Origin of the sequence: Mesorhizobium sp. CA5, from assembly GCF_020165105.1 — a bacterium.
Lineage (GTDB): Bacteria > Pseudomonadota > Alphaproteobacteria > Rhizobiales > Rhizobiaceae > Mesorhizobium.
On sequence record NZ_JAIUHJ010000009.1, the window covers coordinates 168,682 to 249,895 of the forward strand.

Sequence of the window (81,214 nt, forward strand, 5' to 3'; positions counted from 1 at the left end):
GGTTCTCGATTTCGGTGATGTCGAAGCGCGGTTCGAGGTCGAGATATTCGGCGCAGGCGCCTTGCTGGAAATTGAGGTCGACGACGCAGGTCGAGGCGCCCCGCATCACCGAATGGTGCAGTTGGAAGGCCGTCTGCAAGGCGAGCGTGGTGGTGCCGACGCCGCCGGCTGCCGGCATGAACGTATAGATGTGTGATTCGGTGTTCTCTTCCCGCCCCGGTCCTTGCAGCGCACGGATCACGGAACGCACGAGGTCGGCTGTGGTGATCGGCTTGACCAGGAAATCGGCGACCTTGAGTTGCACCAGGATGCGCACCGCCGCCGCGTTGAATTCCTGGGTGACGACGACCACCGGAACGCTGCCTTCCAGCCGCCGCATGACGCGCTGCAGCGACTCGATTTCCTCGAGCTTGGCTGCATCCATGTCGACGATGACCGTGCCGAAGTCCGCCTCGAGGATCTCGCCGCGCAGTTCGTTGACGCTCTTTTCCAGAGTCAGAAGCTCGATGACCTCGGAGGCCGCAAAAGCCGTCCGCGTGTCCTGCAAGAACGTCCTGTCCGTCGAAACGAGCAGGATCTTCTTGGTCTTGCTACCTGATGCCATCCTCGCCAGCCCATCAATTCGATGTTGTTGATGATGTCGTCGGCGACGACACGGAGCCGGCCTTCGCACCGACGGCAGCGCTCTCGGAACCCGGACGCTGGGCCGGCACCAGAAGCCTTGTGTTCTGCACGCCGTACTTCCAGGGATCGACCATCTGCATGGCGGTGTTGGACGCCTGCGCGTTGCCGGCCGCCAAGGTCACCCCTTCGGCGCGTACATAGTCGTCGCTGGTGCAACCGCCGGCGAAACCGGCGAGCAGCAGAGCGATGCAAACGGGTATGCGCATGGCCTTAATCCTTTGGCAGATCGAGGAAGTGGCCGGACGTGGCGGCAGCCACCGGGCGGGCGGCGCTGCCGTCAGCCAGCGCCACCGGACGCTTTGACGCCGAGGCGTTCACTTCTTCGGTGTTGTTCAGGAAATAGTCGGCGGGACTTGCCGGCTGGGTGCCGTCGGTCGGCTCGACCATCTTCTTCGAGGGATCGACCGGCTTGACCAAGTAGGGCGTGACGATGATCACCAGATCGGTTTCGCGCCGCTGATAGGACTTCGAGGAAAACAACGGGCCGAGCACCGGCAGCTTGCCGATCCCCGGTACCCGCGATGTCGTGATGTCGTTCTGCGACTGCAGGAGGCCGGCGATCATGAAGCTCTGGCCGTTCTTGAGGTCGACCGATGTCCTGGCGCGGCGCACGATGAAGGCCGGAATGGAAATGCCGCTGCTGACCTGGATGGAAGCGGACGGGTCGATCGAGGACACTTCCGGCGCGATGTCGAGGCTGACCAGCCCGTCCTTCAGCACCGTCGGCGTGAAATCGAGGCCGACGCCGTACTTCTTGTAGGTGACGCTGATCTTGCCATTGTCTTCGGAAACCGGGATCGGGAACTCGCCGCCGGCAAGGAAGCTCGCCGTCTGGCCCGAACGCGCGATCAGGTTCGGCTCCGCCAGCCGCCGCGCCAGGCCGCGTTCCTCCAGCGCCTTGATGGCGATGTCGATGGAAACGCCGTTCGACAGCAGGCTGCCGATGATCTCGCCTGTTCCGGCCCCCGTCAGGTTTCCCCCATCCGGGTTCAGAACGACTTTGCGGTTGCCGATGCCATAGGCGAAATTGGCTGCGTATTTAGCGCCGAGATCCTGCCCCGCCTGGCGGTTGATCTCGACGAAGCGGACATTGAGCTGCACCTGCTGCGAGGACGAGATGTTGACCGAGTTGATGACTTCCTCATTGCCGGAAAAGCGTGACGCGATCTTGCTGGCTTTGTCGGCGGCGACCGCATCGTCGGCTTCGCCCGACAGCACGACGCGCCCGTTTGCCGAGCCAACCTTGATCTTGGCGTCGGGCACGCTGGCGCGGATGGTGCTGGCCAGCTGGTCGGTATCCAGCGTCACCTCGATGTCGATGGTGCCGACAAGCTGCTTGTTCTGGTCGAACAGGGCAATGCCGGTGGTACCCAGGTTGTTGCCCAGCACATAGAAGGATTTGTCGGTCAGCGGGTTGACGTTGGCGATCTCCGGGTCGCCGATGACGATCTGGTAGAAGGCGGCGCTCGTCATGATCGTCTTCGGCTTGCCCTTGGCGACCTTGATCGAGGCGTTCTTGTTCGCCGAGACATAGATGACGTCATTGCCCGCCCTTGCCGGCGCGGCGACGGCAAGCACTGTCGCCGCCAGCGCAATCACGCCGAGAAGACGCCATCCCCCGGTCGTCCGAAATGCATCAAACCCGAACATCTTGCCCCGTCCCCGCCGGTCCCCACCGGCTATTGCTGCAGTTCCTGCGGCGGTTGCCGCGAAGGAACCTTGTATTCCTCGACCTTGTCGCCGCGCGTCACGATCACCGTCTTGAATTTCGGCTCATCCTGGTCCTTCGTCACCGCATTGACGAGCGAGGCCGCGCTCGCCTGCGCATTTGCGGCAACCGAACCGCCGAAGGACGAGATGGTCGTCAGCCCGCTTTCGCTGGCGCTGGCGTCGGCGGCCGACCGCAGCGACAACGACAGCGTGCCGACGGTGCGGGCAAGCGCCACCTTCTGCGCCCCGTCGTTGGTCACCTCGATGGTCACCGAATTGGCGACTTGCGGCTCGGTCTTGCGTTCATCGGCGCCCTGTCCGACCGAGAGCACCTTGGCATCGGAGACGACGATCTCGGACGTGACGGTCGAGCCGGCAGCCCCTTGAGCATTCTTGGACACTTCCTGGATGTCCCCAGCATCGCGCGTCAGCACGACGTCGACGCGGTCTCCCGGCGTGATGAAGCCGCCGACGCCGGCGATCTCGTCGGTGCGGATGGTGACGGCCCGCATTCCCGCCGACAGCATGTTGGAAAGCGTGGCGCGGCCGTTCGGTCCCGACAGCTTGGTGAGCAGCACCGGTTCGTTGACCTCGATCGGCGACAGCACGACCCGGCTGCCGTCCGCAAGCAGCTTGTCGATCGTCGGGAAAGCGCCCTGCGGCAGCGAATCCTGCGGCCACGGAATCTCGGCGAGTTGCGGCCGTCCAAGCTCCATGCCGTAGCGCAGCGGCGCTTGCGCCACCACGATGGTCTTGAACTCGACCTTGGGCTGCTGCGGCGCCACGACGACCTTGACCTCGGCCTGAGCCTTCGCCTGGCTCTTGACCCAGAAATCCGCCGCAAAGATCGAGATCGCGCCGAAAACGGCGGCGATGCCGATCATGGTTATGGCCTTGCCCCTCACAATGGAATCCCTGACGCCCGTGGTCTTTTGTTAATTGGGTCTCACGCTAGGCGTTAATGTTAAAGAATCAGGAATCCCGCGACCCGCCGACCGCCCTATTTCGGCCGGCTTGGTTATCGAATGGTTTTGGAATAAGAGACAGTTTGAATCCCTGAACGGAACAGGAACTCGCTCGCCCGCCAAAAGCGTGGCAGTATCGAGGAATGATTCGCATTACCGGACGCTAGGCCCAGCATGGACGACAGCAACGACCTCTTCGGCAAGATGGAAAAGCCGGCACAGCCGGTGCGCGCGCCCTCGCGGCCCGCCGATCCGCTGGTGCAGGCCGCGAAGCGTACGACCGCCGCCCGCGACGGCAGCGAGGGCTACAGCGCCGCCGATATCGAGGTGCTGGAAGGGCTCGAGCCGGTGCGGCGCCGTCCGGGCATGTATATCGGCGGCACCGACGACAAGGCGATGCATCACCTGTTCGCCGAGGTCATCGACAATTCGATGGACGAAGCGGTGGCCGGCCACGCCACCTTCATCGACGTCGAGCTTTCCGCCGACGGCTTCCTGACCGTCACCGACAACGGCCGCGGCATCCCGGTCGATCCGCATCCGAAATTCAAGAAGCCGGCGCTCGAAGTCATCATGACCACGCTGCATTCGGGCGGCAAGTTCGACTCCAAGGTTTACGAGACCTCCGGCGGCTTGCACGGCGTCGGCGTCTCGGTCGTCAATGCGCTGTCCGACCACCTCGAGGTCGAGGTCGCGCGGGGTCGTCAGCTCTACCGGCAGCGTTTTTCGCGCGGCGTTCCGGTCAGTGGATTGGAGCATCTCGGCGAGGTCCACAACCGCCGCGGCACGAAGACCCGTTTCCATCCTGACGAGCAGATTTTCGGCAAGGGCGCCGCCTTCGAACCGGCGCGCCTTTACCGCATGACGCGCTCGAAGGCCTATCTGTTCGGCGGCGTCGAGATCCGCTGGACCTGCGATCCGTCGCTGATCAAGGACAAGGATCAGACGCCGGCAAAGGCCGAGTTCCATTTCCCCGGCGGCCTGAAGGACTATCTCAAGGCGACGCTGGGCGACGAATTCCAGGTCACGCGCGAGGTTTTCGCCGGGAAGAGCGACAAGCAGGGCGGCCACGGTTCGCTCGAATGGGCTGTGACCTGGTTCGGCGGCGACGGTTTCCTCAACTCCTATTGCAACACCATTCCGACCCCCGAAGGCGGCACGCATGAGGCCGGCTTCCGCAACGTGCTGACGCGCGGACTGCGCGCTTACGCCGACCTCATCGGCAACAAGCGCGCTTCGATCATCACCACCGATGACGTGATGATCTCGGCCGCCGGCATGCTGTCGGTGTTCATCCGCGAGCCGGAATTCGTCGGCCAGACCAAGGACAGGCTGGCGACGATCGAGGCAATGCGCATCGTTGAAAACGCCCTTCGCGACCCGTTCGACCACTGGCTGGCAGACAATCCGCAGGAAGCCTCTAAGCTTCTGGACTGGGTCATCGCGCGCGCCGACGAACGCGTGCGGCGCCGCCAGGAAAAGGAAGTCTCGCGCAAGAGCGCGGTGCGCAAGCTGCGCCTTCCGGGCAAGCTCGCCGATTGCACACAGAACGCCGCCGCGGGCGCCGAGATCTTCATCGTCGAGGGCGACTCGGCCGGCGGCTCGGCCAAGCAGGCGCGCGACCGCGCCAGCCAGGCAGTGCTGCCGCTGCGCGGCAAGATTCTCAATGTCGCCTCCGCCGGCAACGACAAGCTAGCCGCCAACCAGCAGATTTCCGATCTCATCCAGGCGCTCGGCTGCGGCACGCGTTCCAAATATCGCGACGAGGATCTGCGCTACGACCGCGTGATCATCATGACCGACGCCGACGTCGACGGCGCGCACATCGCTTCGTTGCTGATCACCTTCTTCTATCAGGAGATGCCGAACCTGATCCGCGGCGGCCATCTCTACATGGCCGTGCCGCCGCTCTATTCGATCCGGCAAGGCGGCAAGGTCGGCTATGCCCGCGACGACGCGCACAAGGACGAGTTGCTGCGCACCGAGTTCACCGGGCGCGGCAAGGTCGAGATCGGCCGCTTCAAGGGCCTGGGCGAGATGATGGCCTCACAGCTCAAGGAGACCACGATGGATCCGAGGAAGCGCACGCTTTTGAGGGTCGACGTGATCGACGCCGAGCAGGCCACCAAGGATGCCGTCGACGCGCTGATGGGCACCAAGCCCGAGGCGCGTTTCCGCTTCATCCAGGAGCGCGCCGAATTCGCCGAGACGGACGTGCTGGATATCTGAACGCCGTCCGGTCCATAACAGGCTCCGGCACGGAGAACCGGTGTGACCTGGACGCGGTTTAAAGAGCTTGTCGAGAGGCCCTTAAGCGGTCTGACGCAGCCGACCCGTTCGGACTGGATTTTTGCCCTACGCACGGTTTCGGCCGGACTGGTCGCGCTGCTTGCCGCCTATGCGCTGAAGCTCGATCATCCGCAATGGGCGATGATGACGGTGTTCATCGTCGCGCAGCCGGTCGCCGGCATGGTGCTGGCAAAGGGCTTCTACCGGCTGCTCGGCACGCTGGCCGGCGGTCTCGCCGCAGTCGGCATCACTTCACTGTTCGGCGCCGACCCGTGGCTGCTTGTCACCGTGCTGGCGCTCTGGATCGGCGTCTGCACGCTGGTCTCGTCGCTGTTGCGCAATCCGGAAGCCTATGGCGCCGCGCTTGCCGGCTACACGGCGATGATCATCAGCCTGCCGGCCCTCGGACAACCGCATATTGTCGTCGACCTCGCCGTCGCGCGTTGCGCGGAGATCGTGCTCGGCATCGTCTGCGCCGGCGTCACCAGCCGGTTGATCCTGCCAAAGCTCGCGGCCGACGCTATCATTTCCAGGTTGAAGCGCAGCATCCTCGACCTTGCCGAATATGCCGGCGGCGCCTTTTCCGGCGGCGACCCGGCGAGCCTCGCCGCGCTCCAGCGCAAGCTGATCGCCGATGCCCAGACGCTCGCCGAGATGCGCACCTATGCGCGGCTGGAAGCGCCGAGCTTCGCCACCCGCGCCCATCCGGTGCGGCGCACGATCGGCCAGCTTCTGTGGGCGCTTTCGGCGGCGCGCGCGTTGCACAGCCACCGCAGGCCGAAGAACGCGGCGCTCATTCCCGTGCGCAGCGAGCTGAAAGCCTTCGTCGGCGAACTGGCGGCGACGCCCGGCGCGCTCGATGACACCGGGCCCTGGGTGGCGCGGCTCGACGCGATCGCGAGCAAGGCCCGGGAGATGCCCGAACTGCCCAACGATACCGGCTCCAAGGATAACGGCGAAGACAAGGTCGGCACCATCACCCGACTGACCATCGCCGGCGATTTCGCCGAGGCGCTGAAGCAGGTGATGCGCGGGCTGGAGGCGCTTCGCTCGCCTGTCTCCAGCAAATCGAGCGAGCGGGGCCAGCCGGCGCTGGTTGTCCACCGCGACTACCAGGCCGCATGGCGCAATGCCGTGCGCGCCGCGCTGGCGACGTTGCTCGTGGCGATTTTTTGGCTGACGACCAGATGGTCGGAAGCCGCCGGCACCGTCATCCTCGTCGCCGTCGTCTCCAGCCTGTTCGCATCGCGCCCAGATCCCGTGCAGTCCGCCTGGGGTTTTTTCACCGGCACGCTGATCGCGCTGCCTTTTGCCTTCCTTGTTGGCCAGGTCGCGCTGCCGGCGCTGCCGGGCTTCGGCTGGTTCACGCTCTTCGTCGTGCCGATCCTGGTGCCCGCAGCGCTCGGCATGGCCAATCCGCGCCATGTCGGCGTCGCCACCGCCTTCGCCATCAACTTCCTCGCCTTCCTCAGCCCGCATCAGCAGATGATCTACGACCCCGGGCCGTTCTTCGCCGGCTCGGCCTCGATCCTGGTCGGCATCCTGATTGCCATCGGCGTCTTCATTGTCGTGCTGCCCGCCGATCCCTGGGTCACCGTGGAGCGCATCTCGCAGGCGATGCGCGAGGACCTGGCCCGGCTTTGCCTGCATGAGCGCATTCCCCGCCGTTCGGCCTTCGAAAGCCTCGCCTATGACCGGATCAATCAGTTGATGCCGCAGGTCCAGCGGACGGGCCGCAAGGGCGATCCCATTCTCGGCGGAAGCATCGCGGCCGTCACCGTCGGACTGGAAGTGCTGCGGCTGCGCCACGCGCAACTGAACTCCGCCGTTCCGCATGAAACAGTCGAGTCCATCGGCAATTTCCTGCGCGCCCTGGCGCGCGAATTGCTGTTTCGGCAACCGGGCGAGCCGCAGACCGCGACCATCGCGGTGGCGAGGCAATACGCGGCCAGCATCGCCCACCGCAGCGATCGGCTCGAAATACTGCAGATCGCCGCCTCGCTGCGCATCATTGCCGCGGCGATGGAAGATTACCCGGATTTCTTTGCGAAGGGTCGCGCTTAACCGCCTCGGGACGTGTCTGGTTTGGGCCTTCCCGAGAATGGGTCCTTGCTGGACTGGTCGACACCTTTTAGGGTGGACACATGGCGCTCAAGCGGATGGACAACATCGGAATCGTCGTTGAAGACCTCGACGCGACGGTTGATTTCTTTCGTGAGCTTGGCCTTGAACTCGAAGGGCGTGCCACGATCGAAGGAGAATGGGCCGGGCGTGTCACCGGGCTCGGCGATCAGCACGTCGAGATCGCCATGATGCGCACGCCCGACGGCCACAGCCGACTCGAGCTGTCCCGCTTCATCAAGCCGCCCGTCATCGCGGATCACCGCAATGCCCCGGTGAACGCATTGGGTTACCTCCGCGTCATGTTCGCCGTGGACGACATCGACGACACGATTGAGAGGCTCCGCAAGCGCGGCGCCGAGCTCGTCGGCGAAGTCGTCCGGTATAAGGACGCGTATCGGCTTTGCTATATCCGTGGGCCTGAAGGGCTTCTCATAGGACTCGCCCAGGAACTCAGCTGAGGCCTGATATGTGTCCCTAGGCCGCGGCGATGGCCAGCGCATGTCCGCGCGCGTTTTCGCGCAGCGCGTCGAGATGGATCGACTTCACCAGCCCTGCGAGATCGCCCTCGGCCGCTTGGCCGCCGAGTTCCTTCAGCATCAGCCAGCTCACTTCCTGCACGCCGGCGACACGCCGGCCATTGGCGACCTCGCGCCAGACTTTCAGCGCCCTCAGGATGATGCCATGCGTGGCCGGCGCAAGCCCGGCGCTGCGGAACAGCGCCTGCAGCGCAACGTCGTGCCCGCCAGCGAGAAGTGCCGTCACCCGTTGCTCGGATTGTCGGGCTAGAGCCACCAGGGTCGAGCCGAAGAAGTCCACCTTGCCATGCGCGATGGTGCGGATGATGAAACCGGCGGTGAGGTCGCCGCGCAGCCGCAGATGCTCGATCAGTGCGGCATGCTCCTCCATGCGCGTTCCCTCGATCAGCGTGACCGAGGCTTTCACGCAGGCATCGCGCATGACGCGATCGGCGCGCGCCGCCCCCATCATCGCCAGCACCAGCGGCGAACCTTTCAAGGTCTCGCCGAGCTTGACCAGCAACATGTGCCGGCAGTCGGCCGGCAGGCGCCGATCGGCAATCAGCGCCTCGCGCACCAGCGGCAGGTGGCCGTGCCGCTCGGCCATGCGGCGGAAGCTCAGCGAAGCGATCTCGGCGCCGCTGTTGCCGATCAGCGCGGCGCAGGCTTCCGGTTCGCCGATCTCGGCGATCGCCGCCGCCAGCGACATCGAGACGACCGGACGGTTGGCGATCAGCTTCTGCGTCGCCTTCTGGCCGCAGGCGACGCGCTCGACCAGATCGGCGTCGGTAAGCAGCGGCGAACGCGCGAGCACCAGCGCCGCCACTTCCGGCTGGTCGGCGGCCAAGGCGCTGATCACCTGCGGCGGCGCGTGATGGCTCATCGACAGCGCCTCGGCAAGCGCCAGGCGCACCTTGAACGAGGCGTCGTCCAGAAGCAGCGTCAGCGCCGCCTCGGCGGCACAGCGATCCTCGAACGGCAGATCGGAGTTGATATAGGCGCGCGCCAGCGCGCTCGCGGCGGCGGCACGCTCGGAAACCCTTGCCGTATCAATCCATTTTAGAAAATGCGAAACAACCATACCGACCAGCTGCGCCCTTGCCGGAAAGGTCCCGGCTCCGTTGTGAACGGTAGGCTGCAAATGGTTTACGAACGGTTCACCATGTTTCTTAACCGGCTTGATGGGGGCGCAGCCAACGCCTATCAAGCAAGGACATCGGAGGAAATCGAACCATGGCCGGGCTTTATCTGGAAGAGTTTGTCGTCGGCCATGTCTTCCGCCACACGCTGCGCAAGACTGTGACCGAGAGCGACAACATGCTGTTTTCGGTAATGACGTTGAACCCGCAGCCCTTGCACATCGATTTCGACTTTGCCGCGAAAACCGAATGGGGCAAGCCGCTGGTGAATTCGCTGTTCACGCTCGGTCTGATGATCGGCATCTCGGTGAACGACATCACCGTCGGCACCACGGTCGCCAATCTCGGCATGAAGGAAACGGTGTTCCCGCACCCCGTCTTCCACGGCGACACCATCCGCGTCGAGACGACGGTTGTCTCGGTGCGCGACTCCAAGTCGAAACCCGATCGCGGCATCGTCGAGTTCGAGCACCGCGCCTACAATCAGAATGACATTCTTGTCGCCAAATGCACCAGGCAGGCGATGATGCTGAGGAAGGCGGCCTGATGCGCTCGCTGCTGTTTGTGCCCGGCGATTCCGAGCGCAAGCTGGAAAAGGGATTCGAGGCCGGCGCCGACGTGGTCATCGTCGATCTCGAAGATTCCGTTGCCGCCGCCAGCAAGGCGGCGGCGCGCGCGACCGCGGCCGGGTTCATCTCGAGTCAAAGAGACCGGACGGGTTCGGCAATCTATGTGCGGGTCAACGATCTTTCCACCGGCCTGACAGACGCCGATCTCGCGGCGCTCGTCGTGGCGAAGCCCGACGGCATCATGCTGCCGAAGTCGAACAGCGGGCAAGACGTCCAGCAACTGGCGGCAAAGCTGCGCGTGCATGAGGCCGAAAACGGGCTGCCGGACGGCGCCATAAGTATCCTGCCGATCATCACCGAGACAGCGGCGGGCGTGCTGGCGGCGGCGAGCTATGCCGGCGCAAGCGCGCGGCTTGCCGGCCTGACCTGGGGCGCGGAGGATTTGTCCGCGGCAATCGGCGCGCGCGCGACCCGCGACGAGAGCGGCCGCTACACTGACGTGTTTCGCCTGGCGCGCACCATGACCATTCTGGCGGCAGGCGCGGCCGAAGTCGCCGCGATCGACACCATCTTTCCTGATTTCCGCGACATGGCCGCCTTCGAGACAGAATGCCGAGAGGCCGAGCGCGACGGCTTCACCGGCAAGATGGCGATCCATCCGGCGCAGGTGCCGGTCATCAATGCCGCCTTCACGCCGTCCGCCGAAGCAGTCGCGCGATCGCGGGCGATCGTCGATGCCTTCGCGGCGGCGGGAAATCCGGGCGTCGTCGGCATCGACGGCAAGATGTACGACCGGCCGCATTTGCGTCTGGCCGAGCGTTTATTGGCTCGCGCCAGGGCGGCGGGCAGCCTTGCCTGAGCTTACCAGACCATCGGGATCAGTTTGTAGCGCACGCGCGCGGCGTAATCGTCATAGCCTTGCAGGCCGGTTCGCAACGTCTTTTCCTCGATGAAGGTGCGGATGGCGAGCAGGACGATGAAGGCGAGGACCGATGCCAGCCCCCACCAGGAGCCGAGCAGCAGCGCCGTGCCGGCGAAATAGAGTATGGCGCCTGCATACATAGGGTGGCGGACATAACCGTATGGACCGGTGGTGATCACCTTCTGTCCACGCTCGTCCTGGATCCTCACGACAGGCGCAGCGAAGCTGTTTTCCAGCATCGTCAGATAGCAGACCCATATCCCGACGAGCAGGACCAGCACGCCGACGACCTGCCCCCAGACGGGAACTGGCGACCAGCCGAAACGGATGTCGAGCCCCATCAGAGCCAGCCAGGCGAAGATGCCGAACAGCAATATGCTCAGCAATATCTTGTCGGCCGCGGTCTGGGTCTTCTGGATCGGCGGGCGGAGACGCTCATTCATCAGGCCTGGATCGCGCCGGGCGAGCGCGACGCCCATGGTCAGGCTCAGCCCGACCATCACGACTATGTACACCCAAGCTCCGGTCCAGTGCAGCGTGCCGGCCGACAGAAACAGCAGCACGCCCATGATGCCGAACCATACGAATGTCTGGAAAACCAATCTCGAGATCATGACCAACCTTCCATGACGTCCCCCGCCGCTATTGGCCGCCCGCCGCGCCGTTCCTCCGGAAATCCACAAATAGCCCTAACCGGCCCAGGGACCGGCGTAATCCGCGTAGAGCTTTGCCGGATCGGGCCGCGGCCGCTCCGGCGCCGGTCCCTGATAGGAGCCGATATGGACGAAGCCGATGACACGCTCCTGCGGCGACAGCCCGAGGATCGCCCTGCCCTCCGGAACGTCGGAATACCAGTTGCTGATCATGTTGGTGCCATAGCCCAACGCGTTCGCCGCGATCATCAGGTTCATCGCCGCCATGCCGCCCGACAGGAACATCTCCCATTGCGGGATCTTCGGGTTCTCCTTCGGCACCGACACGACGCCGATCACCAGCGGAGCGCGCGAGAAGCGCGCCAGTTCCTGGTTGCGCCGGCCTTCCGGCAGCGGTCCCTCGCGCTGTTCGGCAAGTGCTGCCAGCTTCTTGCCGATCTCGATGCGCGCCTCGCCGCGATAAAGGATGAACCGCCATGGCTCGAGCCGGCCGTGGTCGGGAACGCGCGAGGCGGCTGCGATCATCGTCGCGATCTCGGCATCGCTCGGCGCCGGTTCCTTGAGGTCGGGTATCGGCGCGGAATTGCGGGTGAGCAGGAAGTCGATGATCGGCGACGCCATGGGCGCAAGTCTCCTTAGCATTCAATAGCATTCAATTTTGAGCTGAAGCACGCCATCGGGAGGTCGGGCGGCTCGGGCGGTGGCGTTTTGCGCCGGATAAGAAGCCGCCGCGCAAGGCAGCGCGCTTCTAGAGCATGATGCCGAAAAGTGTGAAGCGGTTTTCGGACGACATCATGCCCTACTTCTTTGACTTAGAGCCGGATTCAGATTTCAGGTCAATTCGACCTGAAATCATTCGGCCCCAGGCCTTGAAATTGCCACCGCCTTGGGCTTCAACGCAAGGCATGTTTGAGGGGATCTTGCGCCTTTTCGTGATCGCACTCGTCGCTGCGTTGTTCGCGGTGCCGGTTTCCTTCGCGCTGGCCCAGAACGCCAACGACATCGGCGACATCAAGCTTCCAGGCATTTCGAGCTACGCAACGCCGAAGGCTGGGACGCCGCTGGCGCTCGGCAACGGCGGCGCCATCACGCTGTCGGCGCAGTTGACCGCCAAGGGCGCCGACATCACCCGCGGCATCGTCTGGCGGGTCTTCAGGCCGCAGCCCGCCAGTGATGGCAAACTGCCGATGGTAGCATCCGCCCATGGCGGCACGGCCGTGTTCCAGCTCGACCCCGGCAGCTATCTTGTCCATGCCTCCTACGGACGCGCCGGCGCCACCAAACGCATCACGGTCGGCAAGGAGGCAAGGCGCGAAAGCCTTGTGCTCGACGCCGGCGGCCTGAAGCTTGACGCGGTAACATCCGGCGGCGCGCCCATCCCGCCGAAGAAATTGCGCTTCTCGATCTATGAAGGCCAAGCCGCGGCCAATGGCGACCGGGCGCTGATCGCCCCCGACGTCGCGCCGAACACCGTGGTGCGGCTGAACGCCGGCACCTACCATGTCGTCTCCACCTATGGGGCGGTCAACGCCGTGATCCGCTCCGACATCCGCGTCGAGGCCGGCAAGCTGACGGAGGCGACCGTCGAGCACCGCGCTGCCGAGATGACGATGAAGCTGGTGCGCGAGCCCGGCGGCGAGGCCATCGCCGACACGTCCTGGTCGCTGCTCAACGAGAGCGGCGATCCGATCAAGGAAGCGGTCGGCGCCTTCGCCTCGATGGTGCTGGCCGAAGGCCAATACACCATCATCGCCAAGAACCGCGACCGTATCTACCAGAAGGATTTCACGGTCGTTGCCGGCCAGAACCAGGAAATCGAGGTCGTGGCCAACGAATCCTCAGCCATCGACCCCGAGGAAGGCGCGGACTGATCGGGCTGATCAGGCCGCCTTGTGCATCCGCTTCGGCAGGAACGGCACGCGGCCACGCTGCGCGGAAGGCGTCGCCAGGTCGAAGACCGCGCGATAGAGGCGATCGAGCAGCGCCTTGCGGTCGCGCAGCGGCTCGAGGTCGCTCCATCTCAGCACGTCGCCGATGCGCACCTCGATCGCCTTGCCCGACAGTCGGGCGAATTCGCGGATAAGCAAGGAGGTGCGCAGCGTCAGCGACGCCTTGCCGATGAACTTCGCCACGCGATTGTCGCGCTCGGCCATGTTCATCGGGCCGCTGACGAGATGGAACAGGCGGCCGTTCTGGCCGGAGAAATGCATCGGGATGACCGAGGCCTTGGCGTCCTGGACGAGCTTGGCCGGGAACATCTTCCACGGCAGGTCGATGGCGCGGCCGAAACCCTTCGGCGCCGTGGCTACGCCGCCGGCCGGGAACACGACGATGGTGACGCCTTCCTTCAACAGCCGCACCGCTTCATGGCGCACCGCCATGTTGTTCTTCAACGCTTCCTTGGTCTCGGAAAAATCGATCGGCAGCGAATAGGGCTCCATCTCGCGGATCCTGAGCAGATCCTTGTGGATCATGACCCGGAACGGCCGGCCGAGCTGCTCGGCCAGCGACAGCACCGCAATGCCGTCGCCGATGCCGAAGGGATGGTTTGCGACGATGACCAGCGGCGTGTCCGGCAGCGCTGGCGGCGGCCATTGCACGGCGTTGCGGACCTTGACGTCGATCAATTCCAGCATGCGGCTGAATACGCGGTCGCCTGTCGGCACAACCTGGCGGCGCCAGAAATCGTAGAGCACGGCGAAGCGGTCGCGCCCCGACAGGCCCTCGACCGAATGGATGAACCAGCGCGTCAGCACCGGTTGATGCGGGTTGGCGTAGGAAAGCTCGGGAAACCGTCTTTCCCGCAGTTTCAACTTGAGCATGGCGGCTCGTTACAAGGCTGGCGTGACAGGCATATGAAATGGCGGTGGACACGCCACCGCCATTCAAGGAAGCGCTGGTAAGTCAGGCTGCGCGACGCTTGCGGTCGGGCGAGACCGCCTCGTCTGTGAGAGACTTCACGGCATCCTCGAGCTTCAGCGATTCCTGGTCGCGGGAGCCAAGCCGGCGGACATTGACGGTTTCCTCTTCCGCCTCGCGCCTGCCGCAGACGAGGATGACCGGCACCTTGGCGAGCGAATGCTCGCGCACCTTATAGTTGATCTTCTCGTTGCGCAGGTCGGCTTCGGCGAGCAGCCCCGCGGCCTTCAGCCGCTCGACCACATTCAAGGCGTACTCGTCCGCATCCGAGGTGATCGTCGCCACCACCACCTGCAGCGGTGCGAACCACAGCGGGAAATGGCCGGAATAGTTCTCGATCAGGATGCCGAGGAAGCGCTCCATCGAGCCGCAGACGGCGCGATGCACCATCACCGGCTGCTTCTTCTCCGAATCCGAGCCGATATAGAAGGCACCGAAGCGCTCCGGCAGGTTGAAGTCGACCTGCGTGGTGCCGCATTGCCATTCGCGGCCGATGGCGTCCTTCAGCACATATTCGAACTTCGGCCCGTAGAACGCACCCTCGCCCGGATTGATCGAGGTCTTGATGCGGTTGCCGGAGCGCGTGCGGATCGTCTCCAGCACATTGCTCATGATCGCCTCGGCATGGTTCCAGGCCTCGTCGGTGCCGACGCGCTTGTCCGGCCGGGTCGACAGCTTCACGCTGACCTCCTCGAAGCCGAAATCAGCATAGGTGGACAGGATCAGGTCGTTGATGCGCAGGCATTCGGCCGCGAGCTGCTCCTCGGTGCAGAAGATATGCGCATCGTCCTGCGTGAAGCCGCGCACGCGCATCAGCCCGTGCAGCGCGCCCGACGGCTCGTAGCGATGCACATTGCCGAACTCCGCAAGCTTTACGGGCAGTTCGCGGTATGACTTCAACCCATGCTTGAAGATCTGCACATGGCCCGGACAGTTCATCGGCTTCAGCGCGAAGACGCGGTCGTCGTCGGTGTCGTCGCCGGCGACCGTGACCTTGAACATCGCATCACGGTACCAGCCCCAGTGTCCGGACGTCTCCCACAGGCTCTTGTCCAGCACCTGCGGCGCATTGACTTCCTGATAGCCGTGCTCGTCGAGGCGGCGGCGCATGTAGTTGATCAGGTTCTGCACCATCTTCCAGCCCTTGGCGTGCCAGAAGACGACGCCCGGTCCCTCTTCCTGGAAATGGAACAGGTCCATCTCGCGACCGAGCTTGCGGTGGTCGCGCTTCTCGGCCTCTTCCAGCAGGGTCTGGTAGGCATCGAGCTGCGCCTGGTCGGCAAACGCTGTGCCGTAGATGCGCGTCAGCATCGGATTGTTCGAGTCGCCGCGCCAATAGGCGCCCGCCACCTTCATGAGCTTGAAGGCATTGCCGATCTGCCCGGTCGAGGCCATGTGCGGACCGCGGCACAGGTCGAACCAGTCGCCCTGTGCGTAGATTTTGAGGTCCTGGTCCTCCGGAATCGCGTCGATCAGCTCAAGCTTGTAGCGCTCGCCCTTCTCGGCGAAGACCTTCTTCGCCTTCTCGCGCGACCACACTTCCTTGGTGAACGGCTTGTTGCGCTGGATGATCTCGCGCATCTTCTTTTCGATCACCGGAAAATCGTCCGGCGTGAACGGCTCGTTCCTGGCAAAGTCGTAATAGAACCCGTTCTCGATAACCGGCCCGATCGTCACCTGCGTTCCCGGCCACAGCTCCTGCACGGCCTCGGCCAGCACATGCGCCGCATCGTGGCGGATGAGCTCCAGCGCGCGCGGATCCTCGCGGGTGATGATCTCGACCTTGCCGGACGTGCCGAGCGGATCGGAAAGATCGCGAACGATGCCGTCGAGGCTATAGGCCACAGCCTTCTTGGCCAGCGACTTGGAGATCGACTCGGCAAGGCCGGCGCCGGTCAGCGCCGCGTCGTAGTCGCGGACCGAACCATCGGGAAATGTCAGGGAAACGGAATTCGGCATCAGGATTCTCCTATCCAGTCCCGCAAACGAGCGCGGGTGGTGAAATGCATGTCGCAGGATGCGTGCGGCTTGCAGAGGGTTAGCCGGAGGCTCCGGCGCGGCAGTCTTTTATGAGGAGTTTCCGCCGACGTAAAGCCGCAACCCGTTCTATTTGATGAGGTCGGGCAAATCCTTCAGGAACGCCGCCCGCGTCGCGAGACCCTTCGGCTCTCCGGTACGCTTGGCATCGACGACCAATTTTGCAAAGACGATGCGACGGCCGTCCTTCTCGGCCCAGCCGACGAACCAGCCGAGCGAGCGCTTGCCGTCCTGGCCGAGCCTGGTGCTGCCCGTCTTGCCTTGTACCGTCCAGTCCCCTACCGCGAAGGTCGGCAGGATCGCCCTGGTCATCTCATGCGCTTTCGCCGACACCGGCATCTTGCCGGCGAGCAGCTGGCGCAGAAACGCCGTCTGCTCGACCGGCGATATCTCGAGCGAGGAATTGATCCAGGATTGCGTCAGCCCGTTGTCCTTGCCGGCATCGCCCGAGACATCCTTGTTGCCATAGCCGAATTTCGACATGTAGCCGGCGAACTTCTCGGCACCGAGCCGCCGCGTGATCTCGCGCGAATACCAGACGATGGAATCGCGCTCCCAGATCGTCGGATCGACGGTCTTTTGGTCGCGCTTCGCCGCCTTGAACTCCGGCTTGTACTCCCAGTTCGGCGTATGCTCGTCGCTCAGGATGCCGGCATCGTAGCCGATCAGCGCCAGGGGCACCTTGAAGGTAGAAGCCGGGCTGACGCGCTGCTCGCAGACGCCGTCCTGGTAAAGTGTTGCGCCGCTTTGCTGGTCCTGGATCAGCGTGCAGTGGATGTCGCCGAGCGGCGCCGATTGCGCCCGCACCGGCAAGCCCAGCATCCAGGCCAGCAGGAAAAGGACGATGGCGAAAATGAAAGGATAGCGGTCCATCTGGCGCATGGCGAAGTCACTCCGGAATGAGATTACAGGAGCGGCTTAGCGAGGCGACTTGTCTCGATTTTGTCTCAAATTCGCAGTGTTCGTGCAGCTTCGCGTTAACCCTACCGGACCGTTAAAATCCGCATCGCGCGGGACGGCGAAGCGATCAGATTTCGGGCTCGCTGTGCCTTTTGCCGATCAGCCAATAGCGCCAGGGCATGAACCAGACATAGCGATGGGCAAGCACCTCCGGCACGCGGTCGATGCCATGCGTCCCAAACGGCCCGCATCGCAGCACCCGGAACAGTCCCATCCAGCTGCCCGCCCACAGGCCATGGCGGGCAATCGCCTCATGCGCATATTCGGAGCAGGTCGGCAGATGCCGGCAGCTGTTGCCGACAAAGCCGGACAGCGTCAGCTGGTAGAGGCGCACGAGCGAGGTCCCCAGGATGCGCCCGGGCGTCTTGCGCCAAGGCCCCGGCCAGTTGCGCCCGCGCTCGATTGGCCGGCCACCATGCGTATGTCCGGGATGGTCGCCCACCCACATCTCCACGGTTGTTTTGCTACGCGATAGATGTGTCCTTCCGATCTCGAACGCAACGCCCTTTCCCCTCATGGCCTGGGGCGACGGATGGGATACCGGTCGGCCACTGGCGCATGGCGCGTGCAACTGCCGGGCCTTTCTTCGCACCAGCCGGCGTGCCGGCTCTTGTCGCGCCACTGAAACGTCGCGATCAGCATGACGTCGCTCAGAATGGCCAGGAACTGGTTCATGGCAGTGCTCCTTTGAGCACCGATTAGACTGCCGCTGGCCTTCCTTCTCAAACGAGTATAATTTCGGCTTCGGATAACCTGAGGTTATGCGATATGAAGCGTGGCCGGCTGCCGCTGACGGCGCTCAGGAGCTTCGAATCTGCCGGCCGGCACCTTAGTTTCAGCCTGGCGGCCGAGGAGCTTTATGTCTCGCAGGCCGCGATCAGCCGGCAGATACGCGAGCTCGAGACCTTTTTGGGCAGACCGCTGTTTCTGCGCCTCCATCGCCGCGTCGAGCTGACGGATGCGGGACATCTGCTACTCGACCGATTGGTCAGAAGCTTCGACGACATCGATCGCGTGCTTTCGGAGCTTACGGCCTCGCCCGCGCAGGCGATTGTCCGCGTCAGCGTCGAACCGTCGCTTGCCGCCATATGGCTGCTGCCGCGGCTCAATCGCTTTCGCCAGTTGCGGCCCGATATCGATGTGTCCCTCGAAGTCGATCCACGGCCGATCGAGTTCCGCAGCGATCAGCCCGAACTCGCCTTGCGTTTTAGCGCCCACGCCACGTCATGGCCGCGTAGCGAGGCCGAGCGCCTGGCCTCGACTGTCGATTCACCGGTCCTGTCGCCGGCGCTGCTCGCCTCCGGCCCTCCGCTGGAAAAGCCGATCGACCTTCGCCATTACACGCTGCTGCATGAGGAAAACCGCCAGGGTTGGGCGCGCTGGTTCCAGACCGCCGGCGTGCCCGCCGACGCAGTGCCCGCGCGTGGCCCGATGCTGGCCGATGTCTCGCTTTCGAAACAGGCTGCCCTGCTTGGCCATGGAGTGGCGCTCGGCGATCTTTTGCAGATCGGCGAGGACCTTGCGTCAGGCGCTTTGATCAAGCCGTTCGATATCGATGTCGCTTCCGGTGCCTATTGGCTGGTGGCCAGGAGCCTACGGAATCTGCCGGAACCCGCCAAGGCATTTGCGGACTGGATACGAGGCGAGTTCGCCGTGAACAGGGGAGCGGCCTGACCGCTGCGCTCAAGCCGCCTGTTCGGCGCGCTTCTTCTCGATCTGGCCGATCGCGTCGACCACCGCGTCGAAGGTCAGCATGGTCGAGGCATGGCGCGCCTTGTAGTCGCGCACCGGCTCCAGATATTTGAGATCGGCGAAACGGCCTTCCGGCGGCGCGCCGTTCTCCTTGAGCATCTTCAGCATGGTTTCGCGCACGGCGCGCAATTCGTCGGCGCTGGCGCCGACCACATGCTGGGCCATGATCGAGGACGAGGCCTGGCCGAGCGCGCAGGCCTTCACGTCATGGGCGAAATCGGTCACCACGTCGCCGTCCATCTTGAGGTCGACCGTGACGGTCGAGCCGCACAATTTGGAATGCGCCCTGGCCGTCGCGTCGGCATCGTCGAGCCGGCCGATCCGCCCTATATTCCCGGCGAAACCGAGAATTTTCGCATTGTAGACGTCGTCGATCATATTTTTCCAATCCGTCGCCGCCAAGCGAACAGGCTTTGCCGCTCTCGCGTCTTCCTTTCGCGCCGCTCGAACCATATATAATGGTCGCAGTCGGGCATCGACAAGGCGACGAAAAAGCCGTTGTCCCTGCTCATCTGTTCACGCCGCTTGCGGGATGGAAATGGGCGATTTTCACCCAAAAGGTCGTGGTCCGTTCAACTCGTCCCACCTTTGAGTGGGACTACGGGAGACGCCTTTATGGATGCCGTCATCAAGAAAATCATGCCCCCGTCCGAATATTTGGAAAAGCCCGTCACCGACCGGCCGAGCGAAGCCGAGGTCGAAGCCGCCGTCCGCACGCTTTTGCGCTGGACCGGCGACAATCCGGACCGCGAAGGCCTGATCGACACGCCCAAGCGCGTCACCAAAGCCTTCCGCGAAATGTTCAACGGCTATGACATGTGCCCGGCCGACGAGCTTGGCCGCACCTTCGAGGAAGTCGCCGGCTATGACGATCTCGTCATCGTCAGGAACATAAAATTCCATTCGCATTGCGAGCATCACATGGTGCCGATTATCGGCAAGGCGCATGTCGGCTATCTGCCTGACGGCAAGGTCGTCGGCCTGTCGAAGATCGCGCGCGTCGTCGACATCTTCGCGCACCGGCTGCAGACGCAGGAGGCGATGACCGCGCAGATCGCAGGCGTCATCCAGGACGTGCTCAACCCGCGCGGCGTCGCCGTCATGCTCGAGGCCGAGCATATGTGCATGGCCATGCGCGGCATCCGCAAGCAGGATTCGACCACGCTGACCTCGACCTTCACCGGCGTCTTCAAGGACACGCCGGAGGAGCAGGTCCGCTTCGTCACCATGGTGCGCGCCGGCGGCTGATCGCCGGCCATCGCCGGCCACTAGAAAGAAAGATCTACCGGCGATGTCGGCACTGCAATTCCCCAAAGCCCCATCCGATAAGAAATCGCTGGAGGAAGGCTCCGTCCTTTCTCCGCGCTTCGATGCGGCCGGCCTCGTCACCGTCGTTGTCACCGATGCCGGCGACGGCATGCTCTTGATGGTCGCGCATATGAATGCCGAGGCGCTGGCGCTGACGCTGGAGACCGGCATTGCCCATTACTGGTCGCGCTCGCGCAACGCGCTGTGGAAGAAGGGCGAAACCTCGGGCAATTTCCAGCAGGTCGTCGAGATGCGCACGGATTGTGACCAAGACGCGATATGGTTGCGCGTCAAAGTGTTGGGCCACGACGCAACCTGCCACACCGGACGGCGTTCTTGTTTTTATCGGACGGTGGGGCTCAGCGACGGCAAGGCGGTGCTTGTCGGCGATGGCAGCAAGCCGCTGTTCGATGCGGACCAGACGTATCGGAAGCCGGTGTGAACCATTCGATATTCACAAACCATTCAGATTCACTATTCTCAAATATCCTTTTGGTAGAAGGGATATGGGACAAGGGAGATCATGATGCTCGAATGGGCGTCATTGCGCAGCAGACCTGACGTTCGGGAGGCCAATGGCCCGGCATCGTCCGGCGGCGCGTCTGACCCGACCTCTCAGAAGAAAATCGGCATTTCGCTGGCGCTCGGCGGCGGTTGCGCCAGGGGCTGGGCCCATATCGGTGTGCTGCGCGCGCTCGACGAGGCCGGCATCGAAGTATCGATGATTGCCGGCACCTCGATCGGCGCGCTGGTCGGCGGCTGCTATCTTGCCGGCAAGCTGGACGAGCTGGAGGAGTTTGCCCGAAGCCTGACCAAGCGGCGCATCTTCGGCCTTCTTGATCTCAATCTGCGCGGCAGCGGTCTGTTCGGCGGCATGAAGCTCGACGCGCGGCTGCGCGAGCATTTGGCCGGCGTCCGCTTCGAGAACTTGTCGAAGCCCTTTGTCGCCGTCACTTCGGAAATTCGCACCGGCCATGAGATCTGGCTGTCGAATGGCTCGCTGATCACCGCCATGCGCGCCTCCTATGCGCTGCCCGGCGTTTTCGAGCCGGTGAACTGCAACGGCCGCATTCTGGTCGACGGCGCGCTGGTCAATCCGGTGCCTGTGTCGGTCTGCCGCGCCTATGAGCAGCCGCTCGTGGTCGCCGTCAACCTGCACTACGACCTGTTCGGCCGCGCCGCCGTGATAAAGCACAGCGCCGGCGAACTGGTCGTGGAGAATGACGCGCCGAGACTCGGCCAGCCCGAGCATCAGGCCCATCATACCCGCCTTGGCATCACCGGCGTGATGGTCGAGGCTTTCAACATCATTCAGGACCGGATTTCGCGCGCCAGACTGGCCGGCGACCCACCGGATATGTCGCTGCAGCCGAAACTCAGCCATATCGGCCTGACCGAATTCCACCGCGCCGACGAGGCGATCAGCATCGGCTACCAGGCGACGAAGGCGCAGATCAGCGAACTGACCCGGCTGCAGTCCGTTCTGGTGTGATTGCAGTCCACCGCCATTCTCAAGGTGGCCGGCATCACCTGAATATCAGCCCACCTTACGCCAGCGCCGCATCGCTGATGCGGAACTGCACCATGCGGTTGCCGTTCCAGTAATTGCCCGATAACGAACCGGCGATATGCACGGTCCTGCCCCTGTTCTTAAACAGGAATTCGCCGAGCGCGGTGTCGACCGCACGGAACGCTATGGCTTGGATGTTGCCGCCGCTTTGCGACTGCAGATCCACGCGGATGTGGTTGGTGCCGATCGCGCGCGCGTCGGTCAGCCGATGGCGCGGCAGCACGAACACCGGCGCGATGTGCCCGGCCCCGAACGGCCCGGCTTTCTCCAGCGCGTCGAGCAGCGCGATCGTGGCGCCCTCGGCGGCCAAGGCGCCGTCGATCGCCAGGCTCTCCTCGTTCTGCAGCCGGAACACGTCGGCCGCGGCGCGCTCCTCAAAAAAGGCGCGCAGTTCGCCGAGCTTGGAGCGCTCGACGGTGATGCCCGCAGCCATCGCGTGGCCGCCGCCCTTAACGATCAGCCCGGCCTCGGCAGCCTCGCGCACCAGCCGGCCGAGATCGAAGCCGGTTACCGAGCGGCCGGAGCCCGTGCCGATGCCGGTCGAGTTGAAGGCGATGGCGAAGGCCGGCCGGCGCGCATGATCCTTGAGCCGCGAGGCGATCAGCCCGACGATGCCCGGATGCCAGCTGTTGCTGGCGGTGACGATGACTGCCGGACCGTTGCCGCCCGCAAGTTCCGCATCGGCCTCGGCGCGCGCCTGCGCCAGCATCTCCTGCTCCATCTGCTGCCGTTCCTGGTTCAGCCGGTCCAGCGTCTCGGCAATGCCTGCCGCCTCGACGGGATCGTCGGTGGCCAGAAGCCGGCTGCCGAGCGCGGCATCGCCGATGCGGCCGCCGGCGTTGATGCGCGGGCCGATCAGGAATGACAGATGGAAGGTGTTGATCGGCTCGCCGATGCGCGAGACCCGCGCCAGCGCCGCCAGCCCCTCATTCTTCTGTTGGCGCAACACCTGCAGCCCCTTGACGACGAAGGCCCGGTTGACGCCGGTGAGCGGGACCACGTCGCAGACCGTCGCCAGCGCCACCAGATCGAGCATCGAAAGCAGATCGACCGGCGCGGCGTCCGGCAGCCTCGCGCGCAGCACTTTGGCCGTCTGCACCAGGCACAGGAAGACGACGCCGGCCGCGCACAGATGTCCCTGCCCCGACAGGTCGTCCTCGCGATTGGGATTGACCACGGCGTCCGCCGCCGGCAACGGACCGCCGACCTGATGATGATCGAGCACCACGACATCGGCGCCGGCTTGCCTGGCCGCGTCGATCGACGTCGCGCTGTTGGTGCCGCAGTCGACGGTGACGATCAGCTTCGCGCCGCGCGAGATCAAGTCCCGCATCGCTTCCGGATTGGGCCCGTAGCCTTCGAAGATGCGGTCCGGGATGTAGATTTCCGACGGCACCGAAAAATGGGTGAGAAAGCGTTTGATGAGTGCCGACGAGGCCGCGCCGTCGACATCGTAATCGCCGAAGATCGCCACTTTTTCGTGGGCGACGACCGCATCGGCCAGCCTCGCCGCCGCTTTCTCCATATCGGTCAGCGATGCTGGATTCGGCAGAAGCTCGCGAATGGTCGGATCGAGGAAGCGCGCGGTCTGCTCCACGCTGACGCCGCGCCCGGCAAGCACTCGCGCCACGATGTCGGGCACGCCATGGCCCTGCGCCATGGCCAAGGCGGCCATGTCCTGGCGCTCGGTCAGCCGGTGTTCCCACGAAACACCGGTCGCCGACTGCCTGACATCGAGGAAGAACCGTTTCTCGCCCGTCATGCGACGCGCCGTCTGCACATCATCATTGCGCAGATATCAATATGCGACGGCCGGAGCAATTGCGGGGAAGCGGGCAAACCGGGAAAGGTGTGGAACGTTTTCCTCGAATTGCGGCAAAGCGCCCGGACGAAGGCAAATCAGAACTTATCCAGATCCTGGTGACGCGCCTTGATCTCGCGCACCGTGCGCGAGGACGACCGCAGCACGATGGTGTGCGTGGTGATGAAGGTGCGGCCGAACTTCACCCCGTCGAGCAAATTGCCGTCGGTGACGCCGGTCGCCGCGAACAGCACGTCGCCCCGCGCCATGTCCTGGGCGCGATAGATCCGCTTCGGGTCGGAAATGCCCATTTGGTGCGCGCGCGCCACCTTCTCCGGCGTGTCGAGGATCAGCCGGCCCTGCATTTGTCCGCCGGTGCAGCGAAGTGCGGCCGCCGCCAGCACGCCCTCCGGCGCGCCGCCGGTGCCGAGATAGATGTCGATGCCGGTCTCGTCCGGATCGGTGGTGTGGATAACGCCGGCGACATCGCCGTCGCCGATCAGCCGGATCGCCGCACCCGTGGCGCGCACGGCGTCGATCAGCTTGGCGTGACGCGGCCGGTCGAGGATGCAGGCGGTGATATCGGAAACGGCCACGCCCTTGGCTTTGGCCAGATTGGCGAGGTTTTCGGCCGGCGAGGCGTCGATGTCGATCAGACCTTCGGGATAGCCGGGGCCGATAGCGATCTTGTCCATATAGACATCGGGCGCGAACAGCAGGCTGCCCTTTTCCGCGATGGCGATGACGGCCAGCGCGTTGGGCAGGTTCTTGGCGCAGATCGTCGTGCCCTCGAGCGGATCGAGCGCGATGTCGACGGCCGGACCTTTGCCGGTGCCGACCTCCTCGCCGATATAGAGCATCGGCGCCTCGTCGCGCTCCCCCTCGCCGATCACCACCGTGCCCTTGATGGCCAGCCGGTTGAGTTCCTGGCGCATGGCGTCGACCGCCACCTGATCGGCAGCCTTCTCATCGCCGCGCCCGCGCAGCCTTGCCGCCGCGACGGCGGCCCGTTCAGTGACGCGCACGACTTCCATCGTAAGGATCCGGTCGAGACCGGCAGCGATGTCCTGGGCTATGTTCATGGAGAGAAATTCCTCGTGAAACTCAACCTCCCGCCAGAGGTGGGCTTCTTCTGACAAAGCTCCATGACAACGGCAAGACTTGCCCCTTCAATTTTTGAAATGACAGCAAAATCAATCGATTGAAGACGAAACCGGACTTGATTTATTCCGCCCGCTCGATGCGGATCACCTGCGGCTTGTCGGTCAGATGACCGTCCTTGGTGATGCCTTCGACGGCCTTGCGCACCGCCGCTTCCATCGTCTCGTGGGTAACGAGGATGACCGTTTTCTGCGCCTGCGTTTCCGCGCCGGCCGCCTGCTGGACGATCGATTCCAGCGAGATGTCGTTGTCGGCCATGCGTTTGGCGATGGCCGCGAAGACGCCGGTGCGGTCATGCACGGTCAACCGGATGAAATAGCCGCCGGCATGGCTGCGCATCTGCGCTTTCTTGTAAGGCTTCAATTCCTTCGCCGGCCAGCCGAAGACCGGGCCATGCTGGAAGCCCGGTCGGCTCTTGGCGATGTCGGCGATGTCGCCGACGACCGCCGAGGCGGTGGCATTGCCGCCCGCGCCAGGACCCGAGAGCAAGAGCTCGCCCAGAATATCGGTCTCGATCGCCACCGCGTTGGTGACGCCATGCACCTGCGCGATGACCGACGCCGTCGGCACCATGGTCGGATGAACACGCTGTTCTATGCCGCTGTCGGTGCGCTGCGCGACGCCGAGCAGCTTGATGCGGTAGCCGAGATCGGCCGCCGCGCGGATGTCGGCCTGGGTGATGTTGGAGATGCCTTCCATATAGATGTCGCCGGCGGCGATCTTCGTCCCAAACGCAAGGCTGGTCAGGATCGACAATTTGTGCGCCGTGTCGTGGCCTTCGATGTCGAAGGTCGGATCGGCTTCGGCGTAGCCCAGCCGCTGCGCGTCCTTCAGGCAGACGTCGAAGGAGATGCCTTCGGCTTCCATGCGCGTCAGGATGTAGTTGCACGTGCCGTTGAGAATGCCGAAGACGCGGGTCACCGCGTTGCCCGCCATTGCCTCTCGCATCGTCTTGATGACCGGGATGCCGCCGGCCACCGCCGCCTCGTAGTTGAGCAGCACACCCTTCTTCTCGGCGATCTCGGCAAGCGCCACGCCATGCTTGGCAAGCAGCGCCTTGTTGGCGGTCACGACATGGCGCCCGGCCTCGAGCGCCGCTTTCACCGAGAGCCGCGCCGGCCCCTCGTCACCGCCGATCAGCTCGACGAAGACGTCGATATCGGCCTTTTCGGCCAGCTTGACCGGATCGTCGAACCATTTGGCGACGCTGAGATCAATGCCTCGGTCGCGTTTCGGATCGCGGGCCGAAACGGCGGTCACAACGATGTCGCGACCGCACTGCCGGGTAAGCTCGGCCGCCTTGTCGCGCAGCACGCGCGCCACCGAGGCGCCCACCGTGCCAAGGCCGGCAATTCCAACACGCAATGCTTCAGCCATGACCGGCGACGCCCCTCAACTTGCAAAAAATGTCAGGTGCAAAAAATGTCAGGCAACTCAACGATGAGCGGCTAAAGGCACCACATTGTTGGGCTGCTTGGCGGTGGTCGCGAGGAACTTCTTGATGTTGCGCGCGGCCTGGCGGATCCGGTGCTCGTTCTCGACCAGCGCCAAGCGCACATAGTCGTCGCCATGCTCGCCGAAGCCGACGCCCGGCGCCACCGCGACATCCGCATGCTCGATGAGCAGCTTGGAGAATTCCAGCGAGCCGAGATGGCGGAACGGCTCCGGGATCGGCGCCCAGGCGAACATCGACGCGGCCGGCGCGGGAATGGTCCAGCCGGCGCGGCCGAAGGAATCGACCATCACGTCGCGCCGCTTGTGGTAGACCTCGCGCACCTCCTCGATGTCGGCGCCGTCGCCGTTCAGCGCATGCGCCGCCGCAACCTGGATCGGTGTGAACGCGCCATAGTCGAGGTAGGATTTCACCCGCGTCAGTGCCGAAATCAGCCGCTCGTTGCCGACCGCGAAGCCCATGCGCCACCCGGGCATGGAAAAGGTCTTCGACATCGAGGTGAACTCGACGCAGACATCCATCGCGCCCGGCACCTGCAGCACCGACGGCGGCGGATTGCCGTCGAAATAGATTTCCGAATAGGCGAGATCCGACAGGATGATGATGTCGTTCTTCTTCGCGAAGGCCACCACGTCCTTGTAGAAATCGAGCGAGGCGACAAGCGCCGTCGGGTTCGACGGATAATTGAGGATCAGCGCCAGCGGCTTGGGGATCGAATGGCGGATGCCGCGCTCGACCGCCGGGATGAAGCCGTCATCGGGCTCGACCTGCAGTGAACGGATCACCCCGCCCGACATAATGAAGCCGAAGGCATGGATCGGATAGGTCGGATTGGGGCACAGGATGACGTCGCCGGGCGCGGTGATCGCCTGCGCCATGTTGGCGAAGCCCTCTTTCGAGCCCAGCGTCGCCACCACCTGCGTGTCGGGATTGAGCTTCACGCCGAAGCGGCGCTGATAATAATTGGCCTGGGCGCGGCGCAGGCCCGGAATGCCGCGCGAGGCGGAGTAGCGATGCGTGCGCGGATCGCGCACCACTTCGCACAATTTGTCGACGATGGCTTTCGGCGTCGGCAGGTCCGGATTGCCCATGCCAAGGTCGATGATGTCGGCGCCGCGCGAACGGGCGCTGGCCTTCAGCCGGTTGACCTGCTCGAACACGTAAGGCGGAAGCCGGCGGACCTTGTGAAATTCTTCCATTTCAGTTCCAGACCATCAGAGTTTCGGCGCGCGATATAGACCTAATTGCAGCTAGGGTCGAGGGCGGGGTCGCATTTGCCCTCGATCTGCTTCAGCGTGTCGGCGCCATGCGTCTTGGCCAAAGTGTTGAGCGCGGCCGAATTCGCCGGCGCCTTGACACCGCTGCCCTTGGCAATCTGCATCTGCTCCTCGGCCTTGAGCTGGGCGAGGTTCGCCGCGGTCTCTTCCTTGGTGAGCTGCTTGGCGGCCACCTGCGGCGGGATGTTGAGGTTCGGATAGGAACCAGTGTCCCTCGGACCTTCGGTCAACGCCGTCGGCGCATTGTTCGTGCTGGTGCTGGTGCAGCCGGCAGCGGGCAGCAGGATGCCGACCAGCCCCGCCATCAGCGCCATGCGGCAAATCGAACCCGGCTTGAGAAAAAAAGTCCCGCCAACATTAATCGTCATATTGTTTTCCTGGCAGCCGGGTTAGAGCGAATTGGACCCGGTCAGATGTCCCATGGTAATATGTCAAGAAAACGCTCCGGGAGGAACCCCGCGAACCATGTCCAAACCTGACGATTCGGACAAAGCGGAAAATGGCGGACCTTCGGCCATCGAGCAATATCTGGTGAAGGATCCCGAGCGCTTTGCCCTGAACATGGCGCGCATGGTCGAGCAGGCTGGCAAGGCGGCTTCCGCCTGGGCCGAACCGCGCGAGAAAGGCGAAGTGCGCGACCATGTCGCCGAACCCGTCGTCGACATGGTCAAGACCTTCTCAAAGCTTTCGGAATACTGGCTGGGCGACCCGCAACGCGCGCTCGAAGCGCAGACGCGGCTGTTTGCCGGCTACATGACCGTTTGGGCGAACGCCATCCAGAAGGTCAATCCCAACGCCGAAGCGCCACAGGACGCGGTTCAGCCCGAGCGCGGCGACAAGCGCTTCCAGGACCCCGAATGGGGCCGCAACGCCTTCTTCGACTTCCTCAAGCAGGCCTATCTCGTCACCTCGCGCTGGGCGAACGAGCTTGTCGAGCATGCCGAGGGCCTGGATGAGCACACCCGCCACAAGGCGAGCTTCTACGTCAAGCAGGTGTCGAACGCGGTCGCCCCGTCGAACTTCATCCTGACCAATCCCGAGCTGTTCCGCGAGACCATGGCCTCGAACGGCGAGAACCTGGTGCGCGGCATGAAGATGCTGGCCGAGGACATCGCCGCGGGCCGGGGCGACCTGAAGCTGCGCCAGGCCGACTACACGCCCTTCGAGATCGGCAAGAACATCGCCACCACGCCCGGCAAGGTCATTGGCCGCAGCGATGTCGCCGAGATCATCCAGTACGATCCGGTGACGGAGACGGTGCTGAAACGGCCGCTGCTGATCTGCCCGCCATGGATCAACAAATTCTATATCCTCGACCTCAACCCGCAAAAGTCCTTCATCCGCTGGGCGATCGAGCAGGGCCACACCGTCTTCGTCATCTCCTGGATCAATCCCGACGAGCGTCACGGCGCCAAGGGCTGGGAGGCCTATATCCGCGAAGGCCTGCAATTCGGCCTCGACATGGTGGAAAAGGCGACCGGCGAAAAGGAAGTCAACGCCATCGGTTACTGCGTCGGTGGCACGCTGCTGGCTGCCGCGCTGGCGCTGTTGGCGCAGGAAGGCGACCACCGCATCAGATCGGCCACCTTTTTCGCCACCCAGGTGGACTTCACCTATGCCGGCGACCTCAAGGTGTTCGTCGACGAGGACCAGGTCGCCGCGGTCGAGCGCTCGATGAACGAAAAGGGCTATCTCGACGGCACCAAGATGGCCACCGCCTTCAACATGCTGCGCTCGGGCGACCTGATCTGGCCCTATGTCGTCAACAACTACATGCGCGGCAAGGAGCCCCTGCCCTTCGACCTGCTCTACTGGAATTCCGATTCCACGCGCATGGCGGCGGCCAATCACTCATTCTACCTGCGCAATTGCTATCTCGAGAACAATCTCTCGCGCGGCACGATGGAGCTTGCCGGGCGCACCGTCTCGCTGGCCGACATCACCATCCCCGTCTACAACCTGGCCACGAAGGAAGACCACATCGCGCCGGCGCTTTCGGTGTTCCTCGGATCGCAGTTTTTCGGCGGCGACGTCGAGTATGTCATGGCCGGTTCCGGTCACATCGCGGGCGTCGTCAACCCGCCTGCCGCCAGGAAATATCAGTACTGGACCGGCGGCAAGCCGGTGGGCGACTTCAGCGCGTGGCTTGCCGCGGCGCACGAGCATCCTGGTTCATGGTGGACGCACTGGCAGCACTGGATCGAGGCCCAGGACGACATTCGCGTACCCGCCCGCAAACCCGGCAAGCGTATGAAAACCTTGGGAGATGCGCCGGGCACCTATGTCAAGGTGCGTGTGTAACGGGCTGTAATGTGTGGTGAGTTGACGGGCCGCCAAAACAGGGCGAAATGGTGGCGTCAATCGTTCGGCGGCCTCAAATCACCTTCCGACGCAGAATAATTCCGAGGCTTGCAGATTCGACACACGTCCCGTTTCCGGTTGGGAACAGGAGGGTTATCGCGGCGCGATACTGGAGTGGCGCGGCGATGACGAACCGACCGGATCTCGAGGGGGAATTTGTTTTGAAATCAGCAGGTTGGCGTCTTGCACGAGGGGGAAGCTGCAGCATTGCGGCAGCGCTTTTCTCCGTGCTCCTGGCCTCCTGCACATCGACCGGCGACCCAACGATGTCGGTCGTTTCGCCCGCCTACAATTCAACTGCCGGCGAAATGAGCGCGACATCCAGCGCCAAGACTGCGACTTCGGCCGATTCGTCCTTGCAGGCATCGGCGCCGGCCGAAGCGACGTCGACCGTGATGAGCGAGGGCGATGCGCCTTTGCCCGAGAAGGTCGCCTATGTGCCGGAGACGCGGCCGGACGGCACGTTCCCCATCGCCATTCCTGCCGGCGCCCAGGCCATTGCCGGGAGCACGCCGCAACCGCTGGTTCAGCAGGCGCAAACGGCGGAACAGACGCTAGCCGTCGCCAAGCAGGTCGCCGCCGGCGATGCCGCCACCGTCGCGTCGAAGGCGCAGGCGACCACGCAGGCCATGAGCAACGGCGTCTATGTGACCGCGGCCGAGCCGGCGCAGCCGCAGATCGCCGCGCCGAAGAAGAGCCTGTTCGCCTCGCTGTTCAGCACCACGCCGGCTTCGGCCGCCCCCGCCCCCCTGATCAACAATGCGCGCTCCGGCGACCAGCCCGCCGCGCAGGCCAAGACCACGCCGCCGCCGGCCAAGCCGATCGTGACGCTGGCCTCGGCGACCCCGGCCGAAAAGCCGGTGCAACTGGCCTCGCTCGACAACCCGAGCAATCACATCACGGGCGCCGACGCTCTTCCCGGCGTGCGCCAGACGGCGCTGTTCGAGATCAAGCGCAAATCCGGCATCGACGACGAGAGCGACGTCGACCTCAACGAGGACGAAGGCGGCGGCGGTTCCTACCAGGTGGCGTCGGCCGCCGGCTTGGCCAGGCTCGCGCCCAATGGCCTTTTGAAACAGAACGAAAGCGTCGACGTCGCCTGCCTCAAGCCGTCGCTGGTACGGGTGCTGAAGACGATCGAGGGCCATTTCGGCCGCAAGATGATCGTCACCTCCGGCTATCGCGATCCCTCGCGCAACCGCCGCGCCAACGGCGCCAAGAACTCGCTGCACATGTATTGCGCCGCCGCCGACATCCAGTTGCCCGGCGTGTCGAAATGGGAACTGGCGAGCTACGTCCGCTCGATGCCCGGTCGCGGCGGCGTCGGCACCTACTGCCACACCGAATCCGTCCATATCGACGTCGGCCCCGAGCGCGACTGGAACTGGCGCTGCCGCAGGCGCAGCGGCGGCGGCGAGGACGGCTGATACGTTTGGCCTGGTCTGGAGCGGCATGGCCGGTTTTACCCGGTTGCGAGCCGATCGCCGCCAACGCCGACATTCGTCTCAACACGTCACCACAGACGTCAGTTTCAACACGCCACCACAGACGTCGGCGATTAGCCAAAGCCCTTCGAACTTCGTCATCCACGGGCGGAGCGGGAGCGAAGCGGACGCGCAGACCGAGGATCCATCCTTGACCTTGACCGCGGAGTGCAGCGGCGCAAGTTCTGCACCGGTGCGGCACGTCAGCCTCGCGGAGTCTATGGTCTGCGCGCGTCGCTTCGCTCCTTGCTCCGCCATAGAATGACGATCGCGAGGATGTTCCGGCTAATCTCCAGGGATGCGCGGCCAAGCGAAACCGCCACCCGAGGGGCTTTGTGCCGCCTTTGAAAAAAGTTGTCGCATATGGCGGCAGATGGGTTGCCGGTTGGCAACAACGCAATTATAAGCCGCTTCGTCTGAGCGCGCCCATCGTCTAGCGGTTAGGACACCGCCCTTTCACGGCGGTAACAGGGGTTCGATTCCCCTTGGGCGTACCAGACTTTTCAAGAACTTAGCGACGCTTATGCCGACTCTGTCCAATCTTTGGCCAATGTCGGGCTCGAATCCGGCTTGGTCCGGTGTCGCGTTGACGGTTGGTTAACGTTACGTTACCCTCTCATTAGCTGTTGCTAAAGAAGGGGTAACGCTATGAAAACGGCAATCGTTTGTGCGGCTCTCGTTCTCGCGGCGTCAAGTGCCGCTGTGGCCCACGATAAGAAGCCAACGCTCACTGCCCAAAAGACATGTGCAGGGCTGTCGATCAAGGCGACTGCAGCGGCCAAACTTGACTGTACTGCGACCGGAACCGCCAATTCACCACAGACCGAGGTTGGCAGTTCCAAGCCCCGCCTTGGCTACGAGACGAGCCGTCCCGAAGTGTTCTCTTTCGGACTTTAGTTACTGGCGTGCCCGCCCCAATGAGGCAGCGGGCCGCTCAAAGATCGGTGGTGCAGATCGTGTTTTAGTTGATTGCCGAATGCGTCTCGCCGGTCAGGCGCCCTGACGGCCGAAGGTCTCTGCCGCCAGGGCTTTCATCTCCGCAGTCACAATGAATTTCGCCACGCAAACGCGTTCCTGGCTCCCATCACAGGCGCGCTGGTTAACGAAGTAAGACACCCGGAACAGATTGGCTGCCATCGAGAACCCTCGCTGCCACCACCACCGCCGCCCGTCAGTAACGCTCTCCGCACTTATGAGCTTAGTTCAAGCCAGCCCCGTCATGTGGACGAGCCGAAAAAGCCCATGGCCGATCGCGAGCATGAATTCACCATGGTTGGCGGCCAAATCCCAGCCGAAGAACGCAGCCCAACAAAAGAGCACCAAAGTAAAGCGCATTAGCGAATTCTAATGTGCGATAGTTGACCAAACCTTTACGCAATGACCGCATTCCGGCGCCTGGAAATCGGTGGAAAAGGTATAGAAACCTATATCAATGCATAGATGCTAATTTAGCCTCGCTTTAGCCGACTCTACCCACCCCTACCGAGTCGGCTAAGGCCCGGCGGTTCACCCAACGCAAACCCCAACGCGGAACTGTCGGGCCGCTCCATGGCTAAGGCGTCCACCCCTTACGCTGCTCTGGCCGCGACCACGTAAGTGGACGCAGAGGCAAGCGAGCCCGCAATGAACGAAAAAAAACGTCAGGAGCCCATAGCTCAGTTCCTTGAGAAAATGGCCGAGAAATGCCGTGTCGGCGGCTGTATCGACAGCAAGCGCTCGTACATCTGGACTGTTGCCAGCCATAAGCGTGACCTCTACATCGCCCAAGCGGCAACTGGCCGTTCACTCAAGATCAGTTTGCACGCGAGTGGCCGCTTTAGGGACGCTTTCGAAGACGGATTTCACCGGAGTCTAGTCGAGCTAGGAATCGTGGATCCCGCTGCAAATCGGGCTATTACCGTCTGGGATCGGCCTGATGGGAATGGCAGGCTGCACAGTTAGCCGTGTCGATCCTGCAATCTATTTCAATATCGACTTCAAACAATCGGACTTCACTAAAGCGACCACCCTCTTTCAAGTCGAACCCGGCAATGCCCTTGAGATCGGCATGTTCATGTCTGAATGCTTCACAGATAAACTTGAGGGAATTCTGGCGAAGGTTGGCACGCCAGTCTGGTACGCGGACCTTGGGGATGCTGGAACGTTCTCTATCGTCGTCCGTCAGCGGACATTCGACCCTATCACCTCGCTGCCAATGCCCGTGACTTTGCCAAATCGGGCAATCTTCGACCCTGATCAAGTGCCGACCGAAGAAACCCCGGTGAAAACGGGATTCCGCGCGTTGCTGTATAATGACCCGGTCGCGGAAGGCGCGCTGCGTGTGTTGGATGTGGGCGGAGTCACCCTCAGCAAGCCAGCACGCCTGGCCACCTAAGCAGCCGGGTCAATTGCGACACATGTCGGGTTCTCACTAGACTAGGCATCACAGCTCAAGCCTTCGCTGTTTTGCATCTCGACAAGAACTTTGCGATCCGCGGCTCGATGGGCACTCGATAAAAGGCCCTCATATTTGATATCGGCCGCCGGAATCTATTAGAGTTCGGCTCGACATAAAAAGCGAAATCCGACATGTGATCGTGATTAAATATCGTGCAGTAAATTACCTGCCCGACTACAGCAAAACCTCTTTTTCAGCAAATCCGCCGCTCACGAACTCACGCAATAGCTGATCATTCTTTGCGTTCAGCGTGACTGTAAGTTCGTCGCCAGCACCAATGGCCGTCGAGAGCTTCCAGGGTTGTGGCAGCGTTGACAATCAGGTTGCGCAGCGCGCGGCGGCGCAGGCCGAGCGCGCCGGAGCGCCGTTATCTCGGTCTCGATGTCGCGGATCAGCCGGTCCAGTTCCACCGCGTCCTGGTTCACCTCCTCGCGCACCAGGCGGATGGCGCTGTCGGCGATGCGGTCGAGCTCGTGAAGATCGCTCAGCCATTTTTCGCACTCCCTCAAGAAACTCGTCTCTGAGCCGCCAAGGACGCGCAGTTAGCTATCGCGCAGTTAGTTATCTAGCCGCGCCCAGAGGCGGGCCTGTGAAGGTCAAACCGAAACGCGCCCCGATTGCCGCGATCTGATCCATGTCATCCGGGATTCGGCACTTGTGTTTGGCCATCTCCACGAAGAAGCCTTCGAAGCCGCCGGGCGTCATGATGGTGAGCATTCTGGCGGGTCGATCGCCGATCACCCGAAATGCATGCTCGATTCCGCGCGCAACGTGCACGACACAGCCCGGGCCGACTATGCGCGTTTGACCGTTCATCCAGAACTCTACTTCGCCGGACTGGATCTGGAAGGTCTCGTCCTCGTTATTGTGGATGTGGCGCGGAGGACCGTAGCCGGGCTGATCGAGGCTTTCGAACATTCCCAGCCGCGAGGCCGTTTGCTCCGCCGTGAGGCAAATCCGGTAGGACGTTCCAAGCCACTGGACGCTGTAGGGTACTGAAGCAACGGCCACCGAAACCTCCCGCGATCCGACGTCATTTTCGACGCAGGGAAGTTGCCAGAACCGATTTCATAATTGAAATCGATAGCTGATATAAAATATATTCGGCGAATGAATTTATCGAGCTTCGACCTCAATCTCCTGCGGGTACTCGACGCGCTGCTGCGCGAGCAATCGACCGTAAAGGCCGGAGAACGCATCGGTCTGTCGCAACCGGCGATATCGGCCAGCCTGGGACGACTTCGGAATTTTCTCGGCGATCCGCTGTTCGTGCGCCAGGGACAGCATATCGTGCCGACACAATACGCCCGGAACCTCGAGCTTCCGCTTCGCCGCATCCTTGATGAACTGTCGGCGCTGCTTGCCGGGCCTGGCAGCTTCAATCCGGCCGAAGCCGAGCAAAGCTTCAAGATCGCAGGTTCGGATTTCTTTGCCGAGATGCTGATGCCTGCCCTGGCCAATGCAATCTCCGGGCTTGCTCCCAAAATACTGATCCAACTGGTGGATCTTGTGCCCGACGACTATGTCGGCACGCTCGAAAAGCACGGTATCGACCTTGCCCTCGTTCCCAAGGTCGATTTCCCCAGTTGGATCGACTATCTTCCTGCCTTCCGGTCGACATTCGTGACGATCGCCCGCGCTGGGCACCCAAGACTCGAGCGGGCGAAGGTGAGCCCCGGAGACGTCATTCCGATCGACCTTTTCTGCGACCTCGGCCACGTCGTCTTCTCGCCCGAGGGCAAGCTCAAGGCCATGGGCGACGCGGCGCTGGCCCGGATGGGGCGCGAACGGCGGGTGGCCATGACAATGCCGGTGTTCGGCGGCGTCTGTAGCGCAGTGGCGGGAAGCGATCTGGTCGCTCTCGTTCCGGAACAGCTCGCGCGCAAGGTAGCATCTCGCTTGGGGCTGGCGATCTACAGTCCGCCCATGCCGATCGATCCTGCCCTCATCTGCATCGTCTGGCACAAACGCAACACAACCGATCCTACGCACCGATGGCTGCGGGAAATCGTGTTGAAGCTGCTCTCGCAACTGAGCGCCGCCGAAGCCGGCAGCAGCGCCCATAAACCACGCCCGGTCTGAATGGCGGGCCAGCGTCGTGCCTTGTCGGTAACAAGACAGGACGCAAGCGGAAACGCGCTGTTAACGCCGTTCGCGGACGACAGGAGCCGTCCTCGACTCGAAAGTGTAAAATTCCCTCCGCTCTCGGCCGTGGAGGCGGGAATGAAGATGCTTCGGACAGCGCTCTTATGCGCGGCAATGACCGGCCTGGCAGGCGTGCCGCTCGTTCACGCAGACGATCAGCCTGCCCAGCCGAATAGCCAAGCAATGCCGCGGCCGCCGGCAGTCCATTGCCAAGGGCAAAATTGTCTTCCTCCGGCTGACGATCCGGTGCTGGATTGCAAGGGCCCGGATTGCACGCCGGCCCCGGCAACTGATCAGACGCCGAGCCCGGAGATTCAACCGGAGATTCAAAAGGTCAAGTAAGCCGCATCGGCAGTGTCTGAGGCTCCCGTGAAAAGCCGGGAGAGCTCACAGGCCTTCGGTCAATCCGGAACCATTGGAGCCGGCTCCTCGCACCGGTAAACCATGCACCGGCCGGCGCTGGTCGGAAAACATAGTCGGCCATCGGCGCGTAAGGAGCGTCGCACTCATTGCCGAATTGGCGGACATAGCGGTCATAGGTATTCGGTCCCGTGCTCAGCACCGCAGCGTGCTGGCTCTGGATCAGTGCCTGCGTCTGTTCACACGTCATCTTGCGCGTATCGGATCGGGCGTCGGCGAAATTTGAAGCAGCAACGAGCATGGCTGCCGCGCAAAGCATAATCTTGCGTCCGGGCATGGTGGCGTCCTGGCAAAACATCGTATCGCCAAATTCGCATCTTGTGTCGCAGTTCCGCAATGATCGCGCTGTCACGATGCAGCGAGCGAGACCGACATCGTTTCGATTTTGGCATGGCAGCCTGCGATGTCCATCTCCGTGTTGACGGCCCGAGCAAATCTCCGTGAGCGATGGCCGCAAGCAATATCGCACTATATAACAGCATCGTTGAGGTAATGAGATGTCAGGCGCCTACGATCTCGGAACCAATCTGGTCCGCCGCATCTATGAAAAGCGCATAGATGCACCGGCCATTCTTGACGCCGGCACACATTTTCCCAATGCCGCGAAGTTCACCGCAGCCTGGCGCGATATCCGCGACGAGGCCCTGGCGGCGAAGCTGAACAAGGCGCCGCGCTTCCACGACATCATGCCGGAGCAGATCGATATCTCGGCCAATGACGGTCTCGACTGGCGCATGTTCGTGCTCAAGGCCTATGACATGACGATCCCGGCGAACCTCACGCGCATGCCGGTCCTGAGCCGGCTGCTTTCGGAGTGCCCCGAGGTCAAATCGGCCGCCGTCTCGTTCCTCGCCCCGCGCAAGCACATCCCGCCGCATCGCGGACCCTTTCGCGGCATCATGCGGTTCCATCTCGGCCTGGTCATCCCCCAACAGCCTGACGGCCGTCCGGCAACGATCATGATGATCAATCATGAGGAAAGGCGCATCGCCGACGGCGAGTGCTTGCTGTGGGACGATACTTTCGAGCACGAAGTGATGAACAATTCGGATCAGCCCCGCGTCGCTCTCCTGCTCGACGTGTGGCGTCCGCAAATGCCGCTGGATATGGAAATCCTGTCGCGCGTGATCGTGCGCGGCGTGCAGGTGGGAATGCGCTATCGGGGCGTGTCGTTCGGCGGCTGAACCGATCGAAATCTACGCTCTTGCCTCGCGATACGTCCCTGCCCCGCTGCGACGCTTGCCGGGAAACATCGCGTCCCTCGCCAGCAATCCGCTGACGCGGCAGAAGGCTGCGAACGCGCGGCAGGCCTCCTCGGCGCTGGTCACGTCGACCGTCGCCCCGAAGCAGGCATTGAACGCGGCTTCGTAGACCTTGCCTTGGCGGCGCTTCGGCCAATCCTGCAGGAAATCGAGCGCCTGCTCGACGCTGTAGATTTCCTCGATCGGCAGGCCGGGCGCGGGCGTGATGCGCACCGGCACCTCGAATTGCAATCTGTCCATCCCCTGTCTCCCGAACTGGCGTAGCCGGAGCAACGCCGTTCGTTCTGAAAAGTTGCTTTTGCGGCCTTCTGACTCGCAAATGTGACCTCAGTGCGGTGAAGAACCGGTTCGCCGGTGCGGCGGATCCGGGTCAGTCCGCATCGATGCCGGCTGCATTGCCAATGCCGGATTTCCACCGTACTGCCGGCCATCGCAGCCCCTTGTCCCTCTTCCACGCCCTTGCCGCTATTGGTTAGCCGGGTCGGTCTCCGCATCATAGGCCATGCGGGTAACTACCATCAGCACATAAGCGGACGGCAGCGCGAAGATGGCGCCGAGCACGATCGCCGCCGTTCCTTCCATGCGAAGGGTGGCGGCAATGGCCCAGTAGACGGTGCCGATGCAGATTGCCGCCTGGACCGCCAGAAAGCAGGCCGCCGCGACCGCGCAGGTGAGTGTCTTGAATGTCTTGATGCGTTGCATTGAACGGAATCCGAACTGACGCGCACGCGACCGGCGGACGACCGGCGGCCGTCACCGGATCGCGGCGCTAAGGAATTTTTGGTTTGAATGCCGCGCCTAGCGGCTAAGGCTTCACGCGGCCGGCGGCGCGCGCGGTTGGTTGGTGCGCGAAGCGGTAGCGCTTGCCGATACGGGCGTGGCGCTAATCTCGGACGGCAACGCCCGGCCGATAACCAGGAAATCGGATGCATGGGCGAGCGCGCCGGAATTGCCGCCGACGAGCTTTGTCGCGAGCGGCCGGCTGGCCCGGACTTCAACCGCCTGCGCCTTGCCGGTCGTTCTGAGCAGCGCGATCGTGTCGCCCTGACGGGCAGCGCTGATGCTGGAACCACACGAGAACGAGGCGGCGGACGCGGAGATTTCGGCCTGCGCGAAGCCCAGCAGCGCGAGCATCAGCAGCGCCATCAGGCCCGCAAAAGCGGTCCTGGCCGGCAGCAGCATCGATCTTTCGCGTTCAGGCGCCGTCAAGTCAGTCTCCGGATACCAAGGCCCGACCTAGCCCATGGGATGGCCGAAGGAAAGCCGCAATGGAGGCCGCAATCGCACTTCGTCCTTGAACCTTGCGGCTTCCGGTGCCAAATCTGGAGCAGATTTTCGCATTTCGGCTCCCTTGGAGCCAACGCCCGCAAAACGGACAAGAATGGTCACCTATCTCGACGCCTCCACTGCCCCCCTTCGAAATACCGGTCAGATCCGCCTCTATGGCGAGGACGGCTTCGCCGGCATGCGCAAGGCCTGCGACCTCACCGCGCGCTGCCTCGACGAGCTTGTGCCGCTTGTGAAGCCCGGCGTGACCACGGAAACGATCGACCGCTTCGTCTTCGAATTCGGCATGGACCACGGTGCGCTGCCGGCAACGCTCAATTATCGCGGCTACACCAAATCGTCCTGCACCTCGATCAACCATGTCGTCTGCCACGGCATCCCCGACAACAAGCCGCTCAAGGAAGGCGACATCGTCAACATCGACGTCACCTATATCCTCGACGGCTGGCATGGCGATTCCTCGCGCATGTATCCGGTGGGCACGATCAAGCGCGCCGCCGAGCGCTTGCTCGAAGTGACCTATGAGTGCCTGATGCGCGGCATAGCCGCGATCAAGCCCGGCGCCCGCACAGGCGCCATCGGCGCCGCGATCCAGAGCTATGCCGAGGCCGAGCGCTGCTCGGTGGTCCGCGACTTCTGCGGCCACGGCGTCGGCCAGCTTTTCCACGACGCGCCGAACATCCTGCATTACGGCACCGTCAATGAAGGCGTCGAGATGCGGCCGGGCATGATCTTTACCGTCGAGCCGATGATCAATCTCGGCCGGCCGCATGTGAAGGTGCTGTCGGACGGCTGGACGGCAGTCACGCGCGACCGCTCGCTGTCGGCGCAGTATGAGCATACGATCGGCGTCACCGACACAGGCTGCGAGATCTTCACGCTGTCGCCGAAAAAGCTCGACCGCCCCGGCCTGCCGGCGTAGCACTTCGACCTAAGCCTGAGGGGAGCGGGCGGACCATGGGCAAAGTCGAGGACGAGCGGGCATTCTTTTCCGAAGGCTGGATTGAACCGCCTGAGGCAGTGCAAAAGAAGGCGGCACCTACCGAGAAACCGCACTATCACGGCCATCGCGACCGCCTGCGCGAGCGCTTTGTCGCCGGCGGACCGGACGCCCTGCCCGACTATGAACTGCTCGAGCTGCTGCTCTTCCGGCTGATCCCGCGCGTCGACACCAAGCCCATCGCCAAGGCGCTCATCGCCCGCTTCGGCTCGCTGGCCGAAGTGCTCGGCGCGCCGGCATCCCTGCTTGAAGAAGTCAAAGGCATCGGACCGGCCGTCGCGACCGATCTCAAGGTCATCGCCGCCACAGCCCAGCGCATGGCGCGCGGCGAGGTGCGCGGCCGCGAAGTCCTGTCCAACTGGACGCAATTGCTCGACTATTGCCGCTCCGCCATGGCCTTCGAGAACCGCGAGCAGTTCCGTATCCTGTTCCTCGACAAGAAGAACGGGCTGATCGCCGACGAGGTGCAGCAGACCGGCACCGTCGACCACACACCGGTCTATCCGCGCGAGGTGGTCAAGCGCGCGCTCGAGCTCTCAGCCAGCGCCGTCATCCTGGTGCACAACCATCCTTCTGGGGACCCCACACCTTCCCGCGCGGACATCGAGATGACCAAGCAGATCATCGACACGGCCAAGCCGCTCGGCATCGCCGTGCACGACCACATCATCATCGGCCGCAAGGGCAATACCTCGATGAAGGGGCTGCTGCTGATCTGAGGCGTTTGCCCGGCATTTCGGGATTGCCGGGACATCGTCTCCTCATCGGATAGTCGGCTCTGGAATTTCAGCAGGAAATCAAGCATGATGGCACTTGGTATCTTCCTGGGATGCTTCGCGCTCCCGTGAAATACCGGGAGGACGGGACATGGCCATTGTGCTTGTACTCGTTTTGATCGTTGTGGGCTCGGTGCTGTTCCACCTCCTGAGCCCATGGTGGTGGACGCCCATCGCCTCGAACTGGGACTACATCGACAACACCATCACCATCAGCTTTTGGATCACCGGCATCGTCTTTGCCGCTGTCGTGCTCTTTATGGCTTATTGCGTCTTCCGCTTCCGGCATCGGGAAGGCAATCGCGCGGCATATCAACCGGAGAACAGGCGGCTCGAATCGTGGCTGATGATCGCAACGGCGGCCGGTGTCACCGCCTTGCTGGTTCCCGGCCTCTTCGTCTGGAGCCGCTTCGTCAACGTTCCCGGCGAGGCCGCCGATATCGAGGTTGTCGCCCAGCAATGGCAATGGAGCTTCCGTCTGCCCGGCAAGGACGGCAAGCTCGGCACCTCCGACACCCGCATCGTCTCGGCTGAAAACCCGCTCGGCATCGTACCCGGCGACCCGAACGGCCAGGACGACGTCGTGGTCGAGGCGGCGGACCTGCACCTGCCGGTCGGCAAGCCGGTCAAGGTGCTGTTGCGCTCGATCGACGTGCTGCACGATTTCTACATCCCGGAATTCCGCGCCAAGATGGATATGATCCCGGGATCGGTCACGTATTTCTGGTTCACGCCGACGCGGACCGGAACCTTCCAGGTCTTGTGCGCCGAGCTGTGCGGCCAGGGACATCCGCTGATGCATGGCGTTGTCATGGTCGATACCGAGCAGGACTATCTGGCCTGGCTCGGCCAGCAACAGACCTTTGCGCAATTGTCCGCGCCCCAGCAAACGGGCTCGGCGAACCAACCGTCGGAAAAGACGATGGCGTCCAGTTTGGATGTCGCGGCAAAACTCGAAACGCTCGAGGCCCGCTGAACAGGGCGCGGAGGTGCTCCCATGGTCGACGTCACACCCGCAGATGCCGTTCCACCCGCCGAAGTCGCGGAGATGGAACTCTACCATCCGCACAGCTGGTGGACGAAATACGTCTTTTCACAGGACGCCAAGGTCATAGCAGTCCAGTATTCGGCGACGGCCATGGCTATAGGCCTCGTCGCGCTGATGCTGTCCTGGCTGATGCGCCTGCAGCTCGGCTTCCCCGGCACGTTCGATTTCATCACTCCGGAGGCCTACTATCAGTTCATCACCATGCACGGCATGATCATGGTGATCTATTTGCTCACCGCGCTCTTCCTTGGCGGCTTCGGCAATTACCTCATTCCGCTGATGGTCGGCGCCCGCGACATGGTCTTTCCCTATGTCAACATGCTGAGCTATTGGGTCTATCTGCTTGCCGTGCTGGTCCTGGTGTCGAGCTTCTTCGCGCCCGGCGGGCCGACAGGCGCCGGCTGGACGCTCTACCCGCCGCAGGCGATCATGACCGGCACGCCGGGCGGCCAGGACTGGGGCATCATCCTGATGCTCTCTTCGCTCATCCTGTTCATCATCGGCTTTACCATGGGTGGCCTGAACTATGTGGTGACGGTGCTGCAAGGCCGCACCCGCGGCATGACCTTGATGCGCCTGCCGCTCACCGTCTGGGGCATCTTCACTGCCACGGTCATGGCGCTTCTGGCCTTCCCGGCACTGTTCGTTGCTTGTGTGATGATGCTGCTCGACCGTCTGCTCGGCACTTCCTTCTTCATGCCGGCAATCGTCGAGATGGGCGAGCAACTGCAGCACAATGGCGGCAGCCCGATCCTGTTCCAGCATCTGTTCTGGTTCTTCGGCCACCCGGAGGTCTACATCGTGGCGCTGCCGGCCTTCGGGATCGTGTCGGACCTGATCAGCACGCATGCGCGCAAGAACATCTTCGGCTATCGCATGATGGTGTGGGCCATCATCGCCATCGGCGCGCTGAGCTTCGTGGTCTGGGCGCACCACATGTATGTCAGCGGCATGAATCCTTATTTCGGCTTCTTCTTTGCCACCACGACGTTGATCATTGCGGTGCCGACCGCGATCAAGGTCTATAACTGGGTGCTGACGTTGTGGCGCGGCGACATCCACCTCACCATACCGATGCTGTTCGCGCTCGCCTTCATCGTCACCTTCGTCAATGGCGGCCTGACGGGCTTGTTCCTCGGCAACGTCGTCGTCGACGTGCCGCTGTCGGACACGATGTTCGTCGTCGCACATTTCCACATGGTCATGGGCGTCGCGCCGATCCTGGTGATCTTCGGCGCGATCTATCACTGGTATCCGAAGGTCACCGGACGGATGCTGGACGAGACACTCGGCCGCTTCCATTTCTGGATCACCTTCCTCGGCGCCTACCTGATCTTCTTCCCCATGCACTATCTCGGCCTGATGGGCGTTCCGCGGCGCTACGCCGAACTGACCGACATGAATATCATGACGGAATCGGCCCACCATCTGAACTCGTTCATCAGTATCATGGCCTTCATCGTCGGCTTCGCCCAGATGGTGTTCCTGTTCAACCTGATCTGGAGCATTCGCCATGGCCGTGAGGCCGGCGGCAATCCGTGGCGGGCAACGACGCTCGAATGGCAAACGCCTGAGACGCCGCCGGCGCACGGCAATTTCGGCAAGGAACTGCCGATCGTCTATCGTTGGGCCTACGACTACAGCGTGCCGGGCGCCAAGGAGGACTTCATCCCGCAGAACGTGCCGGGCTCCTTCGGCCCCTCCAGGGAGCCGGCATGAGCGTCATCCTAGTCTTCATGTTGGTGATCGCCGGCTTTGCCGGTTGGTGGCTTTCGCACCAGCGGTTGACAGCCAAGCCGTGGCTGGAGCAAGGCGTGGCCGGGGACGTCGTCGGCTTCGACCGGTCTTCCCTGCCCACCGCCAAGATCGGCCTCGGCGTCTTCCTCGCCGTCGTCGGCTGCCTGTTCTCGCTGTTCACCAGCGCCTATTTCATGCGCATGGGCCTGTCGGACTGGCGGCCGCTGCCGCTGCCGCGCCTGCTTTGGCTCAACACCGGCGTGCTGGCGCTGAGCAGCGTCGCGCTGCAATGTGCCGTGGTCGCCGCGCGCAGAGGCCAGGTGGATATGGTAAGGCTCGGTCTTGCAACGGCGGGGTTGACCGCCCTCGCCTTCCTCGCCGGCCAGTTGATTGCATGGCGGCAGCTGACCGAGGACGGCTACCTGTTGGCCTCCAACCCGGCCAACAGCTTCTTCTATCTGATCACGGCGATGCATGGCCTGCACATACTGGGCGGGCTGGTCGGCCTTGGCAGGACGAGCGCCGGCGCCTGGAACGGAACGCGGCGGGAGCGGCTGCGCCTCAGCGTCGAGCTGTGCGCCATGTATTGGCATTTCCTGCTTTTCGTCTGGCTATGCATCTTCGCCGTCCTGGCCGGTTGGGCGGCGACGTTTGTGAGCATTTGCCAACGGCTGCTGACCTAGGAGACTGGCGATGGCCGAGACGACACTGACGCATACCAGCCAGATGGATCGCCCCCAGGGCTTGCGCGGGATCGCCGCCGACTGGGCCTCGGATCAGCGCGCGTTCAAGAACGTGTCCTGGGGCAAGGCCATGATGTGGATCTTCCTGCTCAGCGACACCTTCATTTTCGGTTGCTTCCTGCTTTCCTATATGACGGCGCGGATCTCCACGCGCGTGCCGTGGCCGAATCCAAGCGAGGTCTTCGCCTTGCGCATCGGCGGCTCGGAGATCCCGCTGATCCTGATCGCCATCATGACGTTCGTTCTCATCTCGAGCAGCGGAACCATGGCCATGGCGGTCAATTTCGGCTATCGCCGCGATCGTCGCAAAACCGCGATCCTGATGCTTTTGACCGCCGCGCTCGGCGCAACCTTCGTCGGCATGCAGGCCTTCGAATGGACCAAGCTGATCACCGAAGGGGTTCGGCCGTGGGGCAATCCCTGGGGAGCCGCGCAATTCGGCTCGTGCTTTTTCATGATCACCGGCTTCCACGGCACGCACGTCACGATCGGGGTGATCTTCCTGATCATCGTGGCGAGAAAAGTCTGGCGTGGTGACTTCGACACCGGCCGGCCCGGCTTTTTCACCAGCCGCAGGGGCCGCTACGAGAACGTCGAGATCATGGGGCTCTATTGGCACTTCGTCGACCTGGTCTGGGTGTTCATTTTCGCCTTCTTCTATCTGTGGTGAGAGGCAGGTTCTGTTGAGAGGAAGACATGGCTGAAGCAACCGCAAACGGTCTCGGACAACACGCACTGCATCCCGCCCATGATGCGGCGATCGTCGCCAAGGCGGAGACGCATCAGGAGCACCCGATCAAGCTCTATCTGGTCGTCTGGGCGTGGTTGTTCATTCTCAGCACCTGCTCCTATCTGGTCGACTATTTCGGCCTCCACGGCTATCTCAGGTGGTCGCTGATCCTGATCTTCATGATGCTCAAGGCAGGACTGATCGTCGCCGTCTTCATGCACATGGCCTGGGAGCGGCTGGCGATGATGTATGCAATCATCCTGCCCCCGATACTGGTGCTGGTTTTCGTGGCGATGATGGTCTTCGAGGCCGACTATACGCTGCTGACTCGTATCGCGTTTTTCGGGCCTGGCCCCTGACACCCGATGCGGGGTCCAGCCGCAGCATGACGGGCCGGGGACGGCCGGTTCCGATGCCTTGAAACAACAGGCCGCCGGCCCATTTTGGTTTGGCGTATGCGCCGTGAACTCAAGCAAAGGACGCGGACAATGACGATAGCAAACAGACTGAGAAACTTTATCGACCGCAAGGGCATCTCCTACGATACCGTGGGGCATCATCGAACTGCCACCAGCAGGCAGGCCGCCATTGCCGCGCACGTGCCCGGCAGCATCATGGCGAAGTCCGTGGTCGTTCACCACGAACTCGGTTATGCGCTGGCCGTGGTGCCAAGCACCCACAGAATCGAACTCGGCAAGCTGCAGGACGTCATGGACAAACGCCTCGGCCTCGCTTCCGAAGACGAAGTGGTATCGCTCTTTGACGATTGCGACGTCGGCGCCATACCGCCGATCGGTGCGGCTTATGATGTGCCGGTCATTCTGGACGAGAGCCTGCGTGATGCCGCCGATATCTATTTCGAGGGCGGCGACCACAAGACGCTTGTGCATGTCAGCGGCAAGGATTTCCGCAACCTGACGACGGACGCGCGCCAGGCGCGGTTCAGCTATCCGGCCTTCTGACGCATAGAGGCTCCCGCCGCTGCGTCACGGCAGGGCCTGATTGCTTCGACGGTCTGGGGCAGCCGGCGGCTCTACGACCTTGCGGTAAAAACATGCCGGGGCCGAGGATCGGCAGCACGACCGCCAGTCGTCCAGGGCTGCTTTTTCGGTATTCTCAAGATGCGAAGGTGAACGTCATGGACACGCGGACGCTTCTCATACTCGGCCTTGGCATAGTCATTCTGTTGCTCTTGGGTTTTTTTGCGCTCCCGGCGTGACGGTGCTGGGGGCGATATTCATCTGCGCAACTGCCGGCGTCTTCCTTCCGGATAAGCAGGCGACCATCAAAAGAGTCTGGACGGCGGTGTTTATTTGGAAAACTGCTTCAGGTAGGCGATGACGTTGGCTATGTCCTGATCGTTCTTGAGGCCGGGAAACGCCATCTTCGTCCCTTTGACCATCGCCTTGGGGTCGTGAAGATATTTTGTCAGCGTAGGCTCGTCCCATTTGATGCCGGATTTTCCGGCCTCGATCATGGCCGTGGAATAGGTGAAACCGGGATGCGTGCCCGCGGTGCGCCCGATGACGCCGTGCAGAGACGGGCCGACTTTATTCTGGTCCTGGTCGGCAATGTGGCAGACCTTGCACTTGGTGAACACCTTCTCGCCTGCGGCGGCGTCCTGCGCCTGCGATGGGCTTGCAAGGAAGCTCGTAGCGGACAAGACGATGAAAAGCGCGGTTGCGCGCATGGCACTTCCTCCCTGATCGTCATTTACGTCGGACGGCCCGCGCCACGCTGGCGTATCCTGCATGGCGGGCGGCCGCGTCTCTTCAGTGGAATTGCGGCACCTACATACCACAGAATCGAACCAATGGGCAAAAATTGCCGGCCTGCGAAGGCTTAGGCCATGCGCCGAGGACTAACTGCCCAAAAAGCGGTCCAAGCCTTCTGAACGGCGACGGTCAGGGCGGGTCGGTATTGCAGCTTGCCGCGATCTGCCCGATCACGTCCGAAAGGCCCGCAAGCTCGAAATCGGCCTCGCCGCGTCCCGACAAAAGGCCGAAGCGCCACGACAGCGTCAGCCGGTTCGCTGACGCCAGACGCTTGATGCCGTCGTCTCCATCCCTGACCAGTGTTCTGCCGCGCGGGCCGACCGACCAGCTTTCATCGGTTTTGCCGCCGCCGTCGACCGCGACGGAGATGGTGATCTTGCGGCTGGCCGAGACAGCATCGTTGAGCTGGAGCCACTCGCTCCAGCGTGGTTCGCCGTCGGGCCGGCAAGCCAATGTCAGCACAGGGCTGTAGCCCAACGCTCCGCCGCCGGTGATCAGCTTGTTGCTGGCGTGGAGCGACGCCGTGATCTGACCATCATTGCCGGCGCCAACGCTCCAGTTGCCGAGAGCCGGCTCGGCCCGAGCGACACCGGCGGCTGCGGCAAACATGAGCGCCGCGGCGACGACCACGTCTCTCATCGTGAATCCCAGCCTCACCAATGCCTCCATACACCCGCGAATGCGATGAAGCGCAGATAATGTTCAACCGTTGGTATCGCCAGCGGCAGGCCTTCAAGACAAGTTGTCTGTGTTGCCGCGCCGCCACAATAAAGTAGCTCCTAATGAAAAAGGCCGCCCGGAGGCGGCCTTTCGAAGTCTCGGCATTGAAACCTGTTACTCGGCTTCCTTGGCGGCTTTTTTCTTCGGCGCGGCCCTCTTCTTCGGCTCTTCCGCCTCGTCGGTGGCTTCGCCTGCCTTTGCTTCGCCAGCCTTTGCGTCGCTTGCCTTGGCTTCGGCCTTCTTCGAGGAAGCCTTCTTGGCCGGCTTCGCCTTAGTCGCGGTTTCGGCCTCCTCGTCGTCGGCCATCAGCTCGTCCTTGCCGACCTTGACGTCGTTGACCGAGATCTGGCCAAGCAGATAGTCGACCACCTTCTCCTCGAACATCGGCGCGCGCAGCGCGTTGATGGCTTCCGGGTTGCTGCGATAATACTCGAAGGCTTCCTGCTGCTGGTTGGCCGGGAAGCGGCGCACCTGCTCGAACAGGCCGCGCTGCAGTTCCTCGTCCGACACGGTGACGCCGGCCTTCTCGCCGATCTCGGCCAGGACCAGACCGAGGCGCACGCGGCGCTCGGCAAGGCGCATATATTCGGCGCGCGCTTCTTCTTCCGTCGTCTCTTCGTCGGCGAAAGTGCGGCCGGCGGCTTCCAGGTCGCGGTTGACCTGGCCCCAGATGTTGTTGAACTCGGCCTCGACGAGCTTCGACGGCGCCTCGAAGGAGTAGGATGCGTCGAGCTGGTCCAGCAACTGGCGCTTCACCTTCTGGCGGGTCATGGAGCCGAACTGGTTCTCGATCTGGCCGCGCACGATCTCGCGCAGGCGCTCGAGCGATTCCAGGCCGAGATTCTTGGCCGTCTCGTCATTGATCTCGAGCGCGCCGGGCGCCGACACTTCCTTGACGGTGACGTCGAAGGTGGCTTCCTTGCCGGCCAGATGCGCCGCCTGGTAGTTTTCGGGGAAAGTGACGGTGACCTGCTTCTCGTCGCCGGCCTTCGTTCCGATCAGCTGCTCCTCGAAGCCCGGGATGAACTCTTTCGAGCCGAGCACCAGCGGCTGGTCGGTGCCGGCGCCGCCGGCGAAGGCCTCGCCGCCGATCTTGCCGACATAGTCGATGGTCACACGGTCGCCCTCGGCGGCCTCGCCGGTCTTCGGCTCGTAGCTGCGCGCCGATTCAGCGACGCGCTTGACCTGATCCTCGACTTCCGCGTCCGGCACGTCATAGACCTGGCGCGTCACCTTGATGTCGGAGAAATCCTTGATCTCGATCGGCGGGATGACTTCGTAGTTGAGGCTGAATTCGAAATCGGCGCCGCCGGCCAGGATCTTCTCGGCCTCCTTCTCGTCCTCGGTCATGATCACTTCGGGCTGCATGGCGGCTTTTTCGCCGCGCCCCGAGATGATCGAACGGGTCGAGTCATTGAGGATCTCGTTGACGACCTCGGCCATGAACGACTTGCCGTACACCTTGCGCAGGTGCTGCACCGGCACTTTGCCGGGGCGGAAGCCGTTGATGCGCACCTTGCCGCGGGCATCGGTCAGCCGCGCCATCAGCTTGGCTTCCATGTCACCGGCCGGCACGGTGATCTTGATCTCGCGCTTGAGACCGGAGTTGAGCGTTTCGGTGACCTGCATCCTAGAACCTTTGTTTTCAACAATGAGACTGCCGAACGGTTTTAGCCGTTTACAGCCTGCCGGTATGATCTTGCCGGAAATGGCTTTTGGGACGGAACCTGGCGATTTGACCGCGAATGCGGCTCAAATTCTCCTGAACTGCGCCTTGCCGGATGCGAATAAGTCTTTGTCTTTCCTACGACTTTTCACATCTTGCAGAAGCGGAAACTCACTTTCCGTCACATTCGACACGCCTTTTGTCACAGGCTAGGCTAATTTTCAACTATCTTCGCTCCAATGCATGCCGCCCAAAAGTGCGCAGCGGTTTTGGGAGAACGGCATGCATCAAGACTAAGGCCTGAAGCGCGTCACCCGAGCCGTTTCGACATGACGCGCTTTAGCCGGATAAGCATGACTTGAGCCTCGACATTGACAGAATGATGGCTACATGGGATTGCCGGGGAAAGCGGATGTGGCGGAATTGGTAGACGCCCTGGATTTAGGTTCCAGTGCCGAAAGGCGTGGGGGTTCGAGTCCCTTCATCCGCACCATCCTTCGCTCTTTGAGCTTCGGACGGCAGGACCACCACCTGAGGCTCGAAGAGCCGAAGGTGTTTCCGAAGTCTTGGCGAAGGAGGACCGCAGCTATCTCCTGGCGGCGCAAGCAAGGCCCTCACGCTCTCGGAGACCATCCCGCTTTGCGCATCCGATGTACTTGAAATAGCCCTTTAACAGGTTCTTACTTGCAATAGGCGGGTCGGGGCTCTGTCAGATTGTGCGTGTAACTTCTCTGGTTCTGGGGCTTGGATCAGCTCTCGCGGCGGCGTCTCAGGTTGAGGCTTTGGAGTACACTCCGGCTTCTCTTCCGGGTCAGCGGCCAATGCTCATTGTCTCCGGTGAGTTTAGCGCCAATGAGTCCTTGAACGGCTTCAGCCGCGCGGTTGCGAGCAGCGGGGCCAAGGTGATTGTATTCAACTCCCCTGGTGGCAATGTCGGCGGTGCTATTCGTTTGGGGCGTATGATCCGCGCAGCAGGGTTGGATACGCTTCAGGTTGGCCAATTGCAGTGCGCTTCAGCCTGCTCACTGGCCTTCCTGGGTGGCATCCACCGTGTTGCCGAACCAAGTTCCATCGGCATTCACCGGGCGTTTCTCAAACCGGCTGACGGGATGTCCACCGAAGAAGCGAAGGCCCGCGTCCAGCTCGGAACGGCAGCAATCACGTCTTATGTGGTCGAGATGGGAGTGGACCCCAAGCTGATAGAATTGGCTTCGAGCTATGGCAAGCATGACATAAGATATCTATCGGCCAGCGAAATGGCTGACTTGCATGTGACCAATACCGCAGCGAACCAATCGCCGGCAGATATTTCACAGATGTTAACGAGGCCAAATCCTGCGCCCGTGTCCGCTCCTGCACCCGACGCCAGGCAACTGCCGGAAAGCATTGCGGTCGCCTTCGTCAGGGATCTCATGGAGCATCATGGCGACAACGACGATTTCGCTCTTGCCCAAGTTCAGGCATCCTACGCTCCCAAGGTCGATTATTATGGCAAGCTGACGAACTTGAGGTCGATCGTTCAGGACAAGAGGAACTATTACCGGCGGTGGCCTGAACGCGGATATAGCGTCCGCAAGGACAGCATCGTGGTCAACTGCACCAACGATCGCTGCATGGTCTCGGGCGTCTACGACTGGGTTGTGCGCAGTCCCTCGATACACAAGCAGGAAAAAGGCGTGGCAAACTTTAGCTACACGATTTCGATCGGCCCCTATCCCAAAATTATCGCAGAGACAGGGAGTGTCCAGCGATAAGCGGGACCAGCGTAGCGCGGACACAGACGTCAAGCCTCTATACGCTCAATAAAGCGGCTCCTCGAACAGCGTCTTGTCGCCGTCCATCAGCGCCTTGATCTGTGCCGTGCCGTCGGAGGCGAGCGCGAGCTTGATGCCGAACGGCCGCACGCGCATGTCGTCCTGGATCGCCATTCCTTCGCCTTCCGGCAGATAGAAGCGGTCGATCCCGTAGTCGGGTGCGATTGTTGCTTCCGGATCGCTGAGGCCCCAGCCTTCCCCGACATGGCCGGCAATGTCTGCTTCGTCCACGCCTGCTGGGGCCGGCGCTTTGCCGAACCACGCCGCGGTCGGCTGCCAATAGCCGTCGGAGCCCTTCTTCAACCGGACCACGATCGCTGTGTCGTCGCTGGAGAACTTGCCTTGCGGAAGGTTGACGATCAGCTTCACCGGGATGCGCGAAATGTTGTTGTTGAGGGAGATATAGTCGCCGCGCAGGAGGTCGCGCGGATCGACGGGTTGGATTTTCAAGAGGACTTCCTTGCCGTTGCGCAGGATCGCGGCCCGGCCGGCTATGATCCAGCTGAGAAAGCCGATCTGGAAGAGCGCCAGCACCAACGCCGAGATGATGAGCTTCTTGCCGGTCATGCTGCTGCTCCTGTCTCGGCGGGCGCTCTCATGCGCTTCTCGATACGGATGATAATCAGCGCCAGTACGCCGAGCAGCACGGCAGCCGCCAGGAAGAAGCCGGCCGTATCCAGCATCGAAAGCAAGGTGACGCTATAGATAATTGCGAGTTCGAAGGCGAAGCCGGCATAGGCCAGCCGGCGCAGGCCCCTGCTCTCGCGGCCGACCAACATGATCGCCGCCACGATGCCGGCAAGCGCTACGATCGAGGCGAGGGCGAAACCACTATTGTAGGTGCTTTCATCCGCCAGCTCGAACTGGATCATCGCCATGCCGGTGAGGAAGCCGAGCAAAGCGTGCAAGGACAGCCGGCCGCCGAGTTGCAGGATCCTGTCGATTGGATCGCCGGCAAAGACCGCGGCCGCAAAGAGCAGCATTGACGCAATGGCCAGCGACACGGCCACCGGCAGCGTGTCGTGATCCGTCGCCAGCAGAACCAGATAGAGAATGACAGACAGAATGATGAGGTGGCGCGCTGCCCGGCTGCGCGTCCAGAACGAAACGGCGAACAGGATGATCGCCATGACGATGAAGAGATGAGGAATTTCCGCGCGCCAGTAGAAGCCGAACCCCTTGAGGACCAGCCAGGCATCGGCAATGCCGACCGCAGCCACCGTCAGCGGGTTCGAACGCAGCGCTACTGCCGCCAGCGCGGTGCCGACGCACCATGTCACCAGCGCCGAGGCCTCGTCGCCAGAAAGATGGTACATCTGGCCGATCAGCGCGATCGATCCGCCGAAGGCGGCGGCTGCAATGATCCACAGCGCCTCGCCGATCGCGGCATGGTCGCGCGTCTTCAGCACCGCGCCGCCGACATAGCCGGCCAGGATGACGGCGAAAAGCGCCGCCACACGAACGACACGCGGAATGGCCTCCCAGTTGGCGGCGACGAAAATCAGGATCGCTGCACCGAACAGAAGCGCCGCCATCATTGCCAGGATCGAGCCGAAACTCAGCGACGCGCGCTCGTTGGCAGCGACGTCGCGCGTCAATGTCTCCGCCGTGGCGGGATCGATCAGCCCTCTCTCCCGCCAGCGGGCGATATCCGCCCTTAGCCGTGTCGTATAGCTCGCCATGCTTTCCCCCAAAGCCTGGTCATTTCCTCAACCGGGGCAGCCAAACCGTTGACGCGGCGGCACTTTCCGATTCGGCCTTCTTTGCGACGCAGGCGTGAACGGCCGTTAATGTTGCATTGCACAATTTGCATTGCTGCCATGCGCCAACGGCACTTTTAAACCGATATGATCCCACCTATTTTCTGTTCGTACACAAACGGAATGATCCGAAGTTAAAGACGAAACGAGAACTACCATGAACCTGATCCGCAACTACCGCAACTGGCGCCGCTACCGGGACACCGTCTCCGAGCTGAACCGCCTGTCGAACCGTGAACTGACCGACCTCGGCATCAGCCGCAGCGACATTCACTACGTCGCCCGCAAGGCGGTCTAATCCGCTCGGACCGCAAATGGTCCGAACCAGTTTTGAAGAGAGTTAAGACAATGAACCTGATCCGCAGCTATCGTAACTGGCGCGTCTATCGCGACACCGTTGCTGAGCTGGGTCGGCTTTCGAACCGCCAGCTCCACGATCTCGGCATCGTTCGCGACGAGATCAAGATGGTCGCCCGCAAGGCGATCTAAGCAGGGCATTTCGCCAGGGTCGACCTCCTCCCCGACCCTGACGGATACGGCCAACCCTCACCTCCTCCCGAGGGTTGACCACCAAAACGGCGCCCGCCGGACCTCCTCCCCCGGCGGGCGTTGTTCCCGAAGCGAACGCAGTTCGTCTTCGAAGGCTTCGCCCCTTCTCAAAGGCGAAAAGAATTTTCGTCCTCAAGGGCGATAAGGAATTTCGTCAAAGCCGACCTCCTCCCCGGCAATGACGAATGAAGGTCGATCTTCACCTCCTCCCGAGGATCGACCCCCAAAACGACACCCGCCGGACCTCCTCCCCCGGCGGGTGTTGTTGTTTCTGGCGCAGGCACCGGCCTCGTGCGTTGTCAGCTGGCAATTGCAATCGCCTCCCCAAGCTATTATTCCGGCGCTCATGAGCAAAAATCCCGTACACGTCATCGGCGGCGGCCTCGCCGGCTCCGAAGCCGCATGGCAAATTGCGCAAGCCGGCGTTCCGGTCGTGCTGCATGAAATGCGCCCGGTACGCGGCACCGACGCGCACAAGACCGACGGCCTGGCCGAGTTGGTCTGCTCCAACTCCTTCCGCTCCGACGATGCCGAAAACAACGCCGTCGGCCTGCTGCACGCCGAAATGCGGCTGGCCGGCTCGCTGGTCATGAGTGCCGGCGATGCCAACCAGGTGCCGGCCGGCGGCGCGCTGGCGGTCGACCGTGACGGCTTTTCCGACGCAGTCACCGCGAGGATCGAGGCGCATCCGCTGATCACCATCCAGCGCGAGGAAGTGCCGGGGCTGCCGCCAACTGATTGGGACCAGGCAATCATCGCCACCGGCCCGCTGACGGCGCCTTCGCTGGCGCAGTCGATCGCCGAAGCTACCGGCGCCGATGCGCTCGCCTTCTTCGACGCCATCGCGCCGATCGTGCATTTCGACACGATCGACATGAACACAGCCTGGTTCCAGTCGCGCTACGACAAGATCGGTCCCGGCGGCACCGGCAAGGACTATATCAACTGCCCGATGGACAAGGAGCAGTATCTGTCCTTTGTCCAGGCGCTGCTCGACGGCCAAAAGACCGAGTTCAAGCAATGGGAAGGCACGCCCTATTTTGACGGCTGCCTGCCGATCGAGGTGATGGCCGAGCGCGGTGTCGAGACCCTGCGCTACGGGCCGATGAAGCCGATGGGGCTGACCAACGTCCACAATCCGACGGTCAAGGCCTATGCGGTGGTGCAGCTCCGGCAGGACAATGCGCTGGGCACGCTCTACAACATGGTCGGCTTCCAGACCAAGCTGAAGCATGCCGAGCAGGTGCGCATCTTCCGCACCATCCCCGGGCTTGAAAACGCGGATTTTGCGCGTCTCGGCGGCCTGCACCGCAACACCTACATCAACTCGCCGACGCTGCTCGATCCTACGCTGCAGCTGAAATCGCGCCCCGGCCTGCGCTTTGCCGGCCAGATCACCGGCTGCGAAGGCTATGTCGAAAGCGCCGCCATCGGCCTGCTCGCCGGCCGCTTCGCCGCCGCCGAACGCCTCGGCCAGGCGCTATCGCTGCCGCCCTCGACCACCGCCTTCGGTGCACTGCTCAACCACATCACCGGCGGTCATATCGTCTCGGATGACGAGCCCGGCAAGCGCTCCTTCCAGCCGATGAACGTCAATTTCGGCCTGTTTCCGCCGGTGGAAGCGCCGAAGGCCGAAGGCAAGCGCCTTCGCGGCAAGGACAAGACCGTCGCCAAGCGCCACGCCATCACCTCGCGCGCTTTGGCCGATTGCAGGGTGTGGCTGGGGCTGCCGGCGCGGGCGGAAGCGGCGGAGTAGGGTTTTCGGTGCGGGTTGGACGGCCCATATAAAGTAGGATACTATCCCACTTTATGCGTGGAGCAATGCCATGGAATCCGCTGAGAAAATGTCCATCACCGTCACGCCAGCCATGGCACGTATGATCCGCGAAAAAGTCGAGGACGGCTCCTTCGGCTCCGCTAGCGAAGTCATCCGCGCCGCGCTCCGCGCCTTCCAGCGCGAGGAGCAAGAGCATGCCGAGCGCATGGCATCGATCCGTGCGCGCGTAAAGACTTCGATCGAGGACAAGAGACCCGCCGTCCCGCTCGATGAAGCAATCGACCGGGTGAAGAACCGAATTTCACAGCTGGCGCAAGGCCGTGATGATCCAGCGCCTCGTCGTCGTTCTTAGCGAAAACGCGATCTCCGATCTCGAAGCGATTGGCAGCTACATCCTTGAGAAGGGCGGCAGCGAAAACGTCGCCAATGGCTTCATGGATCGGGTTAGAGAGCGCTGCCGAAGCATCGGCAACGCACCTCGCGGCGGCCGCTCGCGCGATGACATCGCACCCGGGCTACGAACCGTCCCTTTCGAACATTCCGCGGTCATCACCTATGTTGTCGAAAGCGATGTCGTTCTCATACTCAACATCTTCTACGGCGGCCGCGACTACGAGACATTGATGCGCGACGGTGGTTCTGGCGATCAATCCTAAGGCGTTGATTACTCCGCCGGCTCCGCGCCTGCCCTCGGCAAGCCCGGCTTGCCCGCCTCTCCCGGATTCCTCCGCACATAAGCCGCCTTCAGCGTCTGCGACGTATCGCGCGAACCGTCATGGCTCCAGCCTGGCGGCTGGATGAGATAGTTGACACGCTGACCAGGCGTCAGGCCCGGCGCCAGCGCATCCTTGAACATGCCGGTCCATTCGTGGAAGGCCACCTTCAGCGGATTGAAGGTGCCGATGTTCTTGACGATGCCGTAGCGCGGCCGGTCCTCCTCCAATTCCTCGACGAAGGTGCCGAACATGCGATCCCAGACGATCAGCGTGCCGGCATAATTGGCGTCGAGATAGCGCGGATTGGTGGCGTGGTGGACGCGGTGGTGCGAAGGCGTGTTGAAGATGAATTCGAACCAGCCCCACATCTTGCCGATCGTCTCGGTGTGGATCCAGAACTGCCAGACCAGGTTGAAGCCGAAGACGAAGGCTATCACCGCAGGATGGAAGCCGAGCAGCACCAGAGGCGCCTGCAGGATGAAGGTGAAGGTGAACAGCCCTGTCCAGCTTTGTCTCAGCGCCGTCGAGAGATTGTAGTGCTGGCTGGAATGATGGTTAACGTGCTCGGCCCACACCCATCGCACCCGGTGCGCGATGCGGTGGTACAGGTAGTAGCGCAAATCATCGAGCAGGAAGGCGGCGACAAACACCCAGATCGACAGGCCGAGATTGAAGAAGCGGAATTGCCAGAGCCACAGCAGCGCCCAATAGGACACGACGCCGAGCAGCAAGCCTGCGACGACATTGCCGGTCCCCATCATCAGGCTGGTCAGCGTGTCGCGCGTTTCGAACGATCCCCTGGCGCGGCCGGTGCGCACCAGCCAGAGCTCGATCAGGATCGCGGCGACGAAGAACGGGATCGCAAGCTGGGTGACCTGCGGGAAATTATACTCGTCCATCACGCCGCCTCCCGGATCCGATCATGGCTTTGCAATGCCGCCGCCACGGCCAGCGCGCCGGCTTCGTCGGCAAAAGCAAACCGCCCGCCTTTCCAGGTGAAATCATTGAGCCGCAGCGAGACCACATTGCCTTCCCTGGTCAGCGCCAGAATGTCGTGGGGCGTGACGATGCGCGTCAGAAAACAATCGCCTATGCTTCGGACGATGCCGCAGCGCTGCGGGCCAAGATCAAGAAACGCGGCATGGCTGTCGGCTGTCAGCCGTATTGAACCCGGTCTTTCGTCGGGAAAATCCTCGGCAAAGCGTGCGAGCGCATGATCGGCGCCGGCAAGCGTCGCGGTCGTCGTGCCGCCGGTGAAATGCACGGCCGCGACCGACAGCGCGATGCCGAACACGACAAGGACGACCAGGACTAGCAGGCTCATGGAAAGACGGCTCCTCCGGCGGCCCGCATTTCTTCGACGCGAGTCCACATGGACGGAATCCCTAGCACGGTTGACGTTTACGTCAAAGGGGGCGTCCAGCCCCGCATCGCATGATGCAAGAGCAGCCAGTGCCGGCGCAAGGTTGAGAGCGTTGCCGTCGCACTGAGCGGCGACCTGCCCGTCTTCTCCATCCTGTCGAGATAGGCATGGGTCAGCGCTAGCGGCAGGAAGGTGGGCCGCAGCGCAACGGGAAGCGCTGGCGCACCTTTCTCAAAGGCGTTGAGATGCTCGCGCGCCAGCGCAATCATCGCCGCAACCGCGCGCTCGGCGGCTGCCCCGCCTTCGCCTTTGACGAACTCTTCCGGCGTCGTGCCGGCCGCCGAAAGGATGTCGGCGGGCACAAAACACTGTCCGCGCCGACGATGGAGCGGCAGAAGCAACAACAGGCCGGTGATCGCCTGCGCGCAGCCGGCCCTGCCCGCCAGTTCGGCAAAGCCGGGCGCCGCGGCGGGATCGAGCACCATGGCCGCAAGCTGGATCAGCGCCGCGGCCGTCTCGCCGCAATAGCCTTCGAGATCGGTCCGCGACGGCATCGGGTCGTCATAGAGATCGAAGATGCGCGCCTCGAGCATGTTCTCGAAAGCAGCCTTCGGCAACCGGCAGGCGGCGATCGTCGCACGCAGCGCATCGGCGGTCGGGTGGCCTGTCTCGGCATCCCCTTCGGCCGAAATGACGTCTCGCCACCATTGCAGCCTGACCTCGCCCGGCAGCGGCTCATGGATGCGATCGCGCACGCCGGCGATCTCGGCATTGAAGGCGTAGATTGCGAGAAGCGCGTCACGCTTGTCGGCCGGCGCGTAAAGCGCCGACAGATACCGGTCATGGTCGACGGCGCGCACCGCACCCATGACGATGTCGCCATTCTTGATGATCTTGGACGTGCCGGGCATTCAATCGACGGCGATCAGCGCCGCGGCCACGGCGCGGTCTTCGGCGAGCAGCACATTGTAGGTCCGCACCGCCGCTCCCGTCGACATCGGGTCCGCCGAGATCCCGGCGTCCTTGAGCGCGGCGCGCAGCGCCGCCGGCAGCGGCCGCAGTTCCTTGCCCATCCCGACCAGCAGGATCTCGACTTTGCCGGCCTCGGCGAACAGCTTGTAGAAATCCGCGGCTTTCAGCGCCAGCGGATCGGCGGGCTCCCAGCCATGGATGCCCGACGGCAGGACGAGCAGCGATCCGCGATGCGACATGTCGGCAAAGCGAAAGCCTCCATTGCCATAGGCCTCGATCGGCGCCTTGCCCGGGAAATGCGCCTCGCGGATGATGATGCCTTTGGCCATGGCTCTAGAACATGATGCCGAAACGGCGTCAGGTCGCCACCGCCTTGCCGTTCACCGGCTCCTCAGCCGAGGCCTGCGGCCTCAGCTTGAAGAGGATCAGCAGCGGCGCGGCGATGAAGATCGACGAATAGGTGCCGAACACCACGCCGAACAGCATCGCCAGCGTGAAGGAGCGGATCACCTCGCCGCCGAACAGCACCAGTGCCAACAGCGCCAGCGACGTGGTGACGGAGGTCAGCGTGGTTCTGGACAGCGTCTCGTTGATGGCATTGTTCAAGAGCTGCGGCAGCGGCATCTTCTTGTATTTTCGCAGATCCTCACGAACGCGGTCATAGACCACGATGGTGTCGTTCAGCGAATAGCCGATGATGGTCAGGATGGCCGCCAGCGACGACTGGTTGAACTCCAGCCCTGTCAAGACGAAGAAGCCGATCGTCATCACCACATCGTGCACCGTGGCCACGATGGCGCCGACGGCGAACTGCCATTCGAAGCGGAACCAGACATAGAGCAGGATGCCCGCCAGCGCGATCAGCATGGCGATCGTGCCCTGCTTGGCCAACTCGCCTGAGACCGTCGGCCCGACCACCTCGACGCGGCGGAAGTCATACTGGTCCTGCAGTTCGCCCCGCACCTTGTCGATCACGGTCTGCTCGGCATTCTCGCCGGCGTCCTGCGTGCCGACACGGATCAGCACGTCATTTGGCGCACCGAACTGTTGCACCTGGATCTCGCCGATATTGAGCTCGGAGAGCCTGTTGCGGATGTCGCCGAGATCGGCATCGCCCTTCTTGGACTGCACCTCGATTATTGAGCCGCCTTTGAAGTCGATGCCGTAGTTGATGCCAAGAGTCAGGAACCCGACGACAGACAGGATCGACAACGTGCTGGAGAGAGCGAAGGTCCAGCGGCGGATGCCCATGAACGGGATCTTCGTGCCTGGCGGAATGAAGGTGACCGGCGCGCGCGGCAGTTCCTTCGGCCGGGCGCGGCGCAGCCAGATCGACACCAGCATGCGGGTGAAGGTGAAGGCGGTGAAGACCGTGGTCAGAATGCCGATCGCGTAGGTGATCGCAAAGCCCTTGACCGGCCCTGTGCCCAGCCAGAACAGCACCACGGTGGCGATCAGCGAGGTGACGTTGGAATCGATGATCGTCGCCAGCGCCTTCGAGAAGCCGGTGTCGATCGCCTGGATCACCGAACGGCCGTTGCGTCGCTCTTCGCGGATGCGCTCATAGATCAGAACGTTGGAGTCCACCGCCATGCCGATGGTGAGCACGATACCGGCGATGCCGGGCAAGGTCAGCGTGGCGCCGAGCAGCGACAGCGCGCCGACGATCATTGCCACGTGCACAGCCAGAGCGATGTTGGCCAGGAAACCGAGGAACCCATAGGCGACGAACATGAAGGCGACGACGAGGATTGAGCCGATCACGCCAGCCACCTTGCCGGCGTGGATGGAGTCCTGACCAAGGCCCGGGCCGACCGTACGCTCTTCGATGATCGTCAATTTGGCTGGCAGGGCGCCGGCGCGCAGCAAGACGGCGAGGTCGTTGGCGCTCTCGGTCGTGAAATTGCCGGAGATCTGGCCGCTGCCGCCGAGGATCGGCTCGCGGATCACCGGTGCCGAAATCACCTGGTTGTCGAGCACGATGGCGAACGGCTTGCCCACATTCTGTTGGGTCGCCTGGCCGAACCTGGTCGCCCCGCGGGAATTGAACGTGAACGAAACCACCGGCTCATTGGTCTGTGAATTATAAGTCGGCGTCGCATTCGACAGGTCTTCGCCCGAGACGATAACGCGGTTCTCGACGAGGTAAGGAACCGGAGGGTCGTCCTGCGAATAAAGGACCGAGTCGCCAGCCGGCGGGCGATTCTTCATCGCGTCCTGGACCGGCACCGACGTGTCGACCATCTGGAACGTCAGCTTGGCGGTCTGGCCGATAATGTCCTTAAGCCTTTGCGGGTTCTGGAGCCCTGGCACCTGGACCAGGATGCGGTCGTCGCCCTGCCGCTGCACGATCGGCTCCGTCGTGCCAAGCGCGTTCACGCGTCGCTCCACCACCTCGATCGCCTGCGAGAGAGCGGTCGTGGTGCGGTATTTGATGCCCGCATCCGTGACGGTGAACTTCAACAGCCCAGGCTCGGAATCATCCAGCGCCATCGACTGCACGGAACCGCCGGCAAACAGGCCGGCGGTGACCGGATTGGTTATCGGCTTCAGCGCTGTCTTGGCGGCTTCGACCTGGCTCGCATCGTTGATGCGCACCTGCACGGTTCGGCCTGTTCCGCCAAGGCCGGTATATTGGATCTTGGCGTCGCGCAGCAGTGTCCTGATCTCGTCACGCGTCGTCTGCAGCTGATCCTTGATCAGGTCGTTCTGATCCATCTGCAGCAGGATGTGCGAGCCGCCCTGAAGATCGAGGCCCAGCGTCATCTGCCGCTTCGGCACCCAGCTCGGCAATTGCGCCAGCATGCTTGCCGGGAAGAGATTGGGCGCGGCGAGGATCACTGTGACGGCCACCGCGAGCCAGATCAGGATCATCTTCAGGCGCGAGAAATAGAGCATTCGTTTTATCCGTTCAGGCGTACAAGCGGCAGCGTTCCGCCATCGAGGTTAGGATTACTTCTTGGCGTTCTGGTTCGCCACCGGCTCGCCCTTGACGCGCACGTCCGAAATCGTCGAGCGCAGCGCCGTCACCTTGGTTCCGCCGCCAAGGTCGATCTCCAGCTCGTTGTCGTCGATCACCTTGGTCACCTTGCCGACGAAGCCGCCGCCGGTCACCACCGTGTCGCCGCGGCGCACCGCCGACAGCATTTCCTGGCGCTTCTTCAACTGCGCGCGCTGCGGCCGGATGATCAGAAAATACATGATCACGAAAATCAGGACAAACGGCAAAATCGAGATCAACATGTCTGGCGAGGCGCCGACGCCCTGGGCGTATGCCGGTGTAACGAACATCAAGAAACTCCTGGATGGTGAAATACCGCCGGGGCGGCCCCGCGAAATTTGGCCGGAATATAGTCGGTAAACTTGCCAATGCAACTGCGCTGCGAGCCCGATCCGTTGCTTTTCCAGCCGTTTGCGGCGTGCTAGAGCGTCGCAGCAGAAGCGGCTTCGAGGCCACCGAAAAGATCATGCTCCAACAAAAGCTTGGAGCTGGTTCTTGCAGCGATGTCATGGAAGCTGCTCCCACACGCTGAAATGCCTAAACAAAAAGACCTGATATGACCGACAGCCTGGACGCATTGAACAAGAAACTCGATCGCCTGATCGAGGCAGTCGCTCGCCTCGCTCCGCCGCCGGTTCCTCGGACCGATCTCGGTGTTGCCGACTGCTTCGTGTGGCAGGCAGACCCTGGCTTCCTGGAACCGGTGCGCAAGGTCAACCGCGTCGACATCGGCCTGATCCGCGGCGTCGACCGCGTGCGCGACATCCTGCTCGACAACACCGAGCGTTTCGCGTCCGGTTATGCGGCCAACAACGTGCTTTTGTGGGGCGCGCGCGGCATGGGCAAATCGTCCCTGGTCAAGGCCGTGCATGCCACGGTGAACGCATCCGACAAGCTCGAGCGGCCGCTGAAGCTGATCGAAATCCACCGCGAGGACATCGACACACTGCCCAAGCTGATGGGTCTCCTGAAGGCGGCCCCCTGGCGCTTCATCCTGTTTTGCGACGACCTTTCCTTCGATCACGACGACACGTCGTACAAGTCGCTGAAGGCGGCGCTCGAAGGCGGCGTCGAGGGCCGGCCCGGCAACGTCATCTTCTACGCCACGTCCAACCGAAGGCATCTGCTGCCGCGCGACATGATCGACAATGAGCGCTCCACCGCCATCAACCCTTCGGAAGCGGTCGAGGAAAAGGTCTCGCTTTCCGACCGCTTCGGCCTGTGGCTCGGTTTCCACAAATGCTCGCAGGACGAGTATCTCGACATGATCGACGGCTATGTCCGCTACCACGATCTGGCGATCGACCCCGAGCAGCTGCGCGCCGAGGCGCTGGAATGGGCAACCACGCGCGGCAGCCGTTCCGGCCGCGTCGCCTGGCAATTCACGCAGGACCTCGCCGGGAGGCTCGGCAAGCCGCTCAAGGATTGAGATCGGCTAGGTCCAGACCTGAAAAAGCCCGCTCCTTGCGGAGCGGGCTGAAGACGGCGGGCCGGACTGGAGGTCAGGCGGCCCGCAAACGGTTCTTGTTCTATTCGAGGTAGCCGCTCGGATCGACCGGAGCCGAGTTCTTGCGCACTTCGAAGTGCAGCTTGGGCGAGTCGGTGGTGCCACTCATGCCGGACAGCGCGATCTCCTGGCCGCGCTTGACCTTCTGGCCGCGCTGCACCTCGATCGAGCTTGCATGGCCATAAACGGTGACCAGGCCGTTCTCGTGCCGCACCAGCACGGTGTTGCCGAATTCCTTGAGGCCGTCGCCGGCATAGATCACGACGCCGTTCTCGGCCGCCTTGATCGGCGTTCCTTCCGGCACCGCGATGTCGACGCCGTCCTTGCCGGAGCCGAAGCCCGAGATGACCCGGCCGCGCACCGGCCAGCGCATCTTGCCGATGCCGGTCGCGTCGGGCGCCACCGCATCGTCGTCCTCGGCCTGCTGGATGACCTTGGCGTCCTTCTTCGGCGGCGTATAGGAGGCGAGCGTCTCGGTGGTCTTGGCCGCCGGGGGCGTCGTTGCCGTCGTCACCGGATCGACCGCCGGCTTGGTGGCCGCGGGCTTTGCCGCGGCAACGGCGACCGTGCCGCCGGCCGGAACCTTGAGCGTCTGGCCGATCTTGAGCAGGCCGTCCTGCATGCCGTTGGCCTTCTTCAGCGCCACGACGCCGACGCCGGTCTTCCTGGCGATCGACGACAGCGAGTCGCCTTGCTGCACCGTGTAGGAGCCGCCGGCGCCGGCCGGCTTGGCCTCGGCCATCTGTGAAGCTGGCTTGGGGTCCTTCGAGCCGCTGGCCGCGGCCGACGTATCGACCTGAGCGGCCGACTTGCCGTCCTTGATTTTCGGCTGCTGCGGCAGCACCGCGACCTTCTCCGGCGCGCCGGCAGGCTGCTTCGGCGTATTCACCGGCTTGCCCTCGGCGACCTTCGGCTCCTTGCTGGAATAGGCATAGGCGGGAATGACGATCTTCTGGCCGCTGCGAATGCCCTTCTTCGGATCGATCCCGTTGACCTTGGCGATGGCATCGGCAGGCACGCGATAGTGCTGCGCCAGGCCCGAAAGCGTCTCGCCGTCCCTGACCACGATTTCGGTCGCATGCGGGGCAGCACTGGCGTTGCGCACGGCGTCGGGCTCGGCCGTCTTGAACGGCTTGGCCGGCGCGACGGTGTTGGTGGTCGTCCTGTCGACATGCGGTGCGGGGGCAAGTGCGGGAGCCGGAGCAAGTGCCGGGGCTGACGCTGTGCGCATCGGCCTGGCCGGCGCGGCGGCAGGCTGCGAGGGCGGCGGCAGCTGCTGCGCCGTGACCGGCTCGAGGCTCGAGCGGCTCACCGACTGGGTGTGGGTGCCGTCGACCGGTGCCGGCGCGACCGCGTCGCCCGGATAGGGCTGGTCGACATTCTGCTTGTTTATGATGGCGCGCTGATTGTTGGTGGACGACGTGAACACGTCGTCGACACCGTTGAAGCGCATCGACTGGGAACTGCACCCGGCCGCCGCGCCGGCAATCATCAGGACAGCGCAACCGCGCGCCAGATTACGTCTGTTTGCCTTCAAGTGATTGAATTGCATCGCACTAACCCGCACAGACCCGGTACAAACTGGTCACGATTAAAGCGCGTTAATGTTACTGGGCGGTTAACCCATTAGAATCCGACAAAAATTTTCTTAAAACATTGGCGGAAATTTTGGCGGGGGCTGTGAGGCCCTTAAATCACCATCGCGACGCTGCGCAGGATCGGCTGCAGCCTGACCATGCCGATGTCCTCGCGCTCGAAGCGGCTGCCGACCTTGGTGAGCTTGGCCAGCACCTGCTCGCCCTCTTCCGGACCGATCGGCGCGATGACGATGCCGCCGCTCGACAGCTGGTCGAGCAGGAAGCGCGGCAGGCTGTCGAAGGCGGCCCAGGCGACGATACGGTCGAACGGTCCTTCATTGGGCAGGCCATTCGAGCCATCGGCCTGGCGGACGATGACATTGCTGATCGCGAGCGCCTCGAAGCGCTGCTTTGCCTGCTCGGCCAGCGTCTTGTAGCGGTCGACGGTGATCACGCGCGCCGCAAGCCTCGACATGACAGCGGCCGTGTAGCCCGAACCGGTGCCGATCTCGAGCACGCGGTTGCCCGGCTCGATGTGGAGCGCGGCGATCACCGCCGCCTGCAGATCGGCGCCCTCGATCGCCTCGCCGCATTCGATCGGCAGCATGCCGTCCGACCACGCAACCGCATGGAACTGCGCCGGCAGGAAACCACGCCGCGGCGTCGCCTCAAAGGCGGCGACCAGCGCCTTGGGCGCCGCGCCCCTGCCCCGCAGCCTGAGCAGGAAAGCGGCAAAACCTTCGCGGTCGTCGATGCCCGTATTCATGCCAAAACCGTGTTCATGCCAAAACCCTATTTTATGACAGCGCCTTGGTCAGTTGGTCGCGGAGTTCATGGGCGGTGAGATCGAGCTGCAGCGGCGTCACCGACACCAGCCGATTGCGCAGCGCGTAGAGGTCCGTCCCCTTCTTGCCTTCGACGGGCTCGCGGCCGAAGCGCAGCCAGTAGTAAGGCAGGCCGCGCCCGTCGCGCCGCTCGTCGACCCAAAGGCTGTGCACCAGCTTGCCCTGCGCGGTGACGACGGTGCCCTCCACCTCGTCCGGCGCGCAGTTCGGGAAATTGACGTTGAGCAGCACGCCTTCCGGCAGCGGCGTCTCCACCAGTCTATTGAGCAACGCCGGCGCCAGCGCCTCGGTCGTCTCGTAAGGCACGACGCGATCCTCGCCGACATAGGAATAGGCCTGGCTTACCGCGATCGAGCGGACGCCGAGCAGCGCGCCTTCCATGGCGCCCGCAACGGTGCCCGAATAGGTGACGTCGTCGGCGATGTTGGCGCCGGAATTGACGCCGGACAGGATCAGATCCGGCGGTCCAGGCAGGATTTTTTTCGTGCCCATGATGACACAGTCGGTCGGCGTGCCGCGCACGGCATAGTGCTTCTCGCCGATCTTGCGCAGCCTGAGCGGTTCCGAGATCGACAGCGAATGCGCGTAGCCGGACTGGTCCTGCTCCGGCGCAACCACCCAGACGTCGTCCGACAGCGTGCGGGCGATACGCTCGAGCGACGCCAGCCCCTCGGCATGGATGCCGTCGTCATTGGTCAGCAGGATGCGCATCAAGTCACTTCGCTTCGATCTTGGCGAGACCACCCATGTAAGGCCGCAGCATTTCAGGAATGGTTACGCTGCCATCCTCATTCTGGTAGTTTTCGATGACGGCGATAAGAGCCCGGCCGACCGCGGTGCCCGAACCGTTGAGCGTGTGGACGAAGCGATTGCCCTTGCCGTCCTTGTCCTTGTAGCGGGCATCCATGCGCCTGGCCTGGAAATCGCCGCAGACCGAGCAGGACGAGATTTCGCGATAGGCGTTCTGCCCCGGCAGCCAGACCTCGATGTCGTAGGTCTTGCGCGCGCCGAAACCCATGTCGCCGGTGCAAAGCGTGACGGTGCGGAACGGCAGGCCGAGCCGCTTCAGCACCTCTTCGGCGCATTCAGTCATGCGCTCATGCTCGGCGAGCGAGCTTTCCTGGTCGGTGATCGAGACCAGCTCCACCTTGTAGAACTGGTGCTGGCGCAGCATGCCGCGCGTGTCGCGGCCGGCCGACCCCGCCTCCGAGCGGAAGCATGGCGTCAGCGCCGTATAGCGCAGCGGCAGTTTCTCATGCGCGGTGATCTCTTCGCGCACGAGGTTGGTCAGCGGAACCTCGGCCGTGGGGATGAGCCAGCGCCTGTTGTAAGGGTCAGACATATCCAGTGCAGCTGCAAATGTTTTGGCTAAATCGTGCAGCGGAGAGTCAAAACTTGTTTCCGCAACCAGATCCCGAAAATGATCCAGTTTTAGCTGATGCGAAAATAGCTGCGTTGCCGCGAATAGGTCCGACTCGAACTTTGGCAACTGTCCAGTTCCAAACATCGCATCGTTTTTTACCATCAATGGCGGGATGACTTCCTCATAGCCATGCTCGGTCGTGTGCAGGTCGAGCATGAACTGGCCGAGCGCCCGCTCCATGCGCGCCAGCTGGCTTTTCAGCACTGTGAAGCGCGAGCCGGACAGCTTCGCCGCCCGCTCGAAATCCATCATGCCGAGCGCTTCGCCGATCTCGAAATGCTCCTTCACCCAATTCGGACGCGTCGGCACCTCGCCGACGATGCGCTTGACGACATTGTCTTGCTCGTCCTTGCCGACCGGCACATCGTCAAGCGGCACGTTGGGCAGAACCGCCAGCGCGTCGTCCAGTGCCTTGTCGAGTTCGCGCTCGCGCGCCTCGCCATTCTGGATGAACGCCTTGATCTCGCTGACTTCGCCCTTGAGCTTCTCGGCGAGCGCTGAATCGCCTGAACGCATGGCGTTGCCTATCTCCTTCGAGGCGGCGTTGCGGCGTTCCTGCTTGACCTGCAATTCGCTGAGATGCGAACGCCGCGCTTCGTCCTTGGCGACCAGGTCGTCGACCGTGGACTGCGCTTCATCCGCCGGCCACGAGCGCTTCACCAGCGCTTCGACAAGGGCCTTGGGGTTGTCGCGAATCCATTTGATATCAAGCATGGTCGATCCTCAAAGCAATTCATGTCGCCCAGAAGTATGTCGCGGTTCTGGGACAACGACATGCATCAAAACTAAGACTTAAAGCGATGCGCTTTAAGGATCGAGGGCGTAAACCGCATCCGTCATCGATGCAAGACGGCGATCAGGACGACAGCCGCGATTTTCCCGGCTTGACGCCTTTGGCCTAGGCCGACGGCGCGTCCGGCGTGTTGCTGGCGGCAGAGCTCCCCGCCTCCGCCTGCTCGCGCGCTAGGCGGTCGCGCGCCTGGCTGCGTTCAATCATGCGCGAGGACCAGATGGCGACCTCATAGAGAATGATGGTCGGGATGGCGAGGCCGCACTGGCTCATCGGATCGGGCGGCGTCAGCACGGCCGCAACGACGAAGGAAAGGACGATCGCCCATTTGCGCTTCTCGGCCAGCGCCTGCGACGACAATATGCCGACGCGGGTCAAAAGACTGGTCACCACCGGCAGCTGGAACACCAGGCCGAAGGAGAAGATCAGCGTCATGATCAGGCTGAGATATTCCGACACCTTCGGCAGCAGCGAGATCTGCACCTGGTCGTTGGTGCCGGTCTGCTGCATGGCCAGGAAGAACCACATGACCATCGGGGTGAAGAAGAAATAGACCAGCGAGGCGCCCATCAGGAACAGGATGGGCGATGCGATCAGGAACGGCAGGAAGGCACTGCGCTCGTTTTTGTAGAGGCCAGGCGCGATGAACTTGTAGATTTGCGTGGCGATCAGCGGAAAGGCGATCACCATGCCGCCGAACATGGCGAGCTTCACCTGGGTGAAGAAGAACTCCTGCGGCGCGGTATAGATCAGCTCGACCTTATGCGGGTCGAGCCCTGCCCACTGCGTCGCCCATTTGAAGGGGACGACCAGAAGGTTGAACAGGCGCTTGGCGAAGAAGAAGCAGACGAGAAAGGCGACGAAGAAGCCGCCCAGCGACCAGATCAGGCGGCGGCGCAGCTCGATGAGATGCTCGATCAGCGGCGCTGACGATTTCTCGATTTCTTCCCGCTCCTTGTCCGAAACGCTCACTTGGTGCCGCCCGTCATCTTCTTGTCGTCGGTTGCCCTCTTCGCGGCCGGCTTCTTCGCCGCGGCAGGCGTTGTCTCAGTCTTGGGCGCGACCTTCCTGGCGGGCGCGGCGGCTTTAGCCGCAGCCGGCGAGGATTTGGCCGGCGCTTTCGCTGCCGACGCCTTTGATGCCGCTGCCGTTTTCGCCGCCGTGCTGGCGGTCCTTGCCTTGGCGGTCACGGCCTTTTTCGCCGGCCTGGCCGGCACGGCGGTGTCAGAAACCGGTGCGGTGACGGAGGCGTCGGTCATGGCCGGGAAGGCTGGAGCGGCAGAGCTAGCCTCGGGTCCACCGGCGCCAGGCAGGTCCGTCGCACCGTTCTTGAGCGGCTCGGCGGCCTGCGGCGTTTCCGCTGCCGGCGCCGCCGGATCGGCGGCCGGCTTGGGCTTCATCATCGTATCGACGCCGGCGCGCACATCGGCCGCGGCCTGCTCGAACGGATTGAGCTGCTTGCGCACCTCGTTCATCGGATTGAGGCCGCGAAGACTATCGATCGAGCTCTTCACATCGTCGAGCTCGGCTTCCTTCAGCGCTTCGTTGAACTGCTTCTGGAAGTCGCCGGCCATGGCGCGCAATTTCGCCGCGGTGCGGCCGAAGGTGCGCAGCATGTTGGGCAAATCTTTCGGCCCGACGACCACGATCATGACGACCGCGATCACCAGCAGCTCGCTCCAACCGACTTCGAACATGACAATCTATTCCGACGGGTGCCTGCCGCCCAAAAATGCGAAGCGGTTTTGGGACAACGGCATGCTCAAAGCAACAACCAAGCTCAGCTCTTGCTGACCTTTTCCTTGGCCGGCGAAACAGTCTCGTCAGCGCGATGCTCGACGGTACGCTTGTCGTCGGCGTCGTCGTCGGCCATGCCCTTCTTGAAGCTCTTGATGCCCTTGGCCATGTCGCCCATCAGTTCCGGGATCTTGCCGCGGCCGAACACCAGAAGCACGATGACCAGCACGATCATCCAGTGCCAAATCGAAAATGAACCCATAACAATCTCTCTCGAATGGTTTCCCTCGGCGATGATCTATGCGTTTTCGCTCGGGGATTCAAACACAACCGCTACGAAGTTGATAAAATGGCTAGCGGATGTCACGCACTTTCGGCGTGAGCGGCTTGCTACGAATCCGCGCAGGCTCTGCTAATAGACCATTCGCGGCGATTTGATGATCACTCGTCGGTGACGCGCGGCGTCAGCAGCCCGAGCTCCTCGAGGTCGATATCCGTCAGCGCATCCTCGTCTTCGGCGAGCGCGTCCGGGTCGGCCGGCGGCACCGGCATCGAGAAATTCGCCGGCATGCGCGTCGAGAGCAGGCCAGCGCCCTTCAGCTCTTCCATGCCGGGCAGATCGCGGATCTCCTCCAGCGCGAAATGATCGAGGAAAGCGTCGGTGGTGCCGTAGGTCACCGGCCGTCCGGGCGTGCGGCGGCGCCCGCGCATCCTGACCCACTCCGTTTCCAGCAGCGTGTCGAGCGTGCCCTTCGACGTTTCAACGCCCCTGATGTCCTCGATCTCGGCGCGCGTCACCGGTTGGTGATAGGCGATGATCGCCAGCACTTCGAGCGCCGCGCGCGAGAGCTTCCTTTGCTGCACGGAGTCCCGGCTCATCAGGAAAGCCAGGTCGCCGGCGGTGCGGAAGGCCCAGGCATCGCCCACCCGTACCAGGTTGACGCCGCGCTTGGCATAGATTTCCTGCAGATCCGCCATTGCGGCGGCAATGTTGACGCCTTCCGGCAGGCGCGCGGCAAGCTGCTTTTCGCTGACCGGCTCGGCACTGGCGAATATGATCGCCTCGGCCATGCGCACGGCTTCCGACAATTGCAGCCGCTCGGCCGGGTTTTCGATGGAACCCTGCTCGGCCACCTCGTCTTCCGGTTCGTCCTCGACCTTGAACGGGATGACCGACGCGTTGGCGCGTTCGCTCATGATACCACCTCGACTGCCCTTACCCCTTGCGCGCGGCCGCGCAGATAGATCGGCGCGAACACCTGATCCTGCCGCACTTCCAATTTGCCCTCGCGCACCATCTCGAGCGTCGCCGCGAAGGAACTGGCCATCGCCGTGCGCTTCTCCTCCGGCGCCGCCAGATATTCGATCAGGAAGCTGTCGAGCGTCGTCCAGTCGCCGACCGAGCCGATCAGCCGCGCCAGCACCTCGCGCGCATCCTTGAGCGACCACACGGCGCGCCGGGCGATCGTCACATTGTTGATCGCCTGCCGCTGGCGCTGCTGCGCATAGGCGGTGAGCAGATCGTAGAGCGAAGCCGAAAAGCTGTTGCGCTTCTCGACAATGACCATTTCCGGCATGCCGCGCGCAAAGACGTCGCGGCCAAGGCGGTTGCGGTTCACCAGCCGCGCCGAGGCGTCGCGCATGGCTTCAAGGCGCTTCAGCCGGAATTGCAGCACCGCCGCCAGTTCCTCGCCGCTTTCGCCCTCCTCGCCCGGCTGTTTCGGGATCAAGAGCTTCGACTTCAGGAAAGCCAGCCACGCCGCCATCACCAGATAGTCGGCGGCAAGCTCGAGCCTCAGCGCCCGCACTTTTTCGACGAAGGCCAGATATTGCTCCGCGAGCGCCAGGATAGAAATGCGCGCCAGATCGACCTTTTGGTTGCGGGCAAGATGCAAAAGAAGATCGAGCGGGCCTTCGAAACCCGCCACGTCGACGACCAGCGACGGGTCGCCGGTCAGGCGTGAATCGTCGTTCTCGGCCCACAGGCGGTCCATCGGTGCGGCCTTCGCGGCCTTGCCTTCCAATGTCTCCGCCACTTGCCTTTCGTCCCTTCGGTTCAGGCCACCGCTTCGAAATAGGTGGCGAATTCTGCGCGTATGGCCGTTTCGTCGGCGACGTCGCGATCCTTTATATAGGTCAGCGCCCGCTCGGCGCGCTGCAAAGACTTGCCTGACAGCGCCGTCGTGCGCGACGCGATCCCCGACATCTCCTCGAAAACGCCGTTGCAGTGAAGGACGAGATCGCAGCCGGCCGCAAGGATCGAGGCCGCCTTTGTCGGGAAATCCCCAGAAAGTGCCTTCATCGACGTGTCGTCGCTCATCAGCAGCCCGTCGAAGCCGATCTCGCCGCGGATCACCTGATCGACGACCTTGGCGGACGTCGTCGCCGGATTGTCGGGGTCGACTGCGCTGTAGACGACATGCGCCGTCATCGCCATCGGCAGCTCGTTCAACGCCTTGAACGGGGCAAAATCATGCCGTCTGAGTTCATCGAGCGGCGTATCGACGGTCGGCAGCGCGAAATGCGTGTCGGCAAAGGCGCGGCCATGGCCGGGAATATGCTTCATCACCGGCAGCACGCCGCCCGACATCAGCCCCTTGGCCGAGGCCCGGCCAAGCTCGATCGCGGCGTTGGGCTCCTTGCCATAGGCACGCGCGCCGATGACGTCGCTGGCGCCTTCGACGGGCACATCGAGCACCGGCAGGCAGTCGGCGGTGATGCCGAAGCGCGAGAGATCGAAGGCATGCAGCCGTGCCATCAGCCAGGCGGCGCGGCGGCCGGCCTCGCGGTCGTCGCGCCATAACGCGCCAAGCGCGCCGCCGGCCGGGTAGTTCGGCGCCAACGGCGGACGCAGGCGCTGCACCCTGCCGCCTTCCTGATCGATGAAGACCGGAGCCTCCGGGCGACCGACGCAGTCGCGCATCGAGGCGACGAGGTCGCGGATCTGCCCGGCTTCGCCGATGTTGCGCGCAAACAGGATGAAGCCCCAGGGACGTTCGTCCCGATAGAAATGGATTTCGTCCTCTGTGAGGGATTTCCCGGCGCAGCCGAGGATCATGGATTTTGATTCGCTCATGCCCGGAAGCTTAAGGCTTTGAGCGAGCAAAGGGAATCACCCCTGCCCTCGGACCAGCCAAAGCCCGCAACCGTCCACAACGAAAAGCCGGCGCGGCCTTTCGGCGGCGCCGGCTTTGATAGGCTTGATTTAATCAGCGCGATACGAAGCAGTTGCCGCCGGCCGCCTTGTAGCTGGTGCAAAGGCTGATCGCATCGTTGCGCGACTGGGCCGCAACGCGGACGCGGTAGAAGGTACCCTTGCCCGCGACCTCGGCCTTGACGATGTTGGCCGTGCGGCCGGACAGCACGCCGCCATAGCGGCGCTGCAGGTCCTGATAGGTCGACTGCGCGCTTTCGACCGTCGGCTGCGAGGCGATCTGCATCGACCACGAGCCGCCGCCGCCGGCCGCCGCCGGATCGATCGAAGCGACCTGGTCCGGCTTGACCTCGCCGACGATATCGACCGGCTGGTCGGACGGACGCGCCGGCGCCACCGGCGCCACTGCCGGCGTGTTGGCCGACTGCGCCTTGGCTTCAGTCTTCTTCGCGGGTTTCACCGGCTTGACGGCCGGCGCATCGGCCTGGTCCGTAACGGCCTGGCCCGCGTCGGAAGCCACGGTTCCCGTCTGCTGGCCGTCGGAGGCCGGCGCGACATGTTGCGGCGCCGGATCGCTCGGTTCGGCCGCGGCGACCTTCGGCGCAGCGGCTGGAGCCGGGTCCTCGCGCGGCACCAGCGAGCCGTCGGGTTTCACCATCATCGTCTTCACCTTGCGCGGCGCGACGGCGACGACATCGTTGTTGGCGGTGTTCTCGGCATCCTGCTGCAGCACCTGGGCGATGCGGTCTTCCGACTTCGGCGCCGGTGCCGCCGGCTGCGCGCTTGCCGGCGCGGTAGGCTGCGCGCTTGCGGGCGCGGCAGGTTGCGTGCTTGCGGGCACAGCCGCTTGCTCGACGCCGGGCAATGCTGTGCCTGGATCGCCGGCGGCGTCAGTGCCGGCCGCGGCGCCGTTATCGTTGGGCGAAAGGTCGACCACACGGCTCTGCGGCGGTTCCTTCGATGCCAGATCCACGGGCTGCTCGGTGGTGTTCACCAGCTTCTGCTGCACCGGCTCGGCCGGCTTGGCCGCGCCGCCGCCCTTGGCGACCGCGTCGTAAACCTTGTTGTCCTGGTTCGGCACCACCGTGCCGCCCGGATTTTCGGGCTTCACCTTGATCGGCGAATTGTCGGCCTTGACGATCACCGGGGCCGCGCTGCCGCCTTTGCCGCCGAAGGAGAAGACCAGCGCGCCAAGGCCGCCGAAAACCACCACTGCGCCGACAAGCGCCGCGATCATCACGCCGCGCCTGCGCGGCTGCGCCGCTTCGCGCTCGGCAAGCCCGGGGATCGCCATCGCTTCTTCGAGCTCGGGATCATAGTCGAGCTCATCGGCGGCGAATTCGTCCGCCTGCGAAACCGGCCGGCTGCCGGGCAAATCATCGGCATCGTAATCATTCGCGGCGGCAAGCGCAGCCGGGGTCACCGGAGCCGCCGGAGCCTCGGCACGCAAGTCGCGACGATCATAACCATTGAAGCCGGCATTGTAGGATTCGTCGTCATAGCTGCGGCTCTGTGTCGGCGCCGACGCGATCTCCGTCGCGTTCATGTCGGTGAGCAAGCTGGCGAATTCCGCATCGAGATCGTCATATGCGGGTGCGGCCGGCTGGTCCTCTTCGAAGCTGAGCTCCGGAATGTCGAGGTCGTCCGCGAGCGCGACCACCCGCTCCGGCACGTCGACCGTCTCGACGTCGGGCATGTCATCATGCTCGTGGGGGTGTTGTGGAGGCACAGGCGCCTGCGCCGGCTTGGCGTAGGCGGAATAATCCGTAGCCGGTTCGCTGCGGTAGGCCGGCGCCGCCACCTGCATTGGCGCTGAAGGCGCGGTCATCTGCACCGGCGCCGAGGCTGCCGGCTGCGCAGCAAACGAAGCCTGCACCGGCGGAGCGGCGGTCGGGGTCGAGCGACTCCACGACCTTGCCGGCTCGGCGTTCGTCGAATGCAGCCAATCGGACGAATTTGCCTTCGCCCGGGCGGCCTCCTGCTCGGCCTCGATACTCCGGGCGAAAGCGGCGCCGAATTCGTCGTCATCAAAATCGACCGCGGGCTCTGCCTTGGCCGAGGTTGCAAAATCCTGATGATCGAGCTCGCTGGCGAGCAGGTCGTCCAGGTCGCTTTCGACCGGCAGATCGCCCTGGCCGCTCTGCGACGGCTGCTGCTCGTCGAGAGTCCAGTCGAGATCGTCGGTCTCGGTCTTCTCGCTTTCGTAGTTCGCAGGTTGCACAACCAGCCGGGGCGCGGGAGCAGGCTCCCTGACAGCCGGCATCGGCCGCGCAGTCATGGCGCCAAGCAGCGCATTGAGCTCGTCTTCCAGGCTGCGCTCGCTGGCGGCCGGCTTCACGGGTTCAACGGCGGCGCTCGGCGGAACCGGAGCGGCGACCACGGGAGCCGCCGCCTCGGCGACGGTCGGCTGCAGCGCGGCAACAGGCTCGACGGCCGGAGCTTGCGGCTCCTCGTTCAACGCATCGCGAAAGCTCAACTCGAAATCGTCATCGAGGGTCAGCGCGGCGGCAGGTTCGGGCGCGGCCAGCTCCGGCTCGGCGGCGGCCGTCTCGGCCGGCGCCTCGACAGCCGGCGCAGGCTCGTCGTCAAGCGACGGCTCAGGCTCCCCAAGATCCTGGCCGAGATCCATATCCTGGCCGAGATTGATATCGACATCGGTCATCGCCTGATCGAAATGACCGGCAAAATCATCCTCGGAAATCAGCGGGGCGGCTGCGTGAGCTTCGACCGGCTCGGCGGCCTGCGCATGCTGCTCCGGCTCGTGGCTCTCAAACGACAGCTCGTCTTCGAGCGACATCTGGACCGCGTTGTCGAAATCGGCGTCGAACGCCGCCTCGCTTGCGGCCTGCATGGCCTCGACGGCGTCCTGACGCGCGTCAGCCGGCTCTTGATCGTCGAGGTTGGCGAGCTCTTGATCGTCGAGATTGGCAGGCTCGTGATGGTCGAGCTGGAAATCCTGGTCCAGCGAAGCCGCCATTTCCCGGTCGATCGCAAGACCATCTTCGACCGGCGAGACATCAAGCGAACTGGCGACGGCCTTGTCGAAATCGTCGTCGAAAGCGACTTCCGGCTCGGAAGCTTCTTCTGGCACCGGCGCGAAATGCGCCTCAGATCCAAAATGCGCCTCTGGCGCGACTTCCGGTTCGGGCGCCGCCTGCGGCTGCGGCGCAAAATCCGGCTCCGGCGCACGGGCCACGGCGAAGTCGGCATAATCCGCCGCGTCGTCGAATACGAAATCCTGCTCGAAGGAAGCGGTAAGCTCGTCGTCATTCGCGGCGGCGCTGGCAGCCTCGAAGGCCGGCTCTTTGCTGATCTGATGCAGTGCAGCCTGCTGAGCGACCGGCGCGCTTTCCTCGACGGTGTCGAACTCGCCCATCAACTCCTTCTCGAGGTCGATGTCGAAATCGTCAGCCTCCACGGCCTGATTGGCCTTCTCGGCCGCCGGGGCCGGCTGCCGCACCGGCTGGCGCGGATCGAAACCCATGATCCGGGTCAGTTCAGCGAACGGATCATCGTCGGCGATGTCGTTGTGGTCGGCTACTTTCAGCGGGGTTCTGTCTGCCATTATTGTTCCCGAACTCGCACACAGTCGGACGCCATGGACGTCGCGCAGGGTTGGCCCTTACCAGCGCAATGTGGGCAAAAGGTGACAGGTTTTTTAGTTAAACCTAACGCATTTCGATGGGCGCGTCTGCCCCGATAAGCGTCAAGCCGGAAGTCAAAACATCCGAAACAGCCTGCACCAGCCCTAGTCTGGCATAAGTTGATTCTCGGTCGTTAACCTTAACAAAACGTAAGTCCTGGTTGTCGTTGCCGCGATTCCACTGTGCATGGAAGCCGGAAGCCAGATCGTAGAGGTAGAATGCCAGCCGGTGGGGCTCCAGCGAAAGCGCCGCGGATTCGATCAGCCGGGGATATTCGGCCAGCTTCCGGATCAGCGCGATCTCGCCCTCGTCGGCCAGCGCAGCCACCGAGGCCGCGAGCCGGTTGCGATCGAAGTTCGCCTCGCCGAGCTGCTCGCTCGCCTGCCTGAAAACGGAATGGCAGCGCGCCGACGCATACTGCACGTAGAACACCGGATTGTCCTTCGACTGCTCGGTGACCTTGGCGAAGTCGAAATCGAGCGGCGCGTCGTTCTTACGGTAAAGCATCATGAAGCGGATCGGGTCGCGGCCGACCTCCTCCACGACCTCGCGCAGCGTGATGAAATCGCCGGACCGTTTCGACATGCGGACCGGCTCGCCGTCGCGGAACAGTTTTACGAGCTGGCAAAGCAGCACGGTGAGCTTGACGGTATCGCCGGCAACCGCGCGCGCCAGCGCTTCGAGCCGCTTGACGTAGCCGCCATGGTCGGCGCCGAGCACATAGATCAGGTCGACGAAGCCGCGGTCGACCTTGTCCTTCAGGTACGCGACGTCGGCGGCGAAATAGGTGAACGAGCCGTCCGACTTGACCAGCGCCCGGTCCATGTCGTCGCCGACCGCGGTCGAGCGGAACAGCGTCTGCTCGCGGTCTTCCCAGTCGTCCGGCTTCTCGCCCTTGGGCGGCGGCAGCTTGCCTTTGTAGATGTGACCCTTCAGCGTCAGGTCGGCGATCGCCGCCCGGATCTTCTTGGCGTTCTCGGCATGCAGCGTGCGCTCGGAGAAGAACACGTCGTGATGCACGTTGAGCAGCGCCAGATCCTCGCGGATCATCGCCATCATCGCGTCGACTGTGCGGTCCTTGACGATCGCCAGCGCCTCCTCTTCCGGCATCTGCAGCAGGCCGCGGTCAAATTCCATGGCTAGCGCCTGGCCGACGGGGACCAGATAGTCGCCCGGATAGAGACCGGACGGGATCTCGCCGATATCGTCGCCGAGCGCTTCACGATAGCGCAGCAACGCCGAGCGGCCGAGCACGTCGATCTGCGAGCCGGCGTCATTGATGACGTATTCCTTGGTCACGTCGTAGCCGGCGAAGGCCATCAGATTGGCCAAAGCATCGCCGACCACGGCGCCGCGGCAGTGGCCAACATGCATGGGGCCGGTCGGGTTGGCCGAGACATATTCGACATTGGCCTTGCGGCCGCCGCCGACGGTCGAGCGGCCATAATTGCGCCCCTCGCCGAGCAACGCCGCTAGGTGCGTGTGCCAGAATGCGTCCTTCAGCCTGAGATTGACGAAGCCCGGCCCGGCGATCTCGGCCGAGGCAATATCAGCGTCGCCCCGCAGCGCTTCGGCCAGTTTTTCGGCAAGCGCGCGAGGGTTCTGTCCGGTGGGCTTTGCCAGCACCATCGCCGCATTGGTCGCGAGGTCGCCATGGCTGGCGTCACGCGGCGGCTCGACCGCGACACGCGACAGGTCGGGCGCGGCTCCATCCTTGTCTTTCAGGTCAAGGGCTTCGACGGCTTTTATGATCCGCGCGTTGAAATCGGCGAAGATATTCATCGGAAGTGCTCTGGGCTTTAAGAGGCGACCGGCTCGATGGCCGGCAAAATCGAGGCTCGCCCTAGCTCAAATCGGGCGTATGGTCAAACAGACGCCGATGTTCCTTGAGCGCATAGGTGTCGGTCATGCCGGCCAGGAAGTCGGCGACGCTGCGCGCCTTGATGCGGTCCTCGGCCCGGTCGAGCCCTTCGCGCCAGCCATCGGGCATAGCGCACGGATCGGCGAAATAGACGTCGAACAGCTCGCGCACGATCTGTTCGGCATCGGCCCGCACCCGCATAACCTCCGCATGCCGGTAGAGATGCTTGTAGAGAAAGGCCTTCAATTCCTTTTCGGCCGCCGCCATGCTGGCCGAGAAGGTCACCAGGGTCTCGCCGGCCGCTCGCACCGCATCGGCGCTGTCCGGCTTGAGCCGCTCGATATTGGCGATGGTCGATGCGATGACATCCTCGACCATCAGCGTGATCTGCCGGCGCATCAGCTCGTGGCCGGTGCGAACATCGTCGAGCTGAGGATATTTGGCACGCACGCTGTCCAGGATCGAGCCGGGCAGACCGACCTCTCCAAGCATATCCAGCGTCAGCAGGCCGGCGCGCAAGCCGTCGTCGATGTCATGGGCGTTGTAGGCAATGTCGTCGGCGATCGCCGCACACTGAGCCTCGATGCCGGCGAAGCGGTCGAGCTCGATGTCGTGCAGCTCCGAATAGTCGCGGATTGCCTGCGGCACCGGGCCCTTGAGCCCCTTCCCGCTCGCGTCGGTCAGCGGGCCATTGTGCTTGACCAGCCCCTCCAGCGTTTCCCAGGTGAGGTTCAGCCCGTCGAATTCGGCATAGCGCCGCTCGAGCCGCGTCACGATACGCAGCGACTGGGCGTTGTGATCGAAGCCGCCCCAGGTCGCCATCTTCTCGTTGAGCGCGTCCTCGCCCGTATGGCCGAAGGGCGTATGGCCGAAATCATGCACCAGCGCCACGGCTTCGGCGAGATCCTCGTCGCCGCGCAATGCCCGTGCCAGCGCGCGGGCGATCTGCGCCACCTCGATCGAATGCGTCAGCCGCGTGCGGTAGTGATCGCCCTCATGCGCGACGAACACCTGCGTCTTGTGCTTCAGCCGGCGAAAGGCGGTGGAATGGATGATGCGGTCGCGGTCGCGTTGGAACGGTGTGCGGGTCGGGCTTTCCGGCTCGTCGAACAGGCGACCGCGCGAGCGCGCCGGATCGCTCGCATAGACGGCGCGCGGCCGGTCGCCGAACCCGATGTCGCCGAGAGCATCCTTGCCCTGCCGCTCGTCCATTGATCCACCAGTTGACTTGGCCCCGCCCGCTTCATACCTATCATGTGAAACCGAAAGCAAGGTGACGCCGATGGGCGCGGATGCCAAGACTGCCATGAAGGTCGAGATGACCGATGCCGCGGCGAAGCGGATCGCCAGGATTGTTTCCGGCGAACCGGGCAAGACGGCGCTGCGCGTTTCCGTCGAAGGCGGCGGCTGCTCCGGCTTTTCCTACAAATTCGATTTGGTAGGCGACCGCAACGATGACGATGTCGCCATCGAGAAGGACGGCGCAACCATCCTGATCGACGACCTGTCGCTGGTCTATATGGGCGGCTCGGTGATCGACTTCGTCGACGATCTGATGGGCCAGTCCTTCCAGATCAGGAACCCGAACGCGGTCGCCTCCTGCGGCTGTGGCACGAGCTTTTCCATATAGTCCGATGCCTGCCATCGGCGCGGTCCGTCAGGTCGCGCTCTCGGCTGGCCGCGATCTCGATGCGACGCTTGCTTTCTGGCGCGACGTGCTTGGTCTGAACGTGCACGCTCGCTACGACCCGCCCGGTATTGCCTTCATTATGGCCGGTGACGTGCGCCTCCTCTTCACTGACGGCGTTCCGGCCGGCACCGTCTATTTCGACATCGCCGGCCTCGAAGCCTTCCACGCCGAGGCGAAAGCCGCGGGCATTCCCTTCACCGCGCCGCCGACGCTCGTCCACCGCGACACCGAGGGGCGGTTCGGCCCGGCGGGGGAAAGCGAATGGATGGCCTTTCTAAAGGACCCCGCAGGCAATACGATCGGCCTCGTCGAACGCCTGCCGCCCGAAGAGCATTGAGGTCCTCATGAAGATCGTCACCTGGAACATCAACGGCGTTCGCGCCCGCATCGGCAACCTCACCCACTGGCTGACCGAAAGCGCGCCGGACATCGTGTGCCTGCAGGAGATCAAGACTGTCGACGACCAGTTCCCGCGCGCAGAGATCGAGGCGCTGGGCTACAATGTCGAGACCAACGGCCAGAAGAGTTTTAACGGCGTCGCTCTTCTGTCGAAGCTTCCCTTCGACGAGGTCAATCGCGGCCTGCCGGGCGACGATGCGGATGATCATGCCCGCTTCATCGAAGGCGTTTTTTCCACCGACCAGGGCGCCTTGCGCGTCGCTTCGCTCTATCTGCCGAACGGCAATCCGGTCGACGATGAACGGAAGTTTTCCTACAAGCTCGCCTGGATGGCGCGGCTGGAGCGTTGGGCGCAGGAGCGGCTGCGGCTCGAGGAAGCGCTGGTGCTGGCTGGCGACTACAACGTCATTCCCGAACCCGCCGATGCTCGGTTTCCCGAAAATTGGCTGGGCGACGCGCTGTTCCAGCCGCAGACGAGGCAAGCCTTCCGCCGGCTGAAGAATCTCGGCTTCACCGAAGCGGTGCGCGCCGTGACCGACTCGGCCGGCGTCTACACCTTCTGGGATTATCAGGCCGGCGCCTGGCAGAAAAACAACGGCATCCGCATCGACCACCTGCTGCTCTCGCCCGAAGCCGCCAACCGCTTCTCGTCGGCCTCGGTGGAAAAGCACGTCCGCGCCTGGGAAAAGCCGTCCGACCACGTGCCGGTCGCCATCGACCTCAGCCTGCAGCCCGCCTGAGACGTTGCCAGGCACCCTGACCCAGTATCGCCACAAATCCCGTCTTTGATGCGGCTTGCTGTGGGGGTTGAATGGCGATCCGATTTCTTTTCTGGCCAGCCGGCCTTGCCTTGGCGCTTGCCGCGCCGGCGCCGTTGCTGGCGGCGCCAACCTGTCTTGCCAACGGCAAATCCTTCAACGTCGGCGAGACGGCGTGCCTGACGCTGGCCGGCGAGAGTTACCTCGCCCGCTGCGACATGGTTCTCAACAACACGTCCTGGACCAGGATCAAGGACGAATGTCCGGGCGAAGCGCCAAAGCCGCACCCGACATCGCTTTCCACCCCGATGCCCGGCCAGACGCCGACGGAGCCGACCGAGAACTGAGGCTTCGTTGATCTCCCCACCATCCAGGTTACGCTATGCACACATCTTCTGTGACTGGCGCGACTGATCAGGCCGAGGCTTGATTGCCAGGTGGTTCCCCCAATCCGTCGCTGCTTCGCAGCGCCACCTTT

General features: G+C 63.2%; 82 protein-coding genes, 2 tRNA genes and 2 pseudogenes (1 of these 86 cut by a window edge). 36 read left to right on the forward strand and 50 right to left on the reverse strand.

Features of this window, described 5'->3' with window-relative positions; translation table 11 throughout:
- The 4 genes in view from LB529_RS14275 to cpaB are tightly spaced (at most 29 nt apart) and all read right to left on the reverse strand, a layout consistent with a single transcriptional unit that may run on beyond the window.
- A protein-coding gene (locus tag LB529_RS14275) for a CpaE family protein (protein WP_095765078.1) crosses the window boundary here: on the reverse strand, nucleotides 1-604 show its 5' portion. The gene continues 611 nt to the left of window position 1, outside the view; 604 of the gene's 1,215 nt are visible here — the first part of the coding sequence; it begins with the start codon at nucleotides 602-604; the stop codon falls past the left edge of the window.
- A gap of 13 nt (nucleotides 605-617) precedes the next feature.
- A complete protein-coding gene (locus LB529_RS14280; RefSeq protein ID WP_140690575.1) occupies nucleotides 618-890 on the reverse strand; it encodes a hypothetical protein in 273 nt (90 codons plus the stop codon).
- Between the two features lie 4 nt (nucleotides 891-894).
- Nucleotides 895-2,334 (reverse strand): type II and III secretion system protein family protein, encoded by a 1,440-nt coding sequence (locus LB529_RS14285; protein WP_224711418.1) that lies wholly within the window; start codon nucleotides 2,332-2,334, stop codon nucleotides 895-897.
- A gap of 29 nt (nucleotides 2,335-2,363) precedes the next feature.
- Complete coding sequence (cpaB, locus tag LB529_RS14290) at nucleotides 2,364-3,278, reverse strand: Flp pilus assembly protein CpaB (RefSeq protein WP_224525372.1); 915 nt, start codon at nucleotides 3,276-3,278, stop codon at nucleotides 2,364-2,366.
- 255 nt (nucleotides 3,279-3,533) lie between these two features.
- Between cpaB and parE the strand changes: the two genes are divergently transcribed.
- From parE to LB529_RS14305, 3 genes are all read left to right on the forward strand, one after another.
- The gene (gene parE, locus LB529_RS14295; RefSeq protein ID WP_224706715.1) at nucleotides 3,534-5,588 is read left to right on the forward strand and encodes a DNA topoisomerase IV subunit B; all 2,055 of its coding nucleotides are present in this window, start codon (nucleotides 3,534-3,536) and stop codon (nucleotides 5,586-5,588) included.
- Nucleotides 5,589-5,630: 42 nt separating this feature from the next.
- Nucleotides 5,631-7,712, forward strand: coding sequence for an FUSC family protein (locus LB529_RS14300; protein ID WP_224711419.1), 2,082 nt, complete (start codon nucleotides 5,631-5,633; stop codon nucleotides 7,710-7,712).
- Nucleotides 7,713-7,792: 80 nt separating this feature from the next.
- Nucleotides 7,793-8,230 carry a VOC family protein gene (locus tag LB529_RS14305; RefSeq protein WP_224631831.1) on the forward strand — a complete coding sequence of 146 codons (438 nt, stop codon included), beginning with the start codon at nucleotides 7,793-7,795 and terminating at the stop codon, nucleotides 8,228-8,230.
- A gap of 16 nt (nucleotides 8,231-8,246) precedes the next feature.
- Here the strand turns inward: LB529_RS14305 and LB529_RS14310 are convergent, their stop codons facing one another.
- A complete protein-coding gene (locus tag LB529_RS14310; protein WP_224711420.1) occupies nucleotides 8,247-9,368 on the reverse strand; it encodes a DUF2336 domain-containing protein in 1,122 nt (373 codons plus the stop codon).
- A gap of 152 nt (nucleotides 9,369-9,520) precedes the next feature.
- Between LB529_RS14310 and LB529_RS14315 the strand changes: the two genes are divergently transcribed.
- Both LB529_RS14315 and LB529_RS14320 read left to right on the forward strand, forming a co-directional pair.
- Nucleotides 9,521-9,973 carry a MaoC family dehydratase gene (locus LB529_RS14315; protein WP_224602701.1) on the forward strand — a complete coding sequence of 151 codons (453 nt, stop codon included), beginning with the start codon at nucleotides 9,521-9,523 and terminating at the stop codon, nucleotides 9,971-9,973.
- On the forward strand, nucleotides 9,973-10,854 hold the full coding sequence (locus LB529_RS14320; protein ID WP_224711421.1) for an HpcH/HpaI aldolase/citrate lyase family protein: 882 nt from the start codon (nucleotides 9,973-9,975) through the stop codon (nucleotides 10,852-10,854). The genes LB529_RS14315 and LB529_RS14320 overlap by 1 nt, the downstream gene beginning before the upstream one ends.
- A 2-nt stretch (nucleotides 10,855-10,856) precedes the next feature.
- On the opposite strand, the gene LB529_RS14325 is transcribed toward LB529_RS14320, so the two are convergent.
- Nucleotides 10,857-11,531 carry a methyltransferase family protein gene (locus LB529_RS14325; protein WP_224711422.1) on the reverse strand — a complete coding sequence of 225 codons (675 nt, stop codon included), beginning with the start codon at nucleotides 11,529-11,531 and terminating at the stop codon, nucleotides 10,857-10,859.
- Between the two features lie 75 nt (nucleotides 11,532-11,606).
- Nucleotides 11,607-12,191, reverse strand: a complete 585-nt coding sequence (locus tag LB529_RS14330) for a nitroreductase (RefSeq protein ID WP_140840394.1) — start codon at nucleotides 12,189-12,191, stop codon at nucleotides 11,607-11,609.
- A gap of 284 nt (nucleotides 12,192-12,475) precedes the next feature.
- On the opposite strand from LB529_RS14330, the gene LB529_RS14335 reads away from it, so the two are divergent.
- Nucleotides 12,476-13,441: a hypothetical protein gene (locus LB529_RS14335; RefSeq protein WP_224711423.1), complete on the forward strand. Its 966-nt coding sequence runs from the start codon at nucleotides 12,476-12,478 to the stop codon at nucleotides 13,439-13,441.
- 9 nt (nucleotides 13,442-13,450) lie between these two features.
- Here the strand turns inward: LB529_RS14335 and LB529_RS14340 are convergent, their stop codons facing one another.
- The 5 genes from LB529_RS14340 to LB529_RS14360 all read right to left on the reverse strand — a co-directional run bounded on the left by LB529_RS14340 (nucleotide 13,451) and on the right by LB529_RS14360 (nucleotide 18,161).
- Nucleotides 13,451-14,392: a lysophospholipid acyltransferase family protein gene (locus LB529_RS14340; protein ID WP_224711424.1), complete on the reverse strand. Its 942-nt coding sequence runs from the start codon at nucleotides 14,390-14,392 to the stop codon at nucleotides 13,451-13,453.
- 82 nt (nucleotides 14,393-14,474) lie between these two features.
- On the reverse strand, nucleotides 14,475-16,448 hold the full coding sequence (thrS, locus tag LB529_RS14345) for a threonine--tRNA ligase (protein WP_224711425.1): 1,974 nt from the start codon (nucleotides 16,446-16,448) through the stop codon (nucleotides 14,475-14,477).
- Between the two features lie 147 nt (nucleotides 16,449-16,595).
- Nucleotides 16,596-17,408, reverse strand: coding sequence for a class D beta-lactamase (gene blaOXA / locus LB529_RS14350; RefSeq protein WP_224711426.1), 813 nt, complete (start codon nucleotides 17,406-17,408; stop codon nucleotides 16,596-16,598).
- A gap of 145 nt (nucleotides 17,409-17,553) precedes the next feature.
- Nucleotides 17,554-17,934, reverse strand: coding sequence for a membrane protein insertion efficiency factor YidD (gene yidD / locus LB529_RS14355; protein WP_224711459.1), 381 nt, complete (start codon nucleotides 17,932-17,934; stop codon nucleotides 17,554-17,556).
- 65 nt (nucleotides 17,935-17,999) lie between these two features.
- Nucleotides 18,000-18,161 (reverse strand): hypothetical protein, encoded by a 162-nt coding sequence (locus LB529_RS14360; RefSeq protein WP_224711427.1) that lies wholly within the window; start codon nucleotides 18,159-18,161, stop codon nucleotides 18,000-18,002.
- Nucleotides 18,162-18,254: 93 nt separating this feature from the next.
- Between LB529_RS14360 and LB529_RS14365 the strand changes: the two genes are divergently transcribed.
- A complete protein-coding gene (locus tag LB529_RS14365; RefSeq protein WP_224711428.1) occupies nucleotides 18,255-19,160 on the forward strand; it encodes a LysR substrate-binding domain-containing protein in 906 nt (301 codons plus the stop codon).
- Nucleotides 19,161-19,169: 9 nt separating this feature from the next.
- On the opposite strand, the gene LB529_RS14370 is transcribed toward LB529_RS14365, so the two are convergent.
- Complete coding sequence (locus LB529_RS14370) at nucleotides 19,170-19,616, reverse strand: iron-sulfur cluster assembly scaffold protein (protein WP_140627330.1); 447 nt, start codon at nucleotides 19,614-19,616, stop codon at nucleotides 19,170-19,172.
- A gap of 237 nt (nucleotides 19,617-19,853) precedes the next feature.
- Between LB529_RS14370 and folE the strand changes: the two genes are divergently transcribed.
- From folE to LB529_RS14385, 3 genes are all read left to right on the forward strand, one after another.
- Nucleotides 19,854-20,486, forward strand: a complete 633-nt coding sequence (gene folE, locus LB529_RS14375; protein ID WP_095765060.1) for a GTP cyclohydrolase I FolE — start codon at nucleotides 19,854-19,856, stop codon at nucleotides 20,484-20,486.
- 43 nt (nucleotides 20,487-20,529) lie between these two features.
- Nucleotides 20,530-20,988 (forward strand): phosphoribosyl-AMP cyclohydrolase, encoded by a 459-nt coding sequence (gene hisI, locus LB529_RS14380; RefSeq protein WP_224711429.1) that lies wholly within the window; start codon nucleotides 20,530-20,532, stop codon nucleotides 20,986-20,988.
- An 84-nt stretch (nucleotides 20,989-21,072) separates the two neighbouring features.
- Complete coding sequence (locus tag LB529_RS14385; protein ID WP_224525335.1) at nucleotides 21,073-22,038, forward strand: patatin family protein; 966 nt, start codon at nucleotides 21,073-21,075, stop codon at nucleotides 22,036-22,038.
- Between the two features lie 55 nt (nucleotides 22,039-22,093).
- On the opposite strand, the gene recJ is transcribed toward LB529_RS14385, so the two are convergent.
- The 5 genes from recJ to LB529_RS14410 form a co-directional block, all read right to left on the reverse strand.
- The gene (recJ, locus tag LB529_RS14390; RefSeq protein ID WP_224711430.1) at nucleotides 22,094-23,878 is read right to left on the reverse strand and encodes a single-stranded-DNA-specific exonuclease RecJ; all 1,785 of its coding nucleotides are present in this window, start codon (nucleotides 23,876-23,878) and stop codon (nucleotides 22,094-22,096) included.
- Nucleotides 23,879-24,015: 137 nt separating this feature from the next.
- Entirely contained in the window at nucleotides 24,016-24,999 is a 984-nt protein-coding gene (gene glpX, locus LB529_RS14395; RefSeq protein WP_224711431.1) for a class II fructose-bisphosphatase, read from the reverse strand.
- Nucleotides 25,000-25,141: 142 nt separating this feature from the next.
- Complete coding sequence (locus tag LB529_RS14400) at nucleotides 25,142-26,455, reverse strand: homoserine dehydrogenase (protein ID WP_224711432.1); 1,314 nt, start codon at nucleotides 26,453-26,455, stop codon at nucleotides 25,142-25,144.
- Between the two features lie 57 nt (nucleotides 26,456-26,512).
- Entirely contained in the window at nucleotides 26,513-27,730 is a 1,218-nt protein-coding gene (locus LB529_RS14405) for an LL-diaminopimelate aminotransferase (protein WP_095765055.1), read from the reverse strand.
- A gap of 41 nt (nucleotides 27,731-27,771) precedes the next feature.
- On the reverse strand, nucleotides 27,772-28,176 hold the full coding sequence (locus LB529_RS14410; protein ID WP_224711433.1) for a hypothetical protein: 405 nt from the start codon (nucleotides 28,174-28,176) through the stop codon (nucleotides 27,772-27,774).
- A 97-nt stretch (nucleotides 28,177-28,273) separates the two neighbouring features.
- Between LB529_RS14410 and phaC the strand changes: the two genes are divergently transcribed.
- From phaC to LB529_RS14425, 3 genes are all read left to right on the forward strand, one after another.
- Complete coding sequence (gene phaC, locus LB529_RS14415; RefSeq protein ID WP_224711434.1) at nucleotides 28,274-30,109, forward strand: class I poly(R)-hydroxyalkanoic acid synthase; 1,836 nt, start codon at nucleotides 28,274-28,276, stop codon at nucleotides 30,107-30,109.
- Between the two features lie 326 nt (nucleotides 30,110-30,435).
- On the forward strand, nucleotides 30,436-31,596 hold the full coding sequence (locus LB529_RS14420; protein WP_224628171.1) for a D-Ala-D-Ala carboxypeptidase family metallohydrolase: 1,161 nt from the start codon (nucleotides 30,436-30,438) through the stop codon (nucleotides 31,594-31,596).
- A 479-nt stretch (nucleotides 31,597-32,075) separates the two neighbouring features.
- Nucleotides 32,076-32,150, forward strand: a tRNA-Glu gene (locus LB529_RS14425).
- A 493-nt stretch (nucleotides 32,151-32,643) separates the two neighbouring features.
- Here LB529_RS14425 and LB529_RS14430 read toward each other — a convergent pair.
- Nucleotides 32,644-32,790 carry a hypothetical protein gene (locus LB529_RS14430; protein ID WP_224628172.1) on the reverse strand — a complete coding sequence of 49 codons (147 nt, stop codon included), beginning with the start codon at nucleotides 32,788-32,790 and terminating at the stop codon, nucleotides 32,644-32,646.
- A gap of 778 nt (nucleotides 32,791-33,568) precedes the next feature.
- On the opposite strand from LB529_RS14430, the gene LB529_RS14435 reads away from it, so the two are divergent.
- Nucleotides 33,569-34,027 (forward strand): hypothetical protein, encoded by a 459-nt coding sequence (locus tag LB529_RS14435; RefSeq protein ID WP_224711435.1) that lies wholly within the window; start codon nucleotides 33,569-33,571, stop codon nucleotides 34,025-34,027.
- Nucleotides 34,028-34,335: 308 nt separating this feature from the next.
- On the opposite strand, the gene LB529_RS14440 is transcribed toward LB529_RS14435, so the two are convergent.
- Both LB529_RS14440 and LB529_RS14445 read right to left on the reverse strand, forming a co-directional pair.
- Nucleotides 34,336-34,599, reverse strand: a complete 264-nt coding sequence (locus LB529_RS14440) for a hypothetical protein (protein ID WP_411962501.1) — start codon at nucleotides 34,597-34,599, stop codon at nucleotides 34,336-34,338.
- 52 nt (nucleotides 34,600-34,651) lie between these two features.
- Complete coding sequence (locus tag LB529_RS14445; protein ID WP_224711436.1) at nucleotides 34,652-35,101, reverse strand: cupin domain-containing protein; 450 nt, start codon at nucleotides 35,099-35,101, stop codon at nucleotides 34,652-34,654.
- Nucleotides 35,102-35,200: 99 nt separating this feature from the next.
- Here LB529_RS14445 and LB529_RS14450 point away from each other — a divergent pair, with 99 nt between their 5' ends.
- Nucleotides 35,201-36,172 carry a LysR family transcriptional regulator gene (locus LB529_RS14450; RefSeq protein ID WP_224711437.1) on the forward strand — a complete coding sequence of 324 codons (972 nt, stop codon included), beginning with the start codon at nucleotides 35,201-35,203 and terminating at the stop codon, nucleotides 36,170-36,172.
- A gap of 397 nt (nucleotides 36,173-36,569) precedes the next feature.
- On the opposite strand, the gene LB529_RS14455 is transcribed toward LB529_RS14450, so the two are convergent.
- Entirely contained in the window at nucleotides 36,570-36,932 is a 363-nt protein-coding gene (locus tag LB529_RS14455; RefSeq protein WP_318012561.1) for a hypothetical protein, read from the reverse strand.
- 220 nt (nucleotides 36,933-37,152) lie between these two features.
- Between LB529_RS14455 and LB529_RS14460 the strand changes: the two genes are divergently transcribed.
- Nucleotides 37,153-37,839, forward strand: coding sequence for an aspartyl/asparaginyl beta-hydroxylase domain-containing protein (locus LB529_RS14460; protein ID WP_140840424.1), 687 nt, complete (start codon nucleotides 37,153-37,155; stop codon nucleotides 37,837-37,839).
- Between the two features lie 12 nt (nucleotides 37,840-37,851).
- Here LB529_RS14460 and LB529_RS14465 read toward each other — a convergent pair whose 3' ends face one another.
- The 3 genes from LB529_RS14465 to LB529_RS14475 form a co-directional block, all read right to left on the reverse strand.
- A complete protein-coding gene (locus LB529_RS14465) occupies nucleotides 37,852-38,157 on the reverse strand; it encodes a DUF982 domain-containing protein (protein WP_140840426.1) in 306 nt (101 codons plus the stop codon).
- 225 nt (nucleotides 38,158-38,382) lie between these two features.
- Complete coding sequence (locus tag LB529_RS14470; RefSeq protein ID WP_095765046.1) at nucleotides 38,383-38,619, reverse strand: hypothetical protein; 237 nt, start codon at nucleotides 38,617-38,619, stop codon at nucleotides 38,383-38,385.
- A 111-nt stretch (nucleotides 38,620-38,730) separates the two neighbouring features.
- Nucleotides 38,731-39,099, reverse strand: coding sequence for a hypothetical protein (locus tag LB529_RS14475; protein WP_224711438.1), 369 nt, complete (start codon nucleotides 39,097-39,099; stop codon nucleotides 38,731-38,733).
- A gap of 199 nt (nucleotides 39,100-39,298) precedes the next feature.
- On the opposite strand from LB529_RS14475, the gene map reads away from it, so the two are divergent.
- The 8 genes from map (at nucleotide 39,299) to LB529_RS14515 (ending at nucleotide 46,200) form a co-directional block, all read left to right on the forward strand.
- Nucleotides 39,299-40,126, forward strand: coding sequence for a type I methionyl aminopeptidase (gene map, locus LB529_RS14480; RefSeq protein WP_224711439.1), 828 nt, complete (start codon nucleotides 39,299-39,301; stop codon nucleotides 40,124-40,126).
- Nucleotides 40,127-40,161: 35 nt separating this feature from the next.
- Nucleotides 40,162-40,923, forward strand: coding sequence for a RadC family protein (gene radC, locus LB529_RS14485; RefSeq protein ID WP_224602733.1), 762 nt, complete (start codon nucleotides 40,162-40,164; stop codon nucleotides 40,921-40,923).
- Nucleotides 40,924-41,071: 148 nt separating this feature from the next.
- The gene (locus tag LB529_RS14490) at nucleotides 41,072-41,956 is read left to right on the forward strand and encodes a cytochrome c oxidase subunit II (protein WP_224525292.1); all 885 of its coding nucleotides are present in this window, start codon (nucleotides 41,072-41,074) and stop codon (nucleotides 41,954-41,956) included.
- Between the two features lie 21 nt (nucleotides 41,957-41,977).
- Nucleotides 41,978-43,747, forward strand: coding sequence for a cytochrome c oxidase subunit I (gene ctaD / locus LB529_RS14495; protein ID WP_095765041.1), 1,770 nt, complete (start codon nucleotides 41,978-41,980; stop codon nucleotides 43,745-43,747).
- Entirely contained in the window at nucleotides 43,744-44,448 is a 705-nt protein-coding gene (locus tag LB529_RS14500; protein ID WP_095765040.1) for a cytochrome c oxidase subunit 3, read from the forward strand. Before ctaD ends, LB529_RS14500 begins: the two co-directional genes overlap by 4 nt.
- Nucleotides 44,449-44,458: 10 nt before the next feature.
- The gene (locus LB529_RS14505) at nucleotides 44,459-45,178 is read left to right on the forward strand and encodes a heme-copper oxidase subunit III family protein (RefSeq protein ID WP_095765039.1); all 720 of its coding nucleotides are present in this window, start codon (nucleotides 44,459-44,461) and stop codon (nucleotides 45,176-45,178) included.
- 26 nt (nucleotides 45,179-45,204) lie between these two features.
- Nucleotides 45,205-45,597 carry a cytochrome C oxidase subunit IV family protein gene (locus tag LB529_RS14510; protein ID WP_095765038.1) on the forward strand — a complete coding sequence of 131 codons (393 nt, stop codon included), beginning with the start codon at nucleotides 45,205-45,207 and terminating at the stop codon, nucleotides 45,595-45,597.
- 129 nt (nucleotides 45,598-45,726) lie between these two features.
- Nucleotides 45,727-46,200: an aminoacyl-tRNA deacylase gene (locus LB529_RS14515; RefSeq protein WP_095765573.1), complete on the forward strand. Its 474-nt coding sequence runs from the start codon at nucleotides 45,727-45,729 to the stop codon at nucleotides 46,198-46,200.
- 347 nt (nucleotides 46,201-46,547) lie between these two features.
- On the opposite strand, the gene LB529_RS14520 is transcribed toward LB529_RS14515, so the two are convergent.
- The 3 genes from LB529_RS14520 to tig all read right to left on the reverse strand — a co-directional run bounded on the left by LB529_RS14520 (nucleotide 46,548) and on the right by tig (nucleotide 49,362).
- A complete protein-coding gene (locus LB529_RS14520; RefSeq protein WP_224631806.1) occupies nucleotides 46,548-46,928 on the reverse strand; it encodes a c-type cytochrome in 381 nt (126 codons plus the stop codon).
- Between the two features lie 214 nt (nucleotides 46,929-47,142).
- Nucleotides 47,143-47,670, reverse strand: coding sequence for a hypothetical protein (locus LB529_RS14525; RefSeq protein ID WP_318012563.1), 528 nt, complete (start codon nucleotides 47,668-47,670; stop codon nucleotides 47,143-47,145).
- 177 nt (nucleotides 47,671-47,847) lie between these two features.
- The gene (gene tig, locus LB529_RS14530) at nucleotides 47,848-49,362 is read right to left on the reverse strand and encodes a trigger factor (RefSeq protein ID WP_224628181.1); all 1,515 of its coding nucleotides are present in this window, start codon (nucleotides 49,360-49,362) and stop codon (nucleotides 47,848-47,850) included.
- Between the two features lie 445 nt (nucleotides 49,363-49,807).
- On the opposite strand from tig, the gene LB529_RS14535 reads away from it, so the two are divergent.
- Nucleotides 49,808-49,892 (forward strand) — tRNA-Leu (locus LB529_RS14535).
- Nucleotides 49,893-50,220: 328 nt separating this feature from the next.
- Nucleotides 50,221-51,153, forward strand: coding sequence for a hypothetical protein (locus LB529_RS14540; protein WP_224711440.1), 933 nt, complete (start codon nucleotides 50,221-50,223; stop codon nucleotides 51,151-51,153).
- A gap of 45 nt (nucleotides 51,154-51,198) precedes the next feature.
- Here the strand turns inward: LB529_RS14540 and LB529_RS14545 are convergent, their stop codons facing one another.
- Both LB529_RS14545 and LB529_RS14550 read right to left on the reverse strand, forming a co-directional pair.
- Nucleotides 51,199-51,780 (reverse strand): GDYXXLXY domain-containing protein, encoded by a 582-nt coding sequence (locus LB529_RS14545; RefSeq protein WP_224711441.1) that lies wholly within the window; start codon nucleotides 51,778-51,780, stop codon nucleotides 51,199-51,201.
- A complete protein-coding gene (locus LB529_RS14550) occupies nucleotides 51,777-52,895 on the reverse strand; it encodes a DUF2157 domain-containing protein (RefSeq protein ID WP_224711442.1) in 1,119 nt (372 codons plus the stop codon). Before LB529_RS14550 ends, LB529_RS14545 begins: the two co-directional genes overlap by 4 nt.
- 235 nt (nucleotides 52,896-53,130) lie before the next feature.
- Between LB529_RS14550 and LB529_RS14555 the strand changes: the two genes are divergently transcribed.
- From LB529_RS14555 to LB529_RS14575, 5 genes are all read left to right on the forward strand, one after another.
- A complete protein-coding gene (locus tag LB529_RS14555; protein ID WP_095765031.1) occupies nucleotides 53,131-53,271 on the forward strand; it encodes a DUF1127 domain-containing protein in 141 nt (46 codons plus the stop codon).
- A gap of 50 nt (nucleotides 53,272-53,321) precedes the next feature.
- Entirely contained in the window at nucleotides 53,322-53,462 is a 141-nt protein-coding gene (locus tag LB529_RS14560; RefSeq protein WP_071031998.1) for a DUF1127 domain-containing protein, read from the forward strand.
- 406 nt (nucleotides 53,463-53,868) lie between these two features.
- The gene (trmFO, locus tag LB529_RS14565; protein WP_224711443.1) at nucleotides 53,869-55,278 is read left to right on the forward strand and encodes a methylenetetrahydrofolate--tRNA-(uracil(54)-C(5))-methyltransferase (FADH(2)-oxidizing) TrmFO; all 1,410 of its coding nucleotides are present in this window, start codon (nucleotides 53,869-53,871) and stop codon (nucleotides 55,276-55,278) included.
- 70 nt (nucleotides 55,279-55,348) lie between these two features.
- A complete protein-coding gene (locus LB529_RS14570) occupies nucleotides 55,349-55,651 on the forward strand; it encodes a type II toxin-antitoxin system ParD family antitoxin (protein ID WP_224711444.1) in 303 nt (100 codons plus the stop codon).
- Nucleotides 55,623-55,955, forward strand: coding sequence for a type II toxin-antitoxin system RelE/ParE family toxin (locus LB529_RS14575; RefSeq protein ID WP_224706740.1), 333 nt, complete (start codon nucleotides 55,623-55,625; stop codon nucleotides 55,953-55,955). The genes LB529_RS14570 and LB529_RS14575 overlap by 29 nt, the downstream gene beginning before the upstream one ends.
- Before the next feature lie 8 nt (nucleotides 55,956-55,963).
- On the opposite strand, the gene LB529_RS14580 is transcribed toward LB529_RS14575, so the two are convergent.
- From LB529_RS14580 to yajC, 6 genes are all read right to left on the reverse strand, one after another.
- Nucleotides 55,964-56,914 carry a sterol desaturase family protein gene (locus tag LB529_RS14580; RefSeq protein ID WP_224711445.1) on the reverse strand — a complete coding sequence of 317 codons (951 nt, stop codon included), beginning with the start codon at nucleotides 56,912-56,914 and terminating at the stop codon, nucleotides 55,964-55,966.
- Nucleotides 56,914-57,339: a hypothetical protein gene (locus LB529_RS14585; protein WP_224711446.1), complete on the reverse strand. Its 426-nt coding sequence runs from the start codon at nucleotides 57,337-57,339 to the stop codon at nucleotides 56,914-56,916. The genes LB529_RS14580 and LB529_RS14585 overlap by 1 nt, the downstream gene beginning before the upstream one ends.
- A gap of 77 nt (nucleotides 57,340-57,416) precedes the next feature.
- Complete coding sequence (locus LB529_RS14590; protein WP_411962503.1) at nucleotides 57,417-58,289, reverse strand: phytoene/squalene synthase family protein; 873 nt, start codon at nucleotides 58,287-58,289, stop codon at nucleotides 57,417-57,419.
- A complete protein-coding gene (locus tag LB529_RS14595; RefSeq protein ID WP_224711447.1) occupies nucleotides 58,290-58,679 on the reverse strand; it encodes an Mth938-like domain-containing protein in 390 nt (129 codons plus the stop codon). It abuts the gene before it with no gap.
- Between the two features lie 28 nt (nucleotides 58,680-58,707).
- Complete coding sequence (gene secDF, locus LB529_RS14600) at nucleotides 58,708-61,248, reverse strand: protein translocase subunit SecDF (protein ID WP_224543651.1); 2,541 nt, start codon at nucleotides 61,246-61,248, stop codon at nucleotides 58,708-58,710.
- Nucleotides 61,249-61,302: 54 nt separating this feature from the next.
- Nucleotides 61,303-61,641: a preprotein translocase subunit YajC gene (gene yajC / locus LB529_RS14605; RefSeq protein ID WP_095765024.1), complete on the reverse strand. Its 339-nt coding sequence runs from the start codon at nucleotides 61,639-61,641 to the stop codon at nucleotides 61,303-61,305.
- Between the two features lie 266 nt (nucleotides 61,642-61,907).
- Between yajC and LB529_RS14610 the strand changes: the two genes are divergently transcribed.
- Entirely contained in the window at nucleotides 61,908-62,780 is an 873-nt protein-coding gene (locus LB529_RS14610; protein ID WP_224711448.1) for an ATP-binding protein, read from the forward strand.
- A gap of 100 nt (nucleotides 62,781-62,880) precedes the next feature.
- On the opposite strand, the gene LB529_RS14615 is transcribed toward LB529_RS14610, so the two are convergent.
- The 14 genes and pseudogenes from LB529_RS14615 to LB529_RS14675 form a co-directional block, all read right to left on the reverse strand.
- Nucleotides 62,881-64,410, reverse strand: coding sequence for a peptidoglycan DD-metalloendopeptidase family protein (locus LB529_RS14615; protein WP_224711449.1), 1,530 nt, complete (start codon nucleotides 64,408-64,410; stop codon nucleotides 62,881-62,883).
- A 137-nt stretch (nucleotides 64,411-64,547) separates the two neighbouring features.
- Entirely contained in the window at nucleotides 64,548-65,201 is a 654-nt protein-coding gene (locus LB529_RS14620) for a protein-L-isoaspartate(D-aspartate) O-methyltransferase (protein ID WP_224711450.1), read from the reverse strand.
- Between the two features lie 31 nt (nucleotides 65,202-65,232).
- Nucleotides 65,233-65,991 carry a 5'/3'-nucleotidase SurE gene (gene surE / locus LB529_RS14625; RefSeq protein WP_224711451.1) on the reverse strand — a complete coding sequence of 253 codons (759 nt, stop codon included), beginning with the start codon at nucleotides 65,989-65,991 and terminating at the stop codon, nucleotides 65,233-65,235.
- A gap of 4 nt (nucleotides 65,992-65,995) precedes the next feature.
- Nucleotides 65,996-66,607 (reverse strand): annotated as a pseudogene (gene serS / locus LB529_RS29135) (serine--tRNA ligase); the annotation flags it as partial.
- A 123-nt stretch (nucleotides 66,608-66,730) separates the two neighbouring features.
- Nucleotides 66,731-67,417, reverse strand: a pseudogene (locus LB529_RS29140) (serine--tRNA ligase); the annotation flags it as partial.
- 184 nt (nucleotides 67,418-67,601) lie between these two features.
- On the reverse strand, nucleotides 67,602-68,465 hold the full coding sequence (gene tatC / locus LB529_RS14635; RefSeq protein ID WP_224525243.1) for a twin-arginine translocase subunit TatC: 864 nt from the start codon (nucleotides 68,463-68,465) through the stop codon (nucleotides 67,602-67,604).
- Complete coding sequence (gene tatB, locus LB529_RS14640; protein ID WP_224711453.1) at nucleotides 68,462-69,190, reverse strand: Sec-independent protein translocase protein TatB; 729 nt, start codon at nucleotides 69,188-69,190, stop codon at nucleotides 68,462-68,464. The genes tatC and tatB overlap by 4 nt, the downstream gene beginning before the upstream one ends.
- An 83-nt stretch (nucleotides 69,191-69,273) precedes the next feature.
- A complete protein-coding gene (locus LB529_RS14645) occupies nucleotides 69,274-69,492 on the reverse strand; it encodes a twin-arginine translocase TatA/TatE family subunit (RefSeq protein WP_027167260.1) in 219 nt (72 codons plus the stop codon).
- A 179-nt stretch (nucleotides 69,493-69,671) separates the two neighbouring features.
- Nucleotides 69,672-70,427, reverse strand: coding sequence for an SMC-Scp complex subunit ScpB (gene scpB, locus LB529_RS14650; protein ID WP_224628189.1), 756 nt, complete (start codon nucleotides 70,425-70,427; stop codon nucleotides 69,672-69,674).
- On the reverse strand, nucleotides 70,424-71,224 hold the full coding sequence (locus LB529_RS14655; protein ID WP_095765568.1) for a segregation and condensation protein A: 801 nt from the start codon (nucleotides 71,222-71,224) through the stop codon (nucleotides 70,424-70,426). The genes scpB and LB529_RS14655 overlap by 4 nt, the downstream gene beginning before the upstream one ends.
- Nucleotides 71,225-71,286: 62 nt before the next feature.
- Nucleotides 71,287-72,306 carry a beta-N-acetylhexosaminidase gene (gene nagZ, locus LB529_RS14660; protein WP_140840472.1) on the reverse strand — a complete coding sequence of 340 codons (1,020 nt, stop codon included), beginning with the start codon at nucleotides 72,304-72,306 and terminating at the stop codon, nucleotides 71,287-71,289.
- 133 nt (nucleotides 72,307-72,439) lie between these two features.
- Nucleotides 72,440-75,949: an SPOR domain-containing protein gene (locus tag LB529_RS14665; protein WP_224711454.1), complete on the reverse strand. Its 3,510-nt coding sequence runs from the start codon at nucleotides 75,947-75,949 to the stop codon at nucleotides 72,440-72,442.
- Between the two features lie 103 nt (nucleotides 75,950-76,052).
- The gene (argS, locus tag LB529_RS14670) at nucleotides 76,053-77,810 is read right to left on the reverse strand and encodes an arginine--tRNA ligase (RefSeq protein WP_224711455.1); all 1,758 of its coding nucleotides are present in this window, start codon (nucleotides 77,808-77,810) and stop codon (nucleotides 76,053-76,055) included.
- Nucleotides 77,811-77,871: 61 nt separating this feature from the next.
- Nucleotides 77,872-79,101 carry a deoxyguanosinetriphosphate triphosphohydrolase gene (locus tag LB529_RS14675; protein ID WP_224711456.1) on the reverse strand — a complete coding sequence of 410 codons (1,230 nt, stop codon included), beginning with the start codon at nucleotides 79,099-79,101 and terminating at the stop codon, nucleotides 77,872-77,874.
- 70 nt (nucleotides 79,102-79,171) lie between these two features.
- Here LB529_RS14675 and erpA point away from each other — a divergent pair, with 70 nt between their 5' ends.
- From erpA to LB529_RS14695, 4 genes are all read left to right on the forward strand, one after another.
- Nucleotides 79,172-79,519, forward strand: coding sequence for an iron-sulfur cluster insertion protein ErpA (gene erpA / locus LB529_RS14680; protein ID WP_042644753.1), 348 nt, complete (start codon nucleotides 79,172-79,174; stop codon nucleotides 79,517-79,519).
- A 4-nt stretch (nucleotides 79,520-79,523) separates the two neighbouring features.
- Entirely contained in the window at nucleotides 79,524-79,916 is a 393-nt protein-coding gene (locus tag LB529_RS14685) for a VOC family protein (protein WP_095765011.1), read from the forward strand.
- 7 nt (nucleotides 79,917-79,923) lie between these two features.
- Nucleotides 79,924-80,718 carry an exodeoxyribonuclease III gene (gene xth, locus LB529_RS14690; RefSeq protein ID WP_095765010.1) on the forward strand — a complete coding sequence of 265 codons (795 nt, stop codon included), beginning with the start codon at nucleotides 79,924-79,926 and terminating at the stop codon, nucleotides 80,716-80,718.
- A 71-nt stretch (nucleotides 80,719-80,789) separates the two neighbouring features.
- Nucleotides 80,790-81,083, forward strand: coding sequence for a hypothetical protein (locus LB529_RS14695; RefSeq protein WP_224711457.1), 294 nt, complete (start codon nucleotides 80,790-80,792; stop codon nucleotides 81,081-81,083).
- The last annotated feature ends 131 nt before the right edge of the window (nucleotides 81,084-81,214 follow it).

What these genes read in the sequence shown, in the direction of transcription:
- LB529_RS14280 (WP_140690575.1), bottom strand. Translation starts at nt 890, where the DNA reads ATGCGCATACCCGTTTGCATCGCTCTGCTGCTCGCCGGTTTCGCCGGC.
- LB529_RS14285 (WP_224711418.1), bottom strand. Translation starts at nt 2,334, where the DNA reads ATGTTCGGGTTTGATGCATTTCGGACGACCGGGGGATGGCGTCTTCTC.
- cpaB (WP_224525372.1), bottom strand. Translation starts at nt 3,278, where the DNA reads ATGATCGGCATCGCCGCCGTTTTCGGCGCGATCTCGATCTTTGCGGCG.
- parE (WP_224706715.1), top strand. Translation starts at nt 3,534, where the DNA reads ATGGACGACAGCAACGACCTCTTCGGCAAGATGGAAAAGCCGGCACAG.
- LB529_RS14305 (WP_224631831.1), top strand. Translation starts at nt 7,793, where the DNA reads ATGGCGCTCAAGCGGATGGACAACATCGGAATCGTCGTTGAAGACCTC.
- LB529_RS14310 (WP_224711420.1), bottom strand. Translation starts at nt 9,368, where the DNA reads ATGGTTGTTTCGCATTTTCTAAAATGGATTGATACGGCAAGGGTTTCC.
- LB529_RS14315 (WP_224602701.1), top strand. Translation starts at nt 9,521, where the DNA reads ATGGCCGGGCTTTATCTGGAAGAGTTTGTCGTCGGCCATGTCTTCCGC.
- LB529_RS14320 (WP_224711421.1), top strand. Translation starts at nt 9,973, where the DNA reads ATGCGCTCGCTGCTGTTTGTGCCCGGCGATTCCGAGCGCAAGCTGGAA.
- LB529_RS14325 (WP_224711422.1), bottom strand. Translation starts at nt 11,531, where the DNA reads ATGATCTCGAGATTGGTTTTCCAGACATTCGTATGGTTCGGCATCATG.
- LB529_RS14330 (WP_140840394.1), bottom strand. Translation starts at nt 12,191, where the DNA reads ATGGCGTCGCCGATCATCGACTTCCTGCTCACCCGCAATTCCGCGCCG.
- LB529_RS14335 (WP_224711423.1), top strand. Translation starts at nt 12,476, where the DNA reads ATGTTTGAGGGGATCTTGCGCCTTTTCGTGATCGCACTCGTCGCTGCG.
- LB529_RS14340 (WP_224711424.1), bottom strand. Translation starts at nt 14,392, where the DNA reads ATGCTCAAGTTGAAACTGCGGGAAAGACGGTTTCCCGAGCTTTCCTAC.
- thrS (WP_224711425.1), bottom strand. Translation starts at nt 16,448, where the DNA reads ATGCCGAATTCCGTTTCCCTGACATTTCCCGATGGTTCGGTCCGCGAC.
- blaOXA (WP_224711426.1), bottom strand. Translation starts at nt 17,408, where the DNA reads ATGCGCCAGATGGACCGCTATCCTTTCATTTTCGCCATCGTCCTTTTC.
- yidD (WP_224711459.1), bottom strand. Translation starts at nt 17,934, where the DNA reads ATGTGGGTGGGCGACCATCCCGGACATACGCATGGTGGCCGGCCAATC.
- LB529_RS14360 (WP_224711427.1), bottom strand. Translation starts at nt 18,161, where the DNA reads ATGAACCAGTTCCTGGCCATTCTGAGCGACGTCATGCTGATCGCGACG.
- LB529_RS14365 (WP_224711428.1), top strand. Translation starts at nt 18,255, where the DNA reads ATGAAGCGTGGCCGGCTGCCGCTGACGGCGCTCAGGAGCTTCGAATCT.
- LB529_RS14370 (WP_140627330.1), bottom strand. Translation starts at nt 19,616, where the DNA reads ATGATCGACGACGTCTACAATGCGAAAATTCTCGGTTTCGCCGGGAAT.
- folE (WP_095765060.1), top strand. Translation starts at nt 19,854, where the DNA reads ATGGATGCCGTCATCAAGAAAATCATGCCCCCGTCCGAATATTTGGAA.
- hisI (WP_224711429.1), top strand. Translation starts at nt 20,530, where the DNA reads ATGTCGGCACTGCAATTCCCCAAAGCCCCATCCGATAAGAAATCGCTG.
- LB529_RS14385 (WP_224525335.1), top strand. Translation starts at nt 21,073, where the DNA reads ATGCTCGAATGGGCGTCATTGCGCAGCAGACCTGACGTTCGGGAGGCC.
- recJ (WP_224711430.1), bottom strand. Translation starts at nt 23,878, where the DNA reads ATGACGGGCGAGAAACGGTTCTTCCTCGATGTCAGGCAGTCGGCGACC.
- glpX (WP_224711431.1), bottom strand. Translation starts at nt 24,999, where the DNA reads ATGAACATAGCCCAGGACATCGCTGCCGGTCTCGACCGGATCCTTACG.
- LB529_RS14400 (WP_224711432.1), bottom strand. Translation starts at nt 26,455, where the DNA reads ATGGCTGAAGCATTGCGTGTTGGAATTGCCGGCCTTGGCACGGTGGGC.
- LB529_RS14405 (WP_095765055.1), bottom strand. Translation starts at nt 27,730, where the DNA reads ATGGAAGAATTTCACAAGGTCCGCCGGCTTCCGCCTTACGTGTTCGAG.
- LB529_RS14410 (WP_224711433.1), bottom strand. Translation starts at nt 28,176, where the DNA reads ATGACGATTAATGTTGGCGGGACTTTTTTTCTCAAGCCGGGTTCGATT.
- phaC (WP_224711434.1), top strand. Translation starts at nt 28,274, where the DNA reads ATGTCCAAACCTGACGATTCGGACAAAGCGGAAAATGGCGGACCTTCG.
- LB529_RS14420 (WP_224628171.1), top strand. Translation starts at nt 30,436, where the DNA reads ATGTCGGTCGTTTCGCCCGCCTACAATTCAACTGCCGGCGAAATGAGC.
- LB529_RS14430 (WP_224628172.1), bottom strand. Translation starts at nt 32,790, where the DNA reads ATGGCAGCCAATCTGTTCCGGGTGTCTTACTTCGTTAACCAGCGCGCC.
- LB529_RS14435 (WP_224711435.1), top strand. Translation starts at nt 33,569, where the DNA reads ATGGGAATGGCAGGCTGCACAGTTAGCCGTGTCGATCCTGCAATCTAT.
- LB529_RS14450 (WP_224711437.1), top strand. Translation starts at nt 35,201, where the DNA reads ATGAATTTATCGAGCTTCGACCTCAATCTCCTGCGGGTACTCGACGCG.
- LB529_RS14455 (WP_318012561.1), bottom strand. Translation starts at nt 36,932, where the DNA reads ATGCCCGGACGCAAGATTATGCTTTGCGCGGCAGCCATGCTCGTTGCT.
- LB529_RS14460 (WP_140840424.1), top strand. Translation starts at nt 37,153, where the DNA reads ATGTCAGGCGCCTACGATCTCGGAACCAATCTGGTCCGCCGCATCTAT.
- LB529_RS14465 (WP_140840426.1), bottom strand. Translation starts at nt 38,157, where the DNA reads ATGGACAGATTGCAATTCGAGGTGCCGGTGCGCATCACGCCCGCGCCC.
- LB529_RS14470 (WP_095765046.1), bottom strand. Translation starts at nt 38,619, where the DNA reads ATGCAACGCATCAAGACATTCAAGACACTCACCTGCGCGGTCGCGGCG.
- LB529_RS14475 (WP_224711438.1), bottom strand. Translation starts at nt 39,099, where the DNA reads ATGCTGCTGCCGGCCAGGACCGCTTTTGCGGGCCTGATGGCGCTGCTG.
- map (WP_224711439.1), top strand. Translation starts at nt 39,299, where the DNA reads ATGGTCACCTATCTCGACGCCTCCACTGCCCCCCTTCGAAATACCGGT.
- radC (WP_224602733.1), top strand. Translation starts at nt 40,162, where the DNA reads ATGGGCAAAGTCGAGGACGAGCGGGCATTCTTTTCCGAAGGCTGGATT.
- LB529_RS14490 (WP_224525292.1), top strand. Translation starts at nt 41,072, where the DNA reads ATGGCCATTGTGCTTGTACTCGTTTTGATCGTTGTGGGCTCGGTGCTG.
- ctaD (WP_095765041.1), top strand. Translation starts at nt 41,978, where the DNA reads ATGGTCGACGTCACACCCGCAGATGCCGTTCCACCCGCCGAAGTCGCG.
- LB529_RS14500 (WP_095765040.1), top strand. Translation starts at nt 43,744, where the DNA reads ATGAGCGTCATCCTAGTCTTCATGTTGGTGATCGCCGGCTTTGCCGGT.
- LB529_RS14505 (WP_095765039.1), top strand. Translation starts at nt 44,459, where the DNA reads ATGGCCGAGACGACACTGACGCATACCAGCCAGATGGATCGCCCCCAG.
- LB529_RS14510 (WP_095765038.1), top strand. Translation starts at nt 45,205, where the DNA reads ATGGCTGAAGCAACCGCAAACGGTCTCGGACAACACGCACTGCATCCC.
- LB529_RS14515 (WP_095765573.1), top strand. Translation starts at nt 45,727, where the DNA reads ATGACGATAGCAAACAGACTGAGAAACTTTATCGACCGCAAGGGCATC.
- LB529_RS14520 (WP_224631806.1), bottom strand. Translation starts at nt 46,928, where the DNA reads ATGCGCGCAACCGCGCTTTTCATCGTCTTGTCCGCTACGAGCTTCCTT.
- tig (WP_224628181.1), bottom strand. Translation starts at nt 49,362, where the DNA reads ATGCAGGTCACCGAAACGCTCAACTCCGGTCTCAAGCGCGAGATCAAG.
- LB529_RS14540 (WP_224711440.1), top strand. Translation starts at nt 50,221, where the DNA reads ATGCTCATTGTCTCCGGTGAGTTTAGCGCCAATGAGTCCTTGAACGGC.
- LB529_RS14545 (WP_224711441.1), bottom strand. Translation starts at nt 51,780, where the DNA reads ATGACCGGCAAGAAGCTCATCATCTCGGCGTTGGTGCTGGCGCTCTTC.
- LB529_RS14550 (WP_224711442.1), bottom strand. Translation starts at nt 52,895, where the DNA reads ATGGCGAGCTATACGACACGGCTAAGGGCGGATATCGCCCGCTGGCGG.
- LB529_RS14555 (WP_095765031.1), top strand. Translation starts at nt 53,131, where the DNA reads ATGAACCTGATCCGCAACTACCGCAACTGGCGCCGCTACCGGGACACC.
- LB529_RS14560 (WP_071031998.1), top strand. Translation starts at nt 53,322, where the DNA reads ATGAACCTGATCCGCAGCTATCGTAACTGGCGCGTCTATCGCGACACC.
- trmFO (WP_224711443.1), top strand. Translation starts at nt 53,869, where the DNA reads ATGAGCAAAAATCCCGTACACGTCATCGGCGGCGGCCTCGCCGGCTCC.
- LB529_RS14570 (WP_224711444.1), top strand. Translation starts at nt 55,349, where the DNA reads ATGGAATCCGCTGAGAAAATGTCCATCACCGTCACGCCAGCCATGGCA.
- LB529_RS14575 (WP_224706740.1), top strand. Translation starts at nt 55,623, where the DNA reads ATGATCCAGCGCCTCGTCGTCGTTCTTAGCGAAAACGCGATCTCCGAT.
- LB529_RS14580 (WP_224711445.1), bottom strand. Translation starts at nt 56,914, where the DNA reads ATGGACGAGTATAATTTCCCGCAGGTCACCCAGCTTGCGATCCCGTTC.
- LB529_RS14585 (WP_224711446.1), bottom strand. Translation starts at nt 57,339, where the DNA reads ATGAGCCTGCTAGTCCTGGTCGTCCTTGTCGTGTTCGGCATCGCGCTG.
- LB529_RS14590 (WP_411962503.1), bottom strand. Translation starts at nt 58,289, where the DNA reads ATGCCCGGCACGTCCAAGATCATCAAGAATGGCGACATCGTCATGGGT.
- LB529_RS14595 (WP_224711447.1), bottom strand. Translation starts at nt 58,679, where the DNA reads ATGGCCAAAGGCATCATCATCCGCGAGGCGCATTTCCCGGGCAAGGCG.
- secDF (WP_224543651.1), bottom strand. Translation starts at nt 61,248, where the DNA reads ATGCTCTATTTCTCGCGCCTGAAGATGATCCTGATCTGGCTCGCGGTG.
- yajC (WP_095765024.1), bottom strand. Translation starts at nt 61,641, where the DNA reads ATGTTCGTTACACCGGCATACGCCCAGGGCGTCGGCGCCTCGCCAGAC.
- LB529_RS14610 (WP_224711448.1), top strand. Translation starts at nt 61,908, where the DNA reads ATGACCGACAGCCTGGACGCATTGAACAAGAAACTCGATCGCCTGATC.
- LB529_RS14615 (WP_224711449.1), bottom strand. Translation starts at nt 64,410, where the DNA reads ATGCAATTCAATCACTTGAAGGCAAACAGACGTAATCTGGCGCGCGGT.
- LB529_RS14620 (WP_224711450.1), bottom strand. Translation starts at nt 65,201, where the DNA reads ATGAATACGGGCATCGACGACCGCGAAGGTTTTGCCGCTTTCCTGCTC.
- surE (WP_224711451.1), bottom strand. Translation starts at nt 65,991, where the DNA reads ATGCGCATCCTGCTGACCAATGACGACGGCATCCATGCCGAGGGGCTG.
- tatB (WP_224711453.1), bottom strand. Translation starts at nt 69,190, where the DNA reads ATGTTCGAAGTCGGTTGGAGCGAGCTGCTGGTGATCGCGGTCGTCATG.
- LB529_RS14645 (WP_027167260.1), bottom strand. Translation starts at nt 69,492, where the DNA reads ATGGGTTCATTTTCGATTTGGCACTGGATGATCGTGCTGGTCATCGTG.
- scpB (WP_224628189.1), bottom strand. Translation starts at nt 70,427, where the DNA reads ATGAGCGAACGCGCCAACGCGTCGGTCATCCCGTTCAAGGTCGAGGAC.
- LB529_RS14655 (WP_095765568.1), bottom strand. Translation starts at nt 71,224, where the DNA reads ATGGACCGCCTGTGGGCCGAGAACGACGATTCACGCCTGACCGGCGAC.
- nagZ (WP_140840472.1), bottom strand. Translation starts at nt 72,306, where the DNA reads ATGAGCGAATCAAAATCCATGATCCTCGGCTGCGCCGGGAAATCCCTC.
- LB529_RS14665 (WP_224711454.1), bottom strand. Translation starts at nt 75,949, where the DNA reads ATGGCAGACAGAACCCCGCTGAAAGTAGCCGACCACAACGACATCGCC.
- argS (WP_224711455.1), bottom strand. Translation starts at nt 77,810, where the DNA reads ATGAATATCTTCGCCGATTTCAACGCGCGGATCATAAAAGCCGTCGAA.
- LB529_RS14675 (WP_224711456.1), bottom strand. Translation starts at nt 79,101, where the DNA reads ATGGACGAGCGGCAGGGCAAGGATGCTCTCGGCGACATCGGGTTCGGC.
- erpA (WP_042644753.1), top strand. Translation starts at nt 79,172, where the DNA reads ATGGGCGCGGATGCCAAGACTGCCATGAAGGTCGAGATGACCGATGCC.
- LB529_RS14685 (WP_095765011.1), top strand. Translation starts at nt 79,524, where the DNA reads ATGCCTGCCATCGGCGCGGTCCGTCAGGTCGCGCTCTCGGCTGGCCGC.
- xth (WP_095765010.1), top strand. Translation starts at nt 79,924, where the DNA reads ATGAAGATCGTCACCTGGAACATCAACGGCGTTCGCGCCCGCATCGGC.
- LB529_RS14695 (WP_224711457.1), top strand. Translation starts at nt 80,790, where the DNA reads ATGGCGATCCGATTTCTTTTCTGGCCAGCCGGCCTTGCCTTGGCGCTT.